Source organism: Providencia sp. PROV048, assembly GCF_033688165.1.
Classification (GTDB): Bacteria; Pseudomonadota; Gammaproteobacteria; order Enterobacterales; family Enterobacteriaceae; genus Providencia; species Providencia hangzhouensis.
In genome coordinates this window covers 980,418-1,095,760 of sequence record NZ_CP096360.1, presented here as the reverse complement: position 1 = coordinate 1,095,760, position 115,343 = coordinate 980,418, and the positions used below count along the sequence as shown (strand labels likewise).

The window sequence follows — 115,343 nt, the reverse complement described above, 5'->3', positions numbered from 1 at the left end:
AAAAATGTTTACAGCCTTAAAACAAACTAGCTAATTATATTTATAAAATGAAAGCCCTTATTACATTTGCCGTAAGGGCTTTATTCGAAGCGATATCATCTCTTTTTAATTGAACACATTATTATTTTTTACGTTCCTTCACATCCGCTTCGACTTCCTGTTTCCAGTCCTCTGATATTGGTGCAGACATTTGTTTAGCTTCCACCGCTTTATTTACAGCACGATAAGCTTTATCGTAACCTGTCCCATCTTGCACATAACCAGTGGCATTTGAACTTTTAATCCCAATATTTTCCGCTTCAGAAATGGCATCAATATTGGCTCCTAAGAAAATAAAATCCCATTTATCTTCTGTTTCAGCTGACTTAATCATAGCTTTAATTTTCGCCTGGGAATATTTACGGCTACTATTTTCTTGCCCATCTGTAATTATTACAAAAAGGACATTATTATTTTTAGTAACATTTCTATTTTCTTGCATTTTTTCAATGCCTTCTCCTATTGCGTCTAACAATGCGGTATAGCCACCAACAGGATAATCATCAAGTGTTAGATTAGAAACTTTTGCAATGGGTTCTCTATTATGAAGTAAACTTGTTTTGTCATTAAATAAAATAGTTGTAATGTAGGTTTTTGCTTTTTTTCCTTTATTTTCAGTTAATACACTATTATATCCACCAATTGTATCAGTCTCGAAACCTGACATAGAGCCACTTTTATCAAGAATGAATACTAAATCTAAAACATCGGGTTCTTTTTTGGTATCAATAATAGTTGTACTGCTAGCGACAGAAGAAAATAAAAACAAAAATATAGCTGATATGACGGTGAAAACAGATTGTATGGGTAAATTCATCGCCGAGTTCCTTGGTGAGATTAATAAAAATATAACTATCCCAATCTCGCTTTTTCGCCAACTATTTCAAATAAGATTACTCTGTATACTTAATAAGCATTATCTTAATTAATTTCAAAAAATTATTACTCGAAAATAGTTTTTTGAGTAAGCTTGTAAAGAGTAAATCTACTTAAATGATTACTCTTTTAACCAAATACCATTTTCTCTTACTACATTAATTTCTTGAATAAAATGATTATACTTTATATTTTCAGCAACAGAATTTGATGAAGCACTTCGAACCTGCTCCTGGACTAATTCTGTGATAGCCTGATGAAATTCTTGATTTAATTCTTTATGAATATTCACATCATCGGTATTTTTTAACCGTGTAACTAACTGAATTAATTTTTCGGCCTTTACCTGTACATTCTCATTATCAAAAGTAACAGTTGGGACTCCATACATAAATACCACATTGATAGAATCCGCAGCTTCATGATTAGCAGGATCCGGTAATAAATTTTGTCCGTATTCATTATCTAAATAGGCAATTAATTCATGTTTATCAAAGCACTTGGATTTAATATTTCCATCTAACTTATCATCATAAAGTGTGATTGAATCTGGAAAATTTTCACCAACCGGGTAGCTACACCTAAATATATTTCCATCAATAAGCGTTGCATTAGAACTGCGAACTGGCAGTTCAAGCTCGTGCCCATTAATCGTAATGGGGTAACTCGCAGGTTTAAACCTCTCTTCTTTGCCATCAACGGCATAAACTTCAGACAATGTGTAATAAACAAAATGATTTGGGTTAATAATACCGCCAGAGTTATTTTCAAAGACAAAAAAATCTGTCACGTTACCCTCATCGCTTTCTAACTGGTGTAACCCGCTAGAAAGTAAAACAACACCTTTATCTTCTGGTAAAACATCATAATCTTTACCATCTAGCTTAAACCTAATCGTGTTTGCGCTTGGATTACTATAATAAAATTTACCTTTACCACTTAAAAGCTCCATATCATCACAAGCGGAAAGTAATATAGCCGCGGCGATAAAACAGCTATATTTTAGTATAGTATTCATAAAGTTGTTCCAAAGCTTTTTAAAATCAATTTATTAACTAAAAAGTGAGCGCTATCTGTAACGCTCTTTAAGATATTATTATCGATATTGAAACCATTATTCAGTTATTCAAATAAAATAACTTTACGATAAATGCGGTAGTAATCTGCCTTAGTTGATAAATCTCATACGTTGTTATCACGCAATACTTTTAACAATACCTGAAAAACCTCGTCCATTAGTGGCGTCGCTTGCTCGCTATTACGAATTAAAGCGACTGTGCGCGTTAACTCCGGTTGTTGTAATTGCAAAACTTTCAATTCCGGGTCTCGTAAATGTACAGTATAAAGCAGTGGTAAAATAGCAATCGCTAATTTTGAACGAACTAAGCCATATAGCGTTTCAATGTAATCCACTTGATAGCGAATATTTAATTTTAGTCGGTGACTTTCCACCGTAGCAGCAACTAAACGTTGAATATTACCTTTCGAAAATACGGCAATATCACGATTATTTAGCAATTTCCACGGCAAGTGAAATTCATTGGCAGACACGGTATCATCATGATGAATAACAGCAACAAAAGGGTCATCCTGCAAGGGAAAGATATTTAAATTTTGAGGCACTGAGCTATCTAACACACCAATGCCAAAATCAATTTCATGATTGATAAGTTTATCAATCAAAGCGTCATTCGTTTGGTCATAAAACTCAATATTAAGCCTCGGAAAATATTGAGTTAATAATTCAGGTACAGCAGGAAATAACAAAGAACTTACGGAAGGAACTAGCCCAATACGCAATGTTCCATCCCCACCTTCCACGATTATTTTTTGAATTTCACTAAATGCACGGTGAGAAACACTCAGTATTTGCTGTGCATGTGGCAAAATTGCAGCGCCTAGCTCCGTTAATGTTACGGATGAAGCGGTGCGATTAATTAGCTTTCCTCCAATAACCGTTTCTATTTGCCGCAAAGCACTACTCAAAGCAGGTTGGCTCACCGCTAGACGATTTGCTGTCTCGGTAAAATGACGCAGTTTTGCTAATGTCACAAAATACTGTAGTTGTTTGAGCGTAAGTGCTGGCAGTCTCTGCCAAGGTTCTATCATAATAATGTACTTTTATTTTTATTGGGTTAGCCAATATATCTGTTCATTATAACCATTTCTTATCGCATGATAAATTTTATCATCTTGGCAAACGTTTGCGTTGCTCATAAAGTAACAGTCATTAAATTGAAGGAATGGTATTTATGAGCATAACAGAACAAAACAGGCGTCATATCATTCAATCCGCTAAAGGTGAAAAGCCTTTTGACCTTTTACTCGCTAATGCCAATATTGTCGATATGGTCACAGGTGAAGTTCGCCTTGCAGATATCGGGATCACCGGCAACCTAATTGCTAGCGTTCACCCTACTGGAACCCGTACTGATGCAAATGAAATCCATGATTTATCAGGCTATTTCATTTCACCCGGCTTAATAGACACTCACGTCCATTTAGAAAGCTCACACTTGCCTCCTGTTCGCTATGCTGAGATAGTTCTAGCTCAAGGAACAACAGCTGTATTTTGGGACCCCCATGAACTCGCCAATGTACTAGGCCTAGAAGGTGTACGTTATGCCATTGATTCTAGCCGAAATTTGCCGCTAGATATTATGGTTGCAGCCCCTTCATCAGTACCATCAACACCTGGCCTAGAAATGTCTGGTGCAGACTTTGCTGGGGATGAGATGTCAACCATGCTGAGTTGGCCGGAAGTCCGCGGTGTGGCTGAAGTTATGGATATGTTTGGCGTGCTCCATGGCAGTGATAGAATGGAAGAAATTCTAAATGCAGGAATTACATCAGGTAAACTTATAGAAGGCCATGCAAGAGGCTTAAATGGGGCTGATCTCCAAGCTTATCTGGCTGCCGGAGTCACATCTGATCACGAATTAACCTCGGCTGAAGATGCCCTTGAAAAACTGCGTGCGGGCCTTACATTACAAATTCGTGGCTCTCATCCTTACCTTCTTCCCGATATTGTTGCCGCATTAAAATCCTTACCACATTTATCATCGCAAATTACAGTATGTACGGATGATGTTCCGCCCGATATGTTAATTGAAAAAGGTGGCATTATTGCGCTACTTAACCTTTTAATTGAGCATGGAATGCCGGCAACGGACGTACTACGCTTTGCTACATTTAATGCTGCAATGCGCTTGCAACGCCATGATCTTGGCCTGATTGCTGCGGGTAGAAAGGCAAATTTAGTCATTTTCGATTCATTGGAAACTTTGAAAGCGAAAGCTGTGTATGTATCTGGGCGAAAAATAGCTGAAAATAATCAGCTTATCAATGTATTAAATGTACCTAATGATATTTTACCTCCACGCGATACTATGCGACTTTCACCAATTACCCCAAATGATTGCACACTAAAAATTGCTGGAATCAATAATGGTAGTGCGCGTTTACGTCATATTCGTGGGGCACGCTTTACCCAATGGGGAGAAGTTGACGTACAAATCAACAATAGCGTGGTACAGCTTCCAAATAATTTCAGTCTTATTCGAGTTCAACACCGTCACGGCCGTCACGATGCTTTACCACAAATAGCCTTACTTGAGGGATGGGGCGAACTACGCGGAGCCATTGCGACAAGCTATTCACACGATTCACATAACCTCGTTGTTCTTGGACGTGACCCCGATGATATGGCTATCGCTGCTAATTTATTAATCGAGAGTGGTGGAGGTATGGCGTTAGTGCAAAATGGCCAAATTTTAGCCCATGTTGCGATGCCAATAGCGGGGATGTTATCTGATTTACCCGCGCCTGAATTAGCCGCTCAGTTTCGTCAATTACGTGAATTAAGCAGTGAAATTGCAGATTGGGAACCACCTTATCGCGTATTTAAAGCCATTGAGGGAACTTGTCTTGCCTGCAATGCAGGGCCACATTTAACCGATTTAGGATTAACTGACGGAACAACACGCCAAATCGTTGACGCTGTTATCCATACGGTTAAGCACGCTTAGAAAATTAAAAATATCAAAAATAATGATAGGAGAGCCTATTAATGGCTGACAGTTCAATAAATACGCCAACATCAGGGAGTTGGCTGGAAAAACGCTTTGCTTTACGTGAACGTGGGAGTTCAGTGAAAACAGAGTGTTTAGCCGGAGTTACTGGTTTTTTAGCTGCAGCTTACCTGCTAGTCGTGATCCCCGGTTTACTTGCCGCAGGAGGAATGGATAAAGGTGCAGCAACCACTGGAACAATTATTGTCTTCGTCATTGCCAGTTTATTAATGGCATTCTATGCGAATTTACCATTTATTGTTGGCCCCGGTATCGGAGGCTCTGTTCTTGTCGGTATTACTCTCGCAGGTAGTGAAGGCATTGACTGGCAAATAGGGCTCGGCATTGCTTGTTGGTCTGGAATTTTATTTTTCCTATTAACTAAATTTGGCTTGCGTGAGGTTGTTACACGCTCTGTTCCTCAATCAATTAAACTCGGATTAACTGCATCAATTGGTCTGTTCGTGGCCGTTTTAGGTTTTCGAAATGCAGGATTAGTACTTGCTAACCCAAAAACAAATGCACTAATGCTTGGGGATTTCCTTTCTCCTGGCGCATTAGTTGCACTCGCAGGCTTTTTCGTTGCGATTGCACTACAAGCTCGCAAAATACCAGGCGGAATTTTATGGGCAATTTTATTGGCAACTCTCTTAGGCATTCCTTTTGGCGTCACAAAATTGCCTGAAAGCTTTATTGGTATTCCACATTCTGTGGCACCTGTACTAGGACATGTAGACTTAATTGGCGCATTAAATATCGCTTTCCTACCTTTCTTATTTGTCTTTTTTGCTGCTGAGTTTTTCTCAACCATGGGAACAACTTTAGCCGTTGGCGGAGAGGCTGGCTTATTAGATAAAGAAGGTAATATGCCAAATATTAACCGCCCCTTTATCGTTGACTCAATTGCTGCTGCATTAGGCCCGTGGGTAGGTATTCCAGCGGCAACCGCACTCATTGAGTCCTCCGCTGCCGCAGAAGCTGGGGGTAAAACAGGTATGACCGCCCTTGCTGCTGCCTTTATGTTTTTATTAATGCTGTTATTTACGCCTATCGCATTAATGATCCCAGCCCAAGCCACAGCTCCAGCTCTAATTTTAATTGGACTAAATATGTTTAGTGGCTTACGAAAAGTGGACTTAGGCAATTTTACTGATGGCTTACCAGTATTAATGATGGTGATGATTACGTTAATCGCTAATAGTTTTGGTACTGGTATTGCAGGTGGGCTGTTATTTTATATTTTAATCAAAGCGGTTGCAGGCAAATGGAGAGAAATTCCAATAAGCTTGTGGATCCTTGCAGTACCTCTTATTTATTATTTCTCAACATTAGTAAAACACTAATACCACGAGTGCCAGAAAAGCCGACACTTCCACTGTCGGCTTTTCTATTCTAATAAATTTAGTTCAAAACTGCATGAGCTTCTATTTCTATTAGCCATTCTGGCAAGGAAAGCCCTGAAACAATAACCCAAGAAGATGCAGGTGACATATTTGGAAATTTTTCTTTTAATGCTCGCGCAATATCAGCTTGTTCCTTATGGCTGTTAAAGCCCTCTTTGATATAAATACGTAGCATAGCCACATGAGATAAATCGCCACCGGCCTCATGCAATACATGTTCAATATTAATTAATGATTGCACGGTTTGTTCGTAAATTCCCCCAGCAACAGTTTCTTCCGCAGCATTCACACCAACCTGACCCGATAAAAATAATTGTCGGGTTCCCGTTGTTTCTACGGCTTGGCTAAAGCCATACTGCAAAGAATTAAAGACAGACGCTGGATTTATCGATTTTTTAGTCATTTTTGTTCCATCGTTAATAAAACAGTAAGACAGTATAAGACTTTCACTTTTCAATTCATTAAATATCAGGCAAACGTTATTTAATTTGTATTAAAAAAGCATCAAAAGACACACTGGCTTATGTGCATCTAAGAATAAACACGAATACGCTCAGCTAAATAGTTCGCACACAAGGTGACTTCCACCTGTTGATTTTCCCAATCAACAGAAACACCAGTTAAATAGGCCTTTTTCGCTACCAGTAGCACCGAGGCCAATTCCACTGGCATGAGTTCTATTGCCCAAATGGCAGCCTCATCCTTTGATATAAATAGTCCCGTTTCCATGGTGTACCACATGCGTGCTAATGTCAGTAAAACATTACGCTCATCACCTTTTAGAGATAACTCTAAATTAGGGAGTGAATCTAACATAGCTCGGCGAATATCGTGCAGGCCAACAATAGGTAAGCCGTATATTTCCTTGTGCCATAAACTTACTGCTTCTTGTGACGCTTGGGCTAACATTAGTGTGAATTCAGGGTCTTGAGTTTGTCCTTCAAATACCCCTTGCTCGTACTCTGTACGTAACCACTCTCCATAAATTAATTCACATTTTGCAGGATAAGAAAGCATGTTTAATTCACTTGTTAAGAATACAACAATTTCCAGTGGTCGCCGGCCTTTTGGATCAATCGGATATAAGCCAGAAATATCCATTAAATCTCGTACAAGTTGTTCACGGCAAATATCAGTCACGGGGATATCAATCACCACAAGTAAATCAATATCACTCATTGGCCGTAACCCACTAGAAACAGAGGAACCGTGTAGATAAACTGCAATTAATGAATCAGAAAAATGTTTTCGCAGAATAACCAATGCTTGTTCTGCTTGGGGGGGAGTCACCATCATATCGCTCCTATCATATTTAATGATACTAATACTATTATAAATAGTAATTAAAATAATAACTTTAATAAAATCAATAACTAAATCACTGGCTTATTTTTATGGCATAAATAAAATGGTTAAAAAACTAAGCTATAATATTTAAATAGAATTACACTATTATTTTAATGAATAATATTCGCATTCATTCTACTGAGGTTAAAAGCAATCAATCGTTTAGCATACTGAGCCAAAACGATATGTCCAAGACATCAATTTTCATTTGAATTATTAAGCGCATTCTACATCATGTAGCATTCCCCCCTCTTCTCCTACATTTGCTAAACATCTTACATGCGGTACATCACACTTCTCATCATTCATATTGAATACGGCTTTATAACCACGAGATAAAACCAGTGCAAATATTAATCACCACATAAATGATACCAAAATACATATCAAACAGAAAAATCATAATTAACAAATAGTTAAATTGAAAATAAATAATTTACTACGGGATTGGATGACTCGACAAATGAAAAAATAAGAATGTCGCAATTAACTAAAAGTTATAGATACCCAAACAAAACTCATTGTTAAACAAAAGTTATGCAAAGTAATTTAATTTATCGCTAATGTTAAATAACAACGGTGAAAGTTCTGGTAAACTAACTTGAGGTAAAATAATGATCCTAGATGCCAGCTACACTTTATTAGTCGCTTGTTTGGCGCTATTGATTGGTATGTTTGTTGTAAAATACACTCCTTTTCTACAAAAAAACCATATTCCTGAAGCCGTTGTTGGCGGTTTTATTGTTGCTATCATTCTATTAATTGTCGATAAAACAGCTGGATACTCATTTACTTTTGATGCTTCACTACAAAGCATTTTAATGATTACGTTCTTTTCATCAATTGGATTGAGCTCAGATTTTTCGCGTTTAATAAAAGGTGGTAAGCCACTTATTTTATTAACTATCGCAGTGACTATCTTAATTGCTATTCAAAATACCGTTGGTATGGGAATGGCTGTCATGCTTAATGAAAGTCCATTTATTGGCTTAATTGCAGGCTCAATCACACTTACGGGTGGCCACGGCAACGCAGGAGCTTGGGGACCAATACTGGCTGATAAGTATGGCGTGACTGGTGCTGTTGAATTAGCTATGGCATGTGCAACCCTAGGTTTAGTATTAGGTGGGTTAATTGGCGGCCCTGTTGCTCGTCATTTATTGAAAAAAGTTTCAATCCCTAAAAGCACTGAACTCGAAAAAGAAACGATCGTTGAAGCCTTCGAACAACCGAGTGTTAAACGAAAAATTAATGCTAATAATGTTATTGAAACCATCTCAATGCTGATTATCTGTATTGTTGTCGGTGGCTATATTAGTGAGTTTTTTAAAGATACTGTCATGCAATTACCAACCTTTGTTTGGTGCTTATTTGTCGGTATTATTATTCGTAACGTCTTAACCCATGTATTTAAGCATGAAGTTTTTGAACCAACTGTTGATGTTTTAGGTAGCGTTGCCTTGTCATTATTCTTAGCAATGGCGCTAATGTCCTTAAAATTCGGTCAACTCGCCAGTATGGCAGGCCCTGTTCTGATAATTATTGCTGTCCAAACGGTAGTTATGGTTCTATTTGCGACATTTGTTACCTTTAAAATGATGGGTAAAGACTATGACGCAGTTGTTATTAGTGCTGGGCACTGCGGGTTTGGAATGGGTGCGACACCAACCGCTATCGCTAACATGCAGACCGTCACTAAAGCATTCAGTCCTTCTCATAAAGCATTTTTAGTGGTGCCAATGGTAGGGGCATTTATTGTCGATATTTCAAATAGTATCTTAATTAAAATCTTTATCGAAATCGGCACGTATTTTACCTAGTACGCAATCATAAAGGCCAGGCTATAACCTATGTATATCATCTGGCCTTCTCTTTTTTATCACCATTGAATTTAAACCGCCTAATTACCTTTCATCATTTTCAGTACCAAATAAATAGTTGTTCAGATTAATTTGTATTAATTCGGTAGAATATGCGAATTAATACAAATAGTCGGTTTCGGTGAGTCAAAGCAAATAGTAGGTTTCTGAAAATGAAATTAAGGCATCTCGATATTTTTTATGCAGTCATGACATGTGGCTCTTTAACTCGTGCAGCGGAGGTTTTACATATCTCACAACCCGCGGCAAGTAAGTCCTTAAAACATGCAGAACAACAACTTGGCTTACTCTTGTTCCAGCGAATAAGAGGAAAGTTAATTCCCACGGCTGAGGCAAACCTGCTATTTGAAGAAGCCAAAGAAGTTTATCAAAATCTAGATAAACTAAGAATTTTAGCGCAAAATTTATCACGTGATCCGCAAGGTAAACTAGCCATTGGTTGTCTACCTAGCTTAGGGCTAAACTTAGTACCTGAAGTGACCGCGCAATTTATTAAAAAACACCCCAATATCAAACTCACGATCGGTACACATCATACAACGGATATTCTGCAGTTATTAACCCAACAAAATCTCGACATTGGTATTGGCTTTAATCTTGAAATTGAAGGGGGCATTACTGTTCTTCCCATTGCTGATATCCCATTAGTCTATGTGGATAGTAAATTACCATTGCACTCCCCTGTATCACTCACCGATATAGACCAAGAGCGTTGGATCCATCCTGGGTCTGACTCCTTATCTCAGCTATTACAAAAGCGCCATGAGTTTGCAGAATCAAATATTAGTGTTCATACCTACCATATGGCAGCAGAATTTGTTCAAGCGGGTTTAGGCTGTAGTATTACGGATATTTTTTCAGCCGAACATACGCTACCTGAGTCAATGATTTACCCACTAAAAGAAGGTTTACATCTTGCCGTATCTGTTTTTCATCGCGCAGACAAACCATTAACCAAAGCTGCACAAAATTATGTTAATACTTTGGCATCCACACTTGAAAAAAGAAATAAAGTAGTTAACCAAAAGTTATACTCTAGTAATGAAAACTCAATTGTTTAGTTAGCTTATTCACCGTTAAATAATAACATCTTGGTTATTATGGGTTACGGATTATTATGACTAAACATGTGGTGGTTATTGGAGCTGGTGTAATTGGTTTAAGCACCGCCTATGCATTAATTAAAGCAGGCCAAACCGTAACATTAGTTGAATCAGATACCGATGTTGGCATGCAGACCAGTTTTGCTAACGGTGGGCAACTCAGCTATCGCTATGTATCTCCTCTTGCAGACGCCGGTGTTCCTTTGCAAGGCCTACGTTGGATGGGGAAAAATAATTCTCCTTTAAATCTAAAAATAACGCCTTCAATACAACAATGGTCTTGGCTTGCACAATTTACATTAGCTTGTAACCGTAAAACCAATAAAATTAATGGTGCTCATCTTTTACGTTTATCACTTTTTAGCCAAGAAATAATGAATAAATGGCGTAACAATGGTGATATTTCTGATTTTGCTTGGGAGAAATCAGGGAAATTAATTATCCACCGAGATAATAAAAGTTTTCAAAAAGCCAGCGAAACAGTTGATAAACAATTTCAAAAAATATTAACACCCTCTGAAATTGTTGGGCTAGAACCTTCTTTAAAAGACATACAGTCTCAGCTGGTAGGTGCAATATATGCCCCTGATGATGAGAGTGCAGATTGCTATTTATTCTGTAAGAACCTACTGCAATATTTACTCACGCAATCTCAATTTAATCTTTGCTTACAACATAATGTTCAATCTTTCATTAAACAAGATGACTGCATTACAGGAGTAGCCACTCACCAGGGAACTATTCAAGCTGATGATTTTATTGTTTGTGCCGGCAATGGTAGCCGCGAATTGTTAAAACTACTAAATATTAATGTCCCAATTTTAGGGTTAAAAGGCTATAGCTTAAGCGTAGAATACCCGCAGGTAGAACATATTGTTCCGAAAATTAACGTGACTGATTACGGCAATAAAATTGTCTATGCCAAACTTAATGATCAATTACGCATTGCTGCGATGGTTGATATTGGTTATGACAAGCATGGTTTACGTGAAAATAGAATACAAGCTCTTAAGAAGATTATTAAACATACCTTTCCTGAACTACCTAAAATTGACGATGCTGAAAGCTGGTGTGGGTTACGCCCTTCAACACCAAAAGGCCCACCGATATTAGGAAAAACAACCTATAAAAATTTATGGCTTAATGTTGGACATGGCAGTTTAGGGTTTACTCTTGCCGCAGGCAGCGCGGAAATATTGACTCAATTAATTACAGAACAAAAAACGCCAATTTCTTTAACTGGATTAACGAGGTAATCATGTCCATAAAACGTAACAACCCAAAACCACGCTTAGCTGATAGCGTTGAATATTCAGGTTTAGTTTACTTATCAGGGCAAGTACCTAATGATCTAACGGGTGATATCACACAACAAACCAAAGACGTTTTTGCCAAGATTGATTCATTACTTGCTGCAAGCAACAGTGATAAAACACGTATTTTATCCGCCCAAGTTTGGATTAAAGATATCAAACGGGATTTTGCTGCCTTTAATGCGGTATGGGAAAGTTGGATGCCTATAGAGAATAGCCCTGCCCGTGCAGCTGTTGAAGCCAATATGGCTCGGGAACAAGTACTGGTAGAAATTATGGTGATTGCGGCTCAGCGTTGATCTCTGTTTAGTGATATTTTAAATATAAAAAAGCAGTGAGGCTGACTGCTTTTTATTACTCTACCAATTTAATCTTCTATTTGATTTTATAATATCCGATTAAATAATGAATTTAATCAATTTCGTTAGACTTATTATAAAATAAAGACTTTCATTTTCACCCTCCTTAACTATTATCAAATCAATTTCAATAAAAATAAATAGCTAATAAAAAATTATAAATGAAGAAAAAATAATTATTAACTGGAGAGACTAAATGAAAGAAACCGTGATTGAATATATTTTATCGAAGTTATATGACTTAGGCATTGAAGATATTTTTGGTGTTCCTGGTGATTATTCATTTCCTATTAATGACGCTGTTTGTGTTAGTTCTCGACAGCGTTGGATTGGTAATTGTAACGAACTAAATGCAGCCTATGCCGCTGATGGCTATGCTCGAATAAAAGGTGCCGCTGCATTATCAACCACATTTGGCGTTGGCGAATTAAGCGCACTCAACGCAATAGCGGGTTCCTATGCAGAAAGGTTACCGATATTTCATCTTGTCGGAATGCCACCAAGCCAGTCAAAGAAAAAACGTCTAATTAACCATCATTCTTTAGGTGATGGTGATTATGATGTTTTCTATAAAATGAGCCAGCATATTGTCTGCGCCCATGCCATTATAACCCCAGAAAATTGTATTGAAGAAACAGAGCGATTAATCACTTGTGCCTTACACGAGCGTCGCCCAGTTTATTTTGGATTACCTGCTGATTATGCTGTAAAAACTGTAGTTAAGTCACCTCATAATATGGTTCCATTAATACCAAAAACCAACCCAGAAATACTAAAAAACATTATCCATCTCATCTTAAATAAATTAATAAATAGCCAGCAACCCTGTTTATTAGCAGGGTCAATATCTCTACGTTTAGGATTACAAAAAAGCTTACAAACTATTATCGAAAAAACCAATATTCCCTATACAACCTTTTATATGGATAAGAGTGTTTTAGATGAAACTAATACACAATATATTGGAATGTATGCGGGGGAGTTCATCAATCCACAAGTGACTTCATTTGTAGAAAACTGTGATTGTGTTTTAAATATCGGCACTATAATGTCAGATTTTAATACTGCTTGTTACACCTCTAATATTGAAGAGGGAAACATAATACACATTATGGATAATTACGTTGTGATTAGTGGCCAACGCTACGATGAGATTTATATGAAGGATGTCATCTCATCGTTAAAAGATAAATTGACATCAACTTCTAATTATTATTTTTATCATAATAATTACCCTAAAGCACAATCACTTGGTACACCAATAAATTCAAAAACACAAGAAATAACGGAAACATTCTTATACCCTCGTTTAGAAAAAATGCTCAAGCCTAACGATATTATATTTGGTGATACAGGAACATTTACCATGGGCTTATCATTTGCACTTTTACCTAAGGGGGCATCATTTCATTCTCAATCTTTATGGGGATCAATTGGCTGGGCCACTCCTGCTGCATTAGGAGCAGCTTTAGCATCTCCCTCCAGCCGTCTTATTTTAATAACTGGTGAAGGTGCTCACCAATTAACAATACAAGAAATTAGTCAATTTTCACGATTTGGGCTTAAGCCTATTATTTTTGTTCTAAATAACGACGGCTACCTTATCGAACGACTATTTTGTAAAGAACCTGAATATTATTATAACGATGTTACTCAATGGAATTATGCACAACTGCCTTCGGCATTTGGGTGCGATGATTGGTATTGCCAAAAAGTAACAACCTGCGATGAACTCAATGATGCCTTACAACATATTGAAACTCTCGATAGCGCAGCTTACATTGAAATAATGACAGACAGGTATGACGCATCAAAGTATTTAGTAAAAATGGGAGAAGCTATTACTTCTACATACTAACTATATTGTTTGTAGCTAGCTCCGCCATCTAAAATGGCGTGAGCTATTAGAAATAAAATTACATTGTATTTAATTTATACTCACTAACTTTTTCGTTTTACATGTAATCTCTGATGAGATCACGCCATTTTTATAAGCAACAATGTCGGCCATTATCGCTAAAGCAATTTCTGGCGGTGTTTTACTACCAATTGGAATACCAATCGGAGCATGAATGCGTTCTATTTCCTCTTCCGTCATCCCACCGGATGCTATAAGCCGTTCACGACGGCGAGCACTAGTTCTTACTGACCCCATTGCACCAATGTAAAAAGCATCTGTATTAACCGACTCCATCAGTGTTAAATCATCAATACGGGGATCATGGGTTAAGGAAACAATGGCAGTATTTGGAGAGCAACCCTGTTCTTCTAAATAGCGGGCGGGAAATAAAGAAATAACCTCAACTTGAGGTGGAATTTGTGGTGCAAACCGCGCTATTTCTTCTTCTCGGTGATCGCAAATAATGACCTCAAAACCCAATGTTAACGCAAAATTAGCGCAATAAGCCCCCACAGTGGAAATACCTGCAATGATTAGGCGAGGAGGAGCCGCAATGTATAACTGAATTTTATCGCCATCACGTTCTATCTGTGTTGGTTGTTCTGACTTATTAGCTATATGAATTTCACCACTCTGCGGCAATAGAACTTTTTTGATAATGGCAGAATAACCTAATAACGCATTTTGGATCTCAACGAGATAATTAAGTGATTTTTCATTATTTGGTAGATATTCAATCAAAACATCTAAACTACCATCACACGGTAAATTAACTTTAGTCTCAATCCCGCCTCTTCCATAGCGAACAACTTGGCTGCTACTCACATAATTATTATTTTTTATGCGCTGAATAAAATCCTCTTCAATACATCCACCAGAAAGTGAACCTATATATTGACCGTCCTGTTTTGCAACCAACAAAGAACCCGGGCTTCTCGGCGAAGAACCATAGGTATTTAATACGGTACATAACCAAATTGGTTGCTCTTTTATCCAAGCAACGGCTTGAGAGATAACAAAAACATCTTCACGCAACATATTCATCCCTTATTCGTTATCAACACTTGGATAATCAATATCTTTCACAACATTTTCATCATTTATGTCCAGTTTATAGACAAAATTATCCTGTAATATTGATTTTGCCCCTTCATCGCCGGACAATTTAATTAAATCTGAATAATATTTTGCAGATATTCCCACTGGATGCCCCAGTAAACTATTATATACTGGCCGTACTAACGTATGTTGTTTTAATTCATTTGCTATACGTATAAATAATCTACTATTGATGTATGGCATATCTGCTAAATGAATTATCCACCCATCTAAATTTGAAGTATTTTTAACACCAAATGCGATTGAATCACCTAACCCAGTACTATTTATCAATGAGTATGGAATATTAAATTGTAAACAATTATTAATGACGCCTTCATTCTCAGGCCGAGTTACTACATGAATAGGAATTCCGCTATCTATTGAATTAAAAAGTGTTTTTTCAAATACCGTGCTTTTCCCTAGCCCAAAATTTAATTTACTGCCTTTACCTCCAGCATTTTGAAAACGCTCACTTTTTCCTGCTGCCAATATCAAAATACAAATATTCATGGTTTTTATTCTAAATCGATATACTGATTGCGTATCTCATAAATAAAGTATATTCAGTAAGATCACAAGAACTACTTATCATTAATTTGAAATTTATTAAGAGAAGTATAATATAAATGTGATACAAGTAATTTTTTCGATATGACTATAAAAATAAAAATACCGATGTAATAATAATAAGTGTAAGGGTGTATTATGAGCAAAAGCAATGTCGAACTCTCCCGCAGACACTTTCTAAAATGTGCCGTTATAGCGGGAATATCTGTTTATTTAGCCCCTTTGTATAGCCGTGCTTTTGATGTGCTATTCGAAGAAAAAATCCTTCAATCTCCTGACTGGAATCCAGTCGATAAGCAAATCAAATTTCGTATTGATGGGTTTGCCAAAGTCCAAGGGGAGAAAGTCTTTGCCAGAGACATTCGCGCACGCGATATTCCTCACTGGCCAAAACAGCAAGGTCATGCATTTTTACTCCGCGTAACTCAAGCCGATAAAATTTACCAAGGCTTTAATCTTGATCTGCTGAAAGATGGCCTCATGCCTGACCGCATCGTAACCGCGAGAGACTTAGAAAAAGATGGTGTCGCTTTCCCTGAATTTTATGGCGATGATTTATTGCTTCCGGAAGGGAAAACCCCCGCTTACCTTGGCCAAGCCGTTGCATTATTGATTTACCATGATTTTGCTAAATTCCGCTTTGCCAAAGAAACCCTAAAATTCCGTGACGATGTTATCCAATACGGTGCATTTACCGGCCCACTGGAACGGGACCCATGGGGAAGCTACCGTGGCGTGCGAATTGGCAGTGAAAATCCTTATGATCCTGATATTTACTCAAGCCTAAAAGATATGCCAATCTCCCCTATTGGCATGAAAAAACACTTGCCCGTTTGGCCAGAAGGCCGTGAAGGTGGGAAATTAGATCAACAAGGCATGCTATATGCTGATGAACTCGCCAAACAGTTGGAAAATCCGCCAGAAGACTGGTTAGTGCTCAAACGAAAATACTTTTCTCAATCGATTGATACTGCTGCCTTAGAGCCTGATAACGCTAACGGTTGGTACGACGCCAAAACACAGTCATTCCATCTTGTTATTCCGACACAGTCCCCTCAGGAAGTTGCGGAATCATTACCAGAGATGTTGGCAAAATCGCACTTTCCAATTAAACAAATTTTCCTACACCCTTGTTTTACCGTTGGTTATGGTTCTAAAGACCACACTCCATTCCCCTATTATGGTGCGATGGCAACATTATATGGAGACGGAGTCCCTATTCGTCTAGCTAATGACCGTTATGAACAATTTCAATCTACCATCAAACGCCATGCTTTCGATATGGATTACACCTTAGCGGTTAATAAAAAAACGCATAAAATTGAAGCCCTTTCAGCTTCTTTTATCGGTGACGGCGGTGGTCGCTGTAATTTTACGCCTTCCGTTGTCATGGTCGGGGCTACTGGGGCCCAAGCTATCTATTATATTCCCCGTAGTGATTTATCTGCGGTCGGTATTGCATCAAGAGCTGTCGATGCGGGTTCAGCTCGCGGTTATGGTACTTTACAAGCCATGGCAGCAACCGATATGTTAATGGAAGAAGCCGCAAAACTCCTAAAAGTAGACCCCATCGAGTTCCGTCTTAAAAATATCATCAAATCTGGGATGAAAAATACCCAAGGGGCAATTCCTGGCGGCGCAATTCGTGCCGATGAAGTGTTAACCCGCTGTGCTGCTCACCCAATGTGGACTGACAGAGCCAAACGTAAAGCCGACTTTGAAGCGAAACATAGCGGTAAACTATTCGGTACAGGGATTTCTTGTGTGCAAAAAGACTTTGGGACAGGTGCGGAATCCTCCTTTGCTCGCGTAGAACTTACCCCCGAGGGTAAAATAGCCATTTATCATAGTGGAGCAGAAATTGGTACAGGTATGTCTACGTCCCAATCGGTGGTTTGCGCTAAATGGTTAGGAAAGCCTGCGGAACAAGCTCATTTTTCGGTTGTAGATTGGTCAATTTTACCTATGGTGTCGACAGGTAACCCGTTTGCCATGTCACAAGATGAACAAAACCACCTCGCGCAAAACCCATTATGGACACCGAATTACTGCTCACCGGCAAGCGCCAGTAATTCAGCCTATTATTTCACTCATAGTACAGACGCAGCCGCACGCATTATATTTGAGCATGGGTTATGGCCCGCTGCCATGTCAATTTGGCAAGAAGGGATTGGCGGCGGACAAGCTGCCCCTCTAGTTGTTCGCCGTGAAGATGCACGCTGGGTTGCTGAAGGCTTAACGGCTGATGGGCTTGAGGTGCTTAGCTTACCGCGCTTAATTGAACGCACTTTTGCAATGGGCGGGGTAACTGGCGCAGTGTGCCACGTATTTAACCGCTGGCAATGGGCCGAAGCCGATTTCCCTATTCAGGGTGAAACTCGCCGTTTACCGATTGATGGGCTATCACTACGATTTGCCGATAAAGAATACCAAGTTTGCCACCGTGAAAAAGCCTATTACCCTGATACGCAAAGAAATAATGCCGGAGTCACTTACTACAGTGCAGTCGCTACCGTGAGTGAGCTATCCATTGATAAGGCAACTGGACAAGTCGAATTGCTGAATCACCATAGCGTAGTGGAGTGCGGTAACCTTATCGTGCCACAACTGGTTTCAGGGCAAATTCAAGGTGGTTTAGCAATGGGGATCGGCCATGCCCTCCATGAATATTTACCTCTCTACGAAGATGGTCCCGGTAATGGGACGTGGAACTTCAACCGTTATCATCTCCCTCTAGCCAGCGACGTTGCAGTTTGGCAGCAAACCAATGAAGTCCTACCAGGACTTTCGGATACAGACCCGCCAAAAGGCGTTGCTGAGGTTGTTATGATCCCGGTGGTTTCATCCATCGTCAATGCCATTGCAGATGCAACTGGTCATCATTTCTTGCATTTGCCTGTACGCGCAAAAGACATTTTAGAGGTAATATCATGAGCCTAAATTTCCTTCCCCTTACCTTAACCATTAATGGCCAACAGTATGGACCAATGGACGTGCCTGAAGGCCTCATGATGATAGACTTTCTTCATGAATATGTCGACCTAACAGGTTCTCGTCTAGGCTGTGGTCAAGGCATCTGCCATGCTTGCGTTGTTATCTTAGATAATCCATCTGGTACCAGCGAAGAAATCCGCACCTGTATTACTGGTGCACATTTTTTCAATAATAAAAGCATCCGAACTATCGAAGGGGCTGCCACCAAAGAAGAAAACGGGGAGGTAAAACTATCTCCGGTTCAACAAGCTTTTGTTGAAAATTTCAGTTTTCAGTGTGGCTACTGTACCCCAGGTTTTGTAAATGCAGCGACTGTGTTTATTGAAGAACTTCAGCGAAACCCGATTGCAGAAGCAGACTTAGAAGAGGCTATCAAACAAGCTCTAAATAACCATATATGCCGTTGTACTGGTTATGTACGCTATTATGAAGCAGTACGCGATGTGGTTCTTGCGACTCCTGGTCTTATCAAGGAGGCAGTAAAATGATCAAACGAATTATTTTATGGTTGATAGCCATCGCTATCATCGTTTGGGCGGTGCTCTACTGGTATGAAAGCCGTACCTTAGATGGCCCGGTACAAAAAGTCACCGCGACGCCTCAAGAAATTGAGCGGGGTCGTTATCTCACATTGGCCGGTGACTGCGCTGCATGCCACACCAGTGCTGATGGCGCACCATTAGCCGGTGGTTTTCCACTCGATACCCCATTTGGTACCATCTACAGCAGTAACTTAACGCCCTCAGCTGACTTTGGTATCGGCCGCTGGACAAAAGATGATTTTTATAAAGCACTGACCCAAGGTATCTCTCCACCGAGTAAAAATCTTTATCCGGCAATGCCTTATACATCCTATAAAGGGATCACTCGGGAAGATTCTGACGCTATTTACAGTTATTTGATGAGCCAGCCAGCTATTGATGTCGCGCCACCTGAAAATTCATTGCCATTCCCACTAAACCAACGTATGGCCATGATTGGCTGGAATTTATTGTTTTTTAACGATAAACCACTCCCCGATAGCTCACAAGGTAGCTCCCCTGAATGGCTACGTGGTAAGTATTTAGTTAACGTATTAGAGCACTGTGCTGAATGCCATACGCCAAGAGGAAAGCTGGGAGAAATGGATTTAGATAACTTTATGAAAGGGGGGGCCTTAGGTCGTTTTGTTGCTCCAGATATTACCCCGCAAGCGCTTGCAGAACGAGGATGGACAAAAGAAGATTTACAGCAGTTTTTCATGACTGGACTCACACCACAAGGTTCCGCCTACAGTGATATGCACCCTGTAATTTATCTGAGTTCTCAACATTTAACTCCAGAAGATAATAATGCCATAGCCACCTATTTAATGGGCGATAACCCGCCAGCAACTTCGCCATTAAGAATGGGGGAAGGTAATGCACAAGGCCGCCAAATTTATTTAGAAACCTGCTCAGGTTGCCACTCCTATGACGGTAGCGGTAAACCGAATGTGGCGGTGGCAATGAAAGGAAATTCAACATTGCGTGATGTGGATAGCACTAACCTAATTAATGCAATTCTAGATGGTTTGCCTGAGCAAGCATTCCCAAATAACCAATATATGCAAAGCATGCCAGGGTTTGCCAATAAGCTAAATGACCAACAAATTAGTGACTTAGTGAACTTCCTTCGCGTTCAGTGGGGAGGACAACCTGCTGATGTCACCCCGGAGCATGTTAAATCCTTACGTCAATAATGACAAAAAATGAACTATCGGGCTTGTTCGTATTTAACGAGCCCAATAGTTTTCTATTTAATAACCGAATACAAATATACTTTACATAATTAAATGCATATTGATTTAATCATTTATTAATAAGAATTAGTATCATTTAAATAAATTGTGTTCTAATAAAGCTCAGTTATTTTATTCAATACTGTCATATTAAGATGACTTAAACAGTATTATTCACTTTCTTGTCTAAATCCCTTTACTCGTTCTTGATATATCATTACAGATACCCATACTATTTATGTAACTTACTGAGCTATCTGATATTAGTCATCAAATTGTGAGCAAACTTAAGCGAAATAAAACGATCTTATAATGAATGACTAAAAAATATTATTTACTTCCATTGCTCATAATAAAAACCCTAAAAATATAATCAGGGAGCACAACATGTCGGGACATATTTCTAGACGCAATTTCATCAAACTAGGCACTATTGCGGGCATTGCTGTTATGGTCGGCAAACTCCCTTTTGCGATAGCAATGGAGCTCGATTCTGACGCCCCATCAACGGATTGGATTGGTCAAAACGGTAAAGCACGTTTTCGTTGGGATGGCGTTGAAAAAGTCACTGGCCGTAAAAATTTTGCTCGTGATTACCGCGCTAAAGACATCCCCGGCTGGCCAAAAAAACAAAGTTATGCCTTTATGTTAAAAGCGACAGAGGCAGATAAAACCTTTGAAGGCATTGATATTTCAATGTTAGGGCCAAATCTACAACCTGATAAAGTTGTTTTACAAGAAGATCTTATCCGTGATGGCTTAAATATTCCCCAAGATACCAGTATGGGGAAAGGCTTCTATGGCACCAATATTTTAGTTCCTCTAGGGGATACACCGCCGATTATTGGCCACCCAGTTGCTATCTTGATTTATCATGATTTCGATAAATATAGTGCAGCACAGCGGATGTTACGCTTTGCCACAAACACCGTAAAATACGGAACGGTGACAGGGCCAAAACCGCCCGCCAACTATGGTGCAGCACGGTACGTGCGTATCGGTGGTGACACACCACTTTCGCCTTCTATTTTTTCCCCTTATCAAGATTCAGGTATTAAAGGCGGGTTCGATGGCAATACGCCTATTTGGCCACCTTATGACCCCAAGCACGCCATTTCTATTCCCCCAGTGATCCGTAAAGATCGTGGCGGTGGCTTTATTCAAGCCCTTCATCAGGCAGAAAAAAGCCCTGATAAACAAGAAAAAGCGATGGATTACGCGCGGCAAATTGAGCAAGAAATCGCAGCGGCTCGCGAGAACCCTGATAAGTTTGTGATTGAGCGCCATGGTTTTTCACAATCCATTGACCCTTGCGCGATGGAGCCAGACAACTGTAATACTTGGTATGACGCGCAAACCAAAACACTGCATATCTTAACCGCGACACAGTCTCCTGCTGGTGTAGTTAATGCTGCTGCTGAGCTATCTAAACACAACAAACATTTTTCCGTCGAAAACATTGTGTTATTAACCGGTTCTACTGTTGGTTACGGCTCAAAAGACTATTCGGTTTTTCCTTTTTATTCGATGGTCGCTAGTTTCTACGCTGATGGCTTACCTGTTCGCATGGCAAATGACCGCTATGAACAATTCCAAATGGGAATGAAACGCCACTCCATTGAAATGGATGTCACCATCATTGGTGATAAAAAAACGGGTAAATTTGATGTATTAAAAGGCACTTATAACTGTAATGGTGGCGGTCGTGAAAACCTCTCCGTTGCCGTATCTCACGTAGCAGTGCGCGGTGCTCAGTCTATTTATTACTTCCCTAAATCTGACCTCACTGCTCTCGCCATGGCCACTCCGGCTGTCGAAGCGGGGTCAATGCGTGGTTTTGGTTCCTTACAATCGATGGCTGTTACTGAATTGATGGTGGATGAAATCGCTCATAATCTTAATATTGACCCGATTGAACTGCGCCGCCGTAATGCCATTTTAGAAGGTTATCCAAATACACAAGGCGGCGTAATAGCCGGTGACCCACGCAACGTTGAAATGTTAAATCTTGCGGAAAAACACCCAATATGGGTCGAACGTGAGAAAAACAAAGCCGATTATGAAGCGAAAAACCCCGGTAAGCTATACGGTGTTGGCTTTGCGCAAGTGCAGCAAGTTTATGGCTCTAGTGGCGTCCCAACCATTCTTTCCCTCGAATTTGATATCAATGGCAAACTAACAATGCGCCATTGTATGCAAGAGATTGGCACCGGTGGCACAACCGCACAGCAAGTGATGGTATGGCAAGCACTCAGCAAAGCCCCTGATGTCGTTGAGTTTGGGGTGACTGAGTTTGAAGAACTACCGCTTAAAACCAGTTGGGCCGACCAGAAAAAACAAGATGAATTATCCAAAACTGATCCCTATTGGACACCCGCTCTAATACCTGACATGAGCTCATCAAGTGGTGTTTACTACATTGGGTTCGGTACGCGCCAAGCTGGCCATTTTTTATTGGAAAATACCCTCTGGCCTGCGGCCAAAAGTATTTGGAGTGAAGGCCCCGGCGGCGGTGCGTTCAACGGCCTAAATGTCGAGTTTGCGGATATTCGTGTCGGCCCAGAAGGTATTGGCGGTGGCGGAATGAAGCCCATTCCTTTTGACATTTTAGCCAAAAGAGCCCATGAGATGGGGCTCATCACCGGGGTTGCTGTTCACGGCTATTCCAGCTGGCAGTGGGCTCGTGCAGAGTTCGATATCCCAACTGTGGGCTTAAAAAATCTGCCTCTTGATGCGATATCCGTTCGTTATGGCGAGGGTGCGCCACAAGAGCTGAAAAAACAGATGACAACTGGCGGTTACCATTTTATTAAACGTAAAATTGCCTATTACCCACCCACACAACGCGCAAAAGCAGACCCCACAACGGTCACACCCGCTTCTTGCCTAGTCGAGCTCAACGTCAACACGATGACAGGTGAGGTCGATGTCATGCGCCACCATATGATTATGGATCCCGGTACGATGATTGTCCCTGAATTGGTTTCAGGCCAAATTCAAGGGGGTACCGCGATGGGTATCGGCCATGCATTGATGGAAGAATTACCACTGTATGAAGATGGACCGGGTAATGGGACATGGAACTTTAATCGTTATGTCCTGCCACGCGCTAAAGATGTGGCGGTTTGGCGGCAAACTATTGATTACTTACCACCTCTCTCAGAAACTTCGCCACCCAAAGGCATGGCTGAACTGGGGATGATCCCAATCTTACCTGCGACGAGCAATGCATTAACCCATGCAACAGGCAAGCGTTTCTATGAATTCCCTATTACGGTAGATAAAATTAAAAAGGCACTCTCATGAAAATCAACAATGCCGTTCCGATTATTGAGCGCAAGCCACTAACGCTGACCATTAACGGCCAAAAAATTGGTCCTATTGATGTCCCTGTTGGGATGCCAATGATTGAGTTTCTACATGAATACCTTGACCTCACCGGCACTCACTTTGGTTGCGGCCAAGGGATTTGCCATGCTTGTACCATTATGGAAATCCAGCCCGATGGCACAACGGTTGAAAGCCGGACTTGTATCTTTGGTGCCCATTATTTCAACAATAAAAATATTGTTACCATCGAAGGGCAAGCCAAACTGGATGAACAAGGCAAAGTTGTTGAATTAACGCCAATTCAACAAGCTTTTATCGAAAACTTTTCGTTCCAATGTGGTTATTGTGCTCCCGGTTTTGTCACAGGTGCAACGGTGTTTCTTGATAAACTGAAGAAAAACCCAGTGAAGCGAGACCAACTCGAACATGCGATTGAAGAAGCCCTCAATGAGCATATTTGCCGTTGTACAGGTTATGTACGCTATTATGAAGCTGTGAGGAAAGTCGCTCTCGACACTCCCGGCTGCGTGATCGACTAGGGAGAAACATCATGGCTAAATCCAGCTCTCTACGTAAAAGCATTTATATTATTATCTTATTATTCATAATATTAATGCTTGCGATCCTGTTTGGCGCTTTTCGTACCTCCAGTATCGGCCCTAATTTAGATAAACCACTGACTTCAGAAGAAGTCGCCAAATTACTGCCAAGAGGGCAAGAATTGGCCACCGCTGGAGATTGCTTTGGTTGCCACTCATTACCTGAAGGGCCATTGGCTGCGGGCGGGCGCGCTATCGGAACCCCTTTCGGCACCATTTACTCCACAAATATAACGCCTGATAAGCAATTTGGTATCGGTAACTATACCCGTGCTGATTTCCATCGTGCTTTGAAAGACGGAATTGGCAAAGAAAGAGGTAATCTCTACCCTGCCATGCCGTTTGTATTTACCCATATGACGACATCGGATGATATTGATGCCCTGTATGCTTATGTGATGTCACTTCCGCCAATCAATGTGCCAAACAAAGAAAATACAGGTGTATTTGTCCTACCCGTTCGCCCATTTATGAACTTCTGGACTTTGCTCAATTTCCCTAAACAAAATGCGCCTCATGACCCACAACGTTCTGCCGAGTGGAACCGAGGTGCTTATATTGTTGAAGGTCTAGCGCACTGCGGCGCTTGTCACTCACCACGTAACTTAATGATGGGTGTCGAGTTTTCACGGTCACTTCAAGGGGGGGAAGAAGCCGGCTTAGCGATCCCGGATATCACGGCCGAAGCGCTTTCCAAACATGGATACGATACCGCCTCCTTGAGCCAGTTTTTACTTACAGGTAATGCCCCGCAAGGCTCTGCATTTGCAGATATGAGCACAGTGACTCATTTTTCGACTAGTCAGATGAAAAAAAGCGATGTTGATGACATGGCGATTTATTTAATGACGGATAAACAAGGAAAAATACTTGGCGCCAAAGCTTCCCCTGCTCCATTGCCAGAGGCAAACTCATCAGAAGTGGGTGATGTCAGTCAAATCATGGAAACTGGCCGCTTAATGTATATGTCTACCTGCGCAGGCTGCCACGGGATCACCGGAGAAGGTGTACCTAATGGCATTCCAGCGTTAAAAGGTAACGCCATCTTAGCGATGGACAGCCCTGAAACCTTTATCAGTGTAGTGTTAACGGGTATTCCAACCACCACTTTTCCAAATGGGCAACGTATGTATGCAATGCCAAGTTTTGCTGATGATTTAACGCCACAAGAAATGGCAGATTTAATATCATGGGCGCGCGCCGAATGGGGGGGACAAGGTAAACCCGTCACCGCCGAACAAGTTGAGAAACTGAAAAAAGCGGCGCAGTAATCATTCGTCGCTTCTCTTCAAATAACTTATTTATTGAAGGGAAGCGACATTATTATTTTCATTGATACATTCAAGTGAAATATATCAACGCACCCCACATTAAATAAGAATTTCAAATTAAAGATATCCACTTATTTCTATTAAAAGAAAACCAATATATAAACTGGGTTTCCTCTCACTTCGCCTGACTCAAACATTCACGCAATCCATGAGTATTTTCCAATATTAACCTTCATTAATAAGTACTTACTAAATACCTAACAAAAATTTCCCTTAGCACATACAGTCACAATTCAAATTAATAACCTATGTTATAGTTAATATGCAAATAATAACATTAGATTATCATTTATTGTGATTAGCAATGTGAAAGGAAAATATATGCAACTAAATATCAATGGAAGATGGATTGAACTAAGCAATATTTCTCCATCAACACCGCTTCTTTACGTATTACGTAATGATTTAAAGCTCAACGGCCCCAAATATGGCTGTGGCTTAGGCGAATGTGGTGCTTGTAGTGTACTTATCGATGGTAAAGTCGTTCGCTCTTGTTCAACACCTGTATCGACAGTAGAAAATAGAAAAATTACGACATTAGAAGGTATTAGTGATGCTGATACACTCCATCCTGTGCAACAAGGATTTATTGATGAGCAAGCAGCACAATGTGGTTATTGTACGAATGGCATGATAATGACATTGGTTGCTCTGTTTAAACGTAATCCTAATGCAAGTGAAGAAGAGATAAAAAAAGAGCTCGCTTTTAATTTATGTCGTTGTGGAACCCATGTAGAAATATTAAAAGCAGCTAAAAAAGCTAAAATAATCATCGCACAAGGTGGTAAAGCATGAGTATTTTAGATATCACTCGACGCCGTATGCTGCAAGCTGGTGGGCTCATCGTTGTCAGTAACATGTTGCCTTCTATTTCATTTGCAACAGAAAAAACACCAACCAAGAATGCCGCTATCCCTTTAAATTATGTCGATAGTTTTATTGCTCTTGCTGCAGATGGTTCGGTGACTGCATTTAATGGCCATGTGGATTTAGGTACAGGAATTCGTACCTCGCTCGCACAAATTGTCGCTGATGAAATTGGTGTCTCTTTTGAATCGGTAACAATGATACTTGGGGATCCGCAAAGTACACCAGATCAAGGACCGACTATCGCCAGTGCGACCATTCAGGTCACGTCTATCCCCTTACGCCATGCTGCTGCTCAAGTTCGCATGAAGCTAACATCTCTTGCTGCAAAAGCGTTAAATGTGCCTGTGGAAGCTGTTCGAGCAGAGCATGGATATGTTTTTGTCACTGCCCAACCTGAACGCCGTTTGAGTTATGCGCAATTGGCGAAAGGACAAGATCTCCATTTTGAATTAGATGAAAACGTAACCTTAAAACCTGTTTCTGAGGCTGTTTATGTCGGAAAACCGATTCAACGCGTAGATATTCGCGCTAAAGTAACAGGTGAATTGACTTGGGTACATGATATGCGAGTACCCAATATGTTACATGGCAGAGTTATTCGCCCTCCTTATGCAGGTGCAGACAGTAGCGCGCCGCTTGGGAATAGTTTGCTTTCCATTGATGAAAGTTCTATTGCTCACCTAAAAGGCATTGTAAAAATTGTACGCATTAATGACTTTGTTGGTGTCGTTGCCGAACGTGAAGAACAAGCGATAGACGCTATGCGTCAGTTAAAAATTCAATGGAAAGAATGGCAAGGATTACCCGATTTAACCCTCGATAAGCTTCATGACACCCTTGATGCATTACCCAGCCAAGATAGAGTATTGCGAGATGATGACGGTGTTGACAGCGCCTTAGCCAATTTACATAAAACTGTGAATGCAGACTATGTTTGGCCATACCATTTACACGCATCAATTGGGCCATCTTGCGCTATCGCAGATGTCCGCGACGATAAAGTTGATGTCTGGTCAGGCACACAAAACCCTCATGACCTGCGAAAAGATTTAGCACTACAACTCGATAAAGACCTATATCAAATACACATTCATCGCATGGAAGCATCAGGGTGCTATGGTCGTAACTGTGCTGATGACGTGGCAGCCGATGCCGTTTTACTGTCTCAAGCGACAGGACGACCCGTGCGAGTGCAATTAATGCGAGAACAAGAAGCGGGTTGGGAGCCAAAAGGCACCGGGCAATTGATTAAAATTCGAGGGGGAATTGATCAAAATAATGATGTCAGCGCTTACGAACTCAGCACTCGTTATCCATCAAATAACGCCGCTACTTTATCGTTGATTTTAACTGGAAAAAAAGAAAATAAACCGGATATTCAACAGATGGGAGACCGCACGGCTATCCCTCAATATCGATACCCACATATGCGCGTTATCTCTAAAGATACCGCGCCTGTTGTTAGGGCATCATGGATGCGCGGAGTTTCAGCACTTCCAAATGTATTTGCTCATGAATCTTGGATTGATGAAGTTGCTTATTTAGCACAGCAAGACCCTATAGCATACCGCTTGAAATATTTAGATGATCCTCGAGCTATCGCTTTAATTAATGCTGTGAAAAAACAAGCAAATTGGATTGATGGACCAATGCATCAAAAACCATCCCCTGTAACCGAAGAAATTGTGAATGGTCGAGGCTTTGCCTGGGCGCGTTATTTTCACAGTAAATTCCCGGGGTTTGGTGCCGCATGGGCAGCTTGGGTTTGTGACTTAACCGTTAATCGTCGTACAGGGCAAGTGCTTATCAAAAAAGTCTATGTCGCTCATGATTGTGGACAAATAGTTAACCCAGATGGCGTTAAACACCAAGTCCATGGAAACATTATTCAATCCTGTAGCCGAGTATTAAAAGAGTTTGCCACCTTTGATAAATCAGGCACAACCTCACTTGAATGGGGGGGATACCCTATTCTACGTTTCGATGAGTTACCCGAAATTGACATTCAATTAATGGAATATCCCAATGAACCCCCTATGGGAGCGGGTGAATCTGCATCGGTACCAAGCGCTGCCGCGGTAGCAAATGCGTTATTTGATGCATTAGGTGTGCGTATGCGGGAAGCTCCATTTACCCCTGAACGTATTCTACGAGCAGTAGATATGGCAGCCAAAAACCAAGGAGTGGCTCATGAGTAAAGCAAAAAAACTATTTGGCTACAGTGCGCTTGCTGTCATTATTATTGCGGTGGGGGGACTCGCTCTGAGTTGGCAGTCTGCCATTGAGCCATTACACACTAATTCGACACAAAGTTTTACTGATGCTCAAATTGCCCACGGTGAAAAATTAGCGGCACTAGGTGATTGTGCTGTTTGCCATACACGGCCTGGCGGTGAGAAAAATACCGGGGGCTTCGCAATGGAGATCCCCTTTGGCACGATTTACACCACAAATATAACACCGGATATAGAAACAGGAATTGGCAGCTGGTCATATGAAGCGTTTGAACGGGCTATGCGTTATGGTGTTGATCGTGAAGGGAATTATTTATACCCTGCATTCCCTTATACCGCATTTACTCATACTTCCGACGATGATTTATATGACCTCTATGCATGGTTAATGAGCCAAAAACCCGTTCGTTATCAACCACCAAAGACATCGTTAAACTTTCCCTTTAATATTCGCCAAGGAATTTGGGCATGGAATCAGCTGTATTTAACCGCAGGGCCAATAAAACCAAACAGTTCACAAACTGATGAATGGAACCGAGGTGCATACCTTACCGAAGGGCTCGGCCATTGCAGCGCTTGCCACTCCCCTCGTGATATATTATTTGGTGAAAAAGGCGGAGATAGCCACTTGATGGGTGGAGATGCTGAAGGATGGAGTGCACCAGCGCTGCGAGGTGACCAAGCCTCACCTGTTGCTTGGAGCCATCAGGATATGGCGGAGTTTTTGCGTACGGGATTCTCGGCTAACCACGGCGTCGCAGCAGGCCCAATGGCGCCTGTCATTAGAGAAGGAACCTCTCAATTAACCGAAGAAGATAGACAAGCTATTGCTACCTATTTGACTTCTGAAGTTGATCATCCGCAAGTCACATCGCAAGCCGTAGCAATCGTACAGCAAACAGAAGATAAAATTGAACCACTCTCTACTGAAGGGGCAAGGTTGTATTCAGGGGCTTGTATGGCATGCCATGCCCAAACGAAAGGTGCGCAAATGTCAGGTGTACGACCCGCTTTAGCCTTAAATACGAATCTCTATGCAGATACCCCAGATAATGCCATTCGCGTTGTATTAAATGGAATTGAGTATGAGGCAACAGAAGGGCTCGGCAGCATGCCTGCTTTTCGTCATAATTTAAGTGATCAGCAAATAGCAGTACTCTTAAATTACCTAAGAACAACGTTTACCGACAAATCTCCATGGCCTGATTTGGAACAACAAGTTAGCCAGCTACGCGCGGAAACAGCAACTAAATAATCCGTTTATCTTTAGCGCAAATAACGGTTATATCTATGTCCCCTTATTTGCGCTATTTATTTCTACTCAACAATATTTCAGACCATTTATCACCAAACATGCATTGTCCCTGTGATAATCACGTCATACTATAGAGAATTGCATGGCTAACACGTTTGCCTACTCTCATTTCTTGCGATTTGTGGTATTTTAGTCTCTGAAAATAATCGTCAAATACACTCACAGAATTTAGTTAACTCAATACGTTAGAACAGACAACATTATGACTGATAAGCAAAGCTTCGAATCTCACACCCCTATGATGCATGGGTGTGTTAGCGTTGAAATATAACGATATTTATTAATTTTATAGAAAAACCTACAATTTAACCTACACTTAATTAATCCGTTGATTTATAGGTAGTTATTATTTATTTGATGTTTTTTGCATTATAACGTACAAAATTCATACCCACACCACAAGAACACGCTTATATGAATAAATACGATGTGTTTAACAGCGAAGGAAAATTTGCTGACGGTTCCGATGAAGAGGTACTGGCTAATAAGCTAGGGCTTTCAAACGTTGATGATATCAATGATGCAGAGCTTGTACTGTTAGAAAAACTGTATCAAGTCATTTTTGAAGAACAATTTCCCACTGAGCAAATTACCGTATCACTTATTCAGCGTTGGCATCGCCAATGGTTAGGAAATGTTTACGAGTGGGCAGGTCAGTTACGCACGGTGAATATTAGCAAGGGTGGCTTTATGTTTGCCCCTGCGGGTCGTGTTGCAAAATTACTTGCTCAATTCGAGAAAGAGTTTCTAGCGAAGTACACACCTTGCACCAATATGAGCCGAGAACAAGTCATAGAAGCTATAGCCACAGTGCATGTGGAGTTAATTCTGATACATCCATTTAGGGAGGGAAATGGGCGCTTATCGCGCTTACTCGCGGATGTGATGGCAGTACAAGCTGGTTTCCAGCCACTAGACTATGAAAGTTGGACTCAACACCCCGAGCAGTATATCGCAGCAATCCACGCAGGGTTAAACCTTAACTATGAACCCATGAAATATTGGGTTAACGAAGCCTTGAAAGCGAACTAAATCGCAAGTTTCAAATGCCCAAACTTTTCACGCTTTGCTTTCATTTCTTCTTCAAGACGACGAGACTCCTGCCCTGTTTCAATCGCCGTAGAGGTTGCTACCGAACGAATAAGTTGAGTACGAGTTGGTTTTGTTGCTTGAATTAATTCATTCTTTTTCATGGTAGTCTCACTTCAAACTGATGATAGTATATTTTATCACCGTTGCTTTATATGGCAACATAGATCCCTTTTCTAATCAAAAATTTTATAGCACAATGTTGTTTCATTTCCGTCTACCTTGTGCGATCTGCGGATATTGCTAGTAATATTCTGTGTGCATCAATGGGAGAGTAGCTCATTGTCAAACGATTTCAAATATCGAGCTAGGTTATACTCTTAATTACCCCTATATTATGCAGATAAGTTTCTCCAATCAGCATTGGCTTATAAGATAATCCAGTTAATTCATCCGCTTTCTTAACAATCACTCCACCTTCCCCTTCCTTTCTGCCTTGCAGTAAGCAGAGCGTGGTTGTGAGTGTCAGGTCTATAATCTCCATTGTAGGTAACGTCAGCCATGCATGAATATTAAGCGTTTCTCCCTTATGACCTGCTGCCAGCTTTTCAGCGATAATTTCATCGTCAAACCAGAACAATCCATTAGATGAACCGTCGTCAATCCAACCGAGAGTATAATAGACTGAGCACCCCAGCCACTTCTCAAGCACGGGACGAGCTTTGAGATGTATGGGCATACATTCACCTACAAGCTGCTCATAACTATGAATGCCTAAAAAAACAGGTGCTAAAATCTTATTCAGATCAATTGTTGTGCTTTAACATGATAAGGATTACTGTCAATTAATTCCCCGTCTGAAACAAAGGTTACAGAATCCGACGGTGATATGACTCTTTGAGATTTCCAGCTGAATTCAGTCAGCTCATTACAATCTGAGAATTGATATATTCTTGTTCCGTTATCGGTTTTACCGTATTTATTTTCAGGTCTCGTGTGTATGGCTTTTACAGATTTTACGGGACCATAAAAAATATCACCGGTAATTATATAAGCGTTCTGTTTGTTAATGTTTCTCTGCTCATTTGAGCACGCTTTTAAAGCAAGTGCTTCAGACATAAACAACAAAGAAAACAAAGAGGTAATAATGGGGAGTGTTTTACATTTCATATAAAAATATTACATCCATATAATGTGTATAAGTTAGTGTTTTTATTTTTGGATCATTGATTCTGATATTTCAAGTAGCTTTTTATATTGGGGAAAGCGTTCTCTGGTTACCTCTTGTTCCCCATTAGGATAAATAAAAGTGGCCATTGAATCTTTATTTTTCTTTTTTGGTCCAATACTGTAAGTTTTTATGGCTGATTTGTAATCAATATGAACATTGATATTCTTTGTGTTTTTTACTTTATAGGTCATGGTTTCGTATTTTGCGATTAGCCAGAATGACTTCTCGTGACCACCAATAAAATCTTCTGTAATTAAAGGGAATAATGTTAATGTTTCATTAAAATCCCCAGATTTTTTTTCATAACCACCATCAAATGTAGCGGGGGAGTTATTATCCAACACAAAGGTGATTTCTGTGCCTAAACTATCTGATATCAATGGATCGATTTTTGATGGCTCCTTGAGTTTTATTTCAAATTTAATATTACTGAGTTTCCAATCGCATTGACCGCCACCTGATTCAGGAATGGTCGTTTCTACTTGGTTTGGTTGCGCGATTGTCAATGGATAGCTGGCTCTATGAAATCCTGGGATAGTATACGTTTCCATGCTTGAGTTTCGACGTTCTTTACGGCAAACCTCAGAACGATAGGTAGCTAAAATGGGTAAGGCCTCTAATTCGTTAGGCACAGTAGCTGTAAAATGAATATTTTCTCCGTCTAATGGGGGTGAAAACGTACTATTATTGGCTGCACAGCCATGTAAAAAAAACAGGCCAAACAGCGTAGTCAATACGGTTCTATTCGCTTTAAATTTCATGAGTTTCATCCTTATAGCGTTCAAGCGCCTGTTTCAATACTTCATTTTTTCCTATACTTTGCTTGGTATCTTGTTTCAGGGTATCCTCGATTGCCATAAACGTGGTGTTTCGTTTTGCGTTCAATGGATAGGCATCTTTATGGTGGATCAGCGTTTCAAATCGCTGTTTTGAAACGGTTAGCTTAGGCGTTTTCGTGGGCTCTAACACACTCAGTAATCGATTATTCATAATGACTTGGTACTTACTAGCCATCGAGTGGTCGGTTGCCATGGTCATAATCGTGTCTAATGTCGGGTTGTTCCCTTTCGGGAAAATATCATCGATAAGAGACGGATCGACTTTGATTTCATCCGTATAGTTTTTTTGTTTTTTTTCTAGCTGATGGTTTAATTTCTTGGCAATGTCCGGAACGACATAAAATTTATAGTGACCGTTCATGCGCCAGCGTTTTTTACCAACCTTCGCCCCTGTGTGGGTATATTGTTGCTCTTCACCTATTTGCCTCGCGTCAAAGAAGCTGACGGTATTTCCGTGGTGGAAATAAACTTCCCCCATATTAGGGAGTGTCTTTTGTAATGGGATGGTTGGTAAGGTTGCCAATGTCCAAGTAAACCCAAAGACGGTCCCTAATGGGCCGTACATATCAAAGAGCCAATTATCCATGTTGGTATCAAAGGGAACGCTGGTGACAGTATCTGCGTCATTAACGTGCCTAAAATGAGTGACGGATGTTAAAGCGTTAACGCCACTGCCCGTAAAAACACGCGGGCTACCATAGGTGTATAAGAGCGGATTATTGTTTCTTAATTCGCTGGCGTGCAATAACGCGAGTGCCCCCCTAAGCTGTGCCCTGTGATGAATAATTTTTTATATGCAGATTTGTTTTTAGCATCATTAATCTTAGTTTGAAAATACTCCTCAACACACTGGTAAGCTTCTAAAAAACCTTTATGCACTTTGGCATTTTCGACTGAAAGAATACTTTTCGGACAAGGGATAGGACGATACGTTGCATCCGTAAGCGCGTCTCTTACACTGGCAGTACCTCGCCAGGCGGCAATAATTTGCGTGTCGTTTTCCACATAAAACATTTGGGTGTCATGCTCAAATTTTGGCGCATTTTCCACTTGTTGAAGATCTAAGTAAATTGCAGGGCGATAACGTTCTTTAAAAGGTACATCCGTCACAATAGCCGGGTAATCGTAACCGTCCGTCATGATAGGTGAGGTCGATAAATCAAAGCACTGTTGATAGAAAAAAGACGTGGTGGTGTTCGGTGTATTGATAAATTCGCGCATATCTTCGATTTCATCGGGGTCAACCATTATCTCATCTTTATACACAAGTAATGACATTAACCCTAAATTATAAGCATTGACCATATCATAGTTTGGGGAGTGATTGAGAATTAGCGACCATGCTCTAAATGGACAGACTTCTATCATATGACGCTGATTAAAATCTTCTCCCATGAATTTCAACCCATTAAATTCGTCTTCTTTGGGAAAATGATAATACGGCAGCCCAAAACGAGCTTGTTGCCATTGGTTTATATCGGGGGCTTTATCGCATAATTCCCCGATAACCGCATACCGATAGGAATAGCCTTGTAATAGTGCATCCGGTTTGACGGTCGAGTGAGCCTCCCCTCGAAGGGTTCTCAGTGGGCGTTTTTCCATTTCATCGGTGAGTTTTTGAGACTCAATAGTCAATGTTGCCACCGTACGAGGTAAGTCTTCTTGCCTCAAATACCCTTGTGCATCAGTAACACCTTTTCTAATAACCCCATTACGAACTTTTAAGGTGTAAGACAAACCTGCCAAGGGCTGATTCTGTTCATCAACCAGCACACATTCTATCCATGCCTTGCGCTTAGAACAATCTGCACAATAGGGGTCATTATACTGATACGGCATTGGCACTCCTTGTCATGTCGGGTAAATAGCCTTTTTCATCAAGGTAACGCAAAAATAAATCATCAAAGAGATAAGCGGTGTCTAAGCGCTTTTGTTGACACTCGTCCATCCAGTCACGAATAAGCCCTGTTAGCCGTCCTTCGGGCTCATCTAACGGGTCAGCTAAGGTCGGATGGTTCTCCCAAAATTGGATATAAAAATTATCAATCACATTCAGATAGGCTTGTTCTGAATTTCGCCAGACCTTAATCAACGCTTCACTGAGAATATAATCAGCAGGGCTAATGAACGGCTCTGCATATGGAGGGCGTGAATAAATCACCTTCGTTTCATGCTCTTCAATAAAGCAGTCCTCAACGGGCATCATCAGTAATGCCCAGTCGCCTCGGCCTAATTTAGGTAACAACGTACGCGCAATGCGGGCATCAAAGAAGCGAAAAATGATTTTCTCCTCCCCCATCCAAGCAAACTGGTATTTTTGCCAGTGGGTGATTTGGGTACGCCAATCCAATTGACTTTGGTATGCCCACCCCCAACTGGGGTCGCTGAACGGCTCACGGTCTAACATTTTACCGAGGTGAAATAATTGTGACCGTTTGACTTTCACGAGCCAAGGACTCACCTCAGCCAAATGTGCTAATGCCGTTCCGTGGTAAATCGGGAAGGCTTCCTCAATCCAATCATGGGCATAGAACCGTTTAATCGGATTGGGGTTAGATAGGGTATTAATCAAAAAATACACATCATTTTGTGGGGTAGCCGTTAACCAGGATAACCAGGTTGAGCATGGGGTCGAAATTGATGTTTGTGTGAGCATCTGCTGTTGTATCAGAGTCTGTGGCATTACTCATCCTCACTCGGCTTCACGGTTAATCCCCCCGCTTGCTGTGCGGCCATGGCACAGTATTTTTTGACGGGGTACGGTGGCTGTTCAAACGGCGCGACGCCTTCTGGCAATTCCAAAGCAACTGGGGCGCCACTGCCTGCACTGCCACCACCGACCACCATATCGCTAGAAGTAAATATCGTGCCAGGGGTAATACGAATAAAACTGCCACCCACTTTCAATGTGATTTCCGTATTCGCTTCCAGAACGATTTTCCCGCCGCTGACTAAATGGGTTTGTTGACTGCTTTCATGCACCGTTTTCCCGTCAACTTGTGTCTGCTGGTCACCTTCGATATGCAAAGAGGCATTGCCTGTAATATTTTCTTTTTGGCTGCCTTTAAGGACTAAGTGCTCATTGCCCGCAATTTCTGTAAAACGGTCATTATCAATACGATGTTTAGCGTCATGCTGAACATGCCAATGCGTATCGTGTTCAATGTGCACATTCATGTCGCGCTGGGCATGGAAATAAATTTCCTCTTGGCCGGCTCTGTCTTCAAAACGTAATTCGTTAAAACCATCCCCTTTGTGGGTTTTCGTTTTAAACGTAGTGCGGGTCATCTCATCAGGGAGATTTAACGGCGATGCATTGCGCCCATTATAAGTACATCCCGTGATAATCGGCCTATCAATATCCCCATTCAGATAGCTGACAAGCACTTCCTGACCGATTCTGGGTATCGCCATAAATCCATACCCATCCCCATTCCAACCTTGTGCGACACGTACCCAGCAAGAGCTGCTTAAATCAGGTTCACGATATCGGTCCCAGTGAAAATAGATTTTCACAGCCCCGTCTTTGTTCGTGTAAATTTCTTCCCCATCCGGCCCAACGACCGTCGCCAATTCATCCCCATCCGCAGTGGGTTTATGAATAAACGGCGGGCGCCAATCTAGCTCACTCGGAATAAAAGTCAGTTGATTGGATAAAGTCGTACCTTCACCACCACTGTTATCCACTAAAGGTTGGACTCCGTGATGAGAAACCGACACCACTTGCCAATGGCGGTTCATATCAAGGCTAGGGTGGGATGACAACGAGAAAATTTTACCCGGCATCAAAGCAAAGCAGTTAGTGGTCGCACTGCCAACACAACGGTATTGCTGACTCCCTTCATGGCGAAGCGCCGTAAAGCGGTCTGCATCCTCTTGGGTTTGAAAACGTCCATAACTTTCGTAAAAGGGGTGCTGACCATGGATATCCCCTTTTATTTCATGTTCTAATGGGTAAGAGGGGCGCTCAGGATTGTAATCCTTATAGAGGGTTTTACCCGATAGCAACGACTCGCGATAGCGCCAGTGATACGCAGTATGGTCTTGGGTATCGGTATCGTATTGGGGGTTATACACCAAATCAATTCCCGCAGTCATCCCTAAATGAGAATCGCTGTAAAACAGCCGTGGCTCTTGTCCCGCATCCTCAAACCAAAAGCTAATGCCTTCTTCAGCAGCTAAACGACAAAAAAATTGGTAGTTGGATTCGCGTTTCTGCGTGATGTAATCGCGTTGCGGGTAAGGCTTTTTTGCGTAAAACTTGCAACTTGCTTTAATGTGCGATTCTGACAACAGCTGTTGAAGTAAATCGGGCACGGTCATCCGACGAAAAATGCGACTATTTTGCCCTAATGACATGACCCAAATTTCAGGATAAATAATAAAATGATACCACGTTCGATTACCGTCCGTATTTTGTTGCTCTGCGCTGGCGAGTAACCCGCGTACAGTGCGTACTGGTTTACCATTGCGCGTCACAGTTAATGAACAAGCAAACCCCAACATGTCATCAAACGGAATGGAAGGAAGCGCACTGACGGCAGTGAGCGATAAGGTGAACAACTCTGACAAGTGCTCTGTTAGTTGAAACTCAGTCACCGCAAACGTATCGGGTGGTACACCTTTAAATTGACAGGTAAAAACCAATCCATCCATCCCAAAATACCTTTATAAATTCAACAAAAAAACTCAACACACCAAGCGGTTTGCCCCGTAGGGACAGCCACATTGCACAATCGAACCTTCAACGGCAACACGACGTCCGTGCAATATCATGCTTTCCTCTCCCGTTACCAACGTCCCCTCTTTTTTACAGTGTGGGCAACGTGTGGCTTTATCACCGACCCGTAATACACGAGTGCCATCATTGGTAACCGTTGAGATACTGGCTAAGCAGGTTGCCCCTGTGGTCGTTTTGTCTTGATGTAACCCGACTTTTTTTCCTTGCACGGTAGTTCTTGCCATGCAACCTCTCCCGCGTAAAATGCGTGAGCCACATAAAAATCATCGCTCACGCATTGGAACATGCTATTGTCAATTACGCTTCGAGCGGTGCGCGCCAGTCATCGGCACCCGATGTGCCTGCAACCGTGTGTTCCCAATCGATTTTACGGTAAGACAGAGACACTTCGATAAGTTGCGTGAAATCCGCTTTTGCCGGGTCTTGGCAGTGCGGCATTTGGCAATCGATATTGACGATAGTCGCATCGGTCAGGGTAGTCGTAAAGAAATGCTCTTGCTTCCCTTCCACTGATGTGCGGTACCATTTCAGTTCCACTTTCGGCAGCATTTCGCCCGACGCTAAGGCATTATATAGCAGTGGTACGGCCTTGTTTAAAGCTACCGTGAAACGGAAGGGTTTGTGTGCGCGTTGACCTGAAGGTTGGCCGGATTGTGGGTCTGTCGGTACAGTCACGACGTGAGAGAATTGTTGGACTAACATTTGGTCTTCATGGCCTTGCACATAGATGTTACCGACAGAATCCGCAGTAAATGCACCGGCAGTGATGTTGCCTTGGGTTTTTCCTTCAATAGAAATATAACATGGAGTTGGCATAGCGGTATCCTTTATCAAGAATGACAAGTTGGGTTAGGTCGACATAATTACCCGTTAATTTCCGTCATCTCAGCCAGTGCGCACGGTAAGATTTGAGTTAAGGATAATAAAAGCTTATGAATGGACTGTAAACCTGATGGCTGGTTTGCATCTCTCTAGGATAAGTGACTTAGCGTAAACTGGTTGAAATATCGATATATAACTCTGATTAAAACACTTAGACGAAATAAAAACAGAATAATTATCGAGCAAAAAACAACCTGAAGTACGGTAAGCCCAGTAAGTTCTAATGTACATAGAAATAAACTATGTAACTAATTATTTCAAACCTAAAAATAGATTTTAATCTATTGATTTATAAACTCATTAATCAAATATGGGACGAAAAATCTCAATACAATGGATTATTAAAGCAACACAAACTAATTTTTTATATTGGAAATTAAAATATTTAAGCACTTAACACCACCTAAACAAAAATAATAGATAAATATGTAAATTAAGCAGTTTCTAGCTACCTAAAACTCACTATATCATTCAAAAAATAGATTGGGAAAATGAGGAATATTTGATCAATAATACAAAATCAGTACCGAACGAAAAGTCATTTTTTACTTGAGTATCGTGAGGAAATCACCTCTGGTTCACAAAGTAAATTTGGAGAAAGAGTTTCTTCTATATTAAATGAGGTTGCTAATGTTATAATCGTTGCCGGTGCCTTACCTGCTGTAATTCAATCGACACTGACTTACCTAACCAAATAATATCCGGCAAGAGAAATAATGCCTAATATAAGTACTTTTATACTAGTTTAATTTTATTCCAATAATCTTATAGCACTACTTTTAGCCGCTACCTTGCTCTAAATGAGTACACCGATGAGTATAAAATTAAAAACCAAAAATAAAACCATTAAAAATCAAAGCGATAAAAAATAAATCATGGTTTAATGTGTTGCCAAACAACCCATATGATCCGCCCATTTTTGCAACCACACCTTACATTCATTCTCATAACCGTATAAATTATACGTTCCTTCAATGCCGCCACGTATATGACCAAGTATCGCCTCAGCCACTTCATTAGGGCAACCGAGCTTAGCCAACCCAGTGCGTACTGTACGGCGTAAATCATGAGGTGACCAATCGGTGATATCCAACATCTTACCTTCTTTGCGTAAACGCCATGCGCATTCTGTTAGGTATTTTTGTTGAATCGGCAACTTTGTAACTTGAGAGGGAAAAAGATACTTATCGGAATTCATGCGCATTGATTTCAAATAGGTGACTGCTTGATCAGGTAATTGCACGTGTCGTTCAATTCCTGTCTTAGTTTCTCTTAAATGAACAGTGCCTTTTTCAAGATCCACATCATCCCAAGCCATTGCGCAAACTTCACCTGTTCGGCAACCCGTCCAAAGCGTCAGACGGAAAACATTTTTCACAACATTGGTATAAGCAGAACTAGGCAACCACGCTAAAAATTTCTTGAGTTCATTATCGTCTAAATAGCGAGTACCTTTATTACTGGTTAGTTTAAAATTTGCTTGCTGTAAGCTCGCTTTCGCCAATAATGCAGGATTAGCGAAATTATCATCAAAATAGTCTAGACCAATTGCAAACTCATAGGCAGCTGACAGTTCACGCAATACATTGCCTGCTTGAACCTTAGCGCCTCGCCCATGAATTTCACGCACAAGTTCTATCACATCTTTTCGAGTCACTTCATGAGCCATGAGTTCACCTAAAACACGAACAACATCGGCTTCAAGCATGCGACGAACTTCCTTTTGCCCTTTCTTCTTCCTTGAGCCAGAAATAATTTTACCGTCTTTGCCTTTACGATCTTCAATCCGTTCAACTAAGTAAAGTTCAACAAGTTCTTTTACTGTTAACTGCGTTTTTTGCGGCTGGAGTTGTTCCTGTTTTTTATATTGCTTTTCTTCTTTTAGCTCAGTGACAGGGCATCGACCTAATTGACGTAACTGTTTCAATTCTTGTAACTTAACTCTTGCTTCACTTAATGAAGTTTGAGGAAAATTACCGATCTTTAGCTGTACAAGTTTATGTGTAACTGGGCTACTATAACGGTAATAAAATGTCTTAATGCCGGTTGCTCCACAAAATATACGTAAACCTGTATTTTCACCTGTATCAGACCTATCTTTACTGGCAGGTTTCATTGCCTCAATGGCTTTCGTTGATAAGGGTTTTGCTGGCTGCTTTTGGCTCATAAGTGTTACCTTGTTTAGCGCTGACTATAAGATAATTAAAGATTTTTAGTGAAAAGTGTAGGTTGTCAGTTTTGTTATGCCCATTATACCATATCATCACCAGCAACCTACACTTTAACCTACACTTATATATGGAATTCTGTGATATTTTATAAGATATAATGAGATCTTATGAGACAATGAAAAAACATAGAATCAAGTTAATTCAATAAGTTAATATAGATAACCCTATGACTGACAGCCAAAATTTCGAATCACACACACCAATGATGCAGCAGTATCTAAAACTAAAAGCACAACATTCAGACATACTGCTGTTTTATCGCATGGGTGACTTCTACGAACTGTTTTTTGATGATGCTAAAAAAGCGTCTCAATTGTTGGATATTTCCCTCACCAAACGGGGACAATCTGCGGGGCAGCCGATCCCTATGGCCGGCGTTCCCCACCATGCTGCCGAGGGCTACTTAGCCAAATTAGTACAAATGGGTGAATCCGTCGCCATTTGTGAACAAATTGGCGACCCTGCGACCAGTAAAGGGCCGGTTGAGCGCCAAGTAGTACGTATTGTCACGCCGGGTACTATCACCGATGAAGCGCTATTAAATGAAAGGCAAGACAACCTATTAGCTGCGGTATGGCAAGACCAACAAGGCTTCGGGTTTGCCACATTAGATATCACTTCTGGTCGTTTTATTATTAGTGAAATTGCCGACGAAGAAGCATTACAAGCTGAGCTTCAACGCACTCGCCCTGCCGAACTTCTATACCCTGAAGACTTCGCCAGTATGGCATTAATTGAACACAATAAAGGCTTACGTCGCCGCCCATTATGGGAATATGAGCTTGATACTGCAAAACAACAGCTCGGTTTACAGTTTGGTACGAAAGATTTAATCGGTTTTGGGGTTGAAGATGCCCATAAAGCGCTCAGAGCCGCGGGCTGCTTATTACAATATGTAAAAGACACACAACGTACTTCACTGCCCCATATTCGCAGTATTGTGATGGAAAAACAAAATGATAATGTCATTTTGGATGCAGCAACTCGTCGCAATTTAGAAATCACACAAAACCTCGCAGGTGGTACAGAAAACACACTTGCCGCCATTTTGGATATGTGCGTAACCCCAATGGGCAGCCGTATGCTAAAACGTTGGCTACATACCCCATTGCGTAATATTCAAGTATTAAATAACCGCCAACAAGCTATCAGTGCATTGCAAGAATGCGGCTTTGAATTACAACCATTTTTGCGTCAGATCGGCGATTTAGAACGGGTATTAGCACGCTTAGCACTGCGTTCCGCTCGTCCACGTGACTTAACCCGTATGCGTTACGCATTCCAGCAATACCAAGATATTCATCAAATACTGAGCCAATCAAGTTGTTCGTATTTACAAGATCTTCAAAATCGTATTGGCCAATTTGATGAGTTACAAGACTTACTTGAAAAAGCCATTATTGATGCGCCACCTGTATTGGTACGTGATGGCGGAGTTATTGCCCCGGGTTATAACAGTGAACTCGATGAATGGCGCGCCCTTGCTGATGGGGCAACTGACTACCTCGATAGGCTCGAAATACGCGAAAGAGAAAAATTGGGGATCGATACCCTAAAAGTTGGTTATAACGCTGTTCATGGCTACTATATTCAAGTAAGCCGAGGCCAAAGCCATTTAACACCTATCCATTACGTCCGTCGCCAAACGTTAAAAAATGCGGAACGCTATATCATTCCTGAACTCAAAGAGTATGAAGATAAAGTATTGACATCAAAAGGAAAAGCGTTAGCCATTGAAAAAGCACTGTATGATGAGTTATTTGACATGCTATTACCTCATCTTGCTGCGCTGCAAACCAGTGCCGAAGCTCTCGCTGAGTTAGATGTCCTAGCCAACCTAGCTGAAAGGGCACAAACTCTAGGTTATGCTTGTCCACAACTCACTGAAAAACCAGGTATCCAAATTACTGAAGGTCGCCATCCTGTGGTTGAACAAGTACTCAGTGAGCCGTTTATCTCCAATCCGTTATCACTATCGCCACAACGTCGTTTATTGATCATAACAGGTCCAAATATGGGCGGTAAAAGTACCTATATGCGCCAAACAGCATTGATTACCCTGTTAGCGTATATCGGTAGTTTTGTCCCTGCAAGCAAAGCGGTGATAGGCCCAATCGACCGTATTTTTACCCGCGTCGGTGCCTCTGACGACCTTGCATCTGGCCGTTCAACCTTCATGGTCGAAATGACAGAAACCGCGAATATTCTTCATAATGCAACAGAACATAGCTTAGTACTAATGGATGAAATTGGTCGCGGAACGTCAACCTATGATGGCCTTTCCCTTGCTTGGGCTTGCGCCGAAAACTTAGTTAATAAAATCAAGGCAATGACGTTATTTGCAACGCATTATTTTGAATTAACAACACTACCTGAAAAACTCGAAGGCGCGGTCAATATTCACCTAGATGCTATTGAGCACGGTGATACCATTGCCTTTATGCATAATGTTCAAGATGGCGCCGCCAGCAAAAGCTATGGCCTTGCTGTCGCTTCTCTTGCGGGTGTACCAAAAGATGTGATTAAACGGGCAAAACAAAAGCTTAAAGAACTCGAAGTTATCTCAAACAATGCCAATGCGAGTCATGTAGATAGCGCCCAGCTTAGTTTTTTAACCACAGAAGATGCTGAACCCTCACCCGTACTCAGCGCATTGGAAGGGATTGACCCAGATAAGCTCACCCCCCGCCAAGCTCTAGATTGGATTTATCGGTTAAAGGATATGGATAAGTAGCATGGATGAATACTCACAGTTACTTGCGCCAATTCGCCAGTTTCTACAATGTGAAACGCCTGATTTGTGGGTAAAAAAAGCGAGTTTGCCTGAAAACTTGCCCATTATCTTAAAAGACCATTTATTATGCGAGTTAAAGGCCGCACAAAGTGCGATGTTTTTAATTCGCAAGTATGCTGTCGATAAAGACAGTGCTGCAGTGCTACTTGAATGGTTTAAACCTTATGAATCATTTGCTTATGATAGGGTTGGTGACATCCATACATTAAGAAACAAAAATCAGGTTTCTAAACAAATATTGGCGAAAAAACAATCACCTTATAGCCAAGATTTAATTGATAAAATGGTCTTGCTGATCAAAGAAGAACTTCATCATTTTTACCAAGTTTTAGAGATTATGCATGAACGTAATATTCCATACGATGGCATCACTGCAGGCCGTTATGCAAAAGGGCTGTTAAGTCATATCGACCCTCACGATCCAAAAACCTTAGTTGATAAACTAATTATTGGTGCTTATATCGAAGCACGTTCTTGTGAGCGCTTTGCTAAACTAGCCCCATTTCTTGATGAACAGCTGGCAAATTTTTATATTTCGTTATTACGCTCAGAAGCTCGCCACTATCAAGATTATTTACACTTAGCGCAATTAATTAGCAAACAAGATATTACTGAGCGAGTTAATTATTTTGGTACTATTGAAGCAGAATTAATTTCGACACCTGATGATGATTTTAAATTTCATAGTGGACTCCCCATTAACTAAGTTCATTCTTTATTACTTATAAATAAAAGGCCCCTTTAAACCTTAGCTTATAGGGGCCTTTAGCTATCTAATTAACACCTTACATATTAAATAGCGACTCTAGGGTCAACTCCTCACCATGTAAAATATCCTTTAATCGCTTTAAACCTTCAACTTGGATCTGGCGAACACGTTCTCTTGTTAACCCAATTTCACGGCCAACTTCTTCCAGAGTTTCAGCTTCATAGCCTAAAAGCCCAAAACGTCATGCCAAAACCTCCCTCTGTTTTGGGTTCAATTCATATAACCACTTAACAATATTATCTTTTAAGTCATTATCTTGAATTGTATTTTCTGGACCTGAATCATTATCATCAGACAATACCTCAAGCAAAGATTTCTCTGAGTCCCCTGCAATTGGTGTATCAACAGATGTGATACGTTCATTTAAACGTAACATCCTACTGACATCTTCAACAGGTTTATCTAGCTGCTCAGCGATCTCTTCAGGGCTTGGCTCATGGTCCAACTTTTGGGCTAATTCACGTGCAGTACGAAGGTAAATATTGAGTTCTTTAACGATATGAATAGGAAGGCGAATAGTTCGAGTTTGGTTCATGATAGCACGTTCGATCGTTTGACGGATCCACCACGTTGCATACGTTGAGAAGCGAAACCCTTTTTCAGGATCAAACTTTTCAACTGCGCGAATCAACCCAAGGTTCCCTTCTTCAATCAAATCGAGTAATGCAAGGCCTCGATTATTATAACGACGTGATATTTTTACAACGAGACGAAGGTTGCTTTCTATCATACGCTGTCGTGATGCAATATCACCACGCAATGCACGTCTTGCATAGAAAACTTCTTCTTCTGCTGTAAGGAGTGGTGAGAACCCAATTTCACTAAGATAAATTTGAGTGACATCCAGAACACGCTGATTTGTGTTCTGGAGTAAATCCATTTCGTCATCTAGCTCAGTAACCAGATCCTCTTCTTTAAACTGACTCTCGTCAAAAGTGTCATTTAAATTACTTTCATCGAGGTCATTATATAACTCGTTAACTTTCAGCGAACTTTGGCTCATCAGTGACTCCTACCCTAGATAATGCGGACAGAATGTCAAAGCACTCTGCCCAGTTTATCGTTGCGGCAAATAGCGCAACGGGTTTACTGATTTTCCCTTGTAACGAATTTCAAAGTGTAATCTAACTGAACTGGTTCCAGTACTACCCATAGTCGCTATTTTTTGACCTGCAGTGACGTCCTGCTGATCACGCACAAGCAATGTATCATTGTGAGCATAAGCACTTAGGTAGTCATCGTTATGTTTTATAATTATTAGATTTCCGTATCCACGCAAAGCATTACCTGCGTAAACGACTTTTCCTGGCGCAGCAGCAAGCACAGCTTGACCACGAGAACCGGCTATATCTACCCCTTTGTTCCCGCCTTGAGCATCAGAGAAACCTTCAATCATTTTCCCTTCAGCTGGCCAACGCCATTTTATTGACGAATTATTCGTACTGCTGACTGCGGTAGAAGCGGTTGCTGTCGAGGTTGTTGTTGTCGTTGAAACTTGCGTTGCAGGTTTCTTATTATTAGGCAACATCTTACCTGAAGTTTGACCACCACTGTTTGCAGGATACTCATTAGTTGTTCGAAGATCAACCGCTTGCTGATGACTATTTGATGAATTTGCCGCTAATTGAGTGTTCGAGTTCACATTTGTGTTACCAATATTAATAACCTGCCCTACATTTAGGCTGTAAGGTTCTGGAATATTGTTTCTCGATGCTAACTCACGGAAATCATTACCGGTTAAGTATGCAATATAGAATAATGTGTCACCACGCTGCACCGTATAACTATTACCGCTATAACTACCTTTTGGAATACTGCCATAGTCACGGTTGTATACAATGCGCCCTTCACCATTAGTTGTTACCGGCGCTGAACTACGGCTGACAGGCTGAGTGTTAGTATTACTTGATAAATTTGGACGAGACGACGGCATTGCCGTGCTCATACCCGTATTTGGTGACGAGGCCGGTGTCGTCCTTTGCACCGTCTGTTGGCTAGACTGGCTATCATTCACACTCGAAATAGGTGCCGCTGTATGATACGGTGTAGAACAACCTGCCAATAGCGCTCCGCTAAATGAAAAGATGACGGCCCATCGAATTCTGCTTATAGGGCTAACAATTTTCATGCTTCTTCTCCCGTGAAGAAAAATCTGACGCGACAATTCAAAACAATGTCAGCAATAGAGTTATCATAAAATATTTCACTTATTAAAGCAGAAATACAAAATAGTGAACAAGTTAAATATATTAAAAATATAACAATTTGAGAGTATGACCTAACGCTTTAAGCTATTCCCCCAAATTCAGCTGGGTAAAATATCATATTTGGAATAGTTTTACTGCTATTTGGGTTAATAGAACCTTTGCAATGATATTTTATTTAAATCGATTATAAAAATAATCAGACTTTGATTAAATACCATTACAAATAGGTTAAAGGAGGTCACCGGCAACCAATGGGACAAAACGGACTTTTTCAATAACATTAGTATGGTAATCATTACCACGTCGAGTAATTAGCTTCAATGCTTGTTCTTTATCACCGACAGGTAAAACCATTCGCCCGCCATCTTTTAATTGCCCTAATAATAGAGCCGGTATTTCTGTTGGTGCCGCAGTAACTATGATGGCATCAAAAGGCCCTTTAGATTGCCAACCTTCCCAGCCATCTCCATGACGCGTTGAAACATTATGTAAATCAAGCTGTTTCAAACGCCGTTTTGCAGCCCATTGCAAGCTCTTCACCCGCTCAACAGAAAAAACATGTTTAACTAAGTGTGCCAATACTGCTGTTTGATACCCTGAGCCTGTCCCTATCTCAAGAACGTGATCATTCGGAGCTAAAGCCAATAGCGCCGTCATTTTAGCAACAATATACGGCTGAGAAATAGTTTGCCCATGCCCAATAGGTAATGGGATATTGTCATAGGCTTTATGGGAGAGCGCTTCATCCACAAACCGTTCCCGAGGAACGAGTGAAATGGCATCTAATAGGCGCTCATCGTGAATTCCCTGTTGGCGTAATTGAGCCAAAAGTTCTTTCATGAGCCCTGTTTTCATTATACTGACACTCCTGATTTTTCGAGCCACTCTTCTACTAATGAATGTGCTTTATAAGCGGTTAGATCAACTTGTAATGGGGTGATGGAAACATAGCCATTTTGCACAGCTTCAAAATCCGTTCCAGGGCTGGCATCACGAATTTCACCAACAGGCCCTAACCAATACAGTGTATTCCCTTTCGGGTCTTCTAAACTATACACCTCAGAGGCGGCGTGACGGCTGCCACAACGAGTGACTTTGATACCCTTAATCTCTTCGTACGGGATATCAGGTACATTTATATTTAAAATATTGCCTGCTCGCAATGGGTTCTTCTGTAAGAGCGCTAAAATATCGCATGTCACTTTAGCGGCACTTTCGTAATGCGTTTCGCCATCTAGCGATACCGCAATTGAAGGTAAACCTAAGTGGCGGCCTTCCGTTGCCGCTGCAACCGTGCCTGAGTAAATAACATCATCCCCTAAATTAGGGCCACAGTTGATACCAGATACAACAATATCAGGGCGTGGACGTACCACTTTATTCACCCCAATATAGACGCAATCTGTCGGTGTGCCTTCTTGTACAGCAAGGTCACCATTACTTAGCGTCTGAATTTTAAGTGGTTTATCTAATGTTAATGCGTTCGAAGCCCCACTCCGATTGCGGTCAGGCGCAATCACTTGAACATGATAATATTGGCGTAGCGCAGCCGCAAGAGTTTGAATTCCCGGCGCATTTACCCCGTCGTCATTACTCAATAAAATCTTTAGCATCGACACTATCCTGCCCATTTTGATTAATAATTTCTCTCACAACACTGGTTGCAAAACAACCCGAGTTTAAGAAAAAATTCAGTTTTACCGTCGAGTCATCCAACCATTCCCACTGTAAGTCTTGTGGCTTAACAACTATCGCCCTTCTAGCTGAAGAAACTCGTTCGCGCTGCATTAAAGAGATAAAGGGTTGGTAATCCACTAAACACTGAGTTTCAAATGCCTGAGCTTCATCCTGAGTACCCAATTCCCCATCACCTGGTAATGGCGCAGTAATACTTAATTCATTGGACTCCAAGCGAGGTTGCAATGTAGCAAATTCATCTTGTGTCGCGACAAACCAACTTCCTCTGCCGGTTAATTGCAACGCATCACCCAACATTACGTGTTGAGCGGTATTATTTGCAATACGTTCACTTGCCACATGATTAAACATTGCACTACGTGCAGCAGAAAGATAAAAACTACGCTTGTTGCGTTCACGTACATTGATTTCTTGATTTGCCCAACGCAACGCTTGCGTTAAATTTTGCCCATCGCGCCCAAAACGTTGTTCACCGAAGTAATTAGGCACCCCTGATAATGCAACTTTCTGTAAACGTTGCTCAACGTCTTTTGCATCTGAAATATCACGCAAGGTTATTTCGAACTGGTTTCCTTTCAAGGAACCAATACGTAATTTGCGTTTTTGCCGAGTGACAGCCAGTATTCGGCAGCATTCGAGTTGCCAAGTCGAAAAAACAGGTGTTTCTTTACCTGGCATTTGCAGGCAAAACCACTGCTCCGTTACTGCATGCCTATCTTTTAAACCTGCGTAACTGACCGCTCTCGCTGAAATTTTAGCAAATTTTGCTAGTTGTTCAGCAACAAACACCGTATTGCAGCCTGTTTTTTCCACACGAACCATAACATGTTCGCCTTCGCCATCTAGCTCAAAGCCTAAATCTTCTTTGACGATAAAATCTTCTGGGACACTTTTTAATGTGCCAGAAGACAATGGCTTACCATGCAGGTACTGAACATTCATTACTTTCATTACTATTATCTTTTATTAAAAGAACAACTGCAGCACAGGCAATGCCTTCTTTACGCCCCACAAAACCTAATTGCTCGGTTGTGGTCGCTTTCGCATTGACATCATCCATGTGGCACTCAAGGTCTTCGGCAATATTCACACGCATTTGCGCGATATGTGGCAACATTTTTGGTGCCTGTGCCATGATGGTAATATCAATGTTACCAATGCGATACCCTTTGGCACGCACATGGCAAAACGCGTCTCTCAATAAGACTCGGCTATCCGCCCCTTTATATGCTGGGTCAGTATCAGGGAACAATTTACCAATATCCCCTAATGCAGCAGCACCGAGAATTGCATCGGTTAACGCGTGTAAGACCACATCACCGTCAGAATGCGCGAGCAAACCTTGTTCATAAGGGATACGCACGCCACCAATGATGATAGGGCCTTCGCCACCAAATTTGTGTACGTCAAAACCGTGTCCGATTCTCATTTTTTTTCCTTAGTTGTTCATTCTTGAAAGATAAAATTCCGCTAAAGTGAGGTCTTCTGGGCGCGTCACTTTTAAATTATCAGCACGGCCAGCAACTAACACAGGTTGGTGGCCGCAATATTCTAGCGCAGAAGCTTCATCGGTGATCACTGCGTTTTCTTTCAAGGCTTTACTTAGACAATCCCGTAATAATATTAACGGAAAAAATTGTGGTGTAAGCGCATGCCATAACGCTTCACGTTCAACGGTATGGTCAATTAATTGGTTGGCTGTTGAACTACGTTTCATGGTATCACGCACTGGGGCAGCGAGGATCCCACCACAACAATTTTGTTCCGCTGCTAATTGAATAATTTCATTTAAATCTGATTGATGAAGGCAGGGACGCGCTGCATCGTGCACTAATACCCAGCAATCTGAAAATTGGGGATTAGCAATTAAAAAATCCAGTCCCGCTAATACTGAATCGGCGCGTTCTTTGCCACCAATAACCGTCGTCACTCGAGGGTCATTAGAAATTTCAAGTTGTTGAAAATAATCATCTTCCGCACTCAACGCAACCACAATTTCTTGCACTTTATCATTTTCTAGCAATGCACTGATGGTGTGCTCAATGATTGTTTTACCTGCAACCTGCAAGTATTGTTTTGGGCACTCAGCATTCATACGGCTACCTACCCCAGCAGCAGGAATCAGTGCAACAATTCGCGGAAGATTATTTTGTGGGGCATGGTTTGGATTTGTCATTGTTGAATTCTTACATCAGAAATTATCAGGCTAATGGGTATACTATTTTGACATCATATTATTGTGTCTATTTCTGGTTATTACTTTCTTTAACCATTCGATAAAATGACTCTCCAGGTTTGATCATCCCAAGCTCTGTTCGGGCTCGTTCTTCAATCGCATCTTGGCCATCATTTAAGTCGTTGATTTCAGCGAATAGCTGTTCATTACGCATTTTTAAGCGCGAATTTACAATTTCCTGAGCGGCGACATCATCTTTGACTTGTACGTAGTCATGTATGCCATTTTTGCCTAACCATAAGGAATACTGTAACCAAGCTAATATCGCAATTAATAGTAGCGTTAATTTACCCATCTTGCCCCCTGAAATGATTTGCTAATCATCCCATAACTCAACGATTGACGCTACTGTGATACTAAAATTGTGCTAAAAAGTCAGATTAAGTCGGGTTTGAATACGCAAAATACCGCCTTATTTTACCATCGAATAAAATAAAGGAGGTATTTTAGCTGTATTAATAATCTAGCTGAATGACATGATTGCGCAATAAAAGCGCAATGATTTGGGAAAGAGAATCCGAAATAGGTTGTTGACCATCCAGATGCAGCTCAGGATGTTGTGGTACTTCATAAGGGGAATCAATCCCAGTAAATTGTTTTATTTTCCCTTCTCGTGCTTGTTGATATAACCCCTTTGGGTCTCTCTGTTCACAAACATTTACGGGGGTATCCACATACAACTCAAAAAATTGCTCGGGTTCAAACAAGTCACGAACTTTCTGTCTATCCGATTGGAAAGGTGAGATAAAGGCAGTCGCAACAATTAACCCCGCATCGACCATTAACTTAGCCACCTCTCCCACTCGACGGATATTTTCTTGTCTATCAGCCTCACTAAATCCTAAATCACGGCATAAACCATGGCGAATATTATCGCCATCCAACAAATAGGTTTTCATTCCCATGGACGTAAGTTGGTTCTCTATTGCCCCTGCTAATGTTGATTTCCCAGAACCCGATAACCCGGTGAACCACAACACAGCTCCTTTATGGCCATTATTACTTTCACGTAATTGGCGAGTTACCGCGTGTTGGTGCCAAATAATATGGTTTTCTTTTGTCATCCGTATTATTTCCCACCTAAAACATCACGTGCACCCCAATGTGGGAAATGGCGGCGGACTAATTTGTTTAGCTCAATTTCAAATTCACTAAAATCACTGGGTTGATCAAAAGCAGGGGCTTGTGTTTCGCGGACTAAACCCGCGCCAACCGTCACATTTGTGAGCCTATCAATAAAAATCATTCCACCAGTGTCTGCATTGCGTTGGTAGTTTTCCAGTAACAATGGCTCATCAAAGGAAAACTCGACTAAACCAATCCCATTCAACGGCAGCTCTGTCGCTACTTTCTGGGTTAAATTATTGATATCAACTTGGTATTGAATATTTTCTACTTTTGCTCGACTGCGTTTTCCCGCAATTTTAATATCAAGTTGTTGGCCTTGAACTAGCGGCTGTTCAGACATCCACACGACATCGACAGAGGCATGCTGTGTGCTTTGTAAGGTTTCATCTTGTGCAACAATTAAGTCGCCACGACTGATATCAATTTCATCCTCAAGCACTAATGTAATTGCTTCCCCCGGCACAGCGAAATCTTGTAACCCTGAAAATGTCACAATTTCTTTGATTGCTGAGATGGAGCCAGAGGGCAAAACTTTGACCTTTTGACCCACTTCCACGATCCCTGCTGATAATGTCCCGCTGTATCCGCGAAAGTCTAAATTTGGGCGGTTCACATATTGCACAGGGAAACGCAAAGCTTGCTCCGAAGCTTTTTGTTCCACTTGAACATTTTCTAATATCGATAATAGCGTATCACCTTGATACCACTTAAAATTATCGCTAGCATTTACAATATTATCGCCATCTAGGGCTGAGATCGGTACAAACCAGACCGTTAAATCCACAGGCAACTCCATTGCAAACTTTTGGTAATCCTGCTTTATTTTTTCAAAAATGGCTTCACTGTAATCCACCAGATCCATTTTATTGACGGCAACAATAAGATGGCGGATCCCAAGCAATGTACTAATAAAACTATGGCGACGCGTTTGTTCCTGTACCCCTTTTCGAGCATCGATCAACAAAATAGAAAGTGAGCAAGTTGATGCCCCTGTCGCCATATTGCGCGTATATTGCTCATGGCCGGGGGTGTCCGCAATAATAAATTTGCGCTTTTCTGTTGAAAAATAACGATAAGCCACATCGATGGTGATCCCCTGCTCACGTTCAGCAGCAAGGCCATCCACCAGCAGAGCAAGGTCAAGTTTTTCCCCTTGAGTCCCTATCCGCTTACTATCACTTTGCAAAGTTGACAGTTGGTCTTGGTAAATTTGGCGAGTATCATGCAGTAAACGGCCGATTAAGGTGCTTTTACCATCATCCACATTCCCACAGGTTAAAAAACGCAATAATCCTTTTTGTTGCTGCGCCAATAAGTAAGGTTCTACCCCACCTTGCTGTTCGATTTGATGAGCGATTGATTCATTATAAACGGCTTGTGCCATGATTTTTCTCCTGACTTTGCGTATTCACCTTGCCCACTAAAAATAACCTTGGCGCTTTTTCAACTCCATAGAAGCGGATTGGTCGCTATCAATCAGCCGCCCCTGCCGCTCACTCGTTGTGGAAATCAACATTTCTTCTATAATCTCAGGCAGCGTTTGTGCTTCTGATGGCACAGCTCCGGTCAGTGGCCAACAACCTAATGTTCTAAAACGCACTTTTTGCTGACTAATGACTTCACCAGCTTGTAAGTCGATACGGTTATCATCCACCATTAACAAAGTGCCGTCCCGCTGAATAACCGGCCGCTCTTTTGCAAAATACAGGGGAACAATATCGATATTTTCCAAATAGATATATTGCCAGATATCGAGCTCAGTCCAATTTGATAACGGGAAAACACGAATACTTTCCCCTTTATTGATCTGTCCATTATAGTTATGCCACAACTCAGGCCGTTGGTTTTTAGGATCCCAACGATGAGATCGGTCACGGAAAGAGTAGATCCGTTCTTTGGCACGTGATTTCTCTTCATCACGACGAGCACCACCAAATGCAGCATCAAAACCGTACTTATCTAAAGCCTGCTTTAAGCCCTCGGTTTTCATAATATCTGTGTGCTTAGCGCTGCCGTGCACAAACGGGTTAATCCCTAATTTTTCCCCTTCAGGATTACGATAAACAAGTAGCTCAAAGCCGTATTTTTCTGCAGTTGCATCGCGAAACTCGTACATTTCACGAAATTTCCAGCCTGTATCAACATGTAAAAGAGGAAATGGTAGTTTTCCCGGATAAAATGCCTTGCGTGCTAAATGCAGCATCACGGAAGAATCTTTACCAATAGAGTACAGCATGACTGGGTTAGCAAATTCGGCGGCAACTTCACGAATGATATGAATACTTTCTGCCTCTAACTGCTGTAAATGAGTCAATTTTTTGTCGTTCACGGTAGCCCCTTACTTAAGCCAGTTCCAATACGGCACTGCGCCATCTTATATCTTCAGTTTGAGAACCAAACCATGCGAGTTGTTGGTGTAATGCAGCGACTTCACCAACCACTATCAAAGCAGGAGCAGGTGCCTGCTGTGCTAATACTTCAAGTTCATCGAGTTTTCCGGTTACTACTTTTTGTTCACGCCTTGTACCACAGCCGATAACCGCTACAGGGGTATTTTCAGCACGGCCAAATTGAATCAATTGTTCGCTGATTTTCGCGGCCTTCACGGTCCCCATATAGATAGCTAAGGTTTGGTTTCCTCGAGCAAGTGCCTGCCAATCAAGTTCCATCCCATTTTCACGGCAATGACCCGTAATAAACGTAATGCTTTGTGAATGTTCGCGGTGAGTCAGCGGAACTCCTGCGTAAGCGGCTGCACCAATTGCTGCAGTCACACCCGGAACCACTTGAAATGGGATCCCCGCTTGCGCCGCCACTTGTAGCTCTTCCCCTCCTCGCCCGAAAACAAAAGGATCACCACCTTTAAGGCGCACCACTTTTTTACCTTGTTGAGCAAATTTCACGATTAAAGCATTGGTTTCTTCTTGGGAAACACTGTGATTTCCTGCGCGTTTCCCAACACAAATCTTGTCAGCGTCGCGGCGAACTAACTCGAGGATTTCCTCACTCACCAGATGGTCATACAAAACCACTTCTGCACTTTGTAAAACTCGCAACCCTTTTAACGTGAGTAGCCCCGCATCACCCGGCCCAGCACCGACTAAGATTAATTCGCCATGGTTATCAGGCTCATACAATTGACGTTCCAATTGTTGTTCCGCTTCACTGAATTGCCCTTTTTCTACTAAAGAGGCAAAACGACCACTGAAACTTTTTTCCCAAAAACGTTTTCTTTCACGCATATTAGTAAGTGTTTCTTTGACTTTATGACGCCAGCGGCCAGCTATTTCCGCCATTTTTCCCAAAGAAGTTGGCAACATCGTTTCCAATTTTTCTCTGAGTAAACGTGCTAATACAGGCGCAGCCCCCCCTGAAGAGATCGCCACAATCACTGGCGAGCGATCGATAATAGAAGGCACAATAAATGAACATAATGGTTGGTCATCAACCACGTTAACAAATATTTTTCGTTCATTGGCGTCATAGAAAACCGTTTCATTCAGTAATGCATCATCTGTTGCTGCGATAACTAAAAAAGCATCATCTAAATGAATGGATTGGTAATTTTCAGCTAACCAAACAAATTTATTTTGTTGGTGTTCAGCTTGTAACTGTGTACATAACGTCGGTGAGATGACCACTAAGTCAGCTTGTGCTTTTATTAGCAATTCTGCTTTTCGTGCTGCGACCACACCGCCGCCAATTAACACGACCTTTCGCGTGCGGACATCGACAAATAATGGTAAATAATCCATCTTGCTCACCCATCGTTATATAAACTTATTATAAGAAATAGACAATTGACTATATGGCTTCACGTAATAGGTTTGAAATGACAAAAAGCTCTTTCTTGTAACTGAAAAGCATAAGCCCCAAAATTTGTATAAAAGCCATCAAAACCCGCTAATATCGAAAAAAAACACAAAACTTAACGCAAACTTATAATATTTATAAGAAAATTAAAAATAAGGGAAAAATAAGAGATACTTATTTTTAATAAAAAGTATCCCTTTGTAATTAAACAAATATTTTATTAAATTCGTAATTATTTATATTTTAAACTCAAGTCATAACGTGAAACATGACTAATCAACACTCTAAATTATTCGAATAGCGCGTAGCCAACAACACTGCAGATTGAATTATGACCTAATCAATATTCTAAATAATTCCAGTTGCAGCTAGGCGGCAAGTAAATGAGTCGCTAGGAGCATACACCAGTATGTGACTAGTGCGAGTGCACGTAGCCAACAACGCTGCAGATTGAATTATGACCTAATCAATATTCTAAATAATTCCAGTTGCAGCTAGGCGGCAAGTAAATGAGTCGCTAGGAGCATACACCAGTATGTGACTAGTGCGAGTGCACGTAGCCAACAACGCTGCAGATTGAATTATGACCTAATCAATATTCTAAATAATTCAAGTTGCAGCTAGGCGGCAAGTAAATGAGTCGCTAGGAGCATACACCAGTATGTGACTAGTGCGAGTGCACGTAGCCAACAACGCTGCAGATTGAATTATGACCTAATCAATATTCTAAATAATTCAAGTTGCAGCTAGGCGGCAAGTAAATGAGTCGCTAGGAGCATACACCAGTATGTGACTAGTGCGAGTGCACGTAGCCAACAACGCTGCAGATTGAATTATGACGAATATTTAGTTTTCATGAAGCCCGCACTCCCTCTTTAAACCAAAAAAACGCGTATCTTCTTCATTCATACCCTCTTCCCATTTGCGAGTTGTATGGGTATCGCCAACCGATAAATACCCTTGTTCCCACAACGGATGGTAGGGTAAATCATATTTTGTTAGATATTCATAAACTTGCTTATTATTCCAATCAATCACTGGTAAAACTTTAAAAATCCCTTTCCCGATACCTAGTACAGACAAATTTGCACGGCTTGCTGATTGTTCTCGCCGTAAACCAGAAAACCAGGTTTGTGCTTGTAATTCATGTAACGCGCGCTCCATCGGCTCAACTTTATTCAATTGGTTATAACGCTCAATACCATCAAGCCCTTGTGTCCAAAGTTGACCATACAGCGCTTCTTGCCAAGCAGGTGACTGTTTGGCTCGATACACCTGCAAATTTAAATTCAGCTTATCTGTTAACACTTCAATAAACTGATAGGTTTCTGGGAACAAATAACCAGTATCCGTTAAAATAACCGGGATATTAGGCACAATTTGCGTCACCATATGCAATGTCAGTGCCGCTTGAATACCAAAGCTGGAAGACAACACAAACTCAGTCGGTAAGTATTCAACCGCCCACTCAACCCGCTGCAATGCATTCATTGCTTCTAACTGGGAATTAAACTCAGCGAGATAAGCGACTTGTTGGGGCTTATCGAGTTCGATGAGTGTTGCTAGTTCAAGTCGGCTCATACTGCCTCCTTAACCTCATAAAAATCAACAGCAGAATTCAATACGGGCTTAACAACATTGGTGCGAATAACAAAATCGCCAAATCCTTCATTAGGTAGACGGTTTTTCGCCCAATCACCGATTAACTCATCCAAAATAGCTAAAATCTCTGTACTAGTGATGTTTTCGCGGTACATACGTGGAATACGAGTACCAATGCGGTTCCCGCCTAAATGTAAGTTATATCTATCCATCGCTTTACCGACCAACCCAACCTCTGCCAGCATGGCTCGCCCACAGCCATTAGGACAACCCGTTACCCGCAAAACGATATGTTCATTGGCAACTTGATGGGCGGCCATGATACTTTCCACTTGACTAATAAATTCAGGTAAAAAACGTTCTGCTTCGGCCATCGCGAGCGGGCAAGTTGGAAATGATACACAAGCCATGGAATTTTCACGTTGTGCCGTAATGTCATCACTCATTAACCCATGAGATCTGGCAATCGCTTCAATTGCCGCTTTTTCACTTTCGGGCACACCCGCAACAATTAAGTTTTGGTTTGCCGTTAAACGAAAGTCCCCTTGGTGAATACGTGCAATTTCAGCCACGCCGGTTTTTAATGGTTTATTTTCTAAATCAATTAATCGACCATTTTCAATAAACAATGTTAGGTGCCAACGGTTATCAATGCCTTTAAGCCAGCCAATCTTGTCACCGCGTTCAGTAAATTCATATGGGCGAATAGGTTCGAAAACTACGCCTGAGCGCCTTTCGACTTCAGCTTTGAAAGTATCAACTCCCACTCGCTCAAGGGTATATTTGGTTTTCGCATTTTTACGTTCAGTACGATTTCCCCAATCCCGTTGGGTAGTCACTATCGCTTCTGCAATGGCTAACGTTTTCTCTAATGGAATAAACCCAAACTCACTGGCTAAGCGAGGAAATGTCGCCGTATCACCATGAGTCATAGCAAGGCCACCGCCCACCAGCACGTTAAAACCGATCAACTCACCATTTTGGGCTATCGCAACAAAGTTCATATCATTTGCATGCAAATCCACATCATTTAGTGGTGGGATCACGACTGAGGTTTTAAATTTTCGTGGCAAATAAGTTTGCCCTAAAATTGGCTCTTCATCCGTTGTCACTATTTTTTCTTTATCTAACCAAATTTCCGCGTAAGCACTAGTGCGCGGTAATAAATGTTCAGATATTTTCTTTGCCCATTCATAAGCTTGTTGGTGCAATTCAGATTGCACGGGGTTAGAGGTACATAACACGTTACGGTTAACGTCATTCGCCGTTGCAAGGGCATCTAAACCAACGTGACTTAACATTTGATGGGCAGGCTTTACATCCCCTTTTAAGATGCCATGGAACTGAAATGTTTGCCGATTCGTAATGCGCACACTGCCATACAGCGTGTGCTCTGTGGCAAACTTATCAATATCAAGCCATTGCTTGGGTGTAATAATGCCGCCCGGCAAACGACAACGTAGCATCATTGCATGGCGAGGCTCGAGTTTTTGTTCCGCTCGCTCCGCACGAATATCACGGTCATCTTGTTGGTACATACCGTGAAAGCGAATCAACAGGAAATTATCACCCTCAAATCCCCCCGTTAACCCATTTTTTAAGTCATCCTTAATGGTTCCACGCAAGTAATTACTGTCTTGCTTCATGCGTTCACTGTCTGCGAGTTTACCTTCGACAATTAAGGGCTTTTGTTGTTGTTCATTGCTCATTAATAAACATCCCTCTGATAACGGCGCATTACGCGCAGCTCACTTAAAAATTCATCAGCCTCTTCACTGTCCATGTTCCCATATTGACTGACGATATCTAATAATGCCTGTTCAACATCTTTGGCCATGCGGTTTGCATCACCACACACATAGATGTGCGCACCTTCTTGTAACCATTGCCAAACTTCTTCACCTTGTTCGCGAAGTTTATCTTGTACGTAAATTTTTTCTTGCTGGTCGCGAGACCACGCTAATGAAATATGGGTTAATAAACCGTCTTTGACATAGCGCTGCCATTCCACCTGGTAGAGAAAGTCATCAACAAAATGTGGATTACCAAAAAATAACCAATTTTTTCCTGTCGCACCGTCATTGTCACGCTGCTGTAAGAAAGCACGAAATGGCGCTATCCCTGTACCAGGGCCAATCATGATCACAGGCGTATTTGGGTCTTGTGGCAGTCGAAAGTTATCATTGTGCTCAATGAATATGCGAAGTTCATCATCCTCATTTAAGCGGTCAGCTAAGAAACCTGATGCACCACCAGTACGTGCCTTACCATCAATCTCATAGCGGACAACCCCAACCGTTGCATGAACTTCATTTTCTACCTCAGATTGGGAAGAAGAAATCGAGTACAAACGAGGAGTTAGCGGACGCAGTAGGTCAACAAATTCTTGGGCAGTAGGCTGAGATGCCGCTTGGCGTACCATATCGACGATTGGCGTATTTTGTGCGTAGTGCAAAATAGCGGCTTTATCGCTAATCAATGACAACAACGCATCATCTTTTGACAACTGAGCATATTTTTCAACAATTACTGGGGTATTTTGTGTCAGTTCTAATTGATAAATTAGCGCATCGCGTAGTGAATGGCGCTGTGAACCAATAAAGACTTCTTCGTCACCTTGCAACCACAACAAAGCCACCAGCTCATCAACTAAAGCAGGGTCATTATCGAACCAAATACCTAGCGCGTCACCAGGTTGATAACGTAAACCAGAGTCACCGAGATCAATTTCAATATGGCGAACATCTTTTTGCGAGTCTCGACTGGTTATTTTTTGATTGCTCAGAAGTGACGCAGTTAATGGCGCAGTTTTACTATAAGGTGATGAATGAATTTCATTCACACTTCCTGTTTGAGTTGCCAATAATTGGCTATCACTTTGAGCAGGAACGCGAGCTTTTAAAATCTGAGTAAGGCTTTCAACCCACTCATCCGCAATCCCTTGGTATTCAACATCCGCATCAATTCGCTCGGTTAATGACGTCGCCCCTAATGATGCAAGCTGTGAATCGAAATCTTTACCTGCTTGACAGAATTTTTCGTAAGATGAATCCCCCAGCGCAAAAACCGCATAACTGGTTTGTGATAAATTTGGCGCTTTTTTAGAATGAAGATATTTGTATAATGCAACCGCTTCTTCAGCTGGCTCCCCTTCACCCTGCGTTGAGGCTACAACAACTAACACTTTCTCTTGGTTAATTTGTTTGAATTTATAATCCCCTGCATTTACTAAATTCACACTAATTTTTTCACCGACTAAACGCTCTCTAAGCTGCTCTGATAGGCGGCGTGCATTTCCTGTCTGTGATGCAGAGATGATTGTGACCGTATCTTGGGTAACCACAGGCGCACTGACAGATGCATCAACTTGCGTATTCTGATTTACTATTCCCCACAAATAACCAGAAAGCCATGCGAGTTGATGGGATGAAAAATCATCAACGGCCGTCTGTAAACGTGTTAATTGCTCAACAGATATTGGCAGCGCCGCTAATGGCGGCTGTTTTTTTGTCATTATCTTGTAACCCCAGTGTTATTCATCTTTGATTTTAAAAACGACGCCATGTCATTACCCCAGAAAAGACCGACAACCTAACACTTGCTCATTCCCCCAAATAATTAAGGTAATAAAGCAAAAAATACCGCAGTACCTGAAACATATAGGGTATGCAGTTAGGTTATAACAACCCTAGATAATGGGATAAGAAACGATAGCCATAATTAATAACTAAAAAGCCTAAAGCAATTAACTGATGGATCATATTGATAAAAGCGGTTAACGCTATTTTAGTAATTAAAGATATTTTCACCTAAAAATGCAGTACAATACGCTGTTTACTCATAACAAGGAGCCACATATGAGCACAACAATCTATAAAGATTTCACTTTCGAAGCTGCCCACAAATTACCTCATGTCCCAGAGGGCCATAAGTGTGGCCGCCTCCATGGGCATTCTTTCATGGTGCGTTTAGAAATTACTGGTGAAGTCGACTCCCATAGTGGTTGGATTATTGATTTTTCCGATGTAAAAGCCGCGTTTAAACCTATTTGGGAACGCTTAGACCATCATTATTTAAATGATATCGAAGGGTTAGAAAACCCAACCAGTGAGGTATTAGCGCAGTGGATTTGGCAACAAACTAAGCCTTTGCTACCCTTATTAAGTGCAGTTACCGTAAAAGAAACCTGCAATGCAGGTTGCGTCTATCGCGGGGAAGCTTAAAAGTACAAGTGCTACAAATATAATGTAATGTTATTTTACGCAGCCATTTTGATAGCTGGGCAAAATAACATTCATAAATATAGAAATATAATATAGAGACACAAGCACCTCAGGCGGCAAGCTTAATAGATTTTGAAAATAAATGAGGGGCAAAAAGCAATTAGTGGCTGGCATTCCCTCCTTGAAATTAAGGATATAAAAACTTTAATTTGACATAGTGCATTAAATTATAACCTGATCTATTACTTACCATTATTTACTCTTAATAAGGCAGGGAAAATGCATTTATTTCAACAAACACCAAAATCCAGAAGACGTTATGGGCTGGCCGCATTTATTGGTCTAATCGCTGGTATCGTCTCTTCGTTTGTCAAATGGGGGGCTGAAGTCCCATTACCACCAAGAAGCCCAACGGATATGTTCAACGCAGCTTGTTCGCCAGAAACGCTGATCCGTGCAGCGGAACAAATTGACTGCTCACGTAACTTCCTCAACCCTCCTTATATTTTCTTAAGGGATTGGTTAGGAATTGCCGACCCTAACTCTGCAGTTTACACCTTTGCTGGGCACGTTTTTAACTCTGTGGGTGTTACCCACATCATATTTTCTATCGTATTTGCTGTCGGATATTGTATTGTTGCTGAAGTATTCCCTAAAATTAAGCTATGGCAAGGGTTGTTAGCGGGTGCACTGGCGCAATTATTTGTCCATATGATTTCTTTCCCTCTTATGGGGCTCACCCCTCCACTTTTCGACCTGCCATGGTATGAGAATGTGTCAGAAATATTTGGTCATTTAATTTGGTTTTGGTCTATTGAAATTATTCGCCGTGACTTACGTAACCGTATTACTCACGAGCCAGATCCTGAAGTACCATTAAACCAACCATTTAGGTAATTTAAAGACCCCCAATAAGCGTTTTCAAACTATTGGGGGTTACTGCTAGGTTATCGCTATTTTTATTATTGAATATCCAAATACTTATGTGTCTGAATCGATAACCGCCAGTTACGTTGAATGCAGGTTGCAATACACAATTTTGTTGCTGCCGCCTTTTGGCTAATTGGCTGCAATGCCACTGATGGAGAGGGCTCGACAGTACGTAATGCTAAAATTTTCTCAAGTGCTTCAATATCTTTTTCGCGAGCAACAGGATGCTTAATTTCATTAGCACGATTTACTGCTTGGCTGATCACCTGTAGCCCTCCTTTCATACCGACTTTTGGTGATACAGTAACCCATGTGTTATCAGTGCATTGAATAGGGTATGTGCCGCTAGTTTCAATTTGGCATTGATATCCATGTTGTTCTAATATCCCAGTCAGTGGCTGTAAATCATAAATACAGGGCTCACCGCCGGTAATAACAATATGCTGTGCGCTGAAGTGTTTTTCTTTCATTAATTGAACCAATGCCTCACCATCTGCCATAGCCCATGCATCTGAATCAATCGTTTTAAGTGCGATATCCCCTAGGGTAGATTCTTTATCTTGTTCTTTTTCCCATGTTTGTTTGGTATCACACCAGCTACATCCAACTGGGCAGCCCTGCAAACGAATAAATACGGCTGGAACACCAGTAAAAACCCCCTCTCCTTGAATGGTTTGGAAAATTTCATTAATTGGGTATTTCATATCACTCCTAAAATAGTTAGCTGAGCACGCATTATATTGCAGATATCTATCTCACGAACAAGGAAGTTTGTGATAATGTAGCCACCTTAAGGTTCAATAAAGTACGTCCGACTTAATAAACAATACCGAAAGCCTATTCGGAACAATATATCGAACGAAGAAAAAGACAGGAAAAGACATGCAAAGTAGTGAACAAAATCAACTCAGAAAGGGACTGAGTGTTCGGCACATTCGCTTTATGGCTTTAGGGTCAGCGATTGGTACCGGCTTGTTTTATGGGTCTGCTTCTGCCATTCAAGCGGCAGGTCCAGCAGTTTTACTCGCTTATATGGTCGGTGGTGCCGCTGTATTTATGGTCATGCGAGCCTTAGGCGAGATGGCAGTGCATCACCCAGTACCCGGTTCATTCTCTCACTACGCTAGCCATTACATGGGCCCCCTCGCTGGTTTTTTGACTGGCTGGAACTACGTATTTGAAATGTTAGTCGTGTGCTTGGCTGATATTACCGCTTTCGGGATGTACATGGGGTTCTGGTTTCCACATGTTGACCAATGGGTATGGGTATTAAGTATCGTGCTATTTATTGGTGCGCTCAATTTATGCCATGTTAAAATTTTCGGTGAAATGGAATTTTGGCTGTCTATCGTGAAAGTCTCCGCAATCATCGCAATGATTGTTGGTGGTACCTTCTTAATGTTCTACGGTTTCGGCCAAGAAACTGACCATGCGGTGGGTATCCAAAATCTCTGGGAACACGGTGGCTTTATGCCTAACGGTATTGAAGGTGTTATTGCATCCTTAGCTATCGTAATGTTCGCCTTTGGGGGTATCGAAGTGATCGGTATTACCGCCAGTGAAGCACAAAATCCAGAAAAAACTATTCCTAAAGCAATCAATGCAGTACCCATTCGTATTTTATTATTCTATGGGTTAACACTTTTTATTCTGATGTGCATCTATCCGTGGAATCAAATTGGTCAGAATGGCAGTCCATTCGTCCAAATTTTTGATAGCTTAGGTATTCAATCAGCGGCAAATATCTTAAATATCGTGGTGATCACAGCAGCCGTCTCAGCTATCAATAGTGATATTTTTGGTGCTGGTCGTATGATGTATGGTATGGCTCAAGACAAGCAGGCACCAAAAGTCTTTACCAAGTTAACGAAAAGTGGGGTGCCTTGGGTCACTGTGATGGTGATGTCCGTGGTAATGTTACTCGGCGTGTATTTGAACTACCTACTTCCAGAAAAAATCTTTGTGATTATTGCATCAATCGCAACCTTTGCAACTGTTTGGGTCTGGTTAATGATCCTACTTTCTCATGTCGCAATGCGTCGCCAAATGAGCGCTGAAGAAGTTAAAAAACTCAAATTCCCAGTTCCATTTTGGCCGATTGGCCCTGCAATTACTATTGCATTTATGGTCTTTGTTATCGCGCTACTTGGCTTCTTTAAAGATACACAAGTTGCCCTTCTCGTCGGGTTTGCATGGGTCGCTATATTGAGCGTCACCTTCTTTGTCATGCGTAAATTTCAAAAATCTTAATCGACTAAAGTATTCGTAAAGTGAATTTAGGCCCTATATATATATGATATAGGGCCTTTTGTTACCTATTGTGGTATCAAAAGAGCGCTTGCTTAATATCGGCAATCAAATCATTAGCGCTTTCTAGCCCAACTGATAAACGAATAAGCCCATCACTAATCCCATACTGTTTTCGTTCCTCAGCAGTGTAAGTAGAATGGGTCATACTTGCAGGGTGCTGAGCCAATGACTCACAATCACCGAGGCTAACCGCACAAGAAAATAGCTGTAGACGGTTCAGAAACTGCTTACCCGCCTCAAGGCCCCCTTTAAGTTCAAAAGCAATCATTCCCCCGGGTAGCTTCATCTGCTTTTGAGCTAATGAGTATTGCGGAAAATTCGGTAAACCTGGATACATAACCTGAGAAACTTCAGATAACGAAGCCAAATATTCTGCAACTTTCTGTGCATTCTCAACCACCCTTTCCATTCTGATTGGCAGTGTTTTCATTCCTCGCAATATCAGGTTTGCATCATGAGGGGATAAACATGCTCCAGTCATATCCTTCAGCCCAACCAATCTGATTTGCTTCACTAATTCCTCAGTTGTTATAACAGCGCCAGCCATCACATCACCATGCCCATTCATATATTTCGTTAATGAATGAACAACAATATCCGCCCCAAGCTCAAGTGGTTTTTGAATGTAAGGAGTACAATAGGTATTATCTATTGTCACCAATATTTCTTGGTTATTTGCAAGGTTATATTGATGAACGATATTGCTTACAGCATTAATATCAACTAAGCGCATATTTGGGTTTGCAGGTGATTCGAAAAATATCATCTTTGTTTTTTCAGTGAGTTCCTGTGCCACATTATTTGGGTCACTCATATCAATGTGACGAACTTTGACACCAAATCGAGCTAATCCATGATGAAAGAACGCATATGTACAGCCATAAACCGTCATATCAACTAACAGCTCATCTCCTGGGCTTAGTAAGGTCCAAAGGGTTGATGTTATTGCCCCCATCCCTGAAGAAAATACAATTGCGGCATCCCCCTCTTCTAAATCAGCAAGCCGCTTTTCCAACAAACTTAATGTTGGGTTATTTATTCGTGTATAAATATACCCATCCGATTCACCGCTAAAACAAGCGGCACCTTCTTCAACACTATCAAATACGTAAGTTGACGTTTGATAAATAGGAGAAGCTAGTGATCCTAAATTTTCGGCTGCATCATAGTAATTATGTATCACACGCGTATCAAAAGAATACAGTCTATCTAATATCATACCACCTCCGAAATATTATCCCTCTTGGGGGGAAGACAATCGAGAACCCATTATTTGCAAGGTTCGTAAAACGGTACTAATTCCACGTAATGTATTTGGATCTTTTAATAAAGCATACACAGAACGAAAATTTGGATTTTTACTATTATATATTTCCTCCATTTTAGCCATATTATATGCAGTGCCGAATTCCCAGACTGGCGCTAGAGTATCCTCAAATGAGTTTGCCAGTTTTTCTACCGTGCTATTATCAGTAATGTCAATAAGGTCAGAAATTAGAGAAAGTAAATCAACAATATTATCTAAACGATTCAATTGTAATAGCGGTGCTAATTTGTCTGCGAAATGATCACCCGACTCAGAATTAAGAAGTTCAATTAGTTTACTTTGATTTTCATTATTAGACATTTTGATTTCCTCCTTAAACTAAGCCACGAATAGCAGCCCAATAAATACCTCTATTAAAGCCATTTCTTAGTAATCCCCCTAATTTAGTCGGAGGCGTAGGAATAACATCGTGTTTATAATCGTATTGTAAAGGCATCCCTGCAGTTAATCCCATTTGGGCAACAGCTTGAACTCGCCCATCATAGATAGCTGCGGGATAACCATAAATTAATTCTCCGCAAATATTATCAGCTATAATTGCGGCCTGATTATGACAGCTTCCACCTGCTTTACTGATCGGTAAATCAACGGTATCACCTATAACATAAACGCCATCAACACCATAAACTTGCATAGTTTCATGGTCGGTAGGTAACCAACCTTCACCATTATTATGCTCACTTAATCCGGTATTAATAACTGCCTCAACCGCGGTAATTGGCGGAGTACTGATCAATAAGTCGAAATTTTGCTCATCACCTTCTTTCGAATAAGCTATTTTTTTATCTGGATCAACTTTATCTAAAGTAAACCCTCTCTGAGCTTTAATATTTTTAGCAGTAAATACTTCAGGAATAACTTCACAAACAGGTTGTTGCATGAATAAACAGTTACGCAATAATTGTGAAACTGTTGGATAGGTATAAACGATTTCAATACTATCCCTAACTCGACGTTTACGTAAAAATTCATCAATCATTAATGTTGTTTCCATCGGCGCGATGCCACACTGATGGGGTACATTTGGCGTTTCAGGGAATGATACCGTAATAAAAATTCGACCTTTTTCAATCTTGGCAAGTTGATCTGCTAGCTTTCTCGATGCTTCATATGCATAAAAGTGGTTACCGATATCTTTTAAACCTTCAATTCGCTCAGGTTTAGGTACGCAACCTGTTGCAATCACAAGAAAATCATAGTTATATTTTTTTCCATGCTTAGAGTTTAGCGCTTTATTTTTAAAATCAAAATGCTCTATTTTATCAATGGCTAACTCTATTTCAGGTCTTAGCAATTCTCTTTCAGGGCGACTCAGTTCATCCTTAAAAAATAAATTAAAAGCAACATACATAAATGCAGGTTTATAATAATGGATTGGATTATCAGTAATTAATGTTATTTTTATTTTCTTCGAAAAAATTTCTCTACTCAATTTTCTAGTAAGTGTATTTGCTAGCATCGTCCCACCCGTTCCACCGCCAACAATAACTATATTTTTCATAACATTAGCCACCATTTATATATAATTAAATTCTATACGACATACCACCTACCTGTTATAAATATAGTTCATAGTGAATTAATGCTAATACAATAATTAGAATATAATTTTAAAAACAACAATTAAAACTAATCACTTACATATATAAAATCTCTTGAATAAGTTAATTTTGAAAATTATAAGCCAGGAAATTATATTATATAAAAACCATCTCACTTAATAAGAATAATGTCCAACAATATCCCAACGAAATAAAACATCTTCAGCAACTTGGCCATATCCAATATTGTGCATAACTAAATAACTTTGTGTACTTGGTGACTTTATCGAAGTTACAACATCGATATGTGGCCGACCATTATCTAAACGCCAAGAGACAATATCGCCGGGAATATAATCACTGGCATTCTTTGATATAGGCTTTTTTTTCCCTTTTCGCGAGAAAAAAGCCTCTAAATTAGGTACACGACGATGATCAATATTTGTATCTGGCTTACGTAATCCCCATATACGTTGGCTGGGATATTAACTAAAGTTTGCTTTCATGTCTTCATGTACTAATTTTTGTAAATCAATACCAATTTTTCGGTAGCTTCGTATAACTACATCAGAACAGACACCATATTGTTCGGGCACATCACCATTTGGATAAGAAATTTGTCGATAAGATGAGTCATAAATAACTAAACGAGGCAACTGTTCAGCATGTTTTGCCAACAATAAGCTAGACCCATTAGCTATTTGTGCAAAAAAGAAAAGAATGTATAAAAACGATGATTTCAATCTGATATTCCCCATAAAAGTAGTTCATCGAATCTACAATTAAATACGAGGAAAAATAAGGGAGATGATCTTAATTACTTAGAAAGCGTAAATTTGGTCATAATAGGGTTATGATCAGAAGCATCTGTCGGTAGTACAGTGCTATCTTTAACGTTCAATCCACGATAAAACACGTAATCCAAAGGACGACCAAAAGCCTTAGTACGGTAATCATCACTAAATACAATTTCTTTCAAGCCTACACTGCGAATAAATCGTTTCAACGCATTCACACGCTGTCTACTCCATGCATTAAAATCACCCGCTAGGATTACTGGCCCTACATGTTTAGCAATATGAACACCTAATTTACTTAGTTGCCGAGTATAAACATCTACTCCAAAACTGAAATTAATTGCATGAACATTCGCTACCATCAAGTGTTTTCCATTTGGTAGGGGATATACCGTAATCAACGCAGATTTAGTTAACCGTAAAAGTGGTTCTTTTTCTCTTAAAGGACAGCAATATATTGGGTGTGAAGCAGCAAGTGTCATCACACCTGCGGGATGAGGAGAAAAAGGTAATGCAGGTACTTGGTCAGCAATTAATTTATGTGATGCAGCAAAAGATATTAGCTCAGGTGACATTTGAGCTTCTTGCAACAAAATAAGTTTTCTATCTTTCACTAACTCATTAAGTGTATATTTCCAATTTGGACGCTGCTGCTTATAAATGTTCCATGTAACCACATCAAGAGTTTCACCTGCAGCAAATAGCGGTAAACCTATTGGAAGTGATTCTCCTAACATATGTACAGGCATGGGCTGAATACGTTTAGCGGGCTCACCTGCAATATACCGAACAGAATAGGTTCTTTTCGCCAAATTTGAAGTCCCTATATCACAGAAAAATAATGAAAATCTTACACTTTTTGATTAGTTACTGTAGGTAGTATATCAAATTTGAGGTGTTATAGCTTATCAAATTTAATGTAACTGCCATCTTAACCCTAGGGTCTTTAAGTTTTTCATTAGCGCTATCTATAAAGGGGTAATGCTCCATGCCTTCTTTTACTACTCCCTTTGAAATGATAAGTATGTTAGGCCCCCCTCCTAATCTCAACACCCACTGTTTTTCTTTTTTTCTCCAAACGCAAAAAAGCCACCCAATGGGTGGCTTTCTCACTAATTTAATGTCTGGCAGTTCCCTACTCTCACATGGGGAGACCCCACACTACCATCGGCGCTACGGCGTTTCACTGCTGAGTTCGGCATGGGGTCAGGTGGGACCACCGCGCTATTGCCGCCAGACAAATTCTGTGTGTTCCCGTTTAGTTTTTTCTTCACTAAACCAGAACCTCAATCTCAAACAAGCTGCGTGTCCTTCACCTTCCGGCTTCTCACTTCTCGAAAACAACTCCATCTCTCTAAAACACCTTCGGTGTTGTCAGGTTAAGCCTCACGGTTCATTAGTATTGGTTAGCTCAACGTATCGCTACGCTTACACACCCAACCTATCAACGTCTTAGTCTTAAACGTTCCTTTAGGACTCTTAAAGAGTCAGGGAAGACTCATCTCAAGGCAAGTTTCCCGCTTAGATGCTTTCAGCGGTTATCTCTTCCGCACTTAGCTACCGGGCAATGCCATTGGCATGACAACCCGAACACCAGTGGTGCGTCCACTCCGGTCCTCTCGTACTAGGAGCAGCCCCTTTCAATCTTCCAACGCCCACGGCAGATAGGGACCGAACTGTCTCACGACGTTCTAAACCCAGCTCGCGTACCACTTTAAACGGCGAACAGCCGTACCCTTGGGACCTACTTCAGCCCCAGGATGTGATGAGCCGACATCGAGGTGCCAAACACCGCCGTCGATATGAACTCTTGGGCGGTATCAGCCTGTTATCCCCGGAGTACCTTTTATCCGTTGAGCGATGGCCCTTCCATTCAGAACCACCGGATCACTAAGACCTACTTTCGTACCTGCTCGAGCCGTCACTCTCGCAGTCAAGCTGGCTTATGCCTTTGCACTAACCGCATGATGTCCGACCATGCTTAGCCAACCTTCGTGCTCCTCCGTTACTCTTTGGGAGGAGACCGCCCCAGTCAAACTACCCACCAGACACTGTCCGCACCCCAGATAATGGGGCAACGTTAGAACATCAAACATTAAAGGGTGGTATTTCAAGGTTGGCTCCATGCAGACTGGCGTCCACACTTCAAAGCCTCCCACCTATCCTACACATCAAGGCTCAATGTTCAGTGTCAAGCTATAGTAAAGGTTCACGGGGTCTTTCCGTCTTGCCGCGGGTACACTGCATCTTCACAGCGAGTTCAATTTCACTGAGTCTCGGGTGGAGACAGCCTGGCCATCATTACGCCATTCGTGCAGGTCGGAACTTACCCGACAAGGAATTTCGCTACCTTAGGACCGTTATAGTTACGGCCGCCGTTTACTGGGGCTTCGATCAAGAGCTTCTCCTTACGGATAACCCCATCAATTAACCTTCCAGCACCGGGCAGGCGTCACACCGTATACGTCCACTTTCGTGTTTGCACAGTGCTGTGTTTTTAATAAACAGTTGCAGCCAGCTGGTATCTGCGACTGGCTTCAGCTCCATGGGTAAACCACTTCACCTAATGCCAGCGTGCCTTCTCCCGAAGTTACGGCACCATTTTGCCTAGTTCCTTCACCCGAGTTCTCTCAAGCGCCTGAGTATTCTCTACCCGACCCCTTGTCGGTTTGGGGTACGATTAATGATAATCTAGAGCTTAGAGGCTTTTCCTGGAAGCGGGCATGAGCTACTTCATCACCGTAGTGACTCGTCGTCGGACCTCAGCATGTAGTGAACCGGATTTGCCTAATTCACCTGCCTACATCCTTAAACCGGGACAACCGTCGCCCGGATAGCCTAGCCTTCTCCGTCCCCCCATCGCAATTATCACCAGTACGGGAATATTAACCCGTTTCCCATCGACTACGCATTTCTGCCTCGCCTTAGGGGTCGACTCACCCTGCCCCGATTAACGTTGGACAGGAACCCTTGGTCTTCCGGCGTGCGGGTTTTTCACCCGCATTATCGTTACTTATGTCAGCATTCGCACTTCTGATACCTCCAGCATGCCTCACAGCACACCTTCACAGGCTTACAGAACGCTCCCCTACCCAACGAACGTATCCTTAAACTGACTGCCTGACGTTTCCGCCTCGACTTTGTTGGACGCATTGACGTCGCTTCGCTCCGTCAATCGTTTTGATACATTTGAGTATCACTTAATCAGTTTAAGTGATACGTTCGCTGCCGCAGCTTCGGTGCATAGTTTAGCCCCGTTACATCTTCCGCGCAGGCCGACTCGACCAGTGAGCTATTACGCTTTCTTTAAATGATGGCTGCTTCTAAGCCAACATCCTGGCTGTCTGAGCCTTCCCACTTCGTTTCCCACTTAACTATGACTTTGGGACCTTAGCTGGCGGTCTGGGTTGTTTCCCTCTTCACGACGAACGTTAGCACCCGCCGTGTGTCTCCCGTGATAACATTCTTCGGTATTCGTAGTTTGCATCGAGTTGGTAAGTCGGGATGACCCCCTAGTCGAAACAGTGCTCTACCCCCGAAGATGAGTTCACGAGGCGCTACCTAAATAGCTTTCGGGGAGAACCAGCTATCTCCCGGTTTGATTGGCCTTTCACCCCCAGCCACAAGTCATCCGCTAATTTTTCAACATTAGTCGGTTCGGTCCTCCAGTTAGTGTTACCCAACCTTCAACCTGCCCATGGCTAGATCACCGGGTTTCGGGTCTATACCCTGCAACTCATTCGCCCAGTTAAGACTCGGTTTCCCTACGGCTCCCCTATACGGTTAACCTTGCTACAGAATATAAGTCGCTGACCCATTATACAAAAGGTACGCAGTCACCCCATCCTCAAATGTCCCGCTTGGCTTTGCGGCCAATCTTGCCCGATTTTTTAACTTCCGCTGCTCATGGACTTCGATGTCCACTGCGCTGCGGCTTGAAAAAATCAGCCAATCTTGTTGGCAAATCCTGCGCTGTTATTGTGATGGTTTTACACCCTCACTCAATTGCCGAGGCACTTGAGTGATGGGGCTCCCACTGCTTGTACGTACACGGTTTCAGGTTCTATTTCACTCCCCTCGCCGGGGTTCTTTTCGCCTTTCCCTCACGGTACTGGTTCACTATCGGTCAATCAGGAGTATTTAGCCTTGGAGGATGGTCCCCCCATATTCAGACAGGATAACACGTGTCCCGCCCTACTCGTCGAGTTCACAACACTAACACCTTCGGATACGGGGCTATCACCCTTTACTGCCGGACTTTCCAGACCGTTCTCCTGATGCTAATGCTGATTAAGACTCTGGGCTGCTCCCCGTTCGCTCGCCGCTACTAGGGGAATCTCGGTTGATTTCTTTTCCTCGGGGTACTGAGATGTTTCAGTTCCCCCGGTTCGCTTCGTTTGACTATGTATTCATCAAACGATAGTGCAACGAATTGCACTGGGTTTCCCCATTCGGAAATCGTCGGTTGTAACGGTTCATATCACCTTACCGACGCTTATCGCAGATTAGCACGTCCTTCATCGCCTCTGATTGCCTAGGCATCCACCGTGTACGCTTAGTCGCTTAACCTCACAACCCGAAATTGTTTCAACGTTCACCTTACTGTCATGGCTGTGCGTGCATTCCTTCTTTGTTGGGCAGTGCTCGCAATGCTCACATACTTATGTATGCTGCGCTTGCTGTGCGCTGGCCGCCGCGAAGGACTGACTGCTCGCTCATGCCACTCGCTAAAGTGACCGAAAATTTCAGGTCTGAAATTTTGAGAGACTCTCACATTGTTTAAGCGATAAACAATGTGCGTTGTTTTCAATTTTCAGCTTGTTCCAGATTGTTAAAGAGCATAATTATTCGCAATAGACTATTACTAATCTATTCTGAATAATCAGAAAAATTATGGTGGAGCTAAGCGGGATCGAACCGCTGACCTCCTGCGTGCAAGGCAGGCGCTCTCCCAGCTGAGCTATAGCCCCATAAAGGTATTTTCGGTATCAATGAATCTCTTTATAAGATTTTCTTATTCGGAGGTCTTTTTTCTTAGGCAAGGCGTGGATTAGCGAAGTTTACTTTTGGGTAAACGAGCTGAGCCATAACGCAGCATAAGAGAAAAGTGGTAGGCCTGAGTGGACTTGAACCACCGACCTCACCCTTATCAGGGGTGCGCTCTAACCACCTGAGCTACAAGCCTATCGATACCGCTACTCTATTTCATCAGACAATCTGTGTGAGCACTTCACAAAAACACTTCAATGGTAAGGAGGTGATCCAACCGCAGGTTCCCCTACGGTTACCTTGTTACGACTTCACCCCAGTCATGAATCACAAAGTGGTAAGCGCCCTCCCGAAGGTTAAGCTACCTACTTCTTTTGCAACCCACTCCCATGGTGTGACGGGCGGTGTGTACAAGGCCCGGGAACGTATTCACCGTAGCATTCTGATCTACGATTACTAGCGATTCCGACTTCATGGAGTCGAGTTGCAGACTCCAATCCGGACTACGACGTACTTTATGAGTTCCGCTTGCTCTCGCGAGGTCGCTTCTCTTTGTATACGCCATTGTAGCACGTGTGTAGCCCTACTCGTAAGGGCCATGATGACTTGACGTCATCCCCACCTTCCTCCGGTTTATCACCGGCAGTCTCCTTTGAGTTCCCGACCGAGTCGCTGGCAACAAAGGATAAGGGTTGCGCTCGTTGCGGGACTTAACCCAACATTTCACAACACGAGCTGACGACAGCCATGCAGCACCTGTCTCAGAGTTCCCGAAGGCACTAAAGCATCTCTGCTAAATTCTCTGGATGTCAAGAGTAGGTAAGGTTCTTCGCGTTGCATCGAATTAAACCACATGCTCCACCGCTTGTGCGGGCCCCCGTCAATTCATTTGAGTTTTAACCTTGCGGCCGTACTCCCCAGGCGGTCGATTTAACGCGTTAGCTCCGAAAGCCACTCCTCTAGGGAACAACCTTCAAATCGACATCGTTTACAGCGTGGACTACCAGGGTATCTAATCCTGTTTGCTCCCCACGCTTTCGCACCTGAGCGTCAGTCTTTGTCCAGGGGGCCGCCTTCGCCACCGGTATTCCTCCACATCTCTACGCATTTCACCGCTACACATGGAATTCTACCCCCCTCTACAAGACTCTAGCTGACCAGTCTTAGATGCCATTCCCAGGTTAAGCCCGGGGATTTCACATCTAACTTAATCAACCGCCTGCGTGCGCTTTACGCCCAGTAATTCCGATTAACGCTTGCACCCTCCGTATTACCGCGGCTGCTGGCACGGAGTTAGCCGGTGCTTCTTCTGTCGGTAACGTCAATCGTTGATGATATTAGCATCAACGCCTTCCTCCCGACTGAAAGTACTTTACAACCCTAGGGCCTTCTTCATACACGCGGCATGGCTGCATCAGGCTTGCGCCCATTGTGCAATATTCCCCACTGCTGCCTCCCGTAGGAGTCTGGGCCGTGTCTCAGTCCCAGTGTGGCTGATCATCCTCTCAGACCAGCTAGGGATCGTCGCCTAGTTGAGCCATTACCTCACCTACTAGCTAATCCCATATGGGTTCATCCGATAGCGCAAGGACCGAAGTTCCCCTGCTTTGCTCCTTAGAGATTATGCGGTATTAGCTACCGTTTCCAGTAGTTATCCCCCTCTATCGGGCAGATCCCCATACATTACTCACCCGTCCGCCGCTCGTCAGCGAGAAGCAAGCTTCCCCTGTTACCGCTCGACTTGCATGTGTTAGGCCTGCCGCCAGCGTTCAATCTGAGCCATGATCAAACTCTTCAATTAAAAAGCTTGATGCTCAAAGAATGTCTTACTGACCGTAACGTTCTTTTGTTCGGCTAACTTTGTCGGCTTCGCATCGCTTCCCCTCGCCGTACCTAAGTACTGTCTCGGGTTATCTTTGCTCGCCTTCGCGTTATCCTTCCAAAATAAGCGTTACTACCTTATTTCATATATATGAATTAACGTGTTAGTCACTCTTCAAGACTTAAAATCAAATATTTTTTTGATAGTGTCCTGTGAGTGCCCACACAGATTGTCTGATAAATTGTTAAAGAGCGTTGCAGCTTTTCTTTATGAAAACCAACCTTTCGGTCGTTGCTGCGAGGAGGCGTATATTACGTTTTCCTCCGTGAGAGTCAAGCAATTTTTTGCTTTTTCTTTTCAGAATCTCTCGCTGCCGTTTCAGTGTTCATCGCGCTTTGCGTTGTCTTGTTCCCGGTCAGTGGTGGCGCATTATAGGGAGTCAGAAAAATCTGGCAAGTGTTTTTTTGAAAATAATTTTTAAGTGGTGATATTTTATGCTTTACGCCCAATTATCAAGCAAAAAAAGCGGTTTTATACGTAATTTGATATAAAAAAGGTGGCTAACAATAGCCACCTTTTGATTTTACAATAATATCAATTACTGTTTAGCAACGATTTCGTCATTTTCTACATCTAAAACGACAGGTTTACCTGGTAATAACTTACCTGACAAGATTTCTTGTGCCAGAGGGTTCTCAATTTCCTGCTGAATTGCGCGTTTCAATGGCCTTGCTCCGAAGATTGGGTCAAAACCAGCCTCCCCAATTTTCTCCAGTGCAGCAGGTGTCGCACTAACTTCATAACCGTGCTCTTCAAGACGTTTATATAAACGAGCCAATTGAATATTGGCAATATTCGTAATTTGCTCTTTACCTAATGGATGGAATACAACAACTTCATCTATACGGTTAATAAATTCAGGTCTGAAACTATGGGATACCACTTCCATCACCATATCTTTCATTTCTGAGTAACCAATCATGCCAAATCTTTCTTGGATTAAGTCAGAACCCAAGTTAGATGTCATGATAATCACCGTATTACGGAAGTCTACTGTTCTACCTTGTCCATCCGTTAAACGCCCGTCATCAAGCACTTGTAATAAAATGTTGAAAACATCAGGGTGTGCTTTTTCAACTTCATCCAATAAAATGACTGAATATGGACGACGTCTAACCGCTTCAGTTAAATACCCACCTTCTTCGTAACCGACATACCCTGGAGGTGCACCCACTAAACGTGATACCGCATGTTTTTCCATAAATTCAGACATATCGATACGAACCATTGCATCATCGCTATCAAACATGAAATTTGCTAACGCTTTACACAATTCAGTTTTACCTACCCCTGTTGGCCCTAAGAACATAAACGAGCCAATTGGGCGGTTCGGGTCTGATAACCCTGCACGACTACGACGAATTGCATTCGATACTGCAACTACCGCTTCATCTTGTCCAATAACACGCTGATGGAGTTGCTGTTCCATACGTAACAGCTTTTCTCTTTCACTTTCTAGCATTCGAGATACAGGGATGCCAGTCCAACGAGCTAAGATTTCAGCAATTTCGACATCTGTTACTTTATTACGTAACAGTTTCATGCTTTTGCCTTCAGCTTTGGTTGCCGCTTCAAGCTGTTTCTCTAATTCTGGAATTTTACCGTATTGCAATTCGGACATTTTTGCCAAATCACCCATACGGCGTGCTTTTTCCATCTCGATACGTGTATTTTCAAGTTCAGCTTTAATATGCTGAGTACCTGTTAATGATGCTTTTTCAGCTTTCCATTCTTCTTCTAACGCAGAGTACTCACGTTCTTTCTCTGCGAGCTCTTCTTCTAACATCTCAAGACGTTTTTTACTTGCATCATCCGATTCTTTTTTCAGCGCTTGCTGTTCAAGTTTGAGCTGAATAATACGGCGTTCCAGCCTATCTAAGGATTCAGGTTTCGAATCCATTTGCATACGTAAACTTGCACCCGCTTCATCAATTAAATCAATCGCTTTATCGGGTAACATACGGTCAGTAATATAGCGATGCGATAACGTTGCCGCTGCCACAATCGCAGGGTCAGTTATTTGCACGTGGTGATGCAGTTCATAACGTTCTTTTAAACCACGTAAAATAGCAATTGTGTCTTCAACGGATGGCTCAGCCACATACACTTTTTGGAAACGACGCTCTAATGCAGGGTCTTTCTCAATGTATTGGCGATACTCATCCAATGTGGTAGCGCCAACACAGTGTAATTCACCGCGAGCCAACGCAGGTTTTAACATGTTACCCGCATCCATCGCACCATCTGCTTTACCTGCACCAACCATGGTGTGTAATTCATCAATAAACAGAATGACGTTACCTTCCTGTTTGGCAAGATCATTTAGAACAGCTTTCAGACGCTCTTCAAACTCACCACGATATTTCGCACCCGCAATCAGCGCCCCCATATCAAGGGATAATACACGTTTGTTTTTTAACCCTTCTGGAATTTCACCATTAACAATACGTTGTGCTAACCCTTCAACAATTGCTGTTTTACCTACACCTGGTTCACCAATCAGCACAGGGTTATTTTTAGTACGACGTTGCAGTACTTGAATGGTCCGACGTATTTCTTCATCTCGACCAATTACTGGGTCTAATTTGCCTTGCTCTGCACGTTCAGTTAAATCAACCGTATATTTTTTCAAGGCTTGACGCTGGTCTTCAGCGCTTTGGTCATTCACTTTTTCTCCACCACGCATCTGTTCTATTGCCTTTTTTAAATTATCTTTATTAACACCTGCTGCTTTGAGCATGTCTGCTAATGTCGTATTGGCTTCTAAAGCGGCGACAAGAAATAATTCTGAGGAGATAAATTCATCTCCGTGCTTTTGTGCCAACTGATCACATAAATTCAAATGACGCATTAAGTCACTTGATGGTTGAACATCTCCCGCAACACCTTGCACTTGAGGTAAACGCCCTAATGCATCTTCGACTTTTTGCTGGAATTGTACGGCATTCACGCCTAACGTCGTCAGCAATGGACGAACTGTGCCACCCTCTTGATTAAACAGGGCACTTAATAGATGAATAGGTTCAATAAACTGGTTTTCGCGCCCAAGGGCTAGTGATTGGGCGTCAGCGAGAGCTTGCTGGAATTTATTAGTTAAACGGTCCAGACGCATAACACCTCCAATAAATGAGATTAAATTTGCTACTGGATACTAGATGAGGTCAGTTTTTAAATATTCAAGTTTTGCAAGGAATTATTTTTGATATATCCGTTAATTTAGAACAAAACCCCAATACTAGGTATTTATCCATATCAATGAAGCCATCCTGCCGGTTTTTCCTTCCCTTCGATAGGAAAAAAATCTGTTTTCATCTGTTACTGTACAAAAATCACCACCATAGACCTTCGTTACGCCAGCAGCCCGTAGTTTTTTACGTGCTAATAAATAAATGTCAGCGAGATATTTATCATTATAAGGAACAAAAGCAGAGGTTAAATCAGATGATTGATTAACAAAAGCCTCTTTGACTTCCTTACCGACTTCAAATTTCTCAGCACCAATAGCGGGGCCAAGCCAAGCGATAATTTCATTTGCAGGGCTAATAAATTGATTGATTGTATTTTCAAGAACCCCATGACATAGCCCGCGCCACCCTGCGTGGGCTGCTGCCACTTCCGTTCCTGCTTGATTAGTCAATAACACAGGCAAGCAATCCGCAGTCATAATGGCACAAACTTGGCCAATCTGATTACTGTACACGGCGTCCGCTTGCCTATTATGAATTTTATCACCAACAAGCTGAAGCACATCCGTTCCATGAACTTGCTCAAGCCAAACTGGTTGTTGTGGTAGCTGAGCAAGCGCCTCAAGGCGTTGACGATTTTCACTGACGGCATTGGGTATATCCCCAACATGATCACCTAGATTCAAGCTATCAAAAGGTGGCAGGCTCACACCACCCACTCGAGTTGTACTACAGCTAGCTATGTTTTTAGGTTGCGGCCAATCAGGGAAAATCAATGTATTCATTACCAGTCCATATCGTCTTTATGCAGTTCAGTGTCTGCTTTTAGAGCTTCTATAAGCTTAACCATATCATCAGGTAACGGTGCATGCCACTCCATTTGAATACCTGAGATTGGGTGATATAAGCGTAACATGGTGGCATGCAGTGCTTGCCTATCAAAATTACGCATGACCTCTAAAAATTCTTCGGTCGCCCCTTTTAGTGGGCGCGGGCGGCCACCGTATAAAGGATCACCAATTAATGGATGATTGATATGGGCCATATGAACACGAATTTGGTGAGTTCTTCCCGTCTCTAGACGTAAACGTAAACGAGTATGGGCTCTAAAGTGTTCCATCACACGATAATGCGTTACAGCGGGTTTGCCCATTGGGTGCACAGCCATATGGGTTCGTTTAGTTGGATGACGAGAGATAGGTTCTTCTACCATGCCACCCGCTGTCATACGGCCGACCGCAACCGCTTCATATTCACGCGTAATTTCTCTACGTTGCAATGCTTCTACAAGGTGTGTTTGAGCTGGAACTGTTTTTGCGACAACCATTAAGCCTGTCGTGTCTTTATCTAAACGATGAACAATACCTGCTCTCGGCACATCAGCAATTTCAGGATAACGATATAACAACGCATTAAGAATTGTACCGTCTGGATTTCCTGCTCCAGGGTGGACAACTAAATCACGCGGTTTATTAATAATTAGGATATCTTCATCTTCATAAATCACATTAAGTGGGATATCTTGTGGTTCCCAGCGATTATCTTCTTCAATGAGGGCGTCGATTAAAATTTGTTCGCTGCCAAAAACTTTTTCTTTTGGCTTATTGATAACTTTGCCATTAACCTGCACTCTATCAGCTAAAATCCATTCTTTTATGCGAGAACGTGAATAATCAGGGAACAATTCGGCCAAAGCCTGATCTAAACGTTGACCAAGCTGTGATTCAGCGATAGTTGCACTAAGTTGTACTTGTTGAGCCATAAATTAATCTACTTTTTGGTGTTTGTATTTTGACGGCAGTGCCGTTTCATTTAAAATATATGCTATTGTAACTCGAATTTTGCCGGGAGCCTTATGAATAGACTCCCTCGAAACACTCAGAGGATAACCTACACGTGATGATACGTATGAAAAATCTGGTGGCTGCAGCCACGTTGAGCCTGATTTTAGTCGGCTGTTCCAGCACTCCTGAAGTCAGCCCTGATAGCACCCCTGCTGAAATATATGCAACGGGTCAGCAAAAATTACAGGACGGCAATTTTAAAGCAGCGATTAAACAATTTGAAGCTCTTGATAACCGTTATCCATTTGGTCCATATGCTCAGCAGGTTCAATTAGACCTGATTTATGCATATTATAAATCAGCAGAGCTGCCAATGGCGATAGCCGCAATTGACCGTTTCATGCGTTTGAACCCAACTCATCCAAATATTGATTATGTCCTCTATATGCGAGGCTTAACCGCGATGGCTCTGGATGATAGCTTATTGCAAGGCCTCTTTGGTATTGACCGCTCAGACAGAGACCCACAGCATGCACGAGTTGCATTCAAAGATTTCAGTCAGTTAGTTCGCTACTATCCTAACAGCTTATACTCCAATGATGCGAGTAAGCGATTAGTCTTCTTAAAAGACCGCTTAGCGAAATTCGACCTTTCTGTTGTCGAATACTACAACAAACGTGGTGCTTATGTCGCGGTTGTTAATCGTGTTCAACAAATGCTAAAAGACTACCCAGACACAGAAGCAACACGTAATGCCTTAGCATACATGGAAATTGCTTATAATGAGATGGGGCTAAACCAAGAAGCGAATAAAGTTGCGAGTATTATTGCTGCAAACCCACAATAATATCATCGTGCGATCTAAAACAGCAGCCATGGCTGCTGTTTTTCTTTGCTAGCGGCGATTTAGTTGCTTGCTCATTTAGGGTACTAATTTTAACCCAAAAAAAGTTCCGGCTATTTACCGTTCCCCTAGCCAACTCAATCAGTGTCCCTTAATCCATTCATTTTGGCAATGCTTTTTCGCCCCTTTTTTATGTGAAATCACACTTCAGATAGCTGTTACTCTTCCCCTGAATGAGATGTGATCTACATCAATTTTTTCTTAGCAAGAACGGGTATTCTGAAACCAACAAAGACGGAAACAATGAGAGGTAACTATATGATAGTGAACATTACTAGCAAACAAATGGACATTACCCCAGCGATTCGTGAGCACATTGAGAGCCGTCTAACAAAACTCGATAAGTGGCAAGTATCTCTAATAAATACGCATGTCGTATTATCAAAAGAGCCACAAGGTTTTATGGTTGATGCCAACATAAAAACAGCGACAGGAAAATTGGTCGCAAGTGCCAAGCATGAAGATATGTACGTTGCAATTAATGAACTAATTAACAAACTCGAAAGACAACTTAATAAAGTGCAACATAAAGGAGAATCAAGAAGAGCATATAATAGTGTAAAAGAAGCGAATAATACTGTTACGTTATAATTTTATATTATCTATCAACTAATCTTGAACCTTATAAACGCGCTCACCATGGGCGCGTTTTTTTATGTTTATGATCCTTACCTATTGACTTCTTAGTGAGTATCGGGTTTATTTAAATTGAATCTGACTAAAGGTGTTCATATGAATCTTAATTTTGTTTTCTTTTTCTTCTTTAGCAACTCCTAATTGGGGGCTTTTGTCGTTCGAGAAAGAAAAGAAGACAAAATTAGAAAGCCCCCTCTAGGGGGCTTTTTTTATATCATGATATTAACAGGGTGGGCAGCATGGAAAACAGCACTAATTTATTAAAAGTAAGAGAGAAAATAAGTCAACTGGATAGTGAATTACTAAATCTTTTAGCAAAGCGCCGTGGTTATGCTGTTGAAGTCGCTGAAACAAAAATTGATGATAGCCGCCCTATTCGTGATAAAGACCGTGAGCGCCAGCTTCTTGATGTTTTAATCAACAAAGGCAAACCGCTAGGGCTTGATGGCTTTTATATCACTCGCCTATTCCAGATGATTATTGAGGACTCTGTTCTTACGCAACAGGCTATTTTACAAAAGCATTTAAATTTAACCCCTAGTGATACCGCGCGTTTCGCATTTTTAGGGCCGAAAGGTTCTTATTCACACATTGCGGCACGCCAGTACTCAGCCCGTCATTTTGACCAACTAGTTGAATGCAGTTGCCATAAATTCCAAGATATTTTTTCATTAGTTGAAAATGGGCAAGCGGAATATGGCATTTTACCAATAGAAAACACCAGTTCGGGCGCAATTAACGATGTTTACGATTTACTGCAAAATACATCATTATCAATCGTCGGAGAGATTCGGCTCCCAATTAACCATTGCCTCTTAACAACAGGAAATACCGATCTCAGCCAGATCAAAACCGTGTATAGCCACCCTCAGCCTTTCCAACAATGCAGCCAATACTTAGCACAATTCCCACACTGGGAAATAAAATATTGTGATAGCACATCAACTGCAATGCAAATGGTCGCAGACCAAAACTCACCGAGTGTCGCGGCACTTGGAAGTGAAGCCGGTGGCGCCTTATACGATTTAAGCGTAATAGAGCATAATCTCGCTAATCAGCAAATTAACATGACACGCTTTATTGTTGTTGCACCACAACCAATTGAAGTCACTGAACAAGTACCGGCTAAAACAACACTGCTTCTGACCACTGGCCAACAAGCTGGTGCCTTAGTTGATGCATTAGTTATCTTGAAAAATAATAAGATAATCATGAGCAAGTTAGAATCACGCCCAATAAATGGAAAACCATGGGAAGAGATGTTTTATGTTGATGTGCATGCCAATTTACGTTCAGATAATATGCAACAAGCTTTAAGAGAGCTTTCAACAATTACTAGGTCAATTAAAATATTAGGCTGCTACCCATCCGAAAATGTGGTTCCTGTTGAACCTGAAAAAATTACGCCTTAATTAAAATATAATTAGGCTGCATTTTTTCAGTGCAGCCTACTAAACCGAAACTATGCTCTCACTTCAGGTTGATAATTCGAAGATTTAACTCTGAAATAATTGACTAATTCCTTCAAATGGTACGCCTGTTCATTCAATGAGTCCGCTGCGACAACAGATTCCTCAACTAAACTCGCATTTTGTTGTGTGGTTAAATCAAGTTGTCCTACTGCACTATTGATTTGAGAAATTCCATCGCTTTGCTCACGACTAGCCTGCCCAATTTCACGTAGTAACGCATTCATCTCTTTTACACTATCAACCATGCCATGTATTTGCTGAGTCGCTTTTTCAACAAGTTCCATACCCTCTTGCGTTTGTGACGATGAGTTTTCAATCAACCCACGAATATCACTCGCTGAAGCCGCACTTTTTTGTGCTAATAATCTCACTTCTCCGGCAACAACGGCAAAGCCTCGCCCATGTTCACCGGCTCTTGCCGCTTCAACGGATGCATTCAATGCTAAGATATTGGTTTGAAATGCAATTGAGTCTATTAGATTAATAATTTCTGTCATCTGTGATGATGATCCATTGATTGCACGCATTTTATTCGTTACTTGACTCATCATGTCGCCATTGTTTTGTACAATAATCGCCGCTTGGTCTGCAAGCATGCTAGCTTCATGAGTGTGCTCAGTCGTGTTTTGAACGGTTGAAGTTATTTGTTCCATTGAACTGGCCGTTTCTTCAACTGATGCAGCCTGTTCTTCGGTGCGCGCCGCCAGGTTTTGGTTCCCCGCGACAATTTGCCCTGCTGCTGCCGAAATACTTTCAGAACCTTGTTGAACCTCTTGAACGATTTCCAGCAAGTGCCCTTTCATATCATTAAGTGCATTTAACAATACACCCGTTTCATCTTTTGAGGTGACCTGAATATCTTTAGTCAGATCCCCATTAGCAATTGACTGCGCGAAATTAACCGCATTTTCCAATGGCCTTGTGATAATGTTCGTAATATACCAGCCCATTACGCAGCCCGCGCCAATACTCAAGATTGATAACACCGCTAGTAATAGTTTATTGTTTTCATAATCCGCATTCACTTTACGGCCGACTTCTTGCATTTCCAAATCTTGGATGGCCATTAACGTTTGAATTTGATCACGATAATCACGTTGAATACTAGACGTTTTAGTCATCATTTCGTCAATAGCAGCTTGGCGATTATTCTCTGATAAAAAGGTATTGATGCGAGTAATTGATGAATGAAACTGTTGGCGAATAACACGCAAATCAGCCAAGACTTCTTTAGAGCGATCATCTGTAACGTTATTTTCTAAGCTTTCCATCAATCCATTAATTTTTAATGTAATTTTAGCCAACTCTTCTCTGCGTTTATCACTACCACGATCATCAAGTAAAATTAGCTCTTGGATCCCTATAAAAGAATAAAAGTTATCCATCATTTGCCCTGCGGTAGAGGCAATAGGATAACTTTCATACAGGACTTGTTTCATGCCATCATTAGCTCGGTTCATATTGGCTAAAGAAAAAAGTGAACTTAGGATAATAAGCGCAACAAAACCACCAAATGCTACCGTTAACTTCATACTAATTTTGAGATTTTTAAAAGACATATATTTACCACGCTAACCATCATTTAATGAGTAGTGTTATCGGTAAAACAGGTGAAATCTTTATCATATAAATCGATCGATTTATAAATATTGATTTTAAAAATTGATTAATTTGAAATTAGATAGTGAATAAATTCAGTTTTTATCTGATTAGCATATTATTCGATAGAAATTATACAGATAAGTACAATTACCTATTTTAAATAAACATTCTTGGTGAGATTAACTGAAATAGAAGAATATAGAAGATAACAAAAAATTAACAGGAAAATAAAGCCCTCTACCGCTATAAAACACGATAGAAGGCGGGATGATTATTTTCGATTATCGTTTGCTCGTTGCAGTAATGATTGGCTTTCCTTCATAAAATGATGGGCATCTTCACCGAACCACTGGCTAATTTGATTAAATTGGCGAATAAATTCCGCTTTATCTTTTTTCTCCAGTAGCGCTATTGAATCACCTAACAATTGATGATATCTGCGTATCAATTCAACATTTTCATTTGAAGACATAATAATGTCTGCATAGAGTTGAGGGTCTTGAGCAAACAGCCGCCCAACCATCGCGAGCTCTAAACGATAAATAGGCGATGACAAATCAAGTAATTGCTGTAAATCGATATTTTCCTCAGCAAGATTTCGCCCGTAAGTAAATGTTGTAAAGTGGCGTAATGCCTGAATAAAGCTCATGTTTTTATCATGCTCTTCGGCTGAGATTTCTTTCAAACGTGCCCCCCAAACTAATAACTGTTCAAGAAACCACTGATAAGACTCCGAGCCACGGCCATTACAGTAAGCAAATACTTGCTTTGCAACACTACCAATATCAGGACCAAACATCGGGTGAAGCCCAAGTACTGGCCCATCATGGGCTACTAACATCGCTTCTAATGGCTGTTGCTTAATCGATGCGATATCCATCAAGACCGTGCTTTTATCCAGTTTAGGCAGCTGGTTGATGACTTGTACTGTCAAATGTATTGGTACACTAACTATCACGACGCTCGCACCAGCAACTATAGATTCTGCTTGTACCCAGTCATCTTCGTTTAATGTCTTAACCTGATAGCCTGATAAATTAAGGAGACGGTGAAATAACCGCCCCATTTTCCCATCACCACCTACAATCACAATTGGGCCAGCTGATGGGTTCAGTGTTTTAAACCCTTTATCATTTTCACGTGCGTAAGATTCGCGCATGATCCGCCTTAGAATATCCTCTATCAGATCAGGTGGGATCCCCATACGCTCAGCTTCGGTGCGACGTGCTGCCAACATGCTTGTTTCTCGTTCAGGCACATAAATCGGTAAACCATGTAAGCTTTTCACTTCACCGACTTCAGCAACCAGTTGCAGCCTTTTTGCTAATAAATCTAATAATGATTTATCAACTTCATCAATTTGTTCCCGTAAATGGGATAACTCAACAGACATACCAATACCTTGATCAGCTCACTTTACTCAATTTTTGCGCACGTTGTTCAAGCGCAGGCAACAATGCTTGATGTAATTTACGCAATACCGTTTCCGTCGTTTGCCAGTTAATGCAGGCATCTGTCACTGACACACCGTATTTCATTGTGTCACGGGCTTGTTCAGATGTTTGATTCCCTTCATTAATATGACTTTCTAGCATAATACCTGTAATTGATTCATTACCATTAATAATTTGTTCAATAATAGAATCAACAACTAATGGTTGACGGCGGTAATCTTTATTCGAGTTTCCATGGCTACAATCCACCATAAGGGACGGCTCTAAACCTGCTTTTTTCATTTCCGCTTCACAAGCCGCAATGTCTTCAGCATTGTAGTTAGGCGTTTTCCCACCACGTAAAATGACATGTCCGTTACTATTACCTTTGGTATGTAATAAACAAACTTGGCCAGATTGGTTAATTCCCATAAAACGGTGTGGCATCGCTGCTGCTTTTAACGCATTAATCGCTGTAGATAAACTCCCATCGGTTCCATTTTTGAAACCAACAGGCATAGATAAACCAGATGCCATTTCACGGTGGGTCTGTGACTCAGTCGTTCTTGCACCAATGGCTGACCAACTGAATAAATCCCCTAAGTATTGAGGATTGTTAGGATCCAATGCTTCTGTCGCTAATGGCAGCCCCATATTCACTAAATTGGTCAACAAATCACGAGCAATATGTAGGCCTTTTTCCATTTCAAAAGAACCATCCATAAATGGATCACTAATCAAACCTTTCCATCCTACGGTTGTACGAGGTTTTTCAAAATACACACGCATCACAATATATAAGCTATCACTTAATTCTTCGGCTAATACTTTCAGGCGCTCACCATATTCAATAGCGGCATCCACATCATGGATTGAGCAAGGACCACATACCACGAGTAAGCGAGGGTCGCGTTGATGAATAATGTCAGCAATCACTTGGCGCGATGTCGCAATGGCATGCAGGTTGCTGCGACTCAGCGGATATTTCTCTTTCAGACTCTCAGGAGTGATTAATACCTGCTCGTCTTGAATATTCACGTTGTTGAGTACATCTTTTTGCATGATCATTTTTTACCTACTTATTAGCTTATATTTGCTTAGTTTATTATTTACGTATTGTGTTTGGGTGTATGAGTAATAACATACCATGCATCGTAAACAATTCAATCCATTTATGTAAAATATTTCCACACATGTAAAATATTACTTACACAACAGTAGTGAATTGATAAATATATAAATTTACATAAAATTAACATTTATAATATTTAAATTAGAGTTCAACACCAATTTTTAGTAAATATTTATTTACAGATTAAGATGTTAATCTCTCAGCTATATTCTAAATAGTTCGGGGTGTAGCAAGGCGGCAAAGGAATGAGACGCTAGGAGCATGTGACTAGTGCGAATGAGTGCTGCCAACATAGCTACAACTTGAAATAAACTCTCTCAGCTATATTCAAAATAATTCGAGTTGTGGCTAGGCGTCAAACGAGGTTATCTCGGGGAGCATACATAAGTATGTGACCCGAGTAACCGAGAGAAGACAACAACGCCACAGCTTGAAGTATGACGAATATAGTGACGAATATAAAAAGGCCCGCAAATGCGGGCCTCTCTCATAACATAACTTTCGGATGTAGCGAAAGCGTATTACTTGGCGTTCAGACGCTCTTTAATACGAGCTGCCTTACCAGAACGCTCACGCAGGTAGTACAGTTTAGATCTGCGAACAGCACCACGACGTTTAACAGCAATGCTATCTACGACTGGAGAGTGAGTTTGGAATACACGCTCAACACCTTCGCCGTTAGAAATTTTACGAACAGTGAATGCAGAGTGCAGACCGCGGTTACGAATAGCGATAACCACGCCCTCGAATGCCTGCAGACGTTTTTTAGAGCCTTCTACGACCCATACCTTAACTTCCACGGTGTCACCCTGACGGAATGAAGGTACGTCCTGCTTCATCTGCTCTTCTTCGATTTGTTTAATAATGTTGCTCATAATAACTCTCTTACCCTAGGTAAACTGATATGTTTAGACAATTAATTGTCTGGATTCATTTGTTGCTCAGACTGATATTCCCGTTGGAATTCAGCCAGCAACATCCTCTGCTCGTCAGTCAGAGCTAGGCTTTCCAGAAGCTCAGGTCTTCTAAGCCAGGTACGGCCGAGTGATTGTTTCATGCGCCAGCTATCTATTTTAGCGTGGTTTCCTGAAAGTAAAACATCAGGAACTTGCATGCCATCTAACACTTCAGGGCGGGTATAGTGCGGACAATCTAACAAACCATCTGCAAAAGAGTCTTCTTGAGCAGAAGCTTGATGACCAAGTACTCCCGGTATAAACCGTGAAACTGAGTCAATCAACACCATCGCGGGAAGTTCCCCGCCACTGAGAACGTAATCACCGATTGACCATTCTTCGTCAACTTCGGTTTGAATGATACGCTCATCAATGCCTTCATAGCGGCCACAAACAAGAATCAATTTCTCATTGGTTGCCAGCTCGCAAACACCGTCTTGACTAAGTTTGCGCCCTTGCGGTGAAAGATAAATAACCTTTGCACCCTCACCAGCCTCAGTTCTTGCTGCGTTGATTGCATCCTTAAGCGGTTGCACCATCATCAGCATGCCTGGACCACCACCATAGGGGCGATCATCAACAGTTTTGTGCTTATCGTGAGTAAAATCTCGCGGATTCCAGCACTCAAATGTTAGCAGGCCATTTTTCACTGCCCGACCAGTTACCCCGTACTCGGTTATTGCGCGGAACATTTCGGGAAACAGGCTAATTACACCAATCCACATAATTTCGTCCCACTTATCAAAACCGTTCAACCGGAGATTTAAAAACCAGGATCCCAATCCACTTCAATAAGTTTGGCATCGAGATCGACTTTCTTGATAACCTGCCCATCAAGAAACGGAACCAACCGCTCCTTGATGCCAAATGCATCTTTTAAATTCGCCTTAATGACCAGCACATCATTTGAACCGGTCTCCATCATGTCAGTGATGGTACCAAGGTCATAGCCTTGTAACGTCACTACTTGGCAGCCCATCAGGTCTTTCCAGTAGTATTCGTTTTCTAACTCAGGAAGTTGGGTTGAATCAACCGCAATTTCAAAGTTAGTCAAAAGCGCGGCTGCATCGCGGTCATCGACCCCGTTCAGCTTGACAATGATATCCTTGTTATGATGTTTCCAATCTTCAATTTCAATGTGTTGCCATTGACCTGAACGTTGGATAAACCAAGGCTGATACTCAAAAATACTTTCAGCATGTTCGGTGGACGAAAAAACTTTGAGCCAACCACGAATACCGTACGCTGCACCTAATTTCCCCAATACGATTGGGTTTTCAGGTGGCTGTAGTTTAGTTTGCTTGCTCATTGTTACCACCGCGACAGATTAAGCTGCTTTCTTAGCTTGTTTGACCAGTTGTGCAACACGGTCAGAAATAGTTGCGCCTAAGCCAACCCAGTGCTCAACACGGTCCAGGTCTAAACGCAGTTCTTCTGCTTGACCTGCAGCGATCGGGTTGAAGAAACCGATACGCTCAATGAAACGACCGTCACGCGCATTGCGGCTATCAGTCACAACGATTTGGTAGAACGGACGTTTTTTAGCGCCGCCACGAGATAAACGAATTGTTACCATAACATCCTCATTAGTTAACAAAACAACCAGACTCCATCGAGGGATAGAGTCCGGCCGTCATATAAAAAGCCCGAAAAGTTTACTCACTTTGACGCAAAAATCAATCAAAAGTGCGTTTTGTTTGAGGCTTTATTGCTTAACGCCCCGGAAAACCCGGTGGCATCATACCCTTCATGCCGCGCATCATCTTGGCTAGACCGCCTTTTTTCATTTTCTTCATCATGCGTTGCATGTCATCAAATTGTTTTAAGAGGCGATTAACTTCTTGCACGGTAGTTCCCGAACCTGCCGCAATACGACGTTTTCGTGAACCTTTAATAATTTCCGGTTTTTCACGTTCTTTACGTGTCATGGAATTAATCATCGCTTCCATACGAACGGTGATTTTATCATCCATTTGGGACTTAACGGCATCGGGTAACTGAGACATTCCTGGCATTTTGCTCATCATGCTCGCCATGCCGCCCATATTACGCATTTGCTTCAATTGACTTAAAAAGTCATTTAAATCAAAGCCATCTCCCGTTTTAAGTTTTTTAGCAAGCTTTTCAGCTTCATCACGGTCAACTTTATGCTCAATCTCTTCAATCAGAGAAATCACATCACCCATACCAAGGATACGAGACGCGACACGCTCTGGGTGGAATGGTTCTAAGGCATCAGTTTTTTCACCAACACCTAAGAACTTAATAGGTTTCCCCGTAATCGCACGAATTGAAAGTGCCGCACCGCCTCGTGCATCACCATCGACCTTGGTCAATACAACCCCTGTCAGTGGTAAGGCTTCATTAAATGCTTTCGCTGTATTTGCCGCATCTTGCCCTGTCATCGCATCGACGACGAATAAGGTCTCAACTGGCTTAATAATACGGTGAACTTCTTGGATTTCTTCCATCATCGCTTCATCAACATGCAAGCGACCTGCGGTATCCACCAACAGCACATCGTAGAATTGTAATTGTGCGTGTTTTAATGCTTTTTGAACAATTGCAGCGGGTTTTTCTTGTACTTCTGAAGGGAAAAAGTCAATTCCAACACTTTCAGCTAATGTCTCTAATTGTTTAATCGCTGCAGGGCGATAAACGTCAGCAGAGACAACTAATACTTTTTTCTTTTGCTTTTCTTTTAAGAGCTTACCTAATTTTGCAACACTGGTCGTTTTACCTGCACCTTGCAAACCTGCCATTAAAACGACAGCAGGAGGTTGTGCGGATAAATTAAGTTGATGGTTTTCGTCCCCCATCGCCCTAGTCAGTTCATTTTGAACTATTTTAATGAACTCTTGGCCAGGTGTTAGACTTTTATTGACATCTTGCCCAACGGCATTTTCTTTAACTTTTTGAATGAATTCACGGACAACTGGCAAAGCAACGTCAGCTTCCAGCAAGGCCATGCGAACTTCGCGTAGTGTTTCTTTAATATTTTCATCAGTTAGACGCCCACGCCCACTGATATTGCGCAACGTGCGCGATAGTCTGTCAGTTAAATTATCAAACATATGTCTTAGCTCAATTCTGTTGATGGGCCGATGTCAGCCTGATCTGGTTGCTAATACAGATAATTTCAAGTGCGTGTTACCTAACAACTTGAATTATAAGCATCAATACCTTCACAATGATGAAGGGAAACCAACACTAAAAATAATCGCGGCAAAATAATGCCCCATTGTAACATGCCCGCAGTTTTTTCGCTGCCCCCTGTTTGAAACAGATGATACAGGTTATTATGGCATGAATTTAATAATACAAACCAAGCAGTAGACGCATGAAATGCTATCAGCAATGAATATATTGTGATTGGCCTGTCCAATAGTTGGAGCCTACACTCGTACAAGTTATACTATGAATAACTTTCCACTAAAAATGATAAACGACACTATACTATGCCCGTATTTGCAGTCATAGCAGTTTGTACATACATGGTCAGTCTGTTACTGATCGTCCCTGGCCAAGTGCGTAAACAGCCTTTCTACCGCCACCTCGCGCTTTTTCTTGCCGTTGTTGCGTTAGTAACTCACGCTATTACATTGAAATTTTTGATTTTCAGTGAAGCCGAGGGACAAAACCTCACTCTGTTGAATTTAGGCTCAACAGTGAGCTTACTCATGTGTGTGATTATGACTGTTGTCGCTTACTGGGGAAAAGCTTGGTACTTAACGCCTATAGTCTATAGTTTTGCCATTATTAACTTGATGCTGTCAACGCTAATGCCCGGTGAGTTTATTACGCATCTTGAAGCTCGAGTACCACTTTTTGTTCATATTGGTCTAGCTTTGTTGAGCTATGCGACACTCCTTATTGCTGCTTTATATGCATTACAAGTGGCTTTAATTGACCATCAGCTAAAGAACAAAACCTTAAAATTTAGTCCAGATATGCCACCCATGATGGTAATTGAACGTAAAATGTTCCACATCACTCAAGTTGGGGTCATTTTGCTGACTCTGACCTTGTGTACTGGCTTTATTTATATGGATAATATTTTTGATAAAGAAAATATCCATAAATCGGTATTATCCGTCATTGCATGGTTTGTTTATATCACTCTACTTTGGGGGCATTTCCATGGAGGATGGCGAGGTAAGCGCGTCCTATTTTTCCATGTTGGTGGCTCAATCATCTTAACAATGGCTTTTTTTGGTAACCGTTTAATACAGGAGTTTATGGTATTTTGACGCAAATAAAGCCACGACTTTCACAATATAAGGAAACTTGTTTTGGATGATGTGTCCACGAGTACGCTAATCATCATATTGATTGTTTTAATTTTTATGTCAGCCTATTTCTCTGCATCAGAAACAGGGATGATGACGCTAAACCGTTATCGGTTAAAACATTTAGCAAAACAAGGTAATCGCTCAGCGATCCGCGTTGAAAAACTTCTTAAACACCCTGATAAGCTGTTAAGCCTAGTCCTTATTGGTAATAACTTAATCAACATAGTCGCTTCCGCATTAGCGACCATCATTGGTATGCGATTATATGGGAATGCAGGTGTAGCTATGGCTACAGGGATCCTGACTTTTGTGATCCTCATTTTTGCCGAAGTCATGCCAAAAACACTGGCAGCGCTGTACCCTGAAAAAATCGCATTTCCAAGTAGTTACCTCTTAAAACCATTACAAGTAGTCATGATGCCTATTGTTTTGGCATTTAATACTATTTCAGCGCTACTGTTACGCTGCATTGGGGTGAAGTCACTAACCGCAAGAACTGATGCGGTTAATAAGGAAGAGCTACGCACCATTGTTAACGAATCAAAGCATAAAATTAGCCGCCGAAATCAAGACATGTTGATTTCAATTTTAGACTTAGACAAAGTCACTGTTGGCGATATTATGCTGCCAAGGAATGAGATTGTTGGCATTGATGTCAATGATGACTGGAAATCAATCATTCGGCAGCTCACGCACTCCCCTCATGGCCGCATTGTGCTTTATCGCGACTCACTTGATGACTCTATTGGCATTTTACGCGTCCGTGAAGCATACCGTCTTATGATGGAAAAACGTGAGTTTAATAAGCAAAACCTAATTAAAGCTGCAGATAACATTTATTTTATTCCTAACAGTACACCATTAAATGTTCAGTTAGTTAACTTCCAGCACAATAAAGAAAAACTTGGGATCATTGTTGATGAATACGGTGAAATTCAAGGCCTTATCACTGTCGAAGATATATTAGAAGAGATAGTGGGTGACTTCACAACCTCGATGTCGCCATCTTTAGCCGAAGAAGTCTTGCCACAAAGTGATGGAAGCGTTCTTGTAGACGGTTCTGCTAATATTCGTGAGCTGAATAAGGCTTTTGATTGGAATCTCCCCATAGATGGCCCTAGGACGGTTAATGGCATGGTTTTAGAGGTCATTGGTGATATTCCACAGCTTGAAGAGCAAATCGTGGTGGGGCATTACCTTATCGAGGTATTAGCGATGAATGAAAATATCGTTAAACAGGTTAGGATCACACCTCTTACATTCAGTTCTCAAGTCCCCGACCTTTGATTTGGTCATAAACTTGCAATTTAATTCTCATATAAAATAAAAAGAGCCTTAATTGGCTCTTTTTATAGAGAATATTTGATAAAAACTAAACGTGTAGCTGTTCAAGTTTCTCTGCAGGTAATGCTAATTCATCATTTTTATTGATACCAATTTCTGATGCAAGAACATTACGTGCAATTTGCTGGGCTTCTTCCAGTGAGTGCATTTTGTATGTACCGCACTGATAGACATTCAATTCAGGGATCTTGTTTTGGTCTTTCACTTGCAAAACATCTTCCATTGCCGCTTTCCATGCATTAGCAACACGCAGTTCATCTGGCTGGCCAATAAGGCTCATATAAAAACCAGTACGGCACCCCATTGGTGAAATATCAATAATTTCAACACCATTTCCGTTGAGGTGATCACGCATAAAGCCTGCAAAAAGGTGCTCTAAAGTATGCGTCCCTTTTTCTGTCATGGCTTCTTCATTTGGTACAGTAAAACGCAAATCAAAAACTGTGATGGTATCACCGCTTGGTGTTTTCATGGTTTTTGCCACACGTACAGCAGGTGCTGACATGCGAGTATGATCGACAGTAAAGCTATCTAATAATGGCATTTCGTGACCTCCTCGAAAATAAAAAATATTTTCTAAAATAAATGAAACTATTTTGAAAATACAGAGTCTGAATTATTGAAAGACGCGCAATTTGTTATCATCCCTAATTCTCTAAGAGATTTTTTTTGGCCACCTAGAGTGGCCATTTCTTTTAGCGTCCTGCATGAATGCGTAGATAGTCCTCAAAGCTTTCGCTCTCACTTTGTTCCATCTTCGCTTGCTTCGCTATTGAAGCTAATCGTGCTTGCTCAAATTGCTCTTCAGTTATCACTTCATACGGCTCGTTCACTAACTGTTCAAAATATTTTTCAGCTAATTCTAACCCGTAACCACCAATACCTTTTTCTAACATTTCATCCATAACAAGCGCTGAATATGTAAGAGTTGGGTCTTTAAACATAGCAACAAATTGGTGACAAACTTCTTGATATTTTGCATCGCAACAAGTGTCTAGCACTTCAGCCACACGGATCAAGTCATTAAATAATTGCTGCCCAACGTCAACTAATGGTTTAACTTCGCTGCCACAACCGAAACCAATGACTTGGCCTGGTTTACGGCCTTCAAGAATGACACGATTCCAGTTTTGACGGCAACAGTCTAATTCCTGAGCATTCATTTCAGGTGCATCAGCAAGTACACACCATATTAAGAATAGATCAACAAAACGAGCTTGCGTTTCATTAACGCCTATCGCACTAAATGGATTGATATCAAGTGAACGGACTTCAATGTACTCAATACCACCACGTAATAATGCGTCAGAAGGTGATTCATTGCCTTTAGGAACGCGTTTGGGCCGTATTGGGGCATAGAGCTCATTTTCAATCTGCAGCACATTCGTATTTAGTTGAATATATTTGCCGTCTTTTTTTGCACCCAGTTTTTCAAATTCAGCTGAAGGCTTATGGATGGCTTTTTTCAGGTTCTCTACATATTCATCCAATTTATTGAATGTGATGTTTAAATCACTTTGTGATTTATTTGTATAACCTAAGTCACTCATGCGTAATGATGTCGCATAAGGCAAGTAATACGTACCACAGTCTGTTTTATCAAATGATAGCGTCGTATCCCTATCTTTCAAAAAAGAGCCGCAAATAGCTGGAGATGCGCCAAATAGATAAGGAATAACCCAACCAAAGCGGTAGTAATTTCTAATTAGACGTAAATAGCCTTCAGAAATTTTTTCTTTACCGCTTTCTTCGTCTTCAATACCCGCCCATGCTTGCCAAAATTCAATCGGCAAAGAGAAGTTATAATGCACCCCTGCTATCGTTTGCATCAAAGCACCATAACGATTTTTAAGGCCTTCGCGGTACAGCGTTTTAAACTGCCCCACATTAGAAGAGCCGTACTGCGCAAGAGTGATTTTATCTTCACTTTCAATAAAGCATGGCATACTCAGCGGCCACATTCTTTCATCTTGAAGGTGACGAGCTGTATAGCGGTGTAAATCTCGCAAAAAAGCCAAATTATGGCTAATGCTTTTATCTACAGGAGTAATAAATTCGAGTAAGGACTCCGCAAAATCTGTCGTGATCCATTTATGTGTTAAAGCTTTTCCCAGCCCTTCTGGATGCAAGGTCTCTGCAATTGCGCCTGTGGGGGTTACACGCAATGTTTCACGCTCAATACCACGTTGAATACCATTAAGTGTTTCTGGGTGCGCCTCTAACCATGAGAGCGCTTTCGATACGTCCGGGATCAAGTCGACCTCCCGCCTGTGATGTTAATTTATTTTATTAAGGCAATTACTTTAGCTTAAATCACATAAATTGTCGCTGTCTAGATGTGTGGTTTATGAGGGAATAAATCAAAGAGGTATAGAAAATACGATTTAATTAATTTTATGAATGGTAATTTTAGGCAAAAAAAACTCCTCGAATGAGGAGTTTCTTAAAGATGGTGCATCCGGGAGGATTCGAACCTCCGACCGCTCGGTTCGTAGCCGAGTACTCTATCCAGCTGAGCTACGGATGCAAAATTCATTCGATTTGAAATCGATACATTCTCAATAACTTTTCTGAGTTAAATTAAAAGGTATTATTGATATGCTAAATTATTAGCTAAGAGATGGTGCATCCGGGAGGATTCGAACCTCCGACCGCTCGGTTCGTAGCCGAGTACTCTATCCAGCTGAGCTACGGATGCATACTTAATGCAAGATGTGCTGCTCTCTCAAACTTCTTTATCAACTTCTACTTCTATAAATCAACTTCTTAGTTACTGCTTTGTTTGGTTGCTAAAACCAAAACAAAACCCCATCAGATTCTCTCATAGGGTTAAAGATGGTGCATCCGGGAGGATTCGAACCTCCGACCGCTCGGTTCGTAGCCGAGTACTCTATCCAGCTGAGCTACGGATGCATAATCTAAAATGGCGGTGAGGGAGGGATTCGAACCCTCGATGCAGCTTTTGACCGCATACTCCCTTAGCAGGGGAGCGCCTTCAGCCTCTCGGCCACCTCACCATATTTTAGTTACACACGATTTGTTTTTTCAAACATCTCGTTGCTGTGTGGCGCACATATTACTTTCCTAGACTTAGAAGTCAAACAATTTTTCCAAACTTTTTGCATTCCGTTGTCTGTTTGCACATTTCACAAGCAAGATGCTTAGTTTAACACCGAAAAAGATATTTTTCAGCCCTTATGACACTAACTTTAGAAACAAAAATACAGAAAAAAAATTATTCTATAAGTGAATAAAAATGAGCTCACTGGATTGATTAGCCTATATTTCATACAAAGGAAAACAAGATTTCGTACAAGAAAACCGAAGACTAAACAATAAAGTGAGTTTGATGCTAGAGAATTATAAAAAACGAAAGGATATTTTTAGAAATAATGTGAGTAAGACAAGCGCCCATTCTTGCTGTGTGATCAATCATTGGACGCTTATTCATTATTATTGATTATCTGGTTGAGTCTTTTCAGCCTGGATCCGTTGATAAATTTCTTCACGGTGAACAGAAACTTCTTTTGGGGCATTAACACCAATACGAACTTGGTTGCCTTTGACACCCAATACAGTAACTGTTACCTCATCGCCTATCATGAGTGTTTCACCAACTCGACGAGTCAGAATAAGCATTCTTTGCTCCTTGAAATATTAAAAGAGTCGGGTCTCTAGGTATCCCCGCTATTGTCCATCACACACCGTGAAAACGTAAAGCAATGACATTCACCTAAAGCATTGATGCCATCAATACAAGCATTCTAATTATTTACAAGCAAAATATAGCACTACAAACGATACATTAACAATGCCGCAACAGATTAAAGTTGCCTCATATTTTAATGAGGCAACTTTGTAAGTGCTTACAGACGCGCTTCGACCCATTCTTCGACACTTGCCATAGCAGCAGGTAATGCGCTAACGTCAGTACCTCCCGCTTGAGCCATGTCTGGGCGACCGCCACCTTTACCACCTACCTGACTTGCAATATAGGAAATTAAGTCCCCTGCTTTAACTTTAGCAGTCAAATCATTAGTTACCCCAACGATCATACTGACTTTATCACCACTTGTTGTTGAAAGCACGATAATCGCTGATTTCAACTGATTTTTAAGGTCATCAACCATAGTTCTCAACAACTTAGGATCAGTATCCGCTAATTGAGTGACTAATAATTTGATGCCTTTCACGTCTTTCGCTTTACTACTTAGTGAAGCACTTTCTTGAGATGCTTGTTGATCTTTTAGTTGCACAATTTCTTTTTCGAGTTGGCGAGATTTGTCTAACGCCGCTTTTACTTTCTCGACAAGACTATTAATATCACCTTTCACTAAGTGTGCAATTGCTGAAAGTTGCTCTGACTGATTGTGAATGCTTTCAATCGCCATTGTGCCTGTAGTCGCTTCAATACGACGAACACCTGCAGCCGTACCAGATTCACTCAAGATACGGAATAAACCAATATCTCCTGTACGACGCGCATGTGTACCACCACATAACTCGATAGAAAAATCCCCCATACTCAGAACACGTACACGTTCCTCATATTTTTCACCGAATAATGCCATAGCACCTTTTGCTTTAGCGCCTTCTAAATCCATCAGTTCAGTTTCAATTTCTGAGTTTTTACGGATTTGTGCATTCACAATATCTTCTACTTGACGTAGTTGCTCTTGTGTCATCGCTTCAAAATGAGAGAAGTCAAAACGCAAGTATTTGTCATTAACCAATGAACCCTTTTGAGAAACATGGTCGCCTAATACTTGGCGTAATGCCGCATGCAGTAAGTGTGTTGCTGAGTGATTTAAACGGATCGCATCACGTCTAGCGCTATCCACAACAGCGGTAATTCTATGGTTAACAACCAGTGAACCCGCCTCTACCTTACCAATATGCCCAATTGCTTGACCATATTTTTGTGTATCAGTGACTTTAAAGCTCGCATTGTCATTATTTAAGTAACCAGTATCACCGACTTGCCCACCAGACTCTGCATAAAATGCAGTTTTATCTAGTATAACTAAGCCTTCTTCACCCGCATTCAAACTGTCTACAGGTTGGCCATCTTTATATAATGCAGTAATAGTGGCTTGTTGCTCATCATATTGATAACCGGAGAATTCACTACGCTTATCAACTTTAATTAAAGAGTTATAATCCGCACCAAAACCACTGGATTCGCGCGCACGACGACGCTGGTCTTCCATCGCCCGCTCAAAACCTTCTTCGTCGACTTTAATATTGCGCTCACGGCAAACATCTGCCGTTAAATCGATTGGGAAGCCATAGGTGTCATATAAGCGGAATGCCGCTTCACCATCCAGAGTATCCCCTTTCAGTGAAGCAAGTTCTTCATCTAATAATTGAAGACCGCGTTCTAACGTGCGTGCAAATTGCTCTTCTTCGGTCTTGAGAACTTTTTCAACCATAGCTTGCTGGCGTGCAAGTTCATCAGCCGCAGGCCCCATGACTTTAATCAATGGCGCGACTAATTTGTAGAAGAAAGTGTCTTTGGCACCAAGCATATAACCGTGACGAACAGCACGTCGAATAATACGACGCAGAACATAACCACGACCTTCATTTGATGGAATAACACCATCACTGACAAGGAATGCACAAGAACGAATGTGGTCAGCAATAACGCGTAATGATTTATTCTCTAAATCCGTCGCACCTGTTGCTTTAGCTGCCGCAGCAATAAGGTCACGGAAGATATCAATTTCATAGTTTGAATTAACGTGCTGCAATACCGCAGAAATACGCTCTAAGCCCATTCCTGTGTCAACTGAAGGTTTTGGTAGAGGCTCCATTGTCCCGTCAGACTGACGGTTAAATTGCATGAAGACTAAATTCCAAATTTCAATATAGCGGTCACCGTCTTCTTCTGGGCTTCCTGGAGGGCCACCCCATATATGGTCACCGTGATCATAGAAAATCTCGGTACATGGACCACAAGGACCGGTATCACCCATTTGCCAGAAGTTATCTGACGCATATGGTGCGCCTTTGTTATCACCAATACGAATAATACGCTCAACTGGAATACCAATTTCTTTATTCCAGATATCATAAGCTTCATCGTCAGTTGCGTAAACGGTTACCCACAACCTTTCTTTTGGTAAGTTAAACCATTCTTCGCTAGTCAATAACTCCCAAGCAAAACGGATAGCGTCATGCTTAAAGTAATCGCCAAAGCTAAAATTGCCTAACATTTCAAAAAATGTATGGTGGCGGGCGGTATAGCCCACATTTTCTAAGTCGTTATGTTTACCACCTGCACGCACACAGCGTTGCGCGGTTGTCGCTCGGGAATATGCTCTTTTATCCAGACCAAGAAATACATCTTTGAACTGGTTCATCCCTGCGTTTGTGAACAATAGTGTAGGGTCATTATTTGGCACTAGTGAACTACTAGAGACCACTTGATGACCTTTTGTATGAAAAAAGTCGAGAAACGCTTGACGGATCTCAGCGGTGCTTTTACTCATATTTATCCCGATATCAAGCTGGAAACAGAATTACGAATTGTTGAGATGGAATGTAACATCACCTCTAATCAACTCTCCGATTAAAAAGTGACTGATAAGATAAAGTCTCTTTGTGCAGAAGTAAAATATAGATACATCCATTCGCAGCTTTCATTGTAAAGCGTCTAGATATTTTCTGAAAGTATGTTTATACCTTGCACTGGTGTATTTTTCCACAGAAAAACTGTTCAATAAACTATTAATGTAATAGGTTAAAAATAAAATAGGCGCCACCACATCAGCGGAGCGCCTATAATTTACTTATTAATCAATTAATTAGATTAAAATTAAAATTCTTCTGGTGTTTCTTCTTCATCAGCATCACTGATAAAGTCTGTTGCTGCACTACTAAATTCACCAGTGTGATTCAATAACATTTCACGCAGTTTGGTATCAATTTCTTGAGCGACTTCAGGGTGCTCTTTTAAATAATTTGTTGAGTTAGCTTTACCTTGGCCAATTTTATCGCCGTTATAACTATACCAAGCCCCTGCTTTTTCAATTAACTTATGTTTTACACCTAAGTCAATTAACTCGCCGAAGGTATTAATACCTTCACCATACAAAATTTGGAATTCAGCTTGTTTGAACGGTGCTGCAACTTTGTTTTTTACCACTTTAACGCGAGTTTCACTACCGACGATTTCTTCGCCATTTTTAACAGCACCAATACGGCGGATGTCTAAACGAACAGATGCGTAGAATTTTAATGCATTACCACCTGTTGTTGTTTCTGGGTTACCAAACATAACACCAATCTTCATACGAATTTGGTTGATAAAGATCAGTAAGGTATTAGATGTTTTTAAGTTACCAGCTAACTTACGCATTGCTTGGCTCATCATACGAGCAGCTAGGCCCATATGTGAATCACCAATTTCACCTTCAATTTCAGCTTTTGGTGTTAATGCAGCAACGGAGTCAACGATGATCACATCAACCGCACCTGAGCGAGTTAATGCATCACAAATTTCTAGCGCTTGCTCACCGGTGTCCGGTTGAGAACATAGTAAGTTATCGATATCAACGCCTAATTTTTTAGCATAGATAGGGTCTAAAGCGTGTTCAGCATCGATGAAAGCACATGTTTTACCACTACGTTGCGCTGCAGCAATAACTTGCAGAGTTAGTGTTGTTTTACCTGAAGATTCAGGGCCGTAGATTTCAACAATACGACCTAGTGGCAAGCCACCAGCACCCAATGCAACATCAAGGGATAAGGAGCCTGTTGAGATAGTTTCAACATCCATAGAGCGGTCTTCACCAAGACGCATAATGGAACCTTTACCAAATTGCTTTTCAATTTGGCCTAATGCTGCTGCAAGTGCTTTTTGTTTGTTTTCATCAATAGCCATGTTTACTCCCTAAGTGCAATGATTTGACCACTGCAAATAAAACGATTGAATTCGGTTTGTTGAAATTAATTATACTGTATAATCATACAGTATCAAGGAAATTTTTAACTTAACTGCTTTAAAAGTGTTTCAAGTATATAAAGTGTTGATTGAAAACGAACTTCATTTCTGTTTCCTTGAAACACTTGATGTTGTGTTGTGACTAATACCGTTTGGTCTGCCTGTTTCTGTGCAAAACCAAACCATACTGTACCAACAGGTTTTTCTACACTACCGCCCCCAGGGCCTGCTATTCCACTAACTGAAACAGCAAAATCTGCACAGGCTTCTTGTAAAGCGCCTGTCGCCATTTCAGTAACGACTTGTTGGCTTACAGCTCCATACTGCTGTAAAGACTCATCTTTAACACCGATCATTTGATGCTTTGCTTCATTACTGTATGTCACAAAGCCACGCTGAAAATAATCTGAGCTACCCGATATATCGGTTAAAACTTTGGCAACCCAGCCCCCGGTACATGACTCTGCGGTTGTGACTGTTTTACCCTGTTCTTTCAGTTTCAGCCCAACCTGAATACTCAGAGTTTCAAGCCGCTTCTCATCTATCATGATGTTATCTACCTTTATGCCATTTTTTTACGAGCGCGATCCCAAACCCATAAACCCGCAATCGCAATTGCGAATACAGCACCGAAACCAATACCGGCATTCACAACTGACAAACCTGCTTTAATTGCTAATGAGTACAAGCCTAACATAATTAGCATTGCACTATTTTCACCTAAATTTTGTACTGCAATCGCATTCCCTGCTCCAACAGTTTCCTTCCCTTTTTCTTGCAATAATGCATTCAACGGAACGACAAATAAACCGCCGAAGATCCCAAGGATGATTAAAATAAAATAGGATGGAATAATATTAGTTTGCAACGAAAGTAACACCACCATCACACCTATAATAACTCCCGCAGGAATGCAGCGATAAACCGTTTTTAAGGTAATAAACTTGGCAGCAAGCCCGGCTCCTGCAACTATTCCCACGGCAACCATCGCATTTAAAATAGTCGGCGTTGTGTTGTCTTGTAATCCCAATGCCACAGGCACCCATGCAACGAGCAGAAAACGCAGCGTTACCCCAGCCCCCCAGAACAAGCTGGTTCCAACTAGTGAAAAACGGCTTTCTTGGTTAGCCCATAGCACCCGGCAGGCATTGAAAAAAGAAGTAATTAACAGTTTAAGATCCCAACCTTTTCCAGGCCTCGCGGCAGCTAAGTGTGGGATGAAAAAATTCGCAATAACGGCTAACGCATACAATACAGCACATGTTCCCAGCGCTAAAATTAAGTTAATATCGGAAAGCATTCCGCCAACAACTGACCCCACTAAAATGGCTGCGATTGTTGAAGCTTCCATGACACCATTGGCCTTAACGAGGTTATCTCCCCCGGTCAGTTCCCCCAAAATACCGTATTTAGCTGGTGAATATGAAGCTGCGCCGATTCCCACTAACCCATAACAAAGGAATGGGTTTAGGCCAAAACAAATCCCTAATGCCCCAATAAACTTGAAGATGTTAGAAAACAGCATCACGCGTCCCTTTGAGAACCTATCTGCGATTTGCCCAACAAACGGTGCTAAAACGATGTACGTAAAAACAAACACCATTTGCAGGATAGGATGACTCCATTCAGGGTAAAATTCGGCTTTTAGCTGGGCTAATATGGCGAATAATAATGCGTTATCTGCAAATGCAGAGAGAAATTGTGAAGCAAGAACGGCTTTCATCCCTCTGCTCATTAACGGTGAATTAGAAGTACTTTCTTGCATCTTATTCATCCTTTAATGCCATTTGCTTTAATGTGACAAAATCCGTTTTACCACTACCTAGTACTGGCAATTCTTTAACAAAACGAATATCACGTGGAACCGCTAACTCGATTAACCCTTTGCTCTTGGCTGCGCTGGATAATGCGCTACGGTCTAGTTCTTTATCTGTTGTGAACAAAACAAGCGCTTCACCTTTACTGCTATCTGGCTTTGTAACCACACCGTGATTTGCATTAGGAGAAAGAGATGCCACCATTTGCTCAATACTTTCGAGAGAAACCATTTCACCCGCAAGTTTAGCAAAACGTTTAACACGGCCTTTTATCGTACAGAAATTTTTATGATCTAGTTCAACGATATCACCTGTGTCGTACCAACCTTCCTCTATTTCACCTTGTGCATTTTCAGCTCGTGGTGTTTCAAGTACCCCAGGCGCTTCCACACGCAAATACCCTTTCATGATATTTGGGCCTTTAAGCTGTAATTTACCACCTTGTTCAATACCAGAAATGGGGATAATTCGCGCTTCCATTTCGGGTAAAATTTGCCCTACAGAGCCTTCTTTAGCGGCCATTGGCACATTAATTGAAACAATAGGTGCACACTCAGTTACCCCATAGCCTTCAAGAATTCGGATGCCAAATTTATCGAACCAGATTTTTTTGGTTTTATCTGATAATTTTTCTGCGCCCGCAACCACATAACGCAAACGTGCAAAATCATACTGATGAGCAAATCGTGCGTAGTTACCTAAAAAGGTTGATGTTCCAAATAATACCGTACAGTTTTTGTCATAGACTAATTCAGGAATGATCCGGTAATGTAATGGGCTTGGATAAAGGAAAACTCGGCTACCTGAAAATAGAGGGATAAATAAGCCAACCGTCAAACCAAATGCGTGAAATAATGGAAGTGACGACATAAAGCGGTCACGAGGTGTAAAATCGGCGATCGTTTTAATTTGTTCTACGTTTGCCATCAAGCTGGCATGGCTGTGAACAACACCTTTCGGTGTACCTTCCGAGCCGGATGTGAATAAAACAATCGCTTCATCGGACGGCTTTCGGGGAATAATGGCTTTTTTAGGATTAAATAAGTGCTTAATAATCCATATTTTATCTTGCCATGTTACCGTGTCTTTTAAATCTTCAAGGTAAATCCAACTTGCTTCTGGCACTTGTTCTGGAATATGCGTTAAGTTGCCTTTTTCCAAAAATTGGCGGGAAGTAAAGACCACTTTCGCTGCTGAAGCTTTTAAAGCGTTACTAATACCGTGACTGCCCGCAGTGTAATTAAGCATGGCAGGTACTCGGCCTCTCATTAAAGCGCCAAAAATCGCGGCTGCGGTGACTGTCGCATTTGGCAATAATAGGCCAACTCTTTCATTTTCATGAGTATAGCGTTCAATAATACGACCAACCCCTAAGGTTTTTTTCAATAGAGATTGATATGAATCCTCTTTAAATGCGATGTCTTCAATACAAGGCGTGCGGCGCCCAAAAAACTGGACACTTTGAATAAATTCTTCAACTAATGTGACTTGTGGTAAACAAGACATACGAGCAGATTTCATGATTTGGTACAGGTGTTCACCCGCCAGGGCACGACGCTCTACAGCCTTAGGTGCTTCTGGCATTGGAATATCTTGTGCCGGCAATATATGCAATGTGATCTTCGGGAACCATTTTAATGGAAAAATTCCTTTCAGCCGCCCAAAATGGCTATATTGTGCACCTTCTATACGAATAGGAACAACTTTTGCTTCTGACTTTGCTGCCACAAAAGCCGCTCCTTCGTATATTTTCATTAAAGAGCCATGAACCGAAATTCGGCCTTCTGGGAAAATAACTATTGGGCGCCCTTTTTCTACCTCTTTAACTAGATGACGAATACCTAGAGGGTTGGCAGGATCAAGAGGGACAATATCCGCATAGGGCTTAAGGCGCTTCACCATTTTCGGTGTGGCAAATGTTGAATAAACAGCAAATACAGGTTTGACAGGCAAAAAAAGTGCGATTAATACACCATCTAGGAAAGAAACATGATTGGGCGTAATTAAGCATTTATCTTGATTAAATTCTTTCGCGTCGCCAATAACTTGTACGCGAAACAAAAATTTAAGTACTGTTTTGACTATCTTTGCCAACATAATGAGTCCCTATACTATGATTATATTTTTATATATTAGTGTGATACGACTATACCTTTAGTGACTTCTATCTTACTGAGCTACTCCCTTTACTCTAATTAGTATATTCCGAAAACACCGCTGGCTTATCACTCATGAGTTTAAGTTAAATCATTAAGTTGTGCGATGATGTCGTCGACAGGCTGTGCCGCATCAATAATATGATGTGCTGTCGCACGGTAGATAGGCTCCCTTTGTTGCATTACTTCTTCAATTTCTTCAACTAAAGATTTTCCTGTCAAACTTGGTCGCTGATCCGCTTGCGGTTCCGCAGCGAGGCGTTTTGCTAAAACTTCAGGGTGGGTATTTAAGTAAATCACGGTGCCGTTATTACGCATAATTTGCTGATTTTCTTCTGCAAGAACAAGCCCCCCACCAGTTGAAACAATCATATCGCTTTGCGTAATCGACTTAAGGACGTCAGTCTCTAGCTGGCGAAAGTAATCCCAACCGTGCTGTTCAACAATTTCTGCAATACTTTTTCCCGCTTTTTCTAAAATCAATTTATCTGTATCAACAAATTGATAACCTTTAGATTCTGCAAATTTTTTACCAATTGTGGTTTTACCCGAACCTCTTGGACCGATAATGTAAAACATTAAATTTCATCCCATCATCATAAATACTAAGCAATACCGATTACAAATTTGCTTATGATAAACTGCCTAGTTTGGCAAATAAAAAAAGAAAGCCACACAAGTGTGGCTATCTCATCATTTTTACTCATTATGGACGACTTAAAAAGTCACCATACCCGATCCATTTGTACGTTGTTAGTGCATCTAACCCCATAGGGCCACGTGAATGTAATTTTTGCGTACTCACTGCGACCTCTGCACCTAAACCAAACTGCCCACCATCGGTAAAGCGAGTGCTTGCATTAACATATACCGCGGCTGAATCTACACATTGAACGAAATAGTCAGCTTGGTGAATAGATTCTGTCAAGATAGCATCAGAATGGGCTGTACCATAATGACGAATATGGTCGATAGCCGCGTCAATATCATCAACAATGTCTACGTTAAGATCCAGTGATAGCCACTCATCGACAAGGTTTTCAGGTTTTACATCAACAACTTTAGCTGGGCCTTGTTTTAGCAATGGAAGCGCTTTTTCACTCGCATGTAATGTGACTTGTTGTTGTGCCATTTTTTCACTTAAAAACGGCAGAAATTCATTCGCAATCTCTTTATGAACTAATAATGTTTCCAGTGAATTACAAGCGCTTGGGCGCTGAACTTTTGCATTAATAATCACGTTAATGGCTTTATTAAAATCTACCGATTTATCAACAAATGTATGGCAAACACCAATTCCCCCAGTAATTACTGGGATCGTTGATTGCTCACGACATAATTTATGTAAACCCGCACCGCCGCGAGGGATTAGCATATCCACGTAGCGATCTAATTTGAGTAATTGCGCAACTAATTCACGGTCAGGGTTATTAATAGCTTGTACTGCATCTGCTGGCAAGCCGCTATTTTCCAATGCTTTTTGAATAACTTCCACCACCGCAAGGTTAGTATGATGCGTCTCTTTCCCGCCACGTAAAATGACCGCATTACCTGTCTTTAAACATAACGAAGCCACATCAACGGTGACATTAGGGCGGGCTTCATAAATGACACCGACAACCCCCAATGGGACACGGCGGCGCTGTAAATTTAAGCCGCTATCCAATTGGCTTCCATCAATGATTTGCCCAACAGGATCAGCTAATTGGCATACTTTTCTAACATCATCAGCAATACTTTTTAAACGCTCTGGCGTCAGCAATAAGCGGTCTTGTAACGCCTCAGTCATACCGCTTGCTTTTGCCTGCGCCATGTCTTTTTGATTCGCTGCAAGTATAACTGCATTATCTTGTTCTAGTAGATCTGCAATTTGTAATAGTGCTGCATTTTTTTGTTTGGTACTTAACTGAGCTAATTGCCATGAAGCAACCCTTGCAGCCTTACCCATTGTCTCTAACATAATTAACTCACTATCATATCATCACGATGAACAGCCACAGAACCGTGTTCATAGCCAAGTATTTTGCTGATTTCTTGTGAATGGTGCCCAGCAATCATTCTAAGTGCATCACTGTTATAGTGGCTGACCCCATGAGCAAGATCTTTCCCTGCCATATTACGAATACGGATCACTGCGCCTCGGGAGAAATCGCCTTCAATCTTCTTAATACCTTTTGGCAATAATGAACTGCCTTTTTCCATAATTGCCAGTTGTGCACCATCATCAATGTACACATCTCCAGCTGCTGGAGCACCGAAAATCCAACGTTTACGATTTTCCATTGGATTTTTTTGCCCATAAAAACGGGTACCAACTGGAAGATTTTCAATAACCGCATTAATAACATCCGGTTTATTGCCTGCTGCAATGATAACATCAATTCCTGCACGGCCCGCGACATCTGCTGCTTGTAATTTAGTTGCCATTCCACCGGTTCCTAACCCGCTAACGCTTCCCCCCGCCATTTCGCGAAGTTCATCATTGATACCATACACTTCAGGGATCAATTTTGCATTTGGATTACTGCGTGGATCAGCATCATATAAGCCTTCGATATCTGTCAATAATAGCAGTTTATCTGCATCGCCAAGAATCGCGGCCAAAGCGGATAGATTGTCATTATCACCGACTTTGATTTCTGCGGTAGCCACAGCATCATTTTCATTGATAACTGGAATGATTCCGTTATCTAGCAGTGCTTGCAAGGTATCTCGTGCATTTAAGAAACGTTCTCTGTCTTCTAAATCGGCTCGTGTCAGTAACATTTGCCCGATATGAATGCCATAAATGGAGAATAACCGTTCCCATAACTGGATTAAACGACTTTGACCGACCGCCGCAAGCAACTGTTTAGATGCTATGGTAGCCGGCAGTTCGGGGTAATTTAAGTGTTCGCGACCTGCGGCAATTGCCCCAGAAGTCACAATAATAATACGATGCCCTTTTTCATATTGCTGCGCGCACTGCCTAACCAGCTCAACAATATGAGCTTGATTTAAACGGCGCGAGCCCCCTGTTAATACACTGGTCCCTAATTTAACTACCAGCGTCTGGCTATTTTTCATCATTTTTCTGCCATTAGGATTAATAAACCAAAAAGTAGGTATCATTTTTATCAGGAGAAGCGCGTTATGCCAACAGGCATAACGCAAAATTCAACAAAAGTTGGTTTAAAACAAATTTATGCGCTTAATTCCAGTTTTAATTCTGTCATTAGCGGGGAGGGAAAGAGGCTTAACTCAAGTTCAGATAGTTGTTTTGCAAGAGCTTGGTGAAAAGACACTAAATTTTGCTCTGTCGCCTCAATGGTTGGTGCATCTTTTAATGCTTTAACTTGCCAACTACCATGGCTGTTGTATAGGCCCAAATGATAAGTAAATTCAAACCCCTTATCAGTTGCAACCAATTTTAGCCACCACCCCCAAAATTCACGTTTTTCTGGGGCAATATTTGCATTCACGCAAACAACGAGGCTATCGAATATATAACAGCCATTTAAACATTGTTTTTCACGTAAATAAGGTCCTATCGAAGCAAACTTCTTTAAATACTTTCCATTTGAGTAATCAGTCGGTAAAGCCATGTTAAGGATCTCCTTCTTGGGAAGACACCTTTTTAACAAATGGGAAAAAATAAGCAAGTTATTAAATAAAATTAAAGTATTTTTGCTTTTAACCAATTAGTAGTTTCACTTAGCGCCTTTTCAAAATTAGCAAAAACGGGCTGGCTTGGTAGCATTATCGTGTCAGCATCCATCGATGAACGTCGAATTAAATCAGACTCTGCTTTGGGGCTGTAAATATCATCTTTAAGACTAACCGATAGCATTGGGACCTTACTGCGCCGCCCCAAAAGCCCTTGATTTTTAAGTGAATAGCAACTTAATTCATGACGTAAAGCAGAACCATCAACTTGATAAACACCCAAACGACTGGCGAATACATCCAAAACCATCCGAGGAATATCTTGTTGATATTTCTCTTCATGCAATAAACTGTGGACAATTGGCCCTATAACAGCAACCGCTTTAATCTTATCAGGGCACATATAAGCTAATCTTAACGCTATATTTGCGCCAAAACGCATACCCACGATACCAAAACGCGTGTGGTCAATCCAAGCGATATCCCCAATCTGGCGAACAATTTGCTCATGTAGGGTGCTTGTTTCCTGTGTAAGCTTTTGTTTTACCGAATAACCAATAGATGGCATATCCAGTGTTAGCATCGCAATACCGAGAGGTTCGAGGTAGTCACGGAAATAGCGGCAAAAATCAATTTGTAAGCTATCTAACATGCCGCAAATCATCACGGTCGGGTAAGGCCCTTGACCGTGTGAAGGAATATGTAAAAAGCCACAGACTTCTTTTCCACCATCAACTTTAAATGGAATTTTCTTTAAGCGATATTGAGAAAATTTTGCTGCGCTATCATACGCTTTACAAGCCAACAAAATAGCTTGGTCAGCCAGCTCGTCACCTTTAATAAAAGGATAAGCTGCAATGCTGTACAAATTAGCAGAACGCAACCAAGCATCCCCTGCTTCTGCACCTTTTTCAAACTCTAACGCTTTTTGCTGCCAATGCATGGCTTGCTGGGACCATTCAAAACACCAGTTTCCACGACGATTACCAATGACTGTATCCAATAAATTATCATCACTACGCTCAGCATCTGAGATAGCAATACGGCTTAGCACCTCTTCAATTTCTAAGGCGTCTATTCCCCGCCAAATCCACATTAAGCGGTTAATCATACGGTACCACCCCGCATGGTGAGACCCACTTAACACACTATGTTCTTTAATTTGAGAAATTGTTTGAGATGAATAAGAGACTAATGTTGACGTTTCAACTTGTCTGACTTTAGGTTTGAAAAGTTTTTCTGAAAGGTTTTGCTGAGTCATCCCTATTTCCTTGTCTATCAGAGTTGAATTTGGCCAAAAATAAAGGGAATGCAAAAATGCACTCCCCAAATTATATCGTGTTTAGCTTAAAAATTTTAGGTATTAATGTGTTTTTGCAATCAATAAATTCTATAACACTTTATAATTACAATGTTTTTACCTAAAGCTCGCGTAAAACACAGATTTATTTATCTTGTTCACACAATGGTTTAACAAAAACGACGCCCATATCCCATGGCTGTTCAATCCATGTGTCTTGTGGGATATCAACAATGTAATCATCAACTAATGGACGACCTGCTGGTTTTGCGAAAATAGTCACAAAGTGCGCTTTAGGGTACATATCACGAATAGCTTGTGCTGTACCGCCAGTATCAACGAGGTCATCAATCACAATATAGCCTTCACCATCACCTTCGGCGCGTTTAATCACGGTTAATTCGCGCTGGTTGTCATGGTCATAGCTAGAAATACAAACGGTGTCAACGTTACGAATACCAAGTTCGCGTGCAAGCAGTGCTCCAGGAACAAGGCCACCACGGCTAACCGCGATAATACCGGTCCATTGTTCTACTGGTAATAAACGTTGTGCGAGTTTACGGGCATGTATTTGCAACATATCCCACGTTACGACATATTTTTCGCTCATAAAATTCGGGTCCCGACTGCTGAGTAAATCTGAAAAGTGTCTTGCGGAAAAAAGGTTGCGCGAGATTATAGTGATTTGGCCGGTTAAAAACCAGCAAAAAGCACCATTCGCCATTAATTATTATCATTTACACTGTCCATTGCTCAAAAGAAAGTGTTATCCTGAGTTTATAAAAGAGGCAGCCTTTAATTCGAAACTTCAGGCTGTTAGGTCATAATTACAGCAATATTCCTTTTAAAATTGAAGCTGAAATTAACGTTGGTTGCCAATCAGCTCCTACTGAGTTATTCAGGATATTATCCCTAAATAGTTCAATTTGTAGCTAGGCGGCAAATGAGTAAATCCTAGGAGCATACATAAGTATGTGACTGGGATTTATGAATGAAGCCAACAACGCTACAGATTGAAATATAAAGGGAAAATAAAAGGAGAGAGACGTGTCTGAGCTAGCTACATTATCCCCCCAACCGCTATGGGATATCTTCGCTAAAATCTGTTCTATCCCACACCCTTCGTATCACGAAGAAGCCTTAGCCGCACATATTGTTGATTGGTCAAAACAAAAAGGCTTTCACGTTGAACGTGATGAAGTGGGCAATATTCTGATCCGTAAACCTGCAACACCTGGTTATGAAAACCGCAAAGGGGTTGTTTTACAAGCTCACTTAGACATGGTGCCACAAAAAAATAACGATACGGTGCATGACTTTAAAACAGACCCAATTCGTCCATATGTTAATGGTGAATGGGTCACCGCTGAAGGAACCACTTTAGGTGCTGATAACGGCATTGGCTTAGCTTCTGCGTTGGCTGTTCTTGCTGATGATAGTGTTGAGCATGGGCCAATGGAAGTTCTTCTGACCATGACTGAAGAAGCCGGCATGGAAGGTGCGTTTGGCTTGAAAGCAGGCTGGTTACAAGCCGATATTCTGATTAACACCGACTCAGAAGAAGAAGGTGAAATTTACATGGGTTGTGCTGGTGGGGTTGACTTTACCTCTACGTTTGACCTGACACGTGAAGCATTACCACAAGGCTATAAAACCTTCACAATGACCCTAAAAGGCCTAAAAGGTGGGCACTCTGGTGGTGATGTACATTTAGGCTTAGGTAATGCCAATAAGCTGTTAGCACGTTTTCTAGCTGGCCACGCAGAAGATTTAAACCTAAAACTATTAGATTTCAGAGGTGGTACTGTTCGTAACGCCATTCCTCGGGAAGCTTACGCCATTATTGCCGTTCCTGCGAACAAAGTCGCTGAGTTAACTGCCCTAAGAGCTCGTTATGAAGATATTCTGAAAAATGAATTAGCCGTCGTTGAGCCTAACCTTGTTCTACTGCTAGACGAAGCACAGAGTGAGTTAAAAGCGCTTTCTGATGACTGCCAAAAACGTTTTGTTTTCTTCTTAAATGCTGCGCCAAACGGTGTAATTCGCATGAGTGATGTTGCCATTGGTGTGGTTGAAACATCACTTAACGAAGGCGTTGTACGACTAACTGAAGATAAAGCAGAAATTATCTTTCTTGTGCGTTCTCTTATCGATAGCGGCAAAAACTACGTTGTTAACATGCTGACCTCTATCAGTAAATTAGCACAAGCCCAATATCGAGCAGAAGGCAGTTACCCTGGTTGGCAGCCCGATGCAGACTCACCAGTGATGCATTTAGTCAGTGATACCTACAACAAACTATTCGGTAAAATTCCTAATGTGATGGTGATCCACGCAGGCCTTGAGTGTGGCTTATTCAAAAAGCCTTACCCAGACATGGATATGGTTTCAATTGGGCCAACTATTCGTGGTGCGCACTCCCCTGATGAGCGTGTGCATATTGCAAGCGTTGGTGAGTATTGGAAATTATTAACTGCGGTTTTAAAAGCAATTCCAGTTAAAGAATAAACAACTAATTAATTGTAAATCAAACACCTATCATACGATGGGTGTTTTTTTATAATTCAAGTAATAGTTGTCTTTCAAGCTGTGGGCTTTGCAGCATCACATGTAAACCAACTAACCGAACACCACGCCCTAGGCGCCGATTATCCCAAACTTGTTTCGCTATTTGCACCAAATCCTGTTTATTGAGAACTGGATATACGTGTTCTTGTGTGGTTTGCTGGAAGTCTGCAAATTTAAATTTCACACCTTGGCGAGCAATGCGTAGGTCAGGTTTTACCTTCGCCAAACGCCGTTGGAGTTCATCATATAATTTATCAAGCAGCAGCAAACAGTCCCCCCACTGGTCAATATCCACAGCAAACGTACGCTCAACCCCCACCGACTTTCTCAGCCTATCAGGGTTAATAGCTCGCTCATCGATACCATGGCAACGCTCCCAAAGTACCTGTCCAAATTTACCCATGCTTTTAATCAATTCAACAACATCATATTTTTGGACATCCGCACAAGTCATCAACCCCATATCCGCTAATTTTTGGGCTGTTACCTTACCCACCCCAGGAATTTTTTTTAGAGGCAAGTTAAGAACAAATTGATCGATATTTTGCGGTGTGATTACGAATTGACCATTGGGTTTATTCATATCTGAAGCGATTTTCGCCAAAAACTTTATTGGCGCTATCCCCGCTGAAGCGGTTAATTGCAGTTCATCAAAGATTTGCTGGCGGATAGCCTCTGCGATTAACGTTGCAGAGCCGTGCAATTGTGTGCAATCCGTAACATCCAAATAAGCTTCATCAAGAGAAAGGGGCTCTATAAGGTCCGTATAGCGTGCAAATATCTTTTGAATATGCAAAGAGGTTTCTTTATAAAGTGCCATATGCCCAGGAACAACTTTCAAATGCGGACAAAGCCTAAGTGCAATTGCTGTGGACATAGCACTGTGAACACCATAGCGACGGGCTTCATAATTTGCAGTACTAATAACGCCTCGACGATTTGCGCTTCCACCCACCGCAATAGGCACATTGCGAAGGCTTGGATCGTCCCGCATTTCTATCGCTGCATAAAAGCAGTCCATATCAATATGAATAATTTTACGCACGAGTTAACCCCTGCCAATCAAACACCTGATTAAATATACAGTATATTTGTTAGCCATGCAATCATTGTTACATCACCATAAAACTGATGAATAGGGTGCTAACTTAATGATAACTAGGTAATTCATATTATTGCAATAATCATCTGCCAAGCTATCCAATTAAAGACTCTACTTAAAGTTACTCTTAAAAATAAGTGTCAATACTTACTTTTAAACAAAAAAGTAATAGAAAGAGTTGTTTTACCAACGACAATACCTTGAAAACTATCTATGGATTATATCTATGGCAATTATATCAACATCAAAATATGTTAATTTTATGGCAACTCTCATAATACTGTTTGCTAGCCAGACAGCTTTTGCACTATCCCCTAAAATTGTTGCGCATCGAGCAGGAACTGCGGATGCCCCTGAAAATACGCTTTACGCTATTGATTTAGCGATTAAAAATAAGTCAGATGCGATTTGGATAACCGTACAATTAAGTAAAGACAATCAATTAGTTTTATATCGACCAAGCAAACTGGATGAACTA

General features: G+C 41.5%; 92 protein-coding genes, 6 tRNA genes, 3 rRNA genes, 2 pseudogenes and 1 other annotated feature (2 of these 104 cut by a window edge). Of the genes and pseudogenes, 30 read left to right on the top strand and 73 right to left on the bottom strand.

What is annotated here, in order from left to right; genetic code table 11:
- Positions 1-34 carry the 3' end of an iron uptake transporter deferrochelatase/peroxidase subunit gene (gene efeB, locus M1F26_RS04695; RefSeq protein ID WP_200129263.1) on the top strand. It extends 1,241 nt beyond the left edge of the window, so the window shows 34 of its 1,275 coding nt (coding positions 1,242-1,275); its start codon lies off the left edge, out of view; the stop codon is at positions 32-34.
- Between the two features lie 87 nt (positions 35-121).
- Here the strand turns inward: efeB and M1F26_RS04690 are convergent, their stop codons facing one another.
- The 3 genes from M1F26_RS04690 to M1F26_RS04680 all read right to left on the bottom strand — a co-directional run bounded on the left by M1F26_RS04690 (position 122) and on the right by M1F26_RS04680 (position 3,024).
- Complete coding sequence (locus M1F26_RS04690) at positions 122-856, bottom strand: vWA domain-containing protein (protein ID WP_140171292.1); 735 nt, start codon at positions 854-856, stop codon at positions 122-124.
- A 180-nt stretch (positions 857-1,036) separates the two neighbouring features.
- Positions 1,037-1,933 (bottom strand): hypothetical protein, encoded by an 897-nt coding sequence (locus M1F26_RS04685; protein WP_140171294.1) that lies wholly within the window; start codon positions 1,931-1,933, stop codon positions 1,037-1,039.
- Between the two features lie 164 nt (positions 1,934-2,097).
- Entirely contained in the window at positions 2,098-3,024 is a 927-nt protein-coding gene (locus M1F26_RS04680; RefSeq protein WP_136133961.1) for a LysR family transcriptional regulator, read from the bottom strand.
- Between the two features lie 143 nt (positions 3,025-3,167).
- Between M1F26_RS04680 and M1F26_RS04675 the strand changes: the two genes are divergently transcribed.
- Both M1F26_RS04675 and M1F26_RS04670 read left to right on the top strand, forming a co-directional pair.
- Entirely contained in the window at positions 3,168-4,943 is a 1,776-nt protein-coding gene (locus M1F26_RS04675; RefSeq protein WP_140171297.1) for an adenine deaminase, read from the top strand.
- Between the two features lie 41 nt (positions 4,944-4,984).
- Positions 4,985-6,328 (top strand): NCS2 family permease, encoded by a 1,344-nt coding sequence (locus tag M1F26_RS04670; protein WP_140171299.1) that lies wholly within the window; start codon positions 4,985-4,987, stop codon positions 6,326-6,328.
- A 58-nt stretch (positions 6,329-6,386) separates the two neighbouring features.
- Here M1F26_RS04670 and M1F26_RS04665 read toward each other — a convergent pair whose 3' ends face one another.
- Together M1F26_RS04665 and M1F26_RS04660 are read right to left on the bottom strand one after the other, a co-directional pair.
- Positions 6,387-6,791 (bottom strand): RidA family protein, encoded by a 405-nt coding sequence (locus M1F26_RS04665; RefSeq protein ID WP_136133959.1) that lies wholly within the window; start codon positions 6,789-6,791, stop codon positions 6,387-6,389.
- A 128-nt stretch (positions 6,792-6,919) separates the two neighbouring features.
- Positions 6,920-7,684 carry an aminoglycoside adenylyltransferase domain-containing protein gene (locus M1F26_RS04660; RefSeq protein ID WP_140171301.1) on the bottom strand — a complete coding sequence of 255 codons (765 nt, stop codon included), beginning with the start codon at positions 7,682-7,684 and terminating at the stop codon, positions 6,920-6,922.
- Between the two features lie 665 nt (positions 7,685-8,349).
- Here M1F26_RS04660 and gltS point away from each other — a divergent pair.
- From gltS to M1F26_RS04635, 5 genes are all read left to right on the top strand, one after another.
- Positions 8,350-9,555, top strand: a complete 1,206-nt coding sequence (gene gltS / locus M1F26_RS04655) for a sodium/glutamate symporter (RefSeq protein WP_094960930.1) — start codon at positions 8,350-8,352, stop codon at positions 9,553-9,555.
- Between the two features lie 212 nt (positions 9,556-9,767).
- Positions 9,768-10,676 (top strand): LysR family transcriptional regulator, encoded by a 909-nt coding sequence (locus tag M1F26_RS04650; RefSeq protein WP_140171303.1) that lies wholly within the window; start codon positions 9,768-9,770, stop codon positions 10,674-10,676.
- Positions 10,677-10,732: 56 nt separating this feature from the next.
- Positions 10,733-11,974, top strand: coding sequence for a D-amino acid dehydrogenase (locus tag M1F26_RS04645; RefSeq protein WP_140171305.1), 1,242 nt, complete (start codon positions 10,733-10,735; stop codon positions 11,972-11,974).
- A gap of 2 nt (positions 11,975-11,976) precedes the next feature.
- Entirely contained in the window at positions 11,977-12,330 is a 354-nt protein-coding gene (locus M1F26_RS04640; RefSeq protein WP_140171307.1) for a RidA family protein, read from the top strand.
- Between the two features lie 256 nt (positions 12,331-12,586).
- Positions 12,587-14,248, top strand: coding sequence for an alpha-keto acid decarboxylase family protein (locus M1F26_RS04635; RefSeq protein ID WP_140171309.1), 1,662 nt, complete (start codon positions 12,587-12,589; stop codon positions 14,246-14,248).
- Between the two features lie 69 nt (positions 14,249-14,317).
- On the opposite strand, the gene M1F26_RS04630 is transcribed toward M1F26_RS04635, so the two are convergent.
- Together M1F26_RS04630 and M1F26_RS04625 are read right to left on the bottom strand one after the other, a co-directional pair.
- Positions 14,318-15,328 (bottom strand): XdhC family protein, encoded by a 1,011-nt coding sequence (locus M1F26_RS04630; RefSeq protein ID WP_140171310.1) that lies wholly within the window; start codon positions 15,326-15,328, stop codon positions 14,318-14,320.
- Between the two features lie 9 nt (positions 15,329-15,337).
- Complete coding sequence (locus tag M1F26_RS04625) at positions 15,338-15,901, bottom strand: NTP transferase domain-containing protein (protein ID WP_140171312.1); 564 nt, start codon at positions 15,899-15,901, stop codon at positions 15,338-15,340.
- 195 nt (positions 15,902-16,096) lie between these two features.
- Here M1F26_RS04625 and M1F26_RS04620 point away from each other — a divergent pair, with 195 nt between their 5' ends.
- The 10 genes from M1F26_RS04620 to M1F26_RS04575 all read left to right on the top strand — a co-directional run bounded on the left by M1F26_RS04620 (position 16,097) and on the right by M1F26_RS04575 (position 31,422).
- Positions 16,097-18,892, top strand: coding sequence for a xanthine dehydrogenase family protein molybdopterin-binding subunit (locus tag M1F26_RS04620; protein ID WP_140171314.1), 2,796 nt, complete (start codon positions 16,097-16,099; stop codon positions 18,890-18,892).
- Entirely contained in the window at positions 18,889-19,440 is a 552-nt protein-coding gene (locus tag M1F26_RS04615; protein WP_004260697.1) for a (2Fe-2S)-binding protein, read from the top strand. The genes M1F26_RS04620 and M1F26_RS04615 overlap by 4 nt, the downstream gene beginning before the upstream one ends.
- On the top strand, positions 19,437-20,672 hold the full coding sequence (locus M1F26_RS04610) for a c-type cytochrome (protein WP_140171316.1): 1,236 nt from the start codon (positions 19,437-19,439) through the stop codon (positions 20,670-20,672). Before M1F26_RS04615 ends, M1F26_RS04610 begins: the two co-directional genes overlap by 4 nt.
- 426 nt (positions 20,673-21,098) lie before the next feature.
- Positions 21,099-24,017, top strand: coding sequence for a xanthine dehydrogenase family protein molybdopterin-binding subunit (locus tag M1F26_RS04605; RefSeq protein WP_140171318.1), 2,919 nt, complete (start codon positions 21,099-21,101; stop codon positions 24,015-24,017).
- Complete coding sequence (locus tag M1F26_RS04600) at positions 24,014-24,580, top strand: (2Fe-2S)-binding protein (RefSeq protein ID WP_004260707.1); 567 nt, start codon at positions 24,014-24,016, stop codon at positions 24,578-24,580. Before M1F26_RS04605 ends, M1F26_RS04600 begins: the two co-directional genes overlap by 4 nt.
- Positions 24,581-24,591: 11 nt before the next feature.
- A complete protein-coding gene (locus M1F26_RS04595; RefSeq protein WP_140171319.1) occupies positions 24,592-25,911 on the top strand; it encodes a cytochrome c in 1,320 nt (439 codons plus the stop codon).
- A 381-nt stretch (positions 25,912-26,292) separates the two neighbouring features.
- Positions 26,293-26,766 (top strand): (2Fe-2S)-binding protein, encoded by a 474-nt coding sequence (locus M1F26_RS04590; RefSeq protein WP_140171321.1) that lies wholly within the window; start codon positions 26,293-26,295, stop codon positions 26,764-26,766.
- Positions 26,763-29,039 carry a xanthine dehydrogenase family protein molybdopterin-binding subunit gene (locus M1F26_RS04585; protein ID WP_140171323.1) on the top strand — a complete coding sequence of 759 codons (2,277 nt, stop codon included), beginning with the start codon at positions 26,763-26,765 and terminating at the stop codon, positions 29,037-29,039. The genes M1F26_RS04590 and M1F26_RS04585 overlap by 4 nt, the downstream gene beginning before the upstream one ends.
- Positions 29,032-30,330, top strand: a complete 1,299-nt coding sequence (locus tag M1F26_RS04580) for a c-type cytochrome (protein ID WP_140171324.1) — start codon at positions 29,032-29,034, stop codon at positions 30,328-30,330. Before M1F26_RS04585 ends, M1F26_RS04580 begins: the two co-directional genes overlap by 8 nt.
- A gap of 474 nt (positions 30,331-30,804) precedes the next feature.
- Positions 30,805-31,422: a Fic/DOC family protein gene (locus tag M1F26_RS04575; protein ID WP_200129268.1), complete on the top strand. Its 618-nt coding sequence runs from the start codon at positions 30,805-30,807 to the stop codon at positions 31,420-31,422.
- Here the strand turns inward: M1F26_RS04575 and M1F26_RS04570 are convergent.
- The 10 genes from M1F26_RS04570 to M1F26_RS04530 all read right to left on the bottom strand — a co-directional run bounded on the left by M1F26_RS04570 (position 31,419) and on the right by M1F26_RS04530 (position 41,279).
- Positions 31,419-31,583, bottom strand: a complete 165-nt coding sequence (locus M1F26_RS04570; RefSeq protein ID WP_166185107.1) for a hypothetical protein — start codon at positions 31,581-31,583, stop codon at positions 31,419-31,421. The genes M1F26_RS04575 and M1F26_RS04570 overlap by 4 nt on opposite strands.
- Positions 31,584-31,786: 203 nt before the next feature.
- A complete protein-coding gene (locus M1F26_RS04565) occupies positions 31,787-32,158 on the bottom strand; it encodes a hypothetical protein (protein WP_200129277.1) in 372 nt (123 codons plus the stop codon).
- A 473-nt stretch (positions 32,159-32,631) separates the two neighbouring features.
- The gene (locus tag M1F26_RS04560) at positions 32,632-33,411 is read right to left on the bottom strand and encodes a hypothetical protein (RefSeq protein WP_200129269.1); all 780 of its coding nucleotides are present in this window, start codon (positions 33,409-33,411) and stop codon (positions 32,632-32,634) included.
- Positions 33,401-34,234: a hypothetical protein gene (locus tag M1F26_RS04555; protein ID WP_233618399.1), complete on the bottom strand. Its 834-nt coding sequence runs from the start codon at positions 34,232-34,234 to the stop codon at positions 33,401-33,403. Before M1F26_RS04555 ends, M1F26_RS04560 begins: the two co-directional genes overlap by 11 nt.
- Positions 34,216-35,328 carry a lipase family protein gene (locus M1F26_RS19990; RefSeq protein ID WP_233618400.1) on the bottom strand — a complete coding sequence of 371 codons (1,113 nt, stop codon included), beginning with the start codon at positions 35,326-35,328 and terminating at the stop codon, positions 34,216-34,218. The genes M1F26_RS04555 and M1F26_RS19990 overlap by 19 nt, the downstream gene beginning before the upstream one ends.
- Entirely contained in the window at positions 35,312-36,172 is an 861-nt protein-coding gene (locus M1F26_RS04550; RefSeq protein WP_200129270.1) for a DUF4123 domain-containing protein, read from the bottom strand. The genes M1F26_RS19990 and M1F26_RS04550 overlap by 17 nt, the downstream gene beginning before the upstream one ends.
- Positions 36,172-38,145 (bottom strand): type VI secretion system Vgr family protein, encoded by a 1,974-nt coding sequence (locus M1F26_RS04545; RefSeq protein ID WP_200129271.1) that lies wholly within the window; start codon positions 38,143-38,145, stop codon positions 36,172-36,174. Before M1F26_RS04545 ends, M1F26_RS04550 begins: the two co-directional genes overlap by 1 nt.
- A gap of 33 nt (positions 38,146-38,178) precedes the next feature.
- Positions 38,179-38,454, bottom strand: a complete 276-nt coding sequence (locus M1F26_RS04540; RefSeq protein WP_200129272.1) for a PAAR domain-containing protein — start codon at positions 38,452-38,454, stop codon at positions 38,179-38,181.
- A 73-nt stretch (positions 38,455-38,527) separates the two neighbouring features.
- Positions 38,528-39,046, bottom strand: a complete 519-nt coding sequence (locus M1F26_RS04535; RefSeq protein WP_112307573.1) for an Hcp family type VI secretion system effector — start codon at positions 39,044-39,046, stop codon at positions 38,528-38,530.
- A 946-nt stretch (positions 39,047-39,992) separates the two neighbouring features.
- The gene (locus tag M1F26_RS04530; protein WP_200129273.1) at positions 39,993-41,279 is read right to left on the bottom strand and encodes a tyrosine-type recombinase/integrase; all 1,287 of its coding nucleotides are present in this window, start codon (positions 41,277-41,279) and stop codon (positions 39,993-39,995) included.
- A 230-nt stretch (positions 41,280-41,509) separates the two neighbouring features.
- On the opposite strand from M1F26_RS04530, the gene mutS reads away from it, so the two are divergent.
- Both mutS and miaE read left to right on the top strand, forming a co-directional pair.
- Positions 41,510-44,077, top strand: coding sequence for a DNA mismatch repair protein MutS (mutS, locus tag M1F26_RS04525; protein WP_200129274.1), 2,568 nt, complete (start codon positions 41,510-41,512; stop codon positions 44,075-44,077).
- 1 nt (position 44,078) lies between these two features.
- A complete protein-coding gene (gene miaE / locus M1F26_RS04520) occupies positions 44,079-44,843 on the top strand; it encodes a tRNA isopentenyl-2-thiomethyl-A-37 hydroxylase MiaE (protein WP_140172969.1) in 765 nt (254 codons plus the stop codon).
- 79 nt (positions 44,844-44,922) lie between these two features.
- Here the strand turns inward: miaE and rpoS are convergent.
- The 15 genes and pseudogenes from rpoS to cysJ form a co-directional block, all read right to left on the bottom strand.
- Positions 44,923-45,909: pseudogene (gene rpoS, locus M1F26_RS04515) on the bottom strand (RNA polymerase sigma factor RpoS).
- A gap of 54 nt (positions 45,910-45,963) precedes the next feature.
- Positions 45,964-47,034 (bottom strand): murein hydrolase activator NlpD, encoded by a 1,071-nt coding sequence (gene nlpD / locus M1F26_RS04510; protein WP_094960916.1) that lies wholly within the window; start codon positions 47,032-47,034, stop codon positions 45,964-45,966.
- A 307-nt stretch (positions 47,035-47,341) separates the two neighbouring features.
- Entirely contained in the window at positions 47,342-47,968 is a 627-nt protein-coding gene (locus M1F26_RS04505) for a protein-L-isoaspartate(D-aspartate) O-methyltransferase (protein WP_004260727.1), read from the bottom strand.
- A complete protein-coding gene (surE, locus tag M1F26_RS04500; RefSeq protein ID WP_140172970.1) occupies positions 47,968-48,726 on the bottom strand; it encodes a 5'/3'-nucleotidase SurE in 759 nt (252 codons plus the stop codon). The genes M1F26_RS04505 and surE overlap by 1 nt, the downstream gene beginning before the upstream one ends.
- On the bottom strand, positions 48,704-49,762 hold the full coding sequence (truD, locus tag M1F26_RS04495) for a tRNA pseudouridine(13) synthase TruD (RefSeq protein ID WP_140172971.1): 1,059 nt from the start codon (positions 49,760-49,762) through the stop codon (positions 48,704-48,706). The genes surE and truD overlap by 23 nt, the downstream gene beginning before the upstream one ends.
- A complete protein-coding gene (gene ispF / locus M1F26_RS04490; RefSeq protein WP_004260732.1) occupies positions 49,728-50,240 on the bottom strand; it encodes a 2-C-methyl-D-erythritol 2,4-cyclodiphosphate synthase in 513 nt (170 codons plus the stop codon). Before ispF ends, truD begins: the two co-directional genes overlap by 35 nt.
- A 9-nt stretch (positions 50,241-50,249) precedes the next feature.
- The gene (gene ispD, locus M1F26_RS04485; RefSeq protein WP_004913881.1) at positions 50,250-50,987 is read right to left on the bottom strand and encodes a 2-C-methyl-D-erythritol 4-phosphate cytidylyltransferase; all 738 of its coding nucleotides are present in this window, start codon (positions 50,985-50,987) and stop codon (positions 50,250-50,252) included.
- Between the two features lie 67 nt (positions 50,988-51,054).
- Positions 51,055-51,342: a cell division protein FtsB gene (gene ftsB / locus M1F26_RS04480; RefSeq protein WP_004260736.1), complete on the bottom strand. Its 288-nt coding sequence runs from the start codon at positions 51,340-51,342 to the stop codon at positions 51,055-51,057.
- A gap of 160 nt (positions 51,343-51,502) precedes the next feature.
- Entirely contained in the window at positions 51,503-52,111 is a 609-nt protein-coding gene (gene cysC / locus M1F26_RS04475) for an adenylyl-sulfate kinase (protein ID WP_096865142.1), read from the bottom strand.
- Between the two features lie 5 nt (positions 52,112-52,116).
- Positions 52,117-53,559 (bottom strand): sulfate adenylyltransferase subunit CysN, encoded by a 1,443-nt coding sequence (gene cysN / locus M1F26_RS04470; RefSeq protein ID WP_140172973.1) that lies wholly within the window; start codon positions 53,557-53,559, stop codon positions 52,117-52,119.
- Positions 53,560-53,595: 36 nt separating this feature from the next.
- Positions 53,596-54,504, bottom strand: a complete 909-nt coding sequence (gene cysD / locus M1F26_RS04465; RefSeq protein WP_110592298.1) for a sulfate adenylyltransferase subunit CysD — start codon at positions 54,502-54,504, stop codon at positions 53,596-53,598.
- Between the two features lie 13 nt (positions 54,505-54,517).
- Entirely contained in the window at positions 54,518-55,930 is a 1,413-nt protein-coding gene (cysG, locus tag M1F26_RS04460; protein ID WP_140172974.1) for a siroheme synthase CysG, read from the bottom strand.
- Positions 55,931-56,834: 904 nt separating this feature from the next.
- Positions 56,835-57,569, bottom strand: coding sequence for a phosphoadenosine phosphosulfate reductase (cysH, locus tag M1F26_RS04455; protein ID WP_004260748.1), 735 nt, complete (start codon positions 57,567-57,569; stop codon positions 56,835-56,837).
- Positions 57,566-59,299, bottom strand: coding sequence for an assimilatory sulfite reductase (NADPH) hemoprotein subunit (cysI, locus tag M1F26_RS04450; RefSeq protein WP_004260751.1), 1,734 nt, complete (start codon positions 59,297-59,299; stop codon positions 57,566-57,568). Before cysI ends, cysH begins: the two co-directional genes overlap by 4 nt.
- Entirely contained in the window at positions 59,299-61,104 is a 1,806-nt protein-coding gene (cysJ, locus tag M1F26_RS04445; protein ID WP_140172975.1) for an NADPH-dependent assimilatory sulfite reductase flavoprotein subunit, read from the bottom strand. The genes cysI and cysJ overlap by 1 nt, the downstream gene beginning before the upstream one ends.
- 343 nt (positions 61,105-61,447) lie before the next feature.
- Here cysJ and queD point away from each other — a divergent pair, with 343 nt between their 5' ends.
- Together queD and M1F26_RS04435 are read left to right on the top strand one after the other, a co-directional pair.
- Entirely contained in the window at positions 61,448-61,813 is a 366-nt protein-coding gene (gene queD, locus M1F26_RS04440) for a 6-carboxytetrahydropterin synthase QueD (RefSeq protein WP_004913900.1), read from the top strand.
- Between the two features lie 279 nt (positions 61,814-62,092).
- Positions 62,093-62,710, top strand: a complete 618-nt coding sequence (locus M1F26_RS04435) for a YagU family protein (protein WP_004260761.1) — start codon at positions 62,093-62,095, stop codon at positions 62,708-62,710.
- Between the two features lie 65 nt (positions 62,711-62,775).
- On the opposite strand, the gene queE is transcribed toward M1F26_RS04435, so the two are convergent.
- Entirely contained in the window at positions 62,776-63,447 is a 672-nt protein-coding gene (queE, locus tag M1F26_RS04430; protein ID WP_140172976.1) for a 7-carboxy-7-deazaguanine synthase QueE, read from the bottom strand.
- Between the two features lie 178 nt (positions 63,448-63,625).
- Here queE and M1F26_RS04425 point away from each other — a divergent pair, with 178 nt between their 5' ends.
- On the top strand, positions 63,626-64,993 hold the full coding sequence (locus M1F26_RS04425) for an amino acid permease (RefSeq protein WP_109911998.1): 1,368 nt from the start codon (positions 63,626-63,628) through the stop codon (positions 64,991-64,993).
- A 76-nt stretch (positions 64,994-65,069) separates the two neighbouring features.
- Here the strand turns inward: M1F26_RS04425 and megL are convergent, their stop codons facing one another.
- From megL to rluD, 13 genes and pseudogenes are all read right to left on the bottom strand, one after another.
- Positions 65,070-66,272, bottom strand: coding sequence for a methionine gamma-lyase (gene megL / locus M1F26_RS04420; protein WP_200129278.1), 1,203 nt, complete (start codon positions 66,270-66,272; stop codon positions 65,070-65,072).
- A 15-nt stretch (positions 66,273-66,287) separates the two neighbouring features.
- Complete coding sequence (locus M1F26_RS04415) at positions 66,288-66,680, bottom strand: hypothetical protein (RefSeq protein ID WP_094960905.1); 393 nt, start codon at positions 66,678-66,680, stop codon at positions 66,288-66,290.
- Positions 66,681-66,693: 13 nt separating this feature from the next.
- Entirely contained in the window at positions 66,694-67,881 is a 1,188-nt protein-coding gene (locus tag M1F26_RS04410) for an FAD/NAD(P)-binding oxidoreductase (protein ID WP_140172978.1), read from the bottom strand.
- Positions 67,882-68,097: 216 nt separating this feature from the next.
- Positions 68,098-68,679: pseudogene (locus M1F26_RS04405) on the bottom strand (DUF1287 domain-containing protein).
- Positions 68,680-68,738: 59 nt separating this feature from the next.
- Positions 68,739-69,530, bottom strand: coding sequence for an endonuclease/exonuclease/phosphatase family protein (locus tag M1F26_RS04400; RefSeq protein ID WP_180359564.1), 792 nt, complete (start codon positions 69,528-69,530; stop codon positions 68,739-68,741).
- Positions 69,531-69,840: 310 nt separating this feature from the next.
- Positions 69,841-69,956 (bottom strand): 5S ribosomal RNA (gene rrf, locus M1F26_RS04395).
- 137 nt (positions 69,957-70,093) lie between these two features.
- Positions 70,094-73,287, bottom strand: a 23S ribosomal RNA gene (locus tag M1F26_RS04390).
- Between the two features lie 325 nt (positions 73,288-73,612).
- Positions 73,613-73,688, bottom strand: a tRNA-Ala gene (locus M1F26_RS04385).
- A gap of 138 nt (positions 73,689-73,826) precedes the next feature.
- Positions 73,827-73,903: transfer RNA gene (locus M1F26_RS04380), tRNA-Ile, on the bottom strand.
- A gap of 65 nt (positions 73,904-73,968) precedes the next feature.
- A 16S ribosomal RNA gene (locus M1F26_RS04375) occupies positions 73,969-75,508 on the bottom strand.
- Together the 16S, 23S and 5S rRNA genes with 2 tRNA genes alongside form the textbook arrangement of a ribosomal RNA operon.
- Positions 75,509-76,127: 619 nt before the next feature.
- Complete coding sequence (gene clpB / locus M1F26_RS04370) at positions 76,128-78,701, bottom strand: ATP-dependent chaperone ClpB (protein ID WP_094962020.1); 2,574 nt, start codon at positions 78,699-78,701, stop codon at positions 76,128-76,130.
- A 123-nt stretch (positions 78,702-78,824) separates the two neighbouring features.
- The gene (yfiH, locus tag M1F26_RS04365; RefSeq protein WP_140172705.1) at positions 78,825-79,559 is read right to left on the bottom strand and encodes a purine nucleoside phosphorylase YfiH; all 735 of its coding nucleotides are present in this window, start codon (positions 79,557-79,559) and stop codon (positions 78,825-78,827) included.
- Positions 79,559-80,536 carry a 23S rRNA pseudouridine(1911/1915/1917) synthase RluD gene (rluD, locus tag M1F26_RS04360; RefSeq protein ID WP_004264836.1) on the bottom strand — a complete coding sequence of 326 codons (978 nt, stop codon included), beginning with the start codon at positions 80,534-80,536 and terminating at the stop codon, positions 79,559-79,561. The genes yfiH and rluD overlap by 1 nt, the downstream gene beginning before the upstream one ends.
- A 137-nt stretch (positions 80,537-80,673) precedes the next feature.
- Between rluD and bamD the strand changes: the two genes are divergently transcribed.
- The 3 genes from bamD to pheA all read left to right on the top strand — a co-directional run bounded on the left by bamD (position 80,674) and on the right by pheA (position 83,510).
- A complete protein-coding gene (gene bamD / locus M1F26_RS04355) occupies positions 80,674-81,405 on the top strand; it encodes an outer membrane protein assembly factor BamD (protein WP_004264835.1) in 732 nt (243 codons plus the stop codon).
- Positions 81,406-81,720: 315 nt separating this feature from the next.
- Positions 81,721-82,053: a ribosome-associated translation inhibitor RaiA gene (raiA, locus tag M1F26_RS04350; protein ID WP_036958924.1), complete on the top strand. Its 333-nt coding sequence runs from the start codon at positions 81,721-81,723 to the stop codon at positions 82,051-82,053.
- Between the two features lie 140 nt (positions 82,054-82,193).
- Positions 82,194-82,311: a sequence feature (Phe leader region), on the top strand.
- A 26-nt stretch (positions 82,312-82,337) separates the two neighbouring features.
- Positions 82,338-83,510, top strand: a complete 1,173-nt coding sequence (gene pheA / locus M1F26_RS04345) for a bifunctional chorismate mutase/prephenate dehydratase (protein ID WP_004264832.1) — start codon at positions 82,338-82,340, stop codon at positions 83,508-83,510.
- A 50-nt stretch (positions 83,511-83,560) separates the two neighbouring features.
- Here pheA and M1F26_RS04340 read toward each other — a convergent pair whose 3' ends face one another.
- The 8 genes from M1F26_RS04340 to ffh all read right to left on the bottom strand — a co-directional run bounded on the left by M1F26_RS04340 (position 83,561) and on the right by ffh (position 91,767).
- Complete coding sequence (locus tag M1F26_RS04340) at positions 83,561-85,129, bottom strand: methyl-accepting chemotaxis protein (RefSeq protein ID WP_140172706.1); 1,569 nt, start codon at positions 85,127-85,129, stop codon at positions 83,561-83,563.
- Between the two features lie 314 nt (positions 85,130-85,443).
- A complete protein-coding gene (gene tyrA / locus M1F26_RS04335; protein WP_140172707.1) occupies positions 85,444-86,565 on the bottom strand; it encodes a bifunctional chorismate mutase/prephenate dehydrogenase in 1,122 nt (373 codons plus the stop codon).
- Positions 86,566-86,578: 13 nt separating this feature from the next.
- On the bottom strand, positions 86,579-87,673 hold the full coding sequence (locus M1F26_RS04330) for a 3-deoxy-7-phosphoheptulonate synthase (protein ID WP_140172708.1): 1,095 nt from the start codon (positions 87,671-87,673) through the stop codon (positions 86,579-86,581).
- Positions 87,674-88,258: 585 nt separating this feature from the next.
- Positions 88,259-88,612: a 50S ribosomal protein L19 gene (gene rplS / locus M1F26_RS04325; RefSeq protein ID WP_096864779.1), complete on the bottom strand. Its 354-nt coding sequence runs from the start codon at positions 88,610-88,612 to the stop codon at positions 88,259-88,261.
- A 41-nt stretch (positions 88,613-88,653) separates the two neighbouring features.
- Positions 88,654-89,418 carry a tRNA (guanosine(37)-N1)-methyltransferase TrmD gene (trmD, locus tag M1F26_RS04320; protein ID WP_036958921.1) on the bottom strand — a complete coding sequence of 255 codons (765 nt, stop codon included), beginning with the start codon at positions 89,416-89,418 and terminating at the stop codon, positions 88,654-88,656.
- 38 nt (positions 89,419-89,456) lie between these two features.
- The gene (rimM, locus tag M1F26_RS04315) at positions 89,457-90,002 is read right to left on the bottom strand and encodes a ribosome maturation factor RimM (RefSeq protein WP_004264824.1); all 546 of its coding nucleotides are present in this window, start codon (positions 90,000-90,002) and stop codon (positions 89,457-89,459) included.
- 18 nt (positions 90,003-90,020) lie between these two features.
- On the bottom strand, positions 90,021-90,269 hold the full coding sequence (rpsP, locus tag M1F26_RS04310; RefSeq protein ID WP_004264823.1) for a 30S ribosomal protein S16: 249 nt from the start codon (positions 90,267-90,269) through the stop codon (positions 90,021-90,023).
- Between the two features lie 136 nt (positions 90,270-90,405).
- Positions 90,406-91,767: a signal recognition particle protein gene (ffh, locus tag M1F26_RS04305; RefSeq protein ID WP_004914034.1), complete on the bottom strand. Its 1,362-nt coding sequence runs from the start codon at positions 91,765-91,767 to the stop codon at positions 90,406-90,408.
- 384 nt (positions 91,768-92,151) lie between these two features.
- On the opposite strand from ffh, the gene M1F26_RS04300 reads away from it, so the two are divergent.
- Positions 92,152-92,943: an inner membrane protein YpjD gene (locus tag M1F26_RS04300; protein WP_004264820.1), complete on the top strand. Its 792-nt coding sequence runs from the start codon at positions 92,152-92,154 to the stop codon at positions 92,941-92,943.
- 42 nt (positions 92,944-92,985) lie between these two features.
- Positions 92,986-94,272 (top strand): CNNM domain-containing protein, encoded by a 1,287-nt coding sequence (locus M1F26_RS04295; RefSeq protein WP_140172709.1) that lies wholly within the window; start codon positions 92,986-92,988, stop codon positions 94,270-94,272.
- Positions 94,273-94,357: 85 nt separating this feature from the next.
- Here M1F26_RS04295 and luxS read toward each other — a convergent pair whose 3' ends face one another.
- The 18 genes from luxS to gpt all read right to left on the bottom strand — a co-directional run bounded on the left by luxS (position 94,358) and on the right by gpt (position 111,805).
- Positions 94,358-94,873 carry an S-ribosylhomocysteine lyase gene (luxS, locus tag M1F26_RS04290; protein ID WP_004914042.1) on the bottom strand — a complete coding sequence of 172 codons (516 nt, stop codon included), beginning with the start codon at positions 94,871-94,873 and terminating at the stop codon, positions 94,358-94,360.
- Between the two features lie 151 nt (positions 94,874-95,024).
- Complete coding sequence (gene gshA / locus M1F26_RS04285; protein WP_140172710.1) at positions 95,025-96,584, bottom strand: glutamate--cysteine ligase; 1,560 nt, start codon at positions 96,582-96,584, stop codon at positions 95,025-95,027.
- Positions 96,585-96,779: 195 nt separating this feature from the next.
- Positions 96,780-96,856 (bottom strand) — tRNA-Arg (locus tag M1F26_RS04280).
- A 94-nt stretch (positions 96,857-96,950) separates the two neighbouring features.
- Positions 96,951-97,027 (bottom strand) — tRNA-Arg (locus tag M1F26_RS04275).
- A gap of 138 nt (positions 97,028-97,165) precedes the next feature.
- A tRNA-Arg gene (locus M1F26_RS04270) sits at positions 97,166-97,242 on the bottom strand.
- A gap of 11 nt (positions 97,243-97,253) precedes the next feature.
- Positions 97,254-97,346: transfer RNA gene (locus M1F26_RS04265), tRNA-Ser, on the bottom strand.
- 436 nt (positions 97,347-97,782) lie between these two features.
- Positions 97,783-97,968 carry a carbon storage regulator CsrA gene (gene csrA / locus M1F26_RS04260; protein ID WP_004264815.1) on the bottom strand — a complete coding sequence of 62 codons (186 nt, stop codon included), beginning with the start codon at positions 97,966-97,968 and terminating at the stop codon, positions 97,783-97,785.
- A 227-nt stretch (positions 97,969-98,195) separates the two neighbouring features.
- Entirely contained in the window at positions 98,196-100,823 is a 2,628-nt protein-coding gene (alaS, locus tag M1F26_RS04255; RefSeq protein WP_140172711.1) for an alanine--tRNA ligase, read from the bottom strand.
- Between the two features lie 326 nt (positions 100,824-101,149).
- A complete protein-coding gene (recA, locus tag M1F26_RS04250; protein ID WP_094962029.1) occupies positions 101,150-102,217 on the bottom strand; it encodes a recombinase RecA in 1,068 nt (355 codons plus the stop codon).
- A gap of 104 nt (positions 102,218-102,321) precedes the next feature.
- Positions 102,322-102,825: a nicotinamide-nucleotide amidase gene (gene pncC / locus M1F26_RS04245; protein WP_004264808.1), complete on the bottom strand. Its 504-nt coding sequence runs from the start codon at positions 102,823-102,825 to the stop codon at positions 102,322-102,324.
- A gap of 14 nt (positions 102,826-102,839) precedes the next feature.
- A complete protein-coding gene (lplT, locus tag M1F26_RS04240) occupies positions 102,840-104,042 on the bottom strand; it encodes a lysophospholipid transporter LplT (RefSeq protein ID WP_140172712.1) in 1,203 nt (400 codons plus the stop codon).
- 1 nt (position 104,043) lies between these two features.
- Positions 104,044-106,191 (bottom strand): bifunctional acyl-ACP--phospholipid O-acyltransferase/long-chain-fatty-acid--ACP ligase, encoded by a 2,148-nt coding sequence (gene aas / locus M1F26_RS04235; protein WP_140172713.1) that lies wholly within the window; start codon positions 106,189-106,191, stop codon positions 104,044-104,046.
- Between the two features lie 140 nt (positions 106,192-106,331).
- The gene (aroL, locus tag M1F26_RS04230; protein ID WP_004264804.1) at positions 106,332-106,829 is read right to left on the bottom strand and encodes a shikimate kinase AroL; all 498 of its coding nucleotides are present in this window, start codon (positions 106,827-106,829) and stop codon (positions 106,332-106,334) included.
- Between the two features lie 127 nt (positions 106,830-106,956).
- Complete coding sequence (gene proA / locus M1F26_RS04225) at positions 106,957-108,210, bottom strand: glutamate-5-semialdehyde dehydrogenase (protein ID WP_004264803.1); 1,254 nt, start codon at positions 108,208-108,210, stop codon at positions 106,957-106,959.
- Positions 108,211-108,212: 2 nt separating this feature from the next.
- Positions 108,213-109,316 (bottom strand): glutamate 5-kinase, encoded by a 1,104-nt coding sequence (proB, locus tag M1F26_RS04220; RefSeq protein WP_036958967.1) that lies wholly within the window; start codon positions 109,314-109,316, stop codon positions 108,213-108,215.
- 116 nt (positions 109,317-109,432) lie between these two features.
- The gene (gene crl, locus M1F26_RS04215) at positions 109,433-109,834 is read right to left on the bottom strand and encodes a sigma factor-binding protein Crl (RefSeq protein WP_036958914.1); all 402 of its coding nucleotides are present in this window, start codon (positions 109,832-109,834) and stop codon (positions 109,433-109,435) included.
- 71 nt (positions 109,835-109,905) lie between these two features.
- Positions 109,906-111,156 (bottom strand): esterase FrsA, encoded by a 1,251-nt coding sequence (gene frsA, locus M1F26_RS04210; RefSeq protein WP_200129311.1) that lies wholly within the window; start codon positions 111,154-111,156, stop codon positions 109,906-109,908.
- Between the two features lie 184 nt (positions 111,157-111,340).
- Positions 111,341-111,805 (bottom strand): xanthine phosphoribosyltransferase, encoded by a 465-nt coding sequence (gene gpt / locus M1F26_RS04205; protein WP_140172715.1) that lies wholly within the window; start codon positions 111,803-111,805, stop codon positions 111,341-111,343.
- Positions 111,806-112,242: 437 nt separating this feature from the next.
- On the opposite strand from gpt, the gene pepD reads away from it, so the two are divergent.
- Entirely contained in the window at positions 112,243-113,703 is a 1,461-nt protein-coding gene (gene pepD / locus M1F26_RS04200; protein ID WP_140172716.1) for a beta-Ala-His dipeptidase, read from the top strand.
- Positions 113,704-113,752: 49 nt separating this feature from the next.
- Here the strand turns inward: pepD and dinB are convergent, their stop codons facing one another.
- Positions 113,753-114,808 carry a DNA polymerase IV gene (dinB, locus tag M1F26_RS04195; RefSeq protein WP_102139745.1) on the bottom strand — a complete coding sequence of 352 codons (1,056 nt, stop codon included), beginning with the start codon at positions 114,806-114,808 and terminating at the stop codon, positions 113,753-113,755.
- Positions 114,809-115,091: 283 nt separating this feature from the next.
- Here dinB and M1F26_RS04190 point away from each other — a divergent pair, with 283 nt between their 5' ends.
- Positions 115,092-115,343, top strand: partial view of a glycerophosphodiester phosphodiesterase family protein gene (locus M1F26_RS04190; RefSeq protein WP_140172717.1) — the 5' end (the start) only. The gene runs 645 nt beyond the window's last position; only the first 252 of its 897 coding nucleotides appear in the window; it begins with the start codon at positions 115,092-115,094; the stop codon falls past the right edge of the window.

Coding starts and splice junctions, on each gene's coding strand:
- M1F26_RS04690 (WP_140171292.1), bottom strand. CDS start 856: ATGAATTTACCCATACAATCTGTTTTCACCGTCATATCAGCTATATTT.
- M1F26_RS04685 (WP_140171294.1), bottom strand. CDS start 1,933: ATGAATACTATACTAAAATATAGCTGTTTTATCGCCGCGGCTATATTA.
- M1F26_RS04680 (WP_136133961.1), bottom strand. CDS start 3,024: ATGATAGAACCTTGGCAGAGACTGCCAGCACTTACGCTCAAACAACTA.
- M1F26_RS04675 (WP_140171297.1), top strand. CDS start 3,168: ATGAGCATAACAGAACAAAACAGGCGTCATATCATTCAATCCGCTAAA.
- M1F26_RS04670 (WP_140171299.1), top strand. CDS start 4,985: ATGGCTGACAGTTCAATAAATACGCCAACATCAGGGAGTTGGCTGGAA.
- M1F26_RS04665 (WP_136133959.1), bottom strand. CDS start 6,791: ATGACTAAAAAATCGATAAATCCAGCGTCTGTCTTTAATTCTTTGCAG.
- M1F26_RS04660 (WP_140171301.1), bottom strand. CDS start 7,684: ATGATGGTGACTCCCCCCCAAGCAGAACAAGCATTGGTTATTCTGCGA.
- gltS (WP_094960930.1), top strand. CDS start 8,350: ATGATCCTAGATGCCAGCTACACTTTATTAGTCGCTTGTTTGGCGCTA.
- M1F26_RS04650 (WP_140171303.1), top strand. CDS start 9,768: ATGAAATTAAGGCATCTCGATATTTTTTATGCAGTCATGACATGTGGC.
- M1F26_RS04645 (WP_140171305.1), top strand. CDS start 10,733: ATGACTAAACATGTGGTGGTTATTGGAGCTGGTGTAATTGGTTTAAGC.
- M1F26_RS04640 (WP_140171307.1), top strand. CDS start 11,977: ATGTCCATAAAACGTAACAACCCAAAACCACGCTTAGCTGATAGCGTT.
- M1F26_RS04635 (WP_140171309.1), top strand. CDS start 12,587: ATGAAAGAAACCGTGATTGAATATATTTTATCGAAGTTATATGACTTA.
- M1F26_RS04630 (WP_140171310.1), bottom strand. CDS start 15,328: ATGTTGCGTGAAGATGTTTTTGTTATCTCTCAAGCCGTTGCTTGGATA.
- M1F26_RS04625 (WP_140171312.1), bottom strand. CDS start 15,901: ATGAATATTTGTATTTTGATATTGGCAGCAGGAAAAAGTGAGCGTTTT.
- M1F26_RS04620 (WP_140171314.1), top strand. CDS start 16,097: ATGAGCAAAAGCAATGTCGAACTCTCCCGCAGACACTTTCTAAAATGT.
- M1F26_RS04615 (WP_004260697.1), top strand. CDS start 18,889: ATGAGCCTAAATTTCCTTCCCCTTACCTTAACCATTAATGGCCAACAG.
- M1F26_RS04610 (WP_140171316.1), top strand. CDS start 19,437: ATGATCAAACGAATTATTTTATGGTTGATAGCCATCGCTATCATCGTT.
- M1F26_RS04605 (WP_140171318.1), top strand. CDS start 21,099: ATGTCGGGACATATTTCTAGACGCAATTTCATCAAACTAGGCACTATT.
- M1F26_RS04600 (WP_004260707.1), top strand. CDS start 24,014: ATGAAAATCAACAATGCCGTTCCGATTATTGAGCGCAAGCCACTAACG.
- M1F26_RS04595 (WP_140171319.1), top strand. CDS start 24,592: ATGGCTAAATCCAGCTCTCTACGTAAAAGCATTTATATTATTATCTTA.
- M1F26_RS04590 (WP_140171321.1), top strand. CDS start 26,293: ATGCAACTAAATATCAATGGAAGATGGATTGAACTAAGCAATATTTCT.
- M1F26_RS04585 (WP_140171323.1), top strand. CDS start 26,763: ATGAGTATTTTAGATATCACTCGACGCCGTATGCTGCAAGCTGGTGGG.
- M1F26_RS04580 (WP_140171324.1), top strand. CDS start 29,032: ATGAGTAAAGCAAAAAAACTATTTGGCTACAGTGCGCTTGCTGTCATT.
- M1F26_RS04575 (WP_200129268.1), top strand. CDS start 30,805: ATGAATAAATACGATGTGTTTAACAGCGAAGGAAAATTTGCTGACGGT.
- M1F26_RS04570 (WP_166185107.1), bottom strand. CDS start 31,583: ATGAAAAAGAATGAATTAATTCAAGCAACAAAACCAACTCGTACTCAA.
- M1F26_RS04565 (WP_200129277.1), bottom strand. CDS start 32,158: ATGCCCATACATCTCAAAGCTCGTCCCGTGCTTGAGAAGTGGCTGGGG.
- M1F26_RS04560 (WP_200129269.1), bottom strand. CDS start 33,411: ATGAAATTTAAAGCGAATAGAACCGTATTGACTACGCTGTTTGGCCTG.
- M1F26_RS19990 (WP_233618400.1), bottom strand. CDS start 35,328: ATGCCGTATCAGTATAATGACCCCTATTGTGCAGATTGTTCTAAGCGC.
- M1F26_RS04550 (WP_200129270.1), bottom strand. CDS start 36,172: ATGCCACAGACTCTGATACAACAGCAGATGCTCACACAAACATCAATT.
- M1F26_RS04545 (WP_200129271.1), bottom strand. CDS start 38,145: ATGGATGGATTGGTTTTTACCTGTCAATTTAAAGGTGTACCACCCGAT.
- M1F26_RS04540 (WP_200129272.1), bottom strand. CDS start 38,454: ATGGCAAGAACTACCGTGCAAGGAAAAAAAGTCGGGTTACATCAAGAC.
- M1F26_RS04535 (WP_112307573.1), bottom strand. CDS start 39,046: ATGCCAACTCCATGTTATATTTCTATTGAAGGAAAAACCCAAGGCAAC.
- M1F26_RS04530 (WP_200129273.1), bottom strand. CDS start 41,279: ATGAGCCAAAAGCAGCCAGCAAAACCCTTATCAACGAAAGCCATTGAG.
- mutS (WP_200129274.1), top strand. CDS start 41,510: ATGACTGACAGCCAAAATTTCGAATCACACACACCAATGATGCAGCAG.
- miaE (WP_140172969.1), top strand. CDS start 44,079: ATGGATGAATACTCACAGTTACTTGCGCCAATTCGCCAGTTTCTACAA.
- nlpD (WP_094960916.1), bottom strand. CDS start 47,034: ATGAAAATTGTTAGCCCTATAAGCAGAATTCGATGGGCCGTCATCTTT.
- M1F26_RS04505 (WP_004260727.1), bottom strand. CDS start 47,968: ATGAAAACAGGGCTCATGAAAGAACTTTTGGCTCAATTACGCCAACAG.
- surE (WP_140172970.1), bottom strand. CDS start 48,726: ATGCTAAAGATTTTATTGAGTAATGACGACGGGGTAAATGCGCCGGGA.
- truD (WP_140172971.1), bottom strand. CDS start 49,762: ATGAAAGTAATGAATGTTCAGTACCTGCATGGTAAGCCATTGTCTTCT.
- ispF (WP_004260732.1), bottom strand. CDS start 50,240: ATGAGAATCGGACACGGTTTTGACGTACACAAATTTGGTGGCGAAGGC.
- ispD (WP_004913881.1), bottom strand. CDS start 50,987: ATGACAAATCCAAACCATGCCCCACAAAATAATCTTCCGCGAATTGTT.
- ftsB (WP_004260736.1), bottom strand. CDS start 51,342: ATGGGTAAATTAACGCTACTATTAATTGCGATATTAGCTTGGTTACAG.
- cysC (WP_096865142.1), bottom strand. CDS start 52,111: ATGACAAAAGAAAACCATATTATTTGGCACCAACACGCGGTAACTCGC.
- cysN (WP_140172973.1), bottom strand. CDS start 53,559: ATGGCACAAGCCGTTTATAATGAATCAATCGCTCATCAAATCGAACAG.
- cysG (WP_140172974.1), bottom strand. CDS start 55,930: ATGGATTATTTACCATTATTTGTCGATGTCCGCACGCGAAAGGTCGTG.
- cysH (WP_004260748.1), bottom strand. CDS start 57,569: ATGAGCCGACTTGAACTAGCAACACTCATCGAACTCGATAAGCCCCAA.
- cysI (WP_004260751.1), bottom strand. CDS start 59,299: ATGAGCAATGAACAACAACAAAAGCCCTTAATTGTCGAAGGTAAACTC.
- cysJ (WP_140172975.1), bottom strand. CDS start 61,104: ATGACAAAAAAACAGCCGCCATTAGCGGCGCTGCCAATATCTGTTGAG.
- queD (WP_004913900.1), top strand. CDS start 61,448: ATGAGCACAACAATCTATAAAGATTTCACTTTCGAAGCTGCCCACAAA.
- M1F26_RS04435 (WP_004260761.1), top strand. CDS start 62,093: ATGCATTTATTTCAACAAACACCAAAATCCAGAAGACGTTATGGGCTG.
- queE (WP_140172976.1), bottom strand. CDS start 63,447: ATGAAATACCCAATTAATGAAATTTTCCAAACCATTCAAGGAGAGGGG.
- M1F26_RS04425 (WP_109911998.1), top strand. CDS start 63,626: ATGCAAAGTAGTGAACAAAATCAACTCAGAAAGGGACTGAGTGTTCGG.
- megL (WP_200129278.1), bottom strand. CDS start 66,272: ATGATATTAGATAGACTGTATTCTTTTGATACGCGTGTGATACATAAT.
- M1F26_RS04415 (WP_094960905.1), bottom strand. CDS start 66,680: ATGTCTAATAATGAAAATCAAAGTAAACTAATTGAACTTCTTAATTCT.
- M1F26_RS04410 (WP_140172978.1), bottom strand. CDS start 67,881: ATGAAAAATATAGTTATTGTTGGCGGTGGAACGGGTGGGACGATGCTA.
- clpB (WP_094962020.1), bottom strand. CDS start 78,701: ATGCGTCTGGACCGTTTAACTAATAAATTCCAGCAAGCTCTCGCTGAC.
- yfiH (WP_140172705.1), bottom strand. CDS start 79,559: ATGAATACATTGATTTTCCCTGATTGGCCGCAACCTAAAAACATAGCT.
- rluD (WP_004264836.1), bottom strand. CDS start 80,536: ATGGCTCAACAAGTACAACTTAGTGCAACTATCGCTGAATCACAGCTT.
- bamD (WP_004264835.1), top strand. CDS start 80,674: ATGATACGTATGAAAAATCTGGTGGCTGCAGCCACGTTGAGCCTGATT.
- raiA (WP_036958924.1), top strand. CDS start 81,721: ATGATAGTGAACATTACTAGCAAACAAATGGACATTACCCCAGCGATT.
- pheA (WP_004264832.1), top strand. CDS start 82,338: ATGGAAAACAGCACTAATTTATTAAAAGTAAGAGAGAAAATAAGTCAA.
- M1F26_RS04340 (WP_140172706.1), bottom strand. CDS start 85,129: ATGTCTTTTAAAAATCTCAAAATTAGTATGAAGTTAACGGTAGCATTT.
- tyrA (WP_140172707.1), bottom strand. CDS start 86,565: ATGTCTGTTGAGTTATCCCATTTACGGGAACAAATTGATGAAGTTGAT.
- M1F26_RS04330 (WP_140172708.1), bottom strand. CDS start 87,673: ATGATCATGCAAAAAGATGTACTCAACAACGTGAATATTCAAGACGAG.
- rplS (WP_096864779.1), bottom strand. CDS start 88,612: ATGAGCAACATTATTAAACAAATCGAAGAAGAGCAGATGAAGCAGGAC.
- trmD (WP_036958921.1), bottom strand. CDS start 89,418: ATGTGGATTGGTGTAATTAGCCTGTTTCCCGAAATGTTCCGCGCAATA.
- rimM (WP_004264824.1), bottom strand. CDS start 90,002: ATGAGCAAGCAAACTAAACTACAGCCACCTGAAAACCCAATCGTATTG.
- rpsP (WP_004264823.1), bottom strand. CDS start 90,269: ATGGTAACAATTCGTTTATCTCGTGGCGGCGCTAAAAAACGTCCGTTC.
- ffh (WP_004914034.1), bottom strand. CDS start 91,767: ATGTTTGATAATTTAACTGACAGACTATCGCGCACGTTGCGCAATATC.
- M1F26_RS04300 (WP_004264820.1), top strand. CDS start 92,152: ATGCCCGTATTTGCAGTCATAGCAGTTTGTACATACATGGTCAGTCTG.
- luxS (WP_004914042.1), bottom strand. CDS start 94,873: ATGCCATTATTAGATAGCTTTACTGTCGATCATACTCGCATGTCAGCA.
- csrA (WP_004264815.1), bottom strand. CDS start 97,968: ATGCTTATTCTGACTCGTCGAGTTGGTGAAACACTCATGATAGGCGAT.
- alaS (WP_140172711.1), bottom strand. CDS start 100,823: ATGAGTAAAAGCACCGCTGAGATCCGTCAAGCGTTTCTCGACTTTTTT.
- recA (WP_094962029.1), bottom strand. CDS start 102,217: ATGGCTATTGATGAAAACAAACAAAAAGCACTTGCAGCAGCATTAGGC.
- pncC (WP_004264808.1), bottom strand. CDS start 102,825: ATGATAGATGAGAAGCGGCTTGAAACTCTGAGTATTCAGGTTGGGCTG.
- lplT (WP_140172712.1), bottom strand. CDS start 104,042: ATGCAAGAAAGTACTTCTAATTCACCGTTAATGAGCAGAGGGATGAAA.
- aas (WP_140172713.1), bottom strand. CDS start 106,191: ATGTTGGCAAAGATAGTCAAAACAGTACTTAAATTTTTGTTTCGCGTA.
- aroL (WP_004264804.1), bottom strand. CDS start 106,829: ATGTTTTACATTATCGGTCCAAGAGGTTCGGGTAAAACCACAATTGGT.
- proA (WP_004264803.1), bottom strand. CDS start 108,210: ATGTTAGAGACAATGGGTAAGGCTGCAAGGGTTGCTTCATGGCAATTA.
- proB (WP_036958967.1), bottom strand. CDS start 109,316: ATGAAAAATAGCCAGACGCTGGTAGTTAAATTAGGGACCAGTGTATTA.
- crl (WP_036958914.1), bottom strand. CDS start 109,834: ATGGCTTTACCGACTGATTACTCAAATGGAAAGTATTTAAAGAAGTTT.
- frsA (WP_200129311.1), bottom strand. CDS start 111,156: ATGACTCAGCAAAACCTTTCAGAAAAACTTTTCAAACCTAAAGTCAGA.
- gpt (WP_140172715.1), bottom strand. CDS start 111,805: ATGAGCGAAAAATATGTCGTAACGTGGGATATGTTGCAAATACATGCC.